105 protein-coding genes, 7 tRNA genes and 1 other RNA gene (1 of these 113 only partly in view) are annotated in these 113,850 nt (G+C 67.0%); 82 read left to right on the forward strand and 31 right to left on the reverse strand.

Going from position 1 to position 113,850, the window contains the following annotated elements:
- On the reverse strand, positions 1-688 hold a 688-nt coding region (locus ACZYZ5_RS03595), incomplete at its 3' end, for a pyruvate dehydrogenase E1 component-related protein (RefSeq protein ID WP_498049642.1).
- A gap of 397 nt (positions 689-1,085) precedes the next feature.
- On the opposite strand from ACZYZ5_RS03595, the gene ACZYZ5_RS03600 reads away from it, so the two are divergent.
- The 8 genes from ACZYZ5_RS03600 to ACZYZ5_RS03635 all read left to right on the forward strand — a co-directional run bounded on the left by ACZYZ5_RS03600 (position 1,086) and on the right by ACZYZ5_RS03635 (position 7,157).
- On the forward strand, positions 1,086-1,502 hold the full coding sequence (locus ACZYZ5_RS03600; RefSeq protein WP_226761795.1) for a DUF3052 domain-containing protein: 417 nt from the start codon (positions 1,086-1,088) through the stop codon (positions 1,500-1,502).
- 23 nt (positions 1,503-1,525) lie between these two features.
- Positions 1,526-2,017: a peroxiredoxin gene (locus ACZYZ5_RS03605; protein ID WP_463899688.1), complete on the forward strand. Its 492-nt coding sequence runs from the start codon at positions 1,526-1,528 to the stop codon at positions 2,015-2,017.
- A 31-nt stretch (positions 2,018-2,048) separates the two neighbouring features.
- Positions 2,049-2,942 carry an NAD-dependent protein deacetylase gene (locus tag ACZYZ5_RS03610; RefSeq protein ID WP_463899255.1) on the forward strand — a complete coding sequence of 298 codons (894 nt, stop codon included), beginning with the start codon at positions 2,049-2,051 and terminating at the stop codon, positions 2,940-2,942.
- Positions 2,943-3,053: 111 nt separating this feature from the next.
- A tRNA-Val gene (locus ACZYZ5_RS03615) sits at positions 3,054-3,129 on the forward strand.
- Between the two features lie 141 nt (positions 3,130-3,270).
- Positions 3,271-3,561, forward strand: a complete 291-nt coding sequence (locus tag ACZYZ5_RS03620; RefSeq protein ID WP_463899256.1) for a hypothetical protein — start codon at positions 3,271-3,273, stop codon at positions 3,559-3,561.
- Positions 3,562-3,838: 277 nt separating this feature from the next.
- Positions 3,839-4,669 carry a fumarylacetoacetate hydrolase family protein gene (locus tag ACZYZ5_RS03625; protein WP_463899257.1) on the forward strand — a complete coding sequence of 277 codons (831 nt, stop codon included), beginning with the start codon at positions 3,839-3,841 and terminating at the stop codon, positions 4,667-4,669.
- Between the two features lie 176 nt (positions 4,670-4,845).
- Positions 4,846-5,643 carry an IclR family transcriptional regulator gene (locus tag ACZYZ5_RS03630; protein ID WP_463899258.1) on the forward strand — a complete coding sequence of 266 codons (798 nt, stop codon included), beginning with the start codon at positions 4,846-4,848 and terminating at the stop codon, positions 5,641-5,643.
- Between the two features lie 164 nt (positions 5,644-5,807).
- Positions 5,808-7,157, forward strand: coding sequence for an MFS transporter (locus ACZYZ5_RS03635; protein ID WP_463899259.1), 1,350 nt, complete (start codon positions 5,808-5,810; stop codon positions 7,155-7,157).
- 208 nt (positions 7,158-7,365) lie between these two features.
- Here ACZYZ5_RS03635 and ACZYZ5_RS03640 read toward each other — a convergent pair whose 3' ends face one another.
- A complete protein-coding gene (locus ACZYZ5_RS03640) occupies positions 7,366-8,430 on the reverse strand; it encodes a D-2-hydroxyacid dehydrogenase (protein ID WP_463899261.1) in 1,065 nt (354 codons plus the stop codon).
- A 63-nt stretch (positions 8,431-8,493) separates the two neighbouring features.
- Between ACZYZ5_RS03640 and ACZYZ5_RS03645 the strand changes: the two genes are divergently transcribed.
- Genes ACZYZ5_RS03645 through ACZYZ5_RS03655 form a run of 3 tightly spaced genes read left to right on the forward strand, consistent with a single transcriptional unit; the run spans position 8,494 to position 11,253 of the window.
- Positions 8,494-9,441 (forward strand): NAD(P)-dependent oxidoreductase, encoded by a 948-nt coding sequence (locus tag ACZYZ5_RS03645; protein ID WP_463899263.1) that lies wholly within the window; start codon positions 8,494-8,496, stop codon positions 9,439-9,441.
- Entirely contained in the window at positions 9,425-10,195 is a 771-nt protein-coding gene (locus ACZYZ5_RS03650) for an SDR family oxidoreductase (protein ID WP_463899265.1), read from the forward strand. The genes ACZYZ5_RS03645 and ACZYZ5_RS03650 overlap by 17 nt, the downstream gene beginning before the upstream one ends.
- Entirely contained in the window at positions 10,195-11,253 is a 1,059-nt protein-coding gene (locus ACZYZ5_RS03655) for an L-idonate 5-dehydrogenase (protein WP_463899266.1), read from the forward strand. The genes ACZYZ5_RS03650 and ACZYZ5_RS03655 overlap by 1 nt, the downstream gene beginning before the upstream one ends.
- Here ACZYZ5_RS03655 and ACZYZ5_RS03660 read toward each other — a convergent pair.
- The gene (locus tag ACZYZ5_RS03660; protein ID WP_463899268.1) at positions 11,250-11,978 is read right to left on the reverse strand and encodes a FadR/GntR family transcriptional regulator; all 729 of its coding nucleotides are present in this window, start codon (positions 11,976-11,978) and stop codon (positions 11,250-11,252) included. The two genes, ACZYZ5_RS03655 and ACZYZ5_RS03660, sit on opposite strands and share 4 nt — an antisense overlap.
- Positions 11,979-12,216: 238 nt before the next feature.
- On the opposite strand from ACZYZ5_RS03660, the gene gnd reads away from it, so the two are divergent.
- The gene (gnd, locus tag ACZYZ5_RS03665) at positions 12,217-13,653 is read left to right on the forward strand and encodes an NADP-dependent phosphogluconate dehydrogenase (RefSeq protein WP_463899269.1); all 1,437 of its coding nucleotides are present in this window, start codon (positions 12,217-12,219) and stop codon (positions 13,651-13,653) included.
- Between the two features lie 140 nt (positions 13,654-13,793).
- The gene (locus ACZYZ5_RS03670; protein ID WP_463899271.1) at positions 13,794-14,627 is read left to right on the forward strand and encodes an oxidoreductase; all 834 of its coding nucleotides are present in this window, start codon (positions 13,794-13,796) and stop codon (positions 14,625-14,627) included.
- Positions 14,628-14,658: 31 nt separating this feature from the next.
- Here ACZYZ5_RS03670 and epsC read toward each other — a convergent pair whose 3' ends face one another.
- From epsC to msrA, 3 genes are all read right to left on the reverse strand, one after another.
- Complete coding sequence (gene epsC / locus ACZYZ5_RS03675; RefSeq protein WP_463899272.1) at positions 14,659-15,243, reverse strand: serine O-acetyltransferase EpsC; 585 nt, start codon at positions 15,241-15,243, stop codon at positions 14,659-14,661.
- 41 nt (positions 15,244-15,284) lie between these two features.
- Positions 15,285-16,220 carry a cysteine synthase A gene (gene cysK / locus ACZYZ5_RS03680; protein WP_463899273.1) on the reverse strand — a complete coding sequence of 312 codons (936 nt, stop codon included), beginning with the start codon at positions 16,218-16,220 and terminating at the stop codon, positions 15,285-15,287.
- A 68-nt stretch (positions 16,221-16,288) separates the two neighbouring features.
- A complete protein-coding gene (gene msrA, locus ACZYZ5_RS03685; RefSeq protein ID WP_463899274.1) occupies positions 16,289-16,813 on the reverse strand; it encodes a peptide-methionine (S)-S-oxide reductase MsrA in 525 nt (174 codons plus the stop codon).
- Between the two features lie 79 nt (positions 16,814-16,892).
- Here msrA and ACZYZ5_RS03690 point away from each other — a divergent pair, with 79 nt between their 5' ends.
- Positions 16,893-17,810 (forward strand): Nif3-like dinuclear metal center hexameric protein, encoded by a 918-nt coding sequence (locus ACZYZ5_RS03690; RefSeq protein WP_463899275.1) that lies wholly within the window; start codon positions 16,893-16,895, stop codon positions 17,808-17,810.
- 123 nt (positions 17,811-17,933) lie between these two features.
- On the forward strand, positions 17,934-18,671 hold the full coding sequence (locus ACZYZ5_RS03695; RefSeq protein WP_463899276.1) for a zinc ribbon domain-containing protein: 738 nt from the start codon (positions 17,934-17,936) through the stop codon (positions 18,669-18,671).
- Positions 18,672-18,686: 15 nt separating this feature from the next.
- Here ACZYZ5_RS03695 and ACZYZ5_RS03700 read toward each other — a convergent pair whose 3' ends face one another.
- Both ACZYZ5_RS03700 and ACZYZ5_RS03705 read right to left on the reverse strand, forming a co-directional pair.
- On the reverse strand, positions 18,687-19,451 hold the full coding sequence (locus ACZYZ5_RS03700) for a YaaA family protein (RefSeq protein WP_463899278.1): 765 nt from the start codon (positions 19,449-19,451) through the stop codon (positions 18,687-18,689).
- 90 nt (positions 19,452-19,541) lie between these two features.
- Entirely contained in the window at positions 19,542-20,420 is an 879-nt protein-coding gene (locus ACZYZ5_RS03705; protein ID WP_463899279.1) for an alpha/beta hydrolase, read from the reverse strand.
- 72 nt (positions 20,421-20,492) lie between these two features.
- On the opposite strand from ACZYZ5_RS03705, the gene rnpB reads away from it, so the two are divergent.
- An RNA gene (rnpB, locus tag ACZYZ5_RS03710) (RNase P RNA component class A) lies at positions 20,493-20,886 on the forward strand.
- A 105-nt stretch (positions 20,887-20,991) separates the two neighbouring features.
- Here the strand turns inward: rnpB and ACZYZ5_RS03715 are convergent.
- Complete coding sequence (locus tag ACZYZ5_RS03715) at positions 20,992-21,789, reverse strand: glycerophosphodiester phosphodiesterase (protein ID WP_463899281.1); 798 nt, start codon at positions 21,787-21,789, stop codon at positions 20,992-20,994.
- A 269-nt stretch (positions 21,790-22,058) separates the two neighbouring features.
- Between ACZYZ5_RS03715 and ACZYZ5_RS03720 the strand changes: the two genes are divergently transcribed.
- The 3 genes from ACZYZ5_RS03720 (at position 22,059) to ACZYZ5_RS03730 (ending at position 24,777) form a co-directional block, all read left to right on the forward strand.
- The gene (locus ACZYZ5_RS03720) at positions 22,059-23,555 is read left to right on the forward strand and encodes a glyceraldehyde-3-phosphate dehydrogenase (protein WP_463899282.1); all 1,497 of its coding nucleotides are present in this window, start codon (positions 22,059-22,061) and stop codon (positions 23,553-23,555) included.
- Between the two features lie 79 nt (positions 23,556-23,634).
- Positions 23,635-23,844, forward strand: coding sequence for a hypothetical protein (locus ACZYZ5_RS03725; protein ID WP_463899283.1), 210 nt, complete (start codon positions 23,635-23,637; stop codon positions 23,842-23,844).
- 129 nt (positions 23,845-23,973) lie between these two features.
- Positions 23,974-24,777: an HNH endonuclease family protein gene (locus tag ACZYZ5_RS03730; RefSeq protein WP_463899284.1), complete on the forward strand. Its 804-nt coding sequence runs from the start codon at positions 23,974-23,976 to the stop codon at positions 24,775-24,777.
- Between the two features lie 46 nt (positions 24,778-24,823).
- On the opposite strand, the gene ACZYZ5_RS03735 is transcribed toward ACZYZ5_RS03730, so the two are convergent.
- Entirely contained in the window at positions 24,824-25,393 is a 570-nt protein-coding gene (locus ACZYZ5_RS03735) for a hypothetical protein (protein ID WP_463899286.1), read from the reverse strand.
- Positions 25,390-26,370 carry a 1-phosphofructokinase family hexose kinase gene (locus tag ACZYZ5_RS03740; RefSeq protein ID WP_463899287.1) on the reverse strand — a complete coding sequence of 327 codons (981 nt, stop codon included), beginning with the start codon at positions 26,368-26,370 and terminating at the stop codon, positions 25,390-25,392. Before ACZYZ5_RS03740 ends, ACZYZ5_RS03735 begins: the two co-directional genes overlap by 4 nt.
- A gap of 136 nt (positions 26,371-26,506) precedes the next feature.
- On the opposite strand from ACZYZ5_RS03740, the gene ppk2 reads away from it, so the two are divergent.
- Positions 26,507-27,445: a polyphosphate kinase 2 gene (gene ppk2, locus ACZYZ5_RS03745; protein ID WP_463899288.1), complete on the forward strand. Its 939-nt coding sequence runs from the start codon at positions 26,507-26,509 to the stop codon at positions 27,443-27,445.
- Positions 27,446-27,517: 72 nt separating this feature from the next.
- Positions 27,518-28,222, forward strand: a complete 705-nt coding sequence (locus ACZYZ5_RS03750) for an alpha/beta fold hydrolase (RefSeq protein WP_463899289.1) — start codon at positions 27,518-27,520, stop codon at positions 28,220-28,222.
- Positions 28,223-28,245: 23 nt separating this feature from the next.
- Here ACZYZ5_RS03750 and def read toward each other — a convergent pair whose 3' ends face one another.
- From def to orn, 4 genes are all read right to left on the reverse strand, one after another.
- The gene (def, locus tag ACZYZ5_RS03755) at positions 28,246-28,818 is read right to left on the reverse strand and encodes a peptide deformylase (RefSeq protein ID WP_463899290.1); all 573 of its coding nucleotides are present in this window, start codon (positions 28,816-28,818) and stop codon (positions 28,246-28,248) included.
- A gap of 38 nt (positions 28,819-28,856) precedes the next feature.
- Complete coding sequence (locus ACZYZ5_RS03760; RefSeq protein ID WP_463899291.1) at positions 28,857-30,011, reverse strand: acyl-CoA dehydrogenase family protein; 1,155 nt, start codon at positions 30,009-30,011, stop codon at positions 28,857-28,859.
- Positions 30,012-30,117: 106 nt separating this feature from the next.
- Positions 30,118-30,190: transfer RNA gene (locus tag ACZYZ5_RS03765), tRNA-His, on the reverse strand.
- Positions 30,191-30,383: 193 nt separating this feature from the next.
- A complete protein-coding gene (gene orn / locus ACZYZ5_RS03770; protein ID WP_463899293.1) occupies positions 30,384-31,037 on the reverse strand; it encodes an oligoribonuclease in 654 nt (217 codons plus the stop codon).
- 75 nt (positions 31,038-31,112) lie between these two features.
- Between orn and mptB the strand changes: the two genes are divergently transcribed.
- Positions 31,113-32,753: a polyprenol phosphomannose-dependent alpha 1,6 mannosyltransferase MptB gene (gene mptB, locus ACZYZ5_RS03775; RefSeq protein ID WP_463899294.1), complete on the forward strand. Its 1,641-nt coding sequence runs from the start codon at positions 31,113-31,115 to the stop codon at positions 32,751-32,753.
- Here mptB and ACZYZ5_RS03780 read toward each other — a convergent pair.
- A complete protein-coding gene (locus tag ACZYZ5_RS03780; RefSeq protein ID WP_463899295.1) occupies positions 32,746-33,426 on the reverse strand; it encodes a DNA alkylation repair protein in 681 nt (226 codons plus the stop codon). The two genes, mptB and ACZYZ5_RS03780, sit on opposite strands and share 8 nt — an antisense overlap.
- Before the next feature lie 44 nt (positions 33,427-33,470).
- Between ACZYZ5_RS03780 and map the strand changes: the two genes are divergently transcribed.
- Entirely contained in the window at positions 33,471-34,238 is a 768-nt protein-coding gene (map, locus tag ACZYZ5_RS03785) for a type I methionyl aminopeptidase (protein ID WP_463899296.1), read from the forward strand.
- Here map and ACZYZ5_RS03790 read toward each other — a convergent pair.
- Positions 34,235-34,858: a GNAT family N-acetyltransferase gene (locus ACZYZ5_RS03790; RefSeq protein WP_463899298.1), complete on the reverse strand. Its 624-nt coding sequence runs from the start codon at positions 34,856-34,858 to the stop codon at positions 34,235-34,237. The genes map and ACZYZ5_RS03790 overlap by 4 nt on opposite strands.
- Positions 34,859-34,874: 16 nt before the next feature.
- Positions 34,875-35,420, reverse strand: a complete 546-nt coding sequence (locus ACZYZ5_RS03795) for a LapA family protein (protein ID WP_463899299.1) — start codon at positions 35,418-35,420, stop codon at positions 34,875-34,877.
- Between the two features lie 213 nt (positions 35,421-35,633).
- Between ACZYZ5_RS03795 and ACZYZ5_RS03800 the strand changes: the two genes are divergently transcribed.
- Complete coding sequence (locus ACZYZ5_RS03800) at positions 35,634-36,650, forward strand: magnesium and cobalt transport protein CorA (RefSeq protein ID WP_463899300.1); 1,017 nt, start codon at positions 35,634-35,636, stop codon at positions 36,648-36,650.
- A gap of 86 nt (positions 36,651-36,736) precedes the next feature.
- On the opposite strand, the gene ACZYZ5_RS03805 is transcribed toward ACZYZ5_RS03800, so the two are convergent.
- Positions 36,737-36,812: transfer RNA gene (locus ACZYZ5_RS03805), tRNA-Arg, on the reverse strand.
- A 264-nt stretch (positions 36,813-37,076) separates the two neighbouring features.
- Here ACZYZ5_RS03805 and ssb point away from each other — a divergent pair.
- Both ssb and ettA read left to right on the forward strand, forming a co-directional pair.
- Complete coding sequence (gene ssb, locus ACZYZ5_RS03810) at positions 37,077-37,643, forward strand: single-stranded DNA-binding protein (RefSeq protein WP_463899301.1); 567 nt, start codon at positions 37,077-37,079, stop codon at positions 37,641-37,643.
- A 123-nt stretch (positions 37,644-37,766) separates the two neighbouring features.
- The gene (gene ettA / locus ACZYZ5_RS03815) at positions 37,767-39,449 is read left to right on the forward strand and encodes an energy-dependent translational throttle protein EttA (RefSeq protein WP_307462670.1); all 1,683 of its coding nucleotides are present in this window, start codon (positions 37,767-37,769) and stop codon (positions 39,447-39,449) included.
- 111 nt (positions 39,450-39,560) lie between these two features.
- Here ettA and ACZYZ5_RS03820 read toward each other — a convergent pair whose 3' ends face one another.
- Positions 39,561-40,541, reverse strand: a complete 981-nt coding sequence (locus ACZYZ5_RS03820) for an acyl-CoA thioesterase (RefSeq protein WP_463899303.1) — start codon at positions 40,539-40,541, stop codon at positions 39,561-39,563.
- Positions 40,542-40,604: 63 nt separating this feature from the next.
- Between ACZYZ5_RS03820 and ACZYZ5_RS03825 the strand changes: the two genes are divergently transcribed.
- Positions 40,605-41,264 (forward strand): DUF8185 domain-containing protein, encoded by a 660-nt coding sequence (locus ACZYZ5_RS03825; protein WP_463899304.1) that lies wholly within the window; start codon positions 40,605-40,607, stop codon positions 41,262-41,264.
- Between the two features lie 93 nt (positions 41,265-41,357).
- On the opposite strand, the gene ACZYZ5_RS03830 is transcribed toward ACZYZ5_RS03825, so the two are convergent.
- Both ACZYZ5_RS03830 and ACZYZ5_RS03835 read right to left on the reverse strand, forming a co-directional pair.
- The gene (locus ACZYZ5_RS03830; protein WP_463899306.1) at positions 41,358-41,816 is read right to left on the reverse strand and encodes a globin; all 459 of its coding nucleotides are present in this window, start codon (positions 41,814-41,816) and stop codon (positions 41,358-41,360) included.
- Positions 41,817-41,820: 4 nt separating this feature from the next.
- The gene (locus ACZYZ5_RS03835) at positions 41,821-42,480 is read right to left on the reverse strand and encodes a mechanosensitive ion channel family protein (RefSeq protein WP_463899307.1); all 660 of its coding nucleotides are present in this window, start codon (positions 42,478-42,480) and stop codon (positions 41,821-41,823) included.
- Positions 42,481-42,615: 135 nt separating this feature from the next.
- Between ACZYZ5_RS03835 and ACZYZ5_RS03840 the strand changes: the two genes are divergently transcribed.
- Positions 42,616-43,626 carry an NAD-dependent epimerase/dehydratase family protein gene (locus ACZYZ5_RS03840; protein WP_463899309.1) on the forward strand — a complete coding sequence of 337 codons (1,011 nt, stop codon included), beginning with the start codon at positions 42,616-42,618 and terminating at the stop codon, positions 43,624-43,626.
- On the opposite strand, the gene ACZYZ5_RS03845 is transcribed toward ACZYZ5_RS03840, so the two are convergent.
- Together ACZYZ5_RS03845 and pepN are read right to left on the reverse strand one after the other, a co-directional pair.
- A complete protein-coding gene (locus ACZYZ5_RS03845) occupies positions 43,623-44,108 on the reverse strand; it encodes an OsmC family protein (protein WP_463899310.1) in 486 nt (161 codons plus the stop codon). The genes ACZYZ5_RS03840 and ACZYZ5_RS03845 overlap by 4 nt on opposite strands.
- Before the next feature lie 131 nt (positions 44,109-44,239).
- Positions 44,240-46,795 (reverse strand): aminopeptidase N, encoded by a 2,556-nt coding sequence (gene pepN / locus ACZYZ5_RS03850; protein WP_463899311.1) that lies wholly within the window; start codon positions 46,793-46,795, stop codon positions 44,240-44,242.
- A 146-nt stretch (positions 46,796-46,941) separates the two neighbouring features.
- On the opposite strand from pepN, the gene ACZYZ5_RS03855 reads away from it, so the two are divergent.
- The 3 genes from ACZYZ5_RS03855 to ACZYZ5_RS03865 all read left to right on the forward strand — a co-directional run bounded on the left by ACZYZ5_RS03855 (position 46,942) and on the right by ACZYZ5_RS03865 (position 49,470).
- Complete coding sequence (locus tag ACZYZ5_RS03855; protein WP_463899313.1) at positions 46,942-47,943, forward strand: hypothetical protein; 1,002 nt, start codon at positions 46,942-46,944, stop codon at positions 47,941-47,943.
- 121 nt (positions 47,944-48,064) lie between these two features.
- The gene (locus tag ACZYZ5_RS03860; RefSeq protein ID WP_463899314.1) at positions 48,065-48,556 is read left to right on the forward strand and encodes a ribose-5-phosphate isomerase; all 492 of its coding nucleotides are present in this window, start codon (positions 48,065-48,067) and stop codon (positions 48,554-48,556) included.
- Positions 48,556-49,470 (forward strand): Fpg/Nei family DNA glycosylase, encoded by a 915-nt coding sequence (locus ACZYZ5_RS03865; RefSeq protein ID WP_463899315.1) that lies wholly within the window; start codon positions 48,556-48,558, stop codon positions 49,468-49,470. Before ACZYZ5_RS03860 ends, ACZYZ5_RS03865 begins: the two co-directional genes overlap by 1 nt.
- A 103-nt stretch (positions 49,471-49,573) precedes the next feature.
- On the opposite strand, the gene ACZYZ5_RS03870 is transcribed toward ACZYZ5_RS03865, so the two are convergent.
- Positions 49,574-49,644: transfer RNA gene (locus ACZYZ5_RS03870), tRNA-Gly, on the reverse strand.
- A gap of 131 nt (positions 49,645-49,775) precedes the next feature.
- Between ACZYZ5_RS03870 and ACZYZ5_RS03875 the strand changes: the two genes are divergently transcribed.
- The 7 genes from ACZYZ5_RS03875 (at position 49,776) to ACZYZ5_RS03905 (ending at position 57,329) form a co-directional block, all read left to right on the forward strand.
- Positions 49,776-49,850, forward strand: a tRNA-Pro gene (locus ACZYZ5_RS03875).
- Positions 49,851-49,919: 69 nt separating this feature from the next.
- Complete coding sequence (gene tig / locus ACZYZ5_RS03880; protein ID WP_463899317.1) at positions 49,920-51,329, forward strand: trigger factor; 1,410 nt, start codon at positions 49,920-49,922, stop codon at positions 51,327-51,329.
- A 245-nt stretch (positions 51,330-51,574) separates the two neighbouring features.
- On the forward strand, positions 51,575-52,216 hold the full coding sequence (locus ACZYZ5_RS03885; protein ID WP_282380143.1) for an ATP-dependent Clp protease proteolytic subunit: 642 nt from the start codon (positions 51,575-51,577) through the stop codon (positions 52,214-52,216).
- A gap of 38 nt (positions 52,217-52,254) precedes the next feature.
- Positions 52,255-52,914 carry an ATP-dependent Clp protease proteolytic subunit gene (locus tag ACZYZ5_RS03890; RefSeq protein ID WP_282380489.1) on the forward strand — a complete coding sequence of 220 codons (660 nt, stop codon included), beginning with the start codon at positions 52,255-52,257 and terminating at the stop codon, positions 52,912-52,914.
- 214 nt (positions 52,915-53,128) lie between these two features.
- The gene (gene clpX, locus ACZYZ5_RS03895) at positions 53,129-54,409 is read left to right on the forward strand and encodes an ATP-dependent Clp protease ATP-binding subunit ClpX (protein WP_463899318.1); all 1,281 of its coding nucleotides are present in this window, start codon (positions 53,129-53,131) and stop codon (positions 54,407-54,409) included.
- A gap of 105 nt (positions 54,410-54,514) precedes the next feature.
- On the forward strand, positions 54,515-55,126 hold the full coding sequence (locus ACZYZ5_RS03900) for a mycothiol-dependent nitroreductase Rv2466c family protein (RefSeq protein WP_463899319.1): 612 nt from the start codon (positions 54,515-54,517) through the stop codon (positions 55,124-55,126).
- Positions 55,127-55,514: 388 nt separating this feature from the next.
- Positions 55,515-57,329 (forward strand): glycoside hydrolase family 15 protein, encoded by a 1,815-nt coding sequence (locus ACZYZ5_RS03905; RefSeq protein WP_463899320.1) that lies wholly within the window; start codon positions 55,515-55,517, stop codon positions 57,327-57,329.
- Between the two features lie 60 nt (positions 57,330-57,389).
- On the opposite strand, the gene valS is transcribed toward ACZYZ5_RS03905, so the two are convergent.
- Positions 57,390-60,068 (reverse strand): valine--tRNA ligase, encoded by a 2,679-nt coding sequence (valS, locus tag ACZYZ5_RS03910; RefSeq protein WP_463899321.1) that lies wholly within the window; start codon positions 60,066-60,068, stop codon positions 57,390-57,392.
- Positions 60,069-60,164: 96 nt separating this feature from the next.
- Here valS and ACZYZ5_RS03915 point away from each other — a divergent pair, with 96 nt between their 5' ends.
- From ACZYZ5_RS03915 to ndk, 6 genes are all read left to right on the forward strand, one after another.
- Positions 60,165-60,536 carry a DUF488 domain-containing protein gene (locus ACZYZ5_RS03915; protein ID WP_463899322.1) on the forward strand — a complete coding sequence of 124 codons (372 nt, stop codon included), beginning with the start codon at positions 60,165-60,167 and terminating at the stop codon, positions 60,534-60,536.
- A gap of 17 nt (positions 60,537-60,553) precedes the next feature.
- Entirely contained in the window at positions 60,554-61,327 is a 774-nt protein-coding gene (locus ACZYZ5_RS03920; RefSeq protein ID WP_463899323.1) for an SDR family oxidoreductase, read from the forward strand.
- Positions 61,328-61,779: 452 nt separating this feature from the next.
- A complete protein-coding gene (gene ileS, locus ACZYZ5_RS03925; protein WP_463899325.1) occupies positions 61,780-65,184 on the forward strand; it encodes an isoleucine--tRNA ligase in 3,405 nt (1,134 codons plus the stop codon).
- Positions 65,185-65,187: 3 nt separating this feature from the next.
- Positions 65,188-66,546 (forward strand): bifunctional folylpolyglutamate synthase/dihydrofolate synthase, encoded by a 1,359-nt coding sequence (locus tag ACZYZ5_RS03930; RefSeq protein ID WP_463899326.1) that lies wholly within the window; start codon positions 65,188-65,190, stop codon positions 66,544-66,546.
- 3 nt (positions 66,547-66,549) lie between these two features.
- Positions 66,550-66,993, forward strand: coding sequence for a DUF4233 domain-containing protein (locus tag ACZYZ5_RS03935; RefSeq protein WP_463899327.1), 444 nt, complete (start codon positions 66,550-66,552; stop codon positions 66,991-66,993).
- Between the two features lie 40 nt (positions 66,994-67,033).
- Positions 67,034-67,453, forward strand: a complete 420-nt coding sequence (gene ndk, locus ACZYZ5_RS03940; RefSeq protein ID WP_463899328.1) for a nucleoside-diphosphate kinase — start codon at positions 67,034-67,036, stop codon at positions 67,451-67,453.
- A 103-nt stretch (positions 67,454-67,556) separates the two neighbouring features.
- Here the strand turns inward: ndk and ACZYZ5_RS03945 are convergent, their stop codons facing one another.
- On the reverse strand, positions 67,557-68,228 hold the full coding sequence (locus ACZYZ5_RS03945) for a vitamin K epoxide reductase family protein (protein WP_463899329.1): 672 nt from the start codon (positions 68,226-68,228) through the stop codon (positions 67,557-67,559).
- Positions 68,229-68,700: 472 nt separating this feature from the next.
- Here ACZYZ5_RS03945 and ACZYZ5_RS03950 point away from each other — a divergent pair, with 472 nt between their 5' ends.
- From ACZYZ5_RS03950 to ACZYZ5_RS04010, 13 genes are all read left to right on the forward strand, one after another.
- Positions 68,701-71,994: an Rne/Rng family ribonuclease gene (locus ACZYZ5_RS03950; protein WP_463899330.1), complete on the forward strand. Its 3,294-nt coding sequence runs from the start codon at positions 68,701-68,703 to the stop codon at positions 71,992-71,994.
- A gap of 184 nt (positions 71,995-72,178) precedes the next feature.
- Complete coding sequence (locus ACZYZ5_RS03955; RefSeq protein ID WP_463899331.1) at positions 72,179-73,798, forward strand: bifunctional hydroxymethylpyrimidine kinase/phosphomethylpyrimidine kinase; 1,620 nt, start codon at positions 72,179-72,181, stop codon at positions 73,796-73,798.
- 354 nt (positions 73,799-74,152) lie between these two features.
- Positions 74,153-74,461, forward strand: a complete 309-nt coding sequence (rplU, locus tag ACZYZ5_RS03960) for a 50S ribosomal protein L21 (RefSeq protein ID WP_282380108.1) — start codon at positions 74,153-74,155, stop codon at positions 74,459-74,461.
- 61 nt (positions 74,462-74,522) lie between these two features.
- Positions 74,523-74,786, forward strand: coding sequence for a 50S ribosomal protein L27 (rpmA, locus tag ACZYZ5_RS03965; protein ID WP_120949928.1), 264 nt, complete (start codon positions 74,523-74,525; stop codon positions 74,784-74,786).
- Positions 74,787-74,903: 117 nt separating this feature from the next.
- A complete protein-coding gene (gene obgE / locus ACZYZ5_RS03970) occupies positions 74,904-76,493 on the forward strand; it encodes a GTPase ObgE (protein ID WP_463899332.1) in 1,590 nt (529 codons plus the stop codon).
- 10 nt (positions 76,494-76,503) lie between these two features.
- The gene (gene proB / locus ACZYZ5_RS03975; RefSeq protein WP_463899334.1) at positions 76,504-77,652 is read left to right on the forward strand and encodes a glutamate 5-kinase; all 1,149 of its coding nucleotides are present in this window, start codon (positions 76,504-76,506) and stop codon (positions 77,650-77,652) included.
- 26 nt (positions 77,653-77,678) lie between these two features.
- Positions 77,679-79,034, forward strand: coding sequence for a glutamate-5-semialdehyde dehydrogenase (locus tag ACZYZ5_RS03980; RefSeq protein ID WP_463899335.1), 1,356 nt, complete (start codon positions 77,679-77,681; stop codon positions 79,032-79,034).
- Between the two features lie 80 nt (positions 79,035-79,114).
- A complete protein-coding gene (locus tag ACZYZ5_RS03985; RefSeq protein ID WP_463899336.1) occupies positions 79,115-79,354 on the forward strand; it encodes a hypothetical protein in 240 nt (79 codons plus the stop codon).
- A 55-nt stretch (positions 79,355-79,409) separates the two neighbouring features.
- Entirely contained in the window at positions 79,410-80,054 is a 645-nt protein-coding gene (gene nadD, locus ACZYZ5_RS03990; protein WP_463899690.1) for a nicotinate-nucleotide adenylyltransferase, read from the forward strand.
- Between the two features lie 7 nt (positions 80,055-80,061).
- Positions 80,062-81,474 carry a hypothetical protein gene (locus ACZYZ5_RS03995; protein WP_463899337.1) on the forward strand — a complete coding sequence of 471 codons (1,413 nt, stop codon included), beginning with the start codon at positions 80,062-80,064 and terminating at the stop codon, positions 81,472-81,474.
- A gap of 116 nt (positions 81,475-81,590) precedes the next feature.
- Positions 81,591-81,992, forward strand: coding sequence for a ribosome silencing factor (rsfS, locus tag ACZYZ5_RS04000; protein ID WP_463899338.1), 402 nt, complete (start codon positions 81,591-81,593; stop codon positions 81,990-81,992).
- A 140-nt stretch (positions 81,993-82,132) separates the two neighbouring features.
- Positions 82,133-82,205, forward strand: a tRNA-Ala gene (locus tag ACZYZ5_RS04005).
- Positions 82,206-82,418: 213 nt separating this feature from the next.
- Positions 82,419-82,491 (forward strand) — tRNA-Ala (locus ACZYZ5_RS04010).
- 81 nt (positions 82,492-82,572) lie between these two features.
- On the opposite strand, the gene ACZYZ5_RS04015 is transcribed toward ACZYZ5_RS04010, so the two are convergent.
- Entirely contained in the window at positions 82,573-83,067 is a 495-nt protein-coding gene (locus ACZYZ5_RS04015) for a DoxX family protein (protein WP_463899340.1), read from the reverse strand.
- 86 nt (positions 83,068-83,153) lie between these two features.
- On the opposite strand from ACZYZ5_RS04015, the gene ACZYZ5_RS04020 reads away from it, so the two are divergent.
- The 4 genes from ACZYZ5_RS04020 to ACZYZ5_RS04035 all read left to right on the forward strand — a co-directional run bounded on the left by ACZYZ5_RS04020 (position 83,154) and on the right by ACZYZ5_RS04035 (position 87,019).
- Entirely contained in the window at positions 83,154-83,507 is a 354-nt protein-coding gene (locus ACZYZ5_RS04020) for a zinc ribbon domain-containing protein YjdM (protein ID WP_463899341.1), read from the forward strand.
- Between the two features lie 572 nt (positions 83,508-84,079).
- The gene (locus ACZYZ5_RS04025; protein WP_463899342.1) at positions 84,080-84,367 is read left to right on the forward strand and encodes a DUF3040 domain-containing protein; all 288 of its coding nucleotides are present in this window, start codon (positions 84,080-84,082) and stop codon (positions 84,365-84,367) included.
- 148 nt (positions 84,368-84,515) lie between these two features.
- Entirely contained in the window at positions 84,516-85,682 is a 1,167-nt protein-coding gene (locus ACZYZ5_RS04030; protein ID WP_463899343.1) for a class I SAM-dependent methyltransferase, read from the forward strand.
- A gap of 83 nt (positions 85,683-85,765) precedes the next feature.
- Positions 85,766-87,019 (forward strand): ROK family transcriptional regulator, encoded by a 1,254-nt coding sequence (locus ACZYZ5_RS04035; protein WP_463899344.1) that lies wholly within the window; start codon positions 85,766-85,768, stop codon positions 87,017-87,019.
- A gap of 33 nt (positions 87,020-87,052) precedes the next feature.
- On the opposite strand, the gene ACZYZ5_RS04040 is transcribed toward ACZYZ5_RS04035, so the two are convergent.
- The gene (locus ACZYZ5_RS04040; protein WP_463899346.1) at positions 87,053-87,250 is read right to left on the reverse strand and encodes a hypothetical protein; all 198 of its coding nucleotides are present in this window, start codon (positions 87,248-87,250) and stop codon (positions 87,053-87,055) included.
- Positions 87,251-87,402: 152 nt separating this feature from the next.
- On the opposite strand from ACZYZ5_RS04040, the gene ACZYZ5_RS04045 reads away from it, so the two are divergent.
- The 8 genes from ACZYZ5_RS04045 (at position 87,403) to metE (ending at position 96,467) form a co-directional block, all read left to right on the forward strand.
- Positions 87,403-88,398: an AAA family ATPase gene (locus tag ACZYZ5_RS04045; RefSeq protein WP_463899691.1), complete on the forward strand. Its 996-nt coding sequence runs from the start codon at positions 87,403-87,405 to the stop codon at positions 88,396-88,398.
- 2 nt (positions 88,399-88,400) lie between these two features.
- Complete coding sequence (locus ACZYZ5_RS04050) at positions 88,401-89,318, forward strand: DUF58 domain-containing protein (RefSeq protein WP_463899347.1); 918 nt, start codon at positions 88,401-88,403, stop codon at positions 89,316-89,318.
- A 5-nt stretch (positions 89,319-89,323) separates the two neighbouring features.
- A complete protein-coding gene (locus tag ACZYZ5_RS04055; protein ID WP_463899694.1) occupies positions 89,324-89,845 on the forward strand; it encodes a hypothetical protein in 522 nt (173 codons plus the stop codon).
- Positions 89,836-90,837 (forward strand): vWA domain-containing protein, encoded by a 1,002-nt coding sequence (locus tag ACZYZ5_RS04060; protein ID WP_463899348.1) that lies wholly within the window; start codon positions 89,836-89,838, stop codon positions 90,835-90,837. Before ACZYZ5_RS04055 ends, ACZYZ5_RS04060 begins: the two co-directional genes overlap by 10 nt.
- Positions 90,834-91,931 carry a VWA domain-containing protein gene (locus ACZYZ5_RS04065; RefSeq protein WP_463899349.1) on the forward strand — a complete coding sequence of 366 codons (1,098 nt, stop codon included), beginning with the start codon at positions 90,834-90,836 and terminating at the stop codon, positions 91,929-91,931. The genes ACZYZ5_RS04060 and ACZYZ5_RS04065 overlap by 4 nt, the downstream gene beginning before the upstream one ends.
- Complete coding sequence (locus tag ACZYZ5_RS04070; protein WP_463899350.1) at positions 91,928-92,776, forward strand: hypothetical protein; 849 nt, start codon at positions 91,928-91,930, stop codon at positions 92,774-92,776. Before ACZYZ5_RS04065 ends, ACZYZ5_RS04070 begins: the two co-directional genes overlap by 4 nt.
- A gap of 342 nt (positions 92,777-93,118) precedes the next feature.
- The gene (locus ACZYZ5_RS04075; protein WP_463899351.1) at positions 93,119-94,108 is read left to right on the forward strand and encodes a methylenetetrahydrofolate reductase; all 990 of its coding nucleotides are present in this window, start codon (positions 93,119-93,121) and stop codon (positions 94,106-94,108) included.
- Positions 94,109-94,136: 28 nt separating this feature from the next.
- Positions 94,137-96,467, forward strand: coding sequence for a 5-methyltetrahydropteroyltriglutamate--homocysteine S-methyltransferase (gene metE / locus ACZYZ5_RS04080; protein ID WP_463899352.1), 2,331 nt, complete (start codon positions 94,137-94,139; stop codon positions 96,465-96,467).
- Positions 96,468-96,615: 148 nt separating this feature from the next.
- On the opposite strand, the gene ACZYZ5_RS04085 is transcribed toward metE, so the two are convergent.
- The gene (locus tag ACZYZ5_RS04085; protein WP_463899353.1) at positions 96,616-97,122 is read right to left on the reverse strand and encodes a DUF2004 domain-containing protein; all 507 of its coding nucleotides are present in this window, start codon (positions 97,120-97,122) and stop codon (positions 96,616-96,618) included.
- 99 nt (positions 97,123-97,221) lie between these two features.
- Here ACZYZ5_RS04085 and ACZYZ5_RS04090 point away from each other — a divergent pair, with 99 nt between their 5' ends.
- A complete protein-coding gene (locus ACZYZ5_RS04090; RefSeq protein WP_463899354.1) occupies positions 97,222-97,422 on the forward strand; it encodes a hypothetical protein in 201 nt (66 codons plus the stop codon).
- A 24-nt stretch (positions 97,423-97,446) separates the two neighbouring features.
- Here ACZYZ5_RS04090 and ACZYZ5_RS04095 read toward each other — a convergent pair whose 3' ends face one another.
- Positions 97,447-98,379 (reverse strand): LysR family transcriptional regulator, encoded by a 933-nt coding sequence (locus tag ACZYZ5_RS04095; RefSeq protein ID WP_463899355.1) that lies wholly within the window; start codon positions 98,377-98,379, stop codon positions 97,447-97,449.
- A gap of 184 nt (positions 98,380-98,563) precedes the next feature.
- Between ACZYZ5_RS04095 and ACZYZ5_RS04100 the strand changes: the two genes are divergently transcribed.
- The 12 genes from ACZYZ5_RS04100 to ACZYZ5_RS04155 all read left to right on the forward strand — a co-directional run.
- Complete coding sequence (locus ACZYZ5_RS04100; RefSeq protein WP_463899356.1) at positions 98,564-99,961, forward strand: NAD(P)/FAD-dependent oxidoreductase; 1,398 nt, start codon at positions 98,564-98,566, stop codon at positions 99,959-99,961.
- Positions 99,958-100,689 (forward strand): DUF1365 domain-containing protein, encoded by a 732-nt coding sequence (locus tag ACZYZ5_RS04105; protein WP_463899358.1) that lies wholly within the window; start codon positions 99,958-99,960, stop codon positions 100,687-100,689. The genes ACZYZ5_RS04100 and ACZYZ5_RS04105 overlap by 4 nt, the downstream gene beginning before the upstream one ends.
- A 2-nt stretch (positions 100,690-100,691) precedes the next feature.
- Complete coding sequence (locus tag ACZYZ5_RS04110) at positions 100,692-102,047, forward strand: class I SAM-dependent methyltransferase (RefSeq protein ID WP_463899696.1); 1,356 nt, start codon at positions 100,692-100,694, stop codon at positions 102,045-102,047.
- Positions 102,048-102,549: 502 nt separating this feature from the next.
- Positions 102,550-102,789, forward strand: a complete 240-nt coding sequence (gene nrdH, locus ACZYZ5_RS04115) for a glutaredoxin-like protein NrdH (RefSeq protein WP_226759717.1) — start codon at positions 102,550-102,552, stop codon at positions 102,787-102,789.
- A 41-nt stretch (positions 102,790-102,830) separates the two neighbouring features.
- Entirely contained in the window at positions 102,831-103,337 is a 507-nt protein-coding gene (nrdI, locus tag ACZYZ5_RS04120; protein WP_463899359.1) for a class Ib ribonucleoside-diphosphate reductase assembly flavoprotein NrdI, read from the forward strand.
- 38 nt (positions 103,338-103,375) lie between these two features.
- Complete coding sequence (gene nrdE, locus ACZYZ5_RS04125) at positions 103,376-105,496, forward strand: class 1b ribonucleoside-diphosphate reductase subunit alpha (RefSeq protein WP_463899698.1); 2,121 nt, start codon at positions 103,376-103,378, stop codon at positions 105,494-105,496.
- Positions 105,497-105,591: 95 nt separating this feature from the next.
- A complete protein-coding gene (nrdF, locus tag ACZYZ5_RS04130) occupies positions 105,592-106,566 on the forward strand; it encodes a class 1b ribonucleoside-diphosphate reductase subunit beta (RefSeq protein WP_024368367.1) in 975 nt (324 codons plus the stop codon).
- 450 nt (positions 106,567-107,016) lie between these two features.
- Positions 107,017-109,092, forward strand: coding sequence for a hypothetical protein (locus ACZYZ5_RS04135; protein WP_463899361.1), 2,076 nt, complete (start codon positions 107,017-107,019; stop codon positions 109,090-109,092).
- A 326-nt stretch (positions 109,093-109,418) separates the two neighbouring features.
- A complete protein-coding gene (locus ACZYZ5_RS04140; protein WP_463899362.1) occupies positions 109,419-110,915 on the forward strand; it encodes a type I restriction-modification system subunit M in 1,497 nt (498 codons plus the stop codon).
- The gene (locus ACZYZ5_RS04145) at positions 110,912-112,096 is read left to right on the forward strand and encodes a restriction endonuclease subunit S (RefSeq protein WP_463899363.1); all 1,185 of its coding nucleotides are present in this window, start codon (positions 110,912-110,914) and stop codon (positions 112,094-112,096) included. Before ACZYZ5_RS04140 ends, ACZYZ5_RS04145 begins: the two co-directional genes overlap by 4 nt.
- Positions 112,096-113,031: a restriction endonuclease gene (locus ACZYZ5_RS04150; protein WP_463899364.1), complete on the forward strand. Its 936-nt coding sequence runs from the start codon at positions 112,096-112,098 to the stop codon at positions 113,029-113,031. Before ACZYZ5_RS04145 ends, ACZYZ5_RS04150 begins: the two co-directional genes overlap by 1 nt.
- Positions 113,032-113,122: 91 nt before the next feature.
- Positions 113,123-113,850, forward strand: partial view of a DEAD/DEAH box helicase family protein gene (locus ACZYZ5_RS04155; RefSeq protein ID WP_463899365.1) — the 5' portion only. It continues 2,725 nt past the right edge of the window; 728 of the gene's 3,453 nt are visible here — the first part of the coding sequence; the start codon lies at positions 113,123-113,125; its stop codon lies off the right edge, out of view.

Raw genomic sequence — 113,850 nt, forward strand, 5'->3', positions numbered from 1 at the left:
ACTGGGCCTGGTAGATCGCGTTCATCGGACCGATGCCCATCGAGACCGTGGGGAACTCCCAGAACTCCGGCATCAGCCGCGGGTGCGGGTAGGAGGACAGGGCATGGCCCTCCTTGGACTTCTCCTGCCGGAACCCGTCCAGGTCCTCCTCGGAGAGCCGGCCCTCCATAAAGGCCCGGGCGTACATGCCGGGGGAGGCGTGGCCCTGGAAGAAGATTTGGTCCCCGCCGCCGGGGTGGTCCTTGCCGCGGAAGAAGTGGTTAAACCCGACCTCGTACAGGGTCGCGGCCCCGGCATAGGTCGAGATGTGCCCGCCGACGCCGATATCGGCCCGCTGCGCCCGGTGCACCATGACCGCGGCGTTCCACCGCAGCCAGGCCCGGTACTTCCGCTCGATCTCCTCGTCCCCGGGGAACGGGGCCTCCTGGTCCACCGGGATCGTGTTGACGTAGTCCGTGGTCGTGACCATCGGAACACCCACGGACTGCGCCCCGGCCCGCTGGAGCAGGCTGCGCATTATGTACTGGGCACGCTCGGTGCCCTGTTCCTGAATCAGCGTGTCCAGGGACTCCAGCCACTCGGCGGTCTCTTCCGGATCACGATCAGGCAGCTGGTTAGTCAACCCGCTGAGGATATGGGAGGTCTCTTCTCCTGCAGCCACGTCCAACCTCTTTTTGAGCGCATTCATCGGCGCCCTCAGCTCCGGCAGGGTAACTGCCTGGCGTGAACGCGACGTGTGCGACGTATCGGTTACAACTGCCCGGTCATGTGCGCCGGGCAAGGTCCAATCACAACTATGCCCGCCTGCGTCAGCGGGGCAATCGCCCTCTCGGGCGTAGTCGTCATCAGCCACTCTAGCTGTGACCGCACGGGGATGCGTAGCTATCGCATGGGGGTCCTGTCGTATTTGACCGGCATACTGGTTGTGTGACGATGCGCCGCCCGGCGGTGCTCGGATCGCCGTGTGTGACGCAGAATATGGCGGATCGCGGGGCCAACAGCTTGAAGCGCAGGCGCAAAGGGTGTTGGCTTGGAGTAATGGAAATCACTAGAGCTATTGAAAACACCAAGCATAGGAGCAACACGTGAGCGAGGCCGACGCCGCCACTTCGGTAAATGTGGCGGAAAAACTGGGTTTCAAAACCGGGGACCTGATTCAGGAATTCGGTTATGACGATGACGTCGACTTCGATCTACGCGACGACATTGAAGATCTCACCGGTTCGGAACTCTTCGATGAGGACGACCACGAGGTAGTCGACGCCGTCATTTTGTGGTGGCGTTCCGGCGACGGTGACCTCGTGGACACCCTGGTCGACTCGCTGACCACGCTGGCTGAAGGCGGCGTCATCTGGGTTCTGACCCCCAAGTCCGGCCGGGTGGGCTACGTCTCACCGGCCGACATCCAGGATGCCGCGCCCACCGCTGGCCTGCACTACACCACCTCCGCAGGCGTCTCCAAGGACTGGAGCGCCACCCGGGTCACGCGGAAGAACAAGTGACCCAAGCCGCAGCGGTTCGCGTTATCGCGGACCAGGCAGTTGACGCGCGGGCCGTGCCCGCCGTCGGCGACGCCGCCCCGGACTTCGAGTTGCTGAACCAGTATGGCGAACCCGTCAGGCTCGCCGAACTCGTCGGACGCAACGTCGTCCTCGTCTTCTTCCCGTTCGCCTTCTCCGGCATCTGCACGGGGGAGCTGTGTGAAATCCGGGACAACCTGGCGCTGTTCGAGGATGCCGACACCGTCGTGCTGGGTATTTCAGTGGACAGCAAGTTCGCCCAGCGGGCCTACGCGGAGAAGGAAGGCTATACCTTCGACCTGCTGGCCGACTTCTGGCCGCACGGGGCCGTCGCCGAACAATACGGGGTGTTCGATCCCGGAAGCGGGATGGCAAAGCGCGGAACCTTCATCATCGACGCGAGCGGAATCGTACGTTACGTGGTGGTGAACCCCCGCGGCCAGGCCCGGGACTTCGCCGGCTACCGCGCCGCCCTGGCAGGACTCGCAGGGAACTGACGCGGTGAGGACGCGGCGGCCCGGGATCGGCATGACTGGCTTTGCCAGCCTGCCCCCGGTCCCCGCCGCGGAACCGGCCCGCGATGAGCTCGAGGTCCTGCGGGAAATCCACGGCATTCTGGCGGGGGAACGGTTCGCGCTGCTCACCGGCGCCGGCCTGAGCACCGACTCCGGCATCCCCGACTACCGCGGACCCGGCGCTGCGCCCCGGGCGCCCATGACATACCAGGAATTCATCGGCGAGCCGGACAACCGCCGCCGCTACTGGGCCCGCAACCACATCGGCTGGTCCCACCTGCGCCGGGCCGACCCCAACGACGGCCACGCCGCCGTCGCCCGGCTGGAGCAGCGGGGGCTGCTGACCGGACTCATCACCCAGAACGTGGACCGGCTGCATGAGGACGCCGGCAGCGTCAACGTGGTGGACCTGCACGGCCGGTTTGACCAGGTGGTCTGCCTCGCCTGCCACCGGCGGTACAGCCGGACGCTGCTGGCGGGCGTTCTGACGGAGCTCAACCCCGGCTTCCTGGAACGGGCCCTGGCCGCCGGTGTGGTCGAAATGGCTCCGGACGCCGACGCCACCGTCGAGGACGAGGACCTGATTGAGAGCTTTATTGTCGCCCACTGCCCGGCCTGCGGTGGCACCCTCAAACCCGATTTCGTCTACTTCGGTGAGAACGTCCCCAAAGACCGGGTGGAACGCTCCTACGCCATGGTGGACGAGGCCGGCGCCCTCCTGGTGGCCGGCTCCTCGCTGACGGTGATGAGCGGCCTGCGGTTTGCCCGGCACGCGGCCAAGCACGGAAAACCCGTGGTGATCATCAACCGGGGTCAGACCCGCGGGGACGAGCTTGCCACGGTAAAGCTCGACGCAGGTGTAAGCGAGTCGCTCCGGTGGCTCGCCGACGAGCTTCCGCCGCTCTAGGCCGCTCGAGGGCCGTCGGCGGACCGCTCGGGTCGATTGGCGCTCCGCCGGGTTCATCCGGTACAGTAACTGTTCGTTGGTTGAAGCGCTGAGGCGCGGAAATGACGGTTTGGGTCTTTAGCTCAGCTGGTAGAGCGCCACGTTTACACCGTGGATGTCATCGGTTCGATCCCGGTAGGACCCACCAAAAATTACCCCGTTATGGCGGGCCGCGAGGCCCCATGACGGGGTTTTTGTGTGCGCTGGCTGACCGAACGGCGCTGTGTTGTCAGCGGGGTTTGCAGCAGCGCCGCGGATATTGTCGGAGCCTCACCCTACCGTTGCGGGCATGGAACACGTGATGGTGAAGTCAGGCCCGGATGGACGGCCCCACACGGTGGTGCGCGCCGGCCGAGAATGGATTGTCGGCGCGGAGCCCGTCCGGTGGTTCGAACGGGTGAGCTGGTGGGAGGCAGAGCGGCGGATGCCCAAAGGACTGAGCCGGGTGGACGTCGAGGTCTGGCAGGTCCAGGCGAGACTGGGCCGCAACTCGGGTTCTGCTCTCACCACGATGGAAATCATCCGTGACGGCCTGGGCGGCGGCTGGCGGCTCCGGGAGGCGGTCGCGGACGCGGCATGATCGCTGCATAGCACCGGCATGGCCTGCGGCGTCGTGTACCGGAGGTGCCGGGGCATTGGAAAAGCCTTCCACCGCGACTATTGGGGGATGCCGCGGTGGAAGGCTTGTGTATGAATATACCGTGAATAATAGGAAATGCGAAACACGCCGCGGCAGGTCTGTGCTGCCAAAAATGCCTATTCGATGGCGTAATTGTCGGCTAACGGACGACGCGGCCTGAGGTGGGCTGGCCTGACACATTCCGTCCCACGCCATGACGGCGGCCTAGGATGTCTTCATGATTCCCACCGCCGCCCGCCGCATAGCCCGGGTCCGCCCGCTGCCCGAGGATTCCGGGGACGAGCACTTTTTCGTCGCCAACGATGCCCCGGACTTCGACAGCAAAGCGGGGCGAGTGTGGACGGTGATCGAGTCGCCGTTCCCGGGTTCTCCGGCAAACGCCGGCAGCGCGCCCCGCAGGGGCTGGGAAGCCGGCGGCACCGTTGACGAGGGTTCGTTCATTTTCCTGGCGCCCAGTGTCCCGGCCAACGTCCTGGGAATGGCGCACAACACCGGCCAGGCGGGCCGGGATCTCCCGCCGCAGGCTTTCCACAAGGCAGCGACCAGCGTGGTCGGGCCGGGAGAGGCAATAGAACTGGGGCCCGGGGTTGGCCGCGTTGACCCGGAAGCGGAACTGACGATCGTCATCGGAAGCAAAGTCCGGAGGCTGACGCTCGGCAATGCACGGACGGCTGTCCTGGGTTTCACCATTGGGAATGATGTCTCCGCCCGGGACCTGCAGCAGTCGGATGCGTTGTGGATCAGCGCCAAGAACCAGGACACCTTCACTCCGGCCGGGCCGTGGATCGTCACGGGCCTCAATGCTGCCGACCTGGCGATTGGGATCAAGCACAACGGCGCCGAGCTCAAGTCTGCCAGCACAGCCGATCTCGGCTGGGGGGTGGATGAAATCCTCGTCTACCTGACGTCCTTCATGACGCTGCACCCTGGCGATCTCGTGCTGACGGGCTTCCCTGCCGAGTGCGCGAGCCTGAGCGCCGGTGACAGCGTAACTTGCTGTGTTGAAGGCATCGGTGAGCTGACGAATCCGGTGGTGGCCGTCGCTTGACGGCGTTCGCGCCGGCCGCTGGCTGACCACCCCCTCCGGCCCCCGGTCCTCACAGCGGATCGCAGCCCCGGGAACGCGGTTTGGCGCGCCCGACACTATGATGGTTAGTGTTCAACTGACTGAACAGCTCCGAATGCTGGGCTCCGACGCCCTGCACGCGATCCTGAAGGAGAATCATGGCCGATTCCCGAGTTTCCCGCACCACTGACGGATCGGGGAGCGCTTCACCCGCGCCGGCCGTCACCCGTGCCGCTGCTGTGCTGGAGGCGCTGGCCTCCTCTGCGACCGGGCGGCTGACGCTGAGCGACCTCGCCAGGGAACTGGGCATCCCCAAATCCTCGACCTCGAACCTCCTGCTTGCGCTCGAGGAGGCAAGGCTGATCAACCGACAGGGGGCCGAATTCACCCTCGGGCGCAAGCTGGTTGAGCTCGGCGCGGCGTACCTGAGCCGGCTGGACGAGGTCCAGGAGTTCTACCGGTTCTGTGAACAGGCGCCCACCCTGTCGGGCGAGACGGTACGCATCGCCATGCTCGATGGAAACAACGTCATCTACCTGGCCCGATATGAAGGCCATCCCGCGGTCCGCCTCACCTCCAACATCGGCGACAAGATGCCAGTCTCCCTTTGTGCCGTCGGTAAGGCGCTGATTGCGCGGCTGCATGACCACGATGTGGCCGAGATGTTTCCTGATGACGCCCAGTTGCCCGTCCTGACTCCGAAGTCCCTGCGCACGGGGGCGCAGCTCAAGGCCCAGCTCGCTGTCATTCGAGAACAGGGCTACGCCTTCGAGGATGAGGAATCAACCACCGGCGTCGTCTGCCTGGCCGTCTCGGTGCCGACCCGAGGCGCGCACGGACCCAGTCTGGGCCTGTCCGTCACCGCATTGAAGGCGACCTACTCGGAAGAGCAGGGCGCGCTGATGGTGAAAGAGCTGAAGGAACTGGCCCGGTCGCTGGGCAATCCCATGGGGTAGCGCCGGCCGCCGGCCGGCACGGATGGGAACGGAAATAAATCCGATAAGACATAGGCGAATCGATCAGCCTGTTGTACGCTGTTCAACATGGTGATCGAACCCTCAGGGGTTGCTCATATCCCACCAGGCCAACGGGGGCCTGGAGTGTTCTTGAGGGAGTGCTTGTGACTACTAGTACTAATACACCGCTGGCTGAAGCGGACGGCGCCGTCGTCGATCCGGAACAGCTGCGAAGGGCAACTCTAGCCAGCTCCGTGGGCTCCGCGCTGGAGTACTACGACTTCTACATTTACGGCCTGGCCTCGGCCCTGATCTTTGGCCCCCTGTTCTTCTCGCCGCTTGGGGAGGACGGCGCCCTGATCGCCTCATTTGCCACCTACGGGGTGGGTTTCGCGGCCCGGCCGTTCGGCGGAATGATCTTCGGCCACATCGGCGACAGGTTCGGCCGCAAGCTGGTCCTCATCCTCACGATCGGACTGATGGGCACCGCAAGCTTTGCCATCGGCCTGCTGCCGACCTTCGAGCAGGCCGGCATGCTGGGAGCGGTCTTGCTGGTAACACTGCGCATCCTTCAAGGACTGGGCGCCGGCGCTGAGCAGGCGGGCGCGACGACACTGATTTCCGAAGTCGCGCCGCGCCACCGCCGGGGCTTCTTCGCCGCTCTCCCGTTTGTCGGGATCCAGCTGGGTACCCTCCTGGGGGCCGGAATATTTGCCCTGATTGCCATGGCTGACAAGGACGTCCTGGAGGGCTGGCTTTGGCGAGTGCCGTTCCTTGCCAGCGTGTTCCTGATAGTGGTGGCGGTCTTCATTCGGCTGCGCCTAAAGGAAACGCCCGTCTTCCAGGAGCTGGAAAAGCACAAGAGCGTGGCCAAGAACCCCCTGGGCCAGCTCTGGCAGCACTCCAAGAAGAACGTGCTGATCGGCATCGGCCTGCGGATGGGCGAGAACGGCAATTCCTCGATCTACTCCGCCCTGCTCATCGCCTTCATGGCGTCAAAGGACGGAGTGTTCCCGGGGGACAAGTTCATTGGCCCGGTTGGCCTGCTCATCGCCGCCGGCTTCGCCGCCGTTATGGTGGTGACGTTCGGTGCGCTGTCGGACAGGTTCGGGCGCGTGCCCGTCTACCGCTACGGTGCGCTCTTCCAGGCCCTCATCGCGCTGCCCGCGTTCTATCTGGTGACGCTGGGGAACGTCACGCTCGTCTGGATCGTCATGGTGGTGGGTATCGCCCTTGGCGTTCAGTCCATGCTCGGTCCGCAGTGCCCGCTCCTTCCCGAACTCTTCGGCTCCCGGTACCGGTTCACCGGCGTGGCCATGAGCCGCGAACTATCGGCTGTCTTCGCCGGCGGGCTCGTGCCGCTGGTGGGTGCCGCCCTCCTGGCCGCCACTGATCATTCCTGGCTGGTGCTCGCCATCTACTCGCTGGTTCTCGCTGCGATCTCCTTTGTCACCACGTTCTTTACCCCGGAAACGGTGGGGCGCGACCTTCTCCTGACGGAGGACGCCAACTAGGCGCTCCCGGGCACTCCGCCGCCCGCCGGCGCCGGACCCAAGGCCGTGGCCCTTCCTTCAGGAAGGCCACGGTCTTTCTGTGCTGCGTCCGGGGGCGGGCGCGGCCTGAATTGCCGTTCGTTGCACGGCAAAGCAAAAGCGGCCCCTCCGTTTCCGGAGGGGCCGCGCTCGTGTGTTCGCTGCGGACCAGGCCGCGGATCTCCCGGGCCTAGTAGAAGTGGACCGTGTCGACGACGTGGGGGAGTTCGCCGCCGTCGAGGAAGGTCCGCAGGTTGCCGCAGAAGCGTTCTGTGATCAGCCGGTTCTCGGCCGCGCTGAGGGCCGAGGTGTGCGGGGACACCATCACGCGGGGGTGGTGCCACAGCGGGCTGTCCTGCGGGAGCGGCTCGACGGCAAACACGTCGAGGCACGCATACGAAACCTGGCCGTTGTCGAGTGCTTCCAGCAATGCCTCCTCGTCCACGACGGTGCCGCGGCCCACGTTCACCATGACCGTCCCGGGCTTCATTGCCGCAAATACCTCGCGGCTGAACAGCTTCTCGGTATAGGGCGTGCCGGGAAGGGTATTGACGACGGCGTCCGCCGTGGCCAGCAGGCCGGGGAGGCCGTCGTTGCCGGCGACCTCCTGGATGCCCTCGATGGGTTCAACGGACCTCTTGGTGCCGCTGACCGTCATTCCCAGCGCACGGGCTATCCTGGCAGTCTCCAGCCCGATCTCGCCGAGCCCGGTGACCACCAGGTGCGAGCCGTTGACCAGCCGGGTGGGGGTGCGCAGCTCGGGCCAGACCCGGACCGCCTGGTCCTGGGCCATTTCGGCGCTGCGCTTGAAACCGTTGAGGATTCCGAGCGCGGCGAACTCGGCAAGCGGCAGGGCGTGGACCCCGGCAGACGTGGTCACCTTGAACTTCTGCAGTGCCCCGGCATCCAGCCCCGAGGCCTTCACGGCGCCGCCGGCGCCGGCCGCCATGGCATGGATCCACTCGAGGTGGGAATTGCTGCCGGCAACCCGCGCGAGTCCCGCCGGGCTCTCGTTGGGGATCCCATACAGGACCTGTGCCCTGCCGAGCATGTCCCAGTAGCGGTCCTCCTGCTCCGGGGTCCGGCGGAAGTCCGGATCCCCGGAGTGGTCTGCCGGAAAGCGCTCCGGAGGCAACAGCTCGGGTTCGTAGAGGACGGTAACGGAAGGATCTACTGCGCGGATGCGCTCCACAAGCTCTGCTTCGAGCGGGACGGCGATCGCGACGATGGTTTTAGACGTCATAATGTTCATCATACTGAATGGAGGCTAGGATACTGAACAGATTTCGGAGAGTAATCCACAACGAAGTGAGGCAGCATGGAATGGGACCGAAGGGAAGCAGGCTTTGTGGGCCTGGGCCTGATGGGGGAGCCGATGGCGGCGAACCTCCTCAACGCGGGGTGGGCCGTCACCGCCTGGAACCGGTCCCCGGCGGCCCTTGACCGGTTCGCAGCCCTCGGCGGAGCCCGCGTGGCGGGGGTCGAAGAACTCCGCGACACGCCGGTCATCATCTTTATGCTTCCGGACCTGTCCTACATTGAGGACGCAGCGGCCGGACTCCTCGCGGCCTGGACCGCGAAACCGCCGGCGGCCGGCACCGCCGTGGTGGTCATGAGCAGCGTCTCGCCCGCCGCGGTGCAGGTGTTCGGTGCCAGCGTGGCCCGGGCGAGCGGCGGCAACGCCGTCGTCGTCGATGCTCCCGTCAGCGGCGGCACCCAAGGCGCCGCGGACGGGACCCTGGCCATCATGGCGGGCGCCAGCGAAGAGGACTTCCAGCGGCTCCTGCCCCTCTTCACTGCGATGGGGAGCACGGTTCGCAGGCTCGGGCCGCTGGGTTCGGGATCGCTGGCCAAGGCGTGCAACCAGCTCATCGTCGGAACCACGACGGCGGCCCTCGCCGAAGCCGCGGAGCTCGCCGAACGCTCCGGCCTGGACGTCGCCGCACTGTACGAGGTGCTCGCGGGCGGCCTGGCCGGCAGCCGCGTCCTGGACAATGTCGGGCCCCGGCTCGCCGCCAGGAACTACGAACCCACCGGCCCCGCCAAGTTCATGCACAAGGACCTTTCCTTTGTCCTGGACAGCGCGGCCGCCGTGCACTCCGCGGTGCCGATGGCGGCGGCCGGCGTCGAGCTGTATGCGGAACTGCTGCGCCAGGGACTGGGCGAGAAGGACCTCGCCGTCGTCCGCCAGACCATCTCGAATCTCAGCGACAACACCGCAGCCAAGACCAATGGAGGATCAGCGAACCATGAGTGGACTCTTTGACCTGACCGGCCGGACCGCACTGGTCACCGGCTCCAGCCGGGGGATCGGCAACGCGCTGGCCCGGGCGCTCGCCGACGCCGGGGCTACGGTTGTGCTCAACGGCATCAACCCCGAACGGCTCAAGGCGGCAGAGGCCGCCATGGCCGCGGACTATCCGCCCGGCCGGGTCCACAGCTGCGCCTTCGACGTCACGAGCGACGCCGACGCCGCCGGAGGGGTGGCGTGGGTGGAAGAGAACGTCGGACCGCTTGGCATCCTGGTCAACAATGCCGGCATCCAGCACCGCGTGCCGATGCTGGAACTGGACGTCGCTGACTGGGAACGGGTGATCTCCACGGATCTGACCAGCGCGTTCCTCGTGGGGCGGGCGGCCGCACGGCACATGATTCCCCGCGGCCGGGGCAAGATCATCAACATCTGCTCGGTTCAGACGGACCTGGCCCGGCCCACCATCGCCCCCTACATTGCGGCCAAGGGCGGGCTCCGGAACCTGACCCGTGCCATGACGGCGGAGTGGGCAGGGTCCGGACTGCAGATCAACGGCCTCGCGCCCGGCTACATCCACACCGAAATGACGCAGAACCTCGTGGACGATGCGGAGTTCAACACCTGGATCCTGGGCCGGACCCCGGCGCACCGTTGGGGGACAGTGCAGGACCTGGCCGGACCGGCGGTGTGGCTCGCGTCCGACGGCTCGGACTTCGTCAACGGCCAGACCATCTTCATCGACGGCGGAATGACGGTGGTCGTCTGATGCGCGGCGTCCCGGAACTGCCGGCAACAGCAGCCGCCGTGGTGGCCCACGCGGCCGGCGACCTCCGGATCGAGGACGTGTCCGTGTCCGCACCGGCGCCCGATGAAGCGGTGGTCGAAGTCGCATTCGGCGGCATCTGTGGCTCGGACCTGCACTACTGGGTGCATGGTGCGGCCGGCGAGTCGGTCCTCCGGCAGCCGATGGTCCTGGGCCACGAGATCGTGGGAACGGTGCTTGTGGCGGCCGGCGACGGCACCGGACCGGGGCCGGGCACGGCCGTCGCGGTGCATCCGGCCACGCCCGGCCCGGGCGCCGCCCGGTATCCCGCGGACCGTCCGAATCTATCCCCGGGCTGCACGTACCTGGGCAGCGCCGCACGCTTCCCCCACACCGACGGGGCATTCAGCCGGTACGCCACTCTTCCGGCCCGGATGCTCCGGCCGCTGCCCGAGGGCCTGGAGCTGAGGATCGCGGCGCTGGTGGAACCGGCCAGCGTCGCGTGGCACGCCGTCGCGCGTGCCGGCGACGTGGCGGGCAAGACGGCTCTCGTGATCGGCTGCGGCCCCATCGGCGCGTTGGTCGTGGCCGTCCTCAAGCGGGCCGGCGCACGGCGGATCGTGGCGGTGGACATGCACGCTCGGCCGCTGGAGATAGCCCGGGCCGTGGGCGCGGACGAGGTCCTCAAGGGCGATGAGGCAGAGGCCATCGCGGCGGTGGAGGCAGACGTCGTCATCGAATCCTCCGGCAGCCATCACGGGCTGGCGTCCGCGGTGCAGGGTGCCACCCGGGGCGGAAAGGTGGTGATGGTGGGCCTGCTGCCCTCGGGCCCGCAACCGGTCCTGATCTCGCTGGCGATCACCCGCGAACTGGAGCTGCTGGGTTCTTTCCGCTTCAACGACGAAATCGACGACGTCGTGGCTGCCCTCGCCGACGGGTCACTGTTCGTGGACCCGGTGGTCACCCACACGTTCACGCTGGACCAGGGGCTGGAGGCCTTCGAGGTGGCACGGAACGCGGCCGTTTCCGGAAAGGTGCTGCTGGACTTCCGGCCGTGCTAGGGCCGCTGGACCGGGACGAACACCCGGGGCTGGTCCTTCCATTCGGGTTCCATCTCCGAGATGGTCTCCCGCATGATCCGGTCCGAGGCCTCGCGGGCTGCTGCCGGGATTCCGGCGGCGATCGCCTCGGCCACGTCCACATGCCACTGCAGCGCCGTGTCGCGGGGGTGGTCCGGCATCAGCCCGTGCACCGTGCGGCCGGTCAGCGTCTCCGCCACCTGGCCCACCATGTTGGCGAACATCTCGTTCCCGGAGCCGGTCAGCAGCAGGGAATGGAAGTGGATGTCCAGCTCCAGGAACCGCGGCACGTCCCCGGCCTGGCCGGCGTCGCGCATCGCGTGCGAGACTTCCACGAGTTCGCGGCGGATCTCCTCGGGCGCGTTGGTGGCGGCCAGCTCGGCGGCCACGGGTTCGACGGCGGTGCGCAGCTCTGCGAGGGAGCGCAGCTGCGCACCGCGGCCGTCGCCGGCGAGGCGCCAGCGGATCACCTGGGGGTCGAACGGGTTCCAGCGGCTGGCCGGCAGCACCCGGATACCCACCCGCTTGGTGGTTTCGACCAGCCCGAGCGACTGAAGCACACGCACCGCCTCGCGGACCACCGAACGGGAGACTTTGAGTTCGCCCTCGAGGTGCTCGGCCAGCATGATGTGGCCCGGCGGGAGCTCGCCCGCGACGATGCGGGTGCCGAGGTGCTCAATCGCGCGGTGGTGGAGGCTGGTTGACATATTCGTAAGCATAGTGGGGCGGACGCGGATCCAGCCCCCGTGACGGCCCGGATGGGCGCAAGCAAGCCGGAAATCATAGACTGTTTGTGACGCGCCATATTCCGCCACGTGGGCACTGCTTTCCAGCAGCCCGCGGAAATACATATGGTTTATTGACAGCCACTTATCCCAAGAAGGCAGTTCCGCCTCTCGCGCGGGACGAACTGCACATGTTGCACAGAAATGAATTGGAGTTTTGATGTCAGCACACATCGGTGTCACCGGCCTTGCGGTGATGGGGGCCAACCTCGCCCGCAACCTGGCCCGGAACGGCTTCACCGTTGCCCTGCACAACCGGTCCGTCGAAAAGACCGATGCCCTGCTGGAAAAGCACGGCCACGACGGTGACTTCATCCGCACGGAGACCCTGCAGGAGCTCGTCGACTCGCTGGAGAAGCCGCGCCGGGTGCTGATCATGGTCAAGGCCGGCAAGCCGGTCGACTCCGTGATCGAGCAGCTCGAGCCGCTCCTGGAACCGGGCGACATCGTCATCGACGCCGGCAACTCCCACTACGAGGACACGCGCCGCCGCGAGGCAGCGCTCGCCAAGAAGGACCTGCACTTCGTCGGCATCGGCGTCTCCGGCGGCGAGGAAGGTGCCCTCAACGGCCCCTCGATCATGCCCGGCGGCTCGAAGGAGTCCTACGACGCCCTGGGTCCGCTGCTGGAAAAGATCGCCGCCCACGTCGACGGCAAGCCCTGCTGCGCCTGGATCGGCACCGACGGCGCCGGCCACTTCGTCAAGATGGTCCACAACGGCATCGAATACGCCGACATGCAGGTCATCGGCGAGGCCTTCGACCTGCTGCGCTCCGGCGCAGGGATCGAACCGGCCGAGCAGTCCAAGATCTTCGAAGAGTGGAACAAGGGCGACCTCGCCTCCTTCCTGATCGAAATCTCCGCCGAGGTCCTCGGCCACGTGGACGCGAAGACCGGCAAGCCGTTCGTCGACGTCGTCGTGGACGCCGCCGGCCAGAAGGGCACCGGCCGCTGGACCGTCATCTCCGCACTCGAACTGGGCTCCCCGACCTCGGGGATCGCCGAATCGGTCTTCGCCCGGGCGCTGTCCTCCCAGACCGAACAGCGCAAACTGGCGCAGGAGCTGCTCGCCGGAGCCGAAGCCGACGTCGAGATCCCCGAGAGCTTCGTCGAGGACGTCCGCCAGGCACTCTACGCCTCCAAGCTGGTCTCCTACGCCCAGGGGCTGGACATGCTCACCTCGGCCGCCAAGGAATACGGCTGGGACCTGAAGCTGGACGAGATCGCCTCCCTGTGGCGCGGCGGCTGCATCATCCGCGCCGAACTGCTCAAGGAGATCACCAAGGCCTACGCCGCGGCGGAGAAGCCGGCAAACCTGCTGTTCGCCCCGGCCTTCACCAAGGCGATCGCCGACGTCCTCCCGGCCTGGCGCCGGGTGGTCTCCACCGCGGTCCAGCTCGGCATCCCGGTGCCGGTGTTCTCGTCCTCGCTGGCCTACTACGACGGCCTGCGCCGCAAGCGCCTGCCGGCCGCCGTGATCCAGGGCCAGCGCGACCTCTTCGGCGCGCACACCTACGGCCGTGTCGACGCAGAAGGCACCTTCCACACCCTCTGGGGCGAGGACAAGTCTGAAATCGAGGCAGTGGACACCCACTAATCCGCAACTGACACCGGCGGCCGGTGCTCCCCGTTACTCTGGGAGCACCGGCCGTTCGCGTTTCCCCGGGATCCCGTCCCGGTAGTACCGCAGTGTCAGTCACAGCAACCGTCCCCGCCAGCGTCCCAGGAGTGCAGCAGATGACCCAGCCCGTAGCATTTGTCACCGGTGCCTCCACCGGAATCGGTTACGAGACAGCGTGGAAGCTCGCGGCACGCGGTTTCACCGTCTATGCCGGTGCCCGCCGCGTCGAAAAAATGGAGCCCCTCAAGGCCCACGGGGTGACGGTCGTGGCGCTGGACGTCACCAGCGAGGAATCCATGACCGCCGCCGTCGAGCAGGTGATTGCCGCCCACGGCCGCGTCGACGTCCTGGTCAACAACGCCGGCTACGGCTCCTACGGCTCGCTGGAGGAAGTGGAGCTCGCCGAGGGGCGGCGGCAGTTCGACGTCAACGTCTTCGGACTGGCGCGGATGACCCAGCTGGTGCTCCCCGGAATGCGGGCCGCCGGCCGGGGGAGGATCATCAACGTGTCCTCGATCGGCGGACAGATGTATGAGCCGCTGGGCGCCTGGTACCACGCGACGAAGTTCGCCGTCGAGGGCCTGAGCGATTCCCTGCGGATCGAACTCAAGCCGCACGGCATCGACGTGTCCATCATCGAGCCGTCGGGAACGGCCTCGGAGTGGGGCGCCATCTCCGGCGACAGCCTGCTGGCCACGTCCGGCCGCGGCCCCTACATGGACCAGGCGAAGGTGGTGGCCGCGGCTCTGGCGTCCACCGTCGGCTCCAGCATGTCCACGCCCCCGGACGTCATTGCCGACGCCATCGTCCATGCCGCGACGTCCCCGAAGCCCAAGACGCGCTATCCGGTGGGCAAGGGCGCCCGGGCCATCCTGCTGCTGCGGCGGCTGCTGCCGGACCGGGCCTTCGACGTCGTCATCTGGAACATCTACAAGCGGTTCCCCGCGTAGCGTCCGGGATGCCGGCTCCGGCCGGAGCCGCTCAGATCCGGTATTCGATCAGGTATTCGGCCGGGTCGACGGCGGGCTTGGTCTCCCGCTGCGCGTCCCGGTGCCGCCAGGTGGCCGGCACGCCCGTCAGGATCGACTCTGCCGGCGCGTCCTTGACCACCACGGCGTTGGCGCCCACGGCGCTGTCCCGGCCGATGGTGATGGGGCCCAGGATCTTGGCTCCGGCGCCGATCACGACGCGGTCCTCGATGGTGGGGTGGCGCTTGACCTTGGCCAGGGAGCGGCCGCCGAGGGTCACGCCGTGATAGATCATGACGTCCTCGCCGATTTCGGCGGTCTCGCCGATGACGACGCCCATGCCGTGGTCGATGAAGAAGCGGCGGCCGATCGTGGCGCCGGGGTGGATCTCAATCCCGGTGAGGAACCTGGCCAGCTGGGAGATCAGCCGGGCGGGGAACCGCAGCGCCGGATTCTGCCACAGCCGGTGCGTTACCCTGTGGAACCAGATCGCGTGCAGGCCGGAGTAGGCAAAGAAGTTCTCGAAAGAACCTCGAGCCGCCGGGTCGTGTGACCGGGCGGCGTCGAGGTCTTCCTGCAGTCTTGCGAAAAAGCTCACAAAGACCTTTCTAAAACGAAATCGTGGACAGCGGTGTGGACTCAGCCGCGGATGTCGTCGTACAGCACGGTGGAGATGTAACGCTCACCGAAGTCGCAGACAACAGCAACAATCAGCTTACCGGCGTTCTCGGGGCGCTTGGCGAGTTCCAGGGCCGCCCAGACGATCGCGCCCGAGGAGATGCCGCCGAGGATGCCCTCCTTGACGCCGAGTTCGCGGGCCACGCGGACCGAGTCCTCGAGAGTGGCATCGATGACCTCGTCATAGACGTTGGTGTCGAGGATCTCCGGGACGAAGTTGGCGCCGAGGCCCTGGATTTTGTGCGGGCCCGGGGCGCCGCCGTTGAGGATGGCGGAGTCCTTCGGCTCGACGGCGACGATCTGCACCTCGGGCTTGCGCTCCTTGAGCACCTGCCCGACGCCGGTGACGGTTCCGCCGGTGCCGACGCCGGCGACGAAGATGTCCACCTTGCCGTCGGTGTCGGACCAGATTTCCTCAGCCGTGGTCTGGCGGTGGACCTCGGGGTTGGCCTCGTTGGCGAACTGCTGGGCCCAGATCGAGTTCGCCGTGTTGGCGACGATCTCCTGAGCCTTTTCCACGGCGCCCCGCATGCCCTCGGACCCGGGAGTGAGCACGATCTCAGCACCGTAGGCGCGCAGCATGACACGGCGTTCGGTGGACATGGTCTCCGGCATCGTCAGAATGACCTTGTAGCCGCGGGCCGCGCCCACCATGGCCAGGGCAATGCCGGTGTTGCCGGACGTGCCTTCGACGATGGTGCCGCCGGGCTTGAGGGCACCGGACTTCTCCGCGGCGTCGACGATCGCGACACCGATGCGGTCCTTGACGCTGTGGGCCGGATTGTAGAACTCCAGCTTGACGGCCACGGTGGCGTCAAGGCCTTCGGACAGCCGGTTGAGCCGGACCAGCGGGGTGCCGCCGACCAGCTGGGTAACATCGTCATAGATCCGTGCCATGGGTGTCTGCGCCTGTCTGTTGAAGAGGGGATACTGAGGTCAGCCTAACGAGGGCCCGCGGGCGCTAGCTAAGCATTAAGCCATGCAGAGTAATATTTCCTGGCCTTGGCCAGCTTCGGATTGATGATCACCTGGCAGTAGCCCTGTTCCGGGAACTTGCCGTAGAAGTCCTGGTGGATTTCCTCCGCCCGGTGGAACACCGGCAGCCGGCTGACCTCCGTGACGATCGGATGCGCCCAGAGCGCCTGGTTCCGATCGATCGCGTCTTCGAAGAGGATCTTCTCCTCGGTCGTCTCATAGAACATCGAGGAGCGGTACTGCGTTCCGACGTCGTAGCCCTGACGGTTGAGCGTAGTGGGGTCGTGGAGGACGAAGAACATGTCCAGGATGACCTCCGCGGGGACGACCTCCTCATCGAATGTCACCGCCACGACCTCGGCATGGCCGGTGGTTCCGGAGCAGACGGCGTAGTAGTCGGGGTTGCGGTCATGGCCTCCGGTGTAGCCCGAAACGACGGCGCTGACACCCTTGGTTTTCTGGTAAACGGCGTCGAGGCACCAGAAGCAGCCTCCGCCGAGGACAAAAGTTCTCATGCTCTCTTCAATGGTTGAAGGGCCCCGATGATTCCCGGCGTCTGCGGAAGTGGCCGGCCGATAGGGTAAAAATGGGGGTATGGAACCTGTAAACACCGACGTTTCAGCCGGCCCTTCCGAAGGAAACGACGCTACCGGCCACGGATCCGGGGAAACGCCCGAGACTCCCACCCTGGGCATGATCCTGCTGGCCGTCGAGGAGCTCTGGCCCGAATCGCTCGCGGAGAACTGGGACGAAGTGGGCCTCGTGGCCGGCCACCCCTCCGCCGGAGTGAGCAGGATTCTCTTCGCCGTCGATCCCACTCTTGAAGTGATCGAGGAGGCCATCGAGTTCGGCGCGGAACTGCTGATCACCCACCATCCGCTGCTGCTCAAAGGCGTCACCTCGGTCGCGGCGACCACCGCCAAGGGCCGGGCCGTGCACCGCCTGATTGAGTCCGGGACTGGCCTGCTGACCGTGCACACGAACGGTGATTCCGCCGTCGGCGGCGTCTCGGATGTCCTGGCCGACGCCCTCGGCCTGCAGAACGTGGCCCCACTCACTCCGGCCGCGAACGGGCTGCCGGAAGAAGGCATCGGGCGGGTCGGTGACCTTGAGGAGGTCCTGACCCTGGGCGATTTTGCCGCCCGCGTCTTCGGCATCCTGCCGGCGGTCGCCGGCGGGGTGCGCGTGTCCGGGGACCGGGACGGGCTGGTCAGCCGGGTGGCGGTCTGCGGCGGCGCCGGGGATTCCCTGTTCGCAGAGGTCCGGGCGAGCAACGCCGACGTCTACCTGACCGCGGATCTGCGGCACCATCCGGCGTCGGAAGCCCGGGAGGCGGCCGTCAACGACCGGCCGTACCTGATTGATGTTTCCCACTTCGCCAGCGAGTGGCTGTGGCTGCCGGCCGCGGCGGAGGCGCTGGGCAATGTGCTGGGCGACCAGGGGCACGACGTCGACATCCGGGTCAGCACCACCAATAGCGATCCGTGGGACTTCATTCTGACTCCGGGCTAAGCCTGGCGTGCGAGGGGCCCCGGGTGAGCGTAGCGAGGCCGGGGAGCACGCTAGGCGCTAGAGTCTAGGGAGCGCCGAATAGGTGCCCGGCTCCGGCCGGCAGGGAACAAGCGGAGGTAAATAGTGGCCAAGGCAGCACCGGCGGAACAGTTGAAGTTGCTCGAATTGCAGGGACTTGATGCGAAGCTCAAATCCCTGTCCAACCGCCGCCGAAGCCTTGAAAGCGACTCCCGGATCACCGATCTAGAAGCAGCCCTCAGCGTGGCCAATGGCGAACTGGGTGCCGCGAAGGTGGCGGTTCACGACGCCGAACTTGAGCTCAAGCGCGCCGAGGCCGATGTGGAGCAGGTTGCCTCCCGGATTGAACGCGACGAGGCGCGGCTCAACAGCGGAACCGGCCTCTCCAAGGACCTCGTGGCGCTGCAGCGCGACCTGGTGTCCCTGAACAAGCGCCGCTCCGACCTTGAGGACGTTGAGCTGGAAGTCCTGGAGCGGCTGGATTCGCTGCGCCTGCGCCAGGCAGGCCAGCAGCAGATTGTTGACGACATCCAGGGCTCCTTCGGCTCCATCCGCGCCGAACTGGACGAGCAGCTCGCGGAGGTCGCCGCCGAGGCCACCGTGGTGCGCGGCAAGCGTGCCGAATTCGCCGAGGGGATGGACGCCGGCCTGCTGGCGGTCTATGAGAAGACCCTGGCCAGACGTGGTGTCGGTGCGGCCCGCCTCTTCCACGGAACCTCCGAGGGCTCGGGCATGCAGCTGAGCCCCGGTGACCTCGCCGAAATCAAGGCCGCGGCCGAGGACGACGTTGTGTTCTGCCCGGATTCCGGTTGCATCCTGGTCCGCTCCGCCGAGTGGGCCTGACCACCCACCTGCGAGCTAGTTAGCCAGGATCAGATTGAGGGTGTGTGGCTTCCGGGCCGTGCCCTCGACCAGTTCGGCGCTCCACTTCTCGGCAGCCGCTTGTCTCAGCTGGGCGGGCGTCCGCGGCGCCTTGCCCCGGCGGGTCAACAGATGCCGGGCGAGTTCGCCCCGGGTGTGCTTCGCGAAGTGGCTGACCACCTTCCGGACGCCTTGGACCTCCGTGAACACGTTGACTGCGACGGTCTGAGCCGGCGGGGGAGCCCACGCGGCGGCGTACGTGCTGGAGCGGCAGTCCACCAGCAGTTCGCCTTCCGTGGCAGCCGCCAGGGCGGCAGTAAGCTGCGGCTTCCAGAAGGACGCCAGGCGTCCGACGTCGGGCAGTGCGGTCGCCATCGACAGGCGGTAGGCGGGCACCCGGTCGCCGAAGCGGATGGCCCCCCAGAGCGCGGACATGACCAGCACGCACGCGTCCGCCTTCCGCCGCTGCGCGGGCGTCAGGGAGTTGTAGTCGAGTGCGTCGTACAGCACCCCGGAGTAGACCTGGTGGGCCGGGGCGGCCGGCTCGGCGTGCAGCCTTGTATTGCGTTCGACGTCGGCCCGCAACGAGGCGCCGACGCCCAGCAGCGCCAGGGCGTCCTCGTGGGCGCTGACGGTTCCGAGTCCCTCCAGCACCTTGGCCCGGTAGGTGTTCAGCCCGGGGAAACTCAGGGTTGTCCAGTCGACAGCGTCGCCGGCCGTGGCGGGGGTCTTGCCTTCGGAGGGCGGCAGCAGAATCAGCACCGTCCAATCCTAGCGGCGGCCCGTTGCCGGGATGGTATCGCATCGGGCCGCCGCCGGAACCCCCGCAGACCCGGTGCCAGGGCCGCCGGTTCAGCCAAGGTGGCGGCCGAGGAAGGACAACACCCCGGGCAGGATGGAACGCCAGTAGCTGTCATCGTGACCGCCGGGCTGGAAGCCGCCTTCGACGGTGCCCGGGAGTTCCGCGCGGTAGTTCCGGACCGTGGCAAAGAGGTCGTCCCCGGTGCCGCAGTCGATTCGCTTGGGCAGCGCCGCGAGGCTGGGCCGGAGCGCGAACACATCGTGGGCCGCGAAATCGGCCGGGCCGTCGAAGGCGCCTTCCATGCTTGGTTCATACGCCTCCCAGACCGCCGGGCTCATGGCCGCCACGGCCCGGACCCCGGGCAGCCGGCCCTGGGAGGCCAGCAGGAGCGAACCGAAGCCGCCCATGGAGAGGCCGAAGAGGCCGATCCGGCCGAGGTCATACCCCCAAGCGCCGAGGAACGGTACAAATTCGTGCACCAGCATCGACTGGGTGTCGCTGCCGTCTGCGCGGCGGTGCCACCAGGTGTCCCCGCCGTCCACGGCGGCCAGCGCAAACGGCGCGCCCCCGGCGTCGAGGTGCCGTTGGAGGGCCTCGTGGGCCGCCAGGCCCTCCAGGAGGACGGAGTGACTGCCGCCGAGGCCGTGCAGGAACACCGCCAAGGGCAGTTCGGGATGCACGCCGCCGGGCGTCAAGTCGGGCCCGGCCAGTGACCAGTGGGTGGCAATCCCCGGACGGAAGGCCGAGACGAACGAGCCTGTGCTGGTCCGGACTATCAACGGGGCGGCGGTGGCCGGCGGTAGTGTCACGGCGGGAGGGTCCGTCTCCACCGGTGTGAGGCCCTCGGTGCAGGCCGCGAGCGCTGAGGCGCCCAGGCCGATTCCTGCCAGCCGAAGCAGCCGGCGCCGGCCCAGGACGGAATCCTCCATACCCCGATCATAGGCTCAGCAGCCGGACGTGTCCCCGGACCGGTCCGCCCTGACCGTAGAATGGACAGCGGATGGGTTGACCAGGCGGCCGCGCGTCACGCAAGTGGCTCGAGGAACGTCCGGGCTCCGCAGGGCAGGGTGGTGGGTAACGCCCACTCGGGGTAACCCGCAGGCCAGTGCCACAGAGAACAGACCGCCTGCGTGCGGCGCGTGCGTGCACGGGCCGCAGGGCAGGTAAGGGTGAAACGGTGGTGTAAGAGACCACCAGCTTCCCGGGTGACCGGGAAGGCTAGGTAAACCCCACCCGGAGCAAGGCCAGACAGGGCACGTTTGAGGGCTGCTCGCCCGAGTGTCCGGGTAGGCTGCTGGAGGGCGTCGGCAACGGCGTTCGTAGATGGATGGCCGCTACTCCCGCGCCGGCAACGGCGCGGGAACACAGAACCCGGCGTATCGGTCAACCCATCCATTTACCCCGCGGGGAATCCGCTGCCACCGTTCCGCTGCCGAGGGACCTGCACCGGTTCGGACCGACTCAGCGAAGACCCCTCAGTCCGCGTCCTACTGCTCGAGACTAGAGACCGGGCTGCTTCGCCAGCTCCCACGGCGTATCGGTGAAGACTCCATCCGCGCCGTCCGCCCGCAGCCGCGCCGCGGTTGCCTTGTCGTTGACGGTATAGGGCCACACGGTCAGGCCGGAGTCCTTCAGCCTGCGCAGGTAGCCCGGGCCGATGCTTTGGTGCGGGCCGACGTAACCGATGCCGCTGGCGCTGATCGACGCCGGATCAGGTTCCTCGCCGTCCCGCAGGAGATACAGCACCTGCACGCCGGACCGGGCCAGGGCCTGGGCAGCAGGGAAGCTGAACGTCTGCACCACCACCTTGTCCTGGATGCCGCGCTGCAGGATGGTCTCCGCGAAGGCGGCCGGGTCGATGCCGGGGTCCTTCAGTTCCGGGACCAGGATGTTCCGCCCGCCGTACAAATCCAGCATGGCTTCCCACGTCGTCGGCGTGCCCTCGGCGCCGCCCTGCGGGTGCCTGATCCGGGCCGCTGCCCACTGCTCCGCGGTGATGCCGGCGGGTCGGCCGCTGAGGCCGGACATGGTCCGCTCGGCGGCGTCGTCGTGCAGCGGAACGAGTGTTCCGTCCCGGAGCTGCCGCAGATCCGTTTCGATCGGGAATGCCGTCTTGGCCACGGCCTCGAAGGCTTCCGCCGAGGACTCGGGGTAGACCAGCGCTCCGCCGCGGTGCGCCACCAGGGTAAACGCTGCCGCCGAGGCAGGACTTGACGACGACGGGCCATCCGGCGGTGCCGCTGCTGCGCAGCCGGTGCACAGCACGACGCCCAGCAGCAGAGCCCCAATCCTGAACATTGCCCCAGCGTAGCTGACCCCCGGCTTTGTGTGAGTCATTTCACGCGTCACCGGGGACCGGACCGTGCCGGGCCGCCGGTAGACTGGATGGTGAACGTAGAAGTTCTCCCGCCGGGTCTGCGTTCGCAGCCGGCGGTTTTTCTTTGCTCGACACACGGGCGCCCGGGGTGGACCGACTCCCTGCCGGCGCCGAGGTTCCGGACACCCCTCCGGCAGCCGACAACCGCATACGACCCCGTATTCGTGGTGGATTCTAGGAAGGTATTTCTGTGAGCCAGACGTCAGATTCTTGTCTTGATACGTGGATGGGCCGGGAGGCGCTTGCCGAGGCCATGATCCCGGTGATCGGCCGGCTGTACCGCGAGAACAACGTGGTCACGTCGATCCACGGCCGCAGCCTGATCAACAAGTCCACCATGAACATCCTCAAGGCACACCGTTTCGCCCGCCGGATGAGCAAGGAAGAACTGCGTCTCGAAGAGACCGCCCCGCTGCTGGATGCCCTGACCAAACTGGAGCTCGGCGCCGCAGCCATCGACATTGCGCGCCTCACCGAGAAGTACCGCGTCGAGGGCAACGGCGCCACCCTGGACGAGTTCCTCCGCAAGGAACTCGCCGAGGTTGTTGGCAAGCGCGGCGGCGACGACCGCACCAGCACCGACGTCGTCCTCTACGGCTTCGGACGCATCGGCCGGCTGCTGGCCCGCCTCCTGATCGAAAAGGCCGGCGGCGGGCACGGCCTGCGCCTGCGCGCCATCGTGGTCCGCCGCGGTTCGGACAACGATCTCACCAAGCGTGCCAGCCTGCTGCGCCGGGACTCGGTCCACGGCTCGTTCGAAGGCACCATCAAGGTGGACCTCGAGAACGACACCATCACCGCCAACGGCGTCCAGATCCAGGTCATCTACTCGGATAACCCCGCGACGGTCGACTACACCGCCTACGGCATCCACGACGCCCTCGTCGTCGACAACACGGGACGCTGGCGCGACGCCGAGGGCCTGTCCCAGCACCTGTTGAGCAAGGGCGTTTCCCGGGTGCTGCTCACCGCCCCGGGCAAGGGCGACCTGAAGAACATTGTGCACGGCATCAACCACGGCACCATCACCGACTCGGACAAGATCGTCTCCGCGGCGTCCTGCACCACCAACGCCATCACCCCGGTGCTCAAGGCGATCAACGACCGCTACGGCGTCGTGCACGGCCACGTCGAGACGGTCCACTCGTTCACCAACGACCAGAACCTGATCGACAACTTCCACAAGGGCGACCGCCGCGGCCGCTCCGCCGCGCTGAACATGGTCATCACCGAGACCGGCGCCGCCAAGGCCGTGGCCAAGGCCCTGCCGGAGCTGCTGGGCAAGCTCACCGGCAGCTCCATCCGCGTCCCCACCCCGGACGTGTCCCTGGCCATCCTGAACCTGAGCCTGGAAAACGGCACCACCAAGGACGAGGTCAACGACTACCTGCGGGAAATGTCGCTGCACTCGGCACTGCGGAAGCAGGTCGACTACATCGACTCGCCCGAGGTTGTCTCCACGGACTTCGTCGGCTCGCGCCGCGCAGGGATTGTCGACGGTCTGGCGACCATCTCCAACGACAAGAACCTTGTGCTCTACGTCTGGTACGACAACGAGTTCGGCTACAGCTGCCAGGTGGTCCGCGTGATGGAGGAAATGGCCGGCGTGAACCCGCCGACCTTCCCCGCCAAGGATGCAGCCGCAACCCTGGAGGCAGCCGGCCTGCCCGTCGAGGTCACGGCCTGACGCCACCTCCTGTGAATCTGTTCCCCTTTCCCGGCCGGTTCCTCTGGAATCGGCCGGGAAAGGGCACCACAATGGTGCAATGGAACAGAACTCGGCTGTGGAGCACGAAACCACTCTGGAACACGCCTTGGACCTTGCCCGGCAGAACGCCAAGGAAGCCAAACGCCTTCTTGACGATGCCCGCGCCAAACATGCGGCCGGTGATGTCGACGAGGCACGGGTCCGCCAACTCGAATCCCTTCTGGCCCTCGCCAACGAAGACCTGGTCAGGGTGACGAGAGAGAACTAGCAGCGCACCTGTCCTCCACACTGTGGATAACGCCTGCGGCGGCGGAGGCCGGGCCTAGGCTTCAAGGGTGGAAAGAACTCTGCCCGCCCCGGGACGCACCCAACCCGGGCTCCCTGCCCGGGGGCCGGCTTGACCCTCACCTGGCCGGAATTCCGGCGGGAACGACGGCGGTCCCGCCAGGCGTGGGCCCTGCTGGCCGCCGCGGCACTGGCCGTCGCCGCGGGTCTGGGCTGGTTCTTCACCGCCGGGCAGTTTGCCGCCGCCGAGCCGCCCACGGACGGACCCCGCGAGGCGCCGGTGCTGGCGGCCGGCTGGATGAACCCTGTCCCTGGCGTGCGGCCCGTACCCCGGGGCCCCGCCGCGGGGCTCCTGGACACGCTCCCGGTCAAGGGCCGGGCGGGACGGGACAACTATGACCGCAGCGCCTTCGGTCAGGCCTGGCTGGACGTGGACCGCAACGGCTGCGACACCCGCAACGACATCCTGCGCCGCGACCTTTCGGGCGCCGAGTTCACCGGGGACTCCCGCTGCCGGGTGGCCGGCGGAACATTCCGGGAACCGTACACCGGCAGGCAGCTCACGTTCCGCAGCGGAGCCGGAAGCAGCGCGGAAGTACAGATCGACCACGTGGTGGCGCTGGGGGATGCCTGGCAGAAGGGCGCCCAGCAGTTGACCGCCGAACAACGCGAGTCCTTGGCGAACGATCCGCTGAACCTGATTGCCGTCGACGGCCCGGCCAACCAGGACAAGAGCGCCTCCGACGCCGCCACCTGGCTGCCGCCGAACAAAGCCTTCCGCTGCCACTATGTCGCCCGGCAGATCTCCGTCAAGGCCGCCTACCGGCTGTGGGTCACTCCGGCGGAAAAGGACGCCATGCACCGGATCCTCGCCTCCTGCCCCGGGCAGCAGACGGTTGTCGCGGCTGCCCAGTAGCCGCCAGCCGATGGATACCGGGGCCCGGACAACGGCCCAAGGTCTCCTAGATGACGAGCCGGACAGGGCCCGCGGTCGCCGGCCCGCCGCACGCTTCGCTGCCGTCCACCCGGGTCCAGCCCAGCTCCACCTCTCGCTGGGCCAGGACGCTGCCGTCGGCGGCGTAGGCCGTGATGGTCGCCGCCTTCGGGGACCGCATCATGAGGCTGACCTTCCAGGTCCGGTCATCGACCCGCGCCACCGTGAAAGGGCTGTAGGGCGGCGCGGATTGATCCGGTCCGGGTGCTCCGGCCGTCCCGGACGGAACCGGTCCGGGTGCCCCCGCCGTGGGGGCGTCCGGCAGCGTGGCGTCCGGCAGGGCGGTGGACGGCGGAGGCGCGGAACCGGGGCTGACCAGGGTCTCAGGGACGCGGACCGGGCCGTCCGCGCGGACCGAACAGACGTCCTCCGCGCAGAACTCCACCCGGCTGACTTTCTCCACGGCGCCATCCAGGGACACGGTGAGCGAGTTGAACCACGCAATGGCAGGGCAGGCGATGGGCACCTCGCCGGAACAGCCCGCAGTTGCAAGGGCCAGCAGCAGCGCGACCACCAGCCTGGCTGGTCGGGCCTTCACCGTCCGCCGCTCCCGTCCAGGGCCTGCGTGGTGAGTTGCGCCTCCAGCCGTTCGACGTCCTCGCGGCGGCAGAGTTCGGTGGCCTGCGTCGTTACCGTGGCGCTCCCCGCGGCGACGGCGGCCCGGAGCGCCTCCTCGAGCGTACGGCCCTGGGCCAGGCGGAGCACAAAGGCACCCAGGAAACTGTCGCCGGCTCCGACGGTGCTTCGAACCTGCACCTGCGGCACGGCCAGCCGCAGGATCCCGGATTTCGAGGCGAGCACGGCGCCTTCGCCGCCCAGGGGCAGGGCGACATGCTCCGCGGAGCCGTCCGCGACCAGCGCCGCGGCCGCCTCGACCTGGCTTTGGGCGCCCCACAGGGTCGTTCCAAAATGTAGCCCCAGCTCCCGCCGGCTCGGCTTCACCAGGAAGACGCCTTCGGCGAGGGCCTCGGCCAGGGCAGGTCCGGAGGCGTCCACGATGCAGCGCGCATCCTGCTGCCGCGCCAGCCTGGCCACCTGGGCGTAGAAGTCCTCCGGGACGCCAGGCGGCAGGCTTCCGCTTGCCACGACGTACCCGCCCGCGGGAATCGAATCCGCCACGAGCGCCAGGCACAAACGCCACTCGGGTTCACTCAATTCGGGGCCCTGCAGCACGAAGCGGAACTGCTGGCCCGTTGTCGTCTCATCGACCGTGAAGTCCTGGCGGGTGCTTCCCCGGATCGGTACGGCAAGGGTGGGGACGCGTTCGGCTTCGATGAGCCGGCGGTACGCCTCCCCGGTGGGTCCCCCGACGGTGTAGATCGCCAGGGTCCGGCCGCCGAGGCGCTGGACGACCCGGGACACGTTCACGCCGCCGCCGCCCGGGTCGCGGCGGCTGGTGCCGCAGCGCAGCTTGTGGCCGCTGATGACCTGCTCCGTTGCGGTGCTGACGTCCAGTGCGGGGTTTACAGTGAGCGTGAGGATGGGCTGCATCGGCACCGGTCGGGGGGCTAACATGGCCCAAGCATAGGAGCATGAGGTTGCTGGTGTCCCCGGCAGGACGTCCCCTTGTGCCGCAGTCTTCCGCTCCGCAAGAATGGGCGCGGCAGGACTGGCGACACGAAAGTCCGCCGCAACGAGTGGAACGGGAACCATGGCACATGGCAAGGACGGCGCCGGCAAGTCCGGCTCCGGCAAGGACAGCGCCGGCAAGGACGGCTCCGGCAAAGCCGGCCGGAAGGAAAAGTCTGGCCGGAAGGGCGCCAAGGGACACGGTCCGGGACGCAAGGGGCGGTTGCCCCTGAGTCTTTATGAGGCCGAACTCTTCCGGCTCCAGGCCGAGCTCGTCGCGCTGCAGGAATGGGTCCGCAGCACGGGGGCGCGTGTGTTGGTGATCTTTGAGGGGCGCGACGCCGCCGGCAAGGGCAGCGCTATCAAACGGCTGACGGAGTACCTGAATCCGCGCGTCGCCCGCATAGTGGCGCTGCCGGCCCCGACGGACCGGCAGCGCGGTGAATGGTATTTCCAGCGCTATGTTCAGCATCTGCCCGCCGCGGGGGAGATCGTCCTGATGGACCGTTCCTGGTACAACAGGGCCGGCGTCGAACACGTGATGGGATTCTGCACGCCTGCCGAACACAAGCGCTTTATGGCCCAGTGCCCGGTCTTCGAACGCCTCCTGGTCCAGGACGGCATCCTGATGTTCAAATACTGGTTTTCGATCAGCCACGCGGAACAGGAACGGCGCTTCAGGTCCCGGCTGGATGATCCGATGCGGCAATGGAAACTCTCGCCGATGGACCGTGAGTCGATCCTCCGCTGGGAAGACTATTCCCGGGCCAAGGACGACATGTTCATGCAGACAGATACTGCCGAGTCGCCCTGGTACGTGGTCGAGGCGGAGGACAAGCGCCGGGCCCGGATCAACATGATCGCCCATCTGCTCTCCAGCATCGACTACACGGAGGTCCGGACGGAGCAGGTGACTTTGCCGGAAAGGCCCAAGGCCGTCAACTACACGCGCCCGCCGCGGGAGCTGTTCCGGTACGTTCCGGATCACGCCTCGATCCTGCAGAAATCCGGCGAAGGGTAGCTGTACTAACTCGGATGGAAAATTTTCCCCCGGACCGTGCCGCCCGCGGTCCGGGGCGGGTAGGGTACCGGCATGGACATCATCCTGGTTCCCGGATTCTGGTTGGACGCCTCGTCGTGGGCGGAGGTGACTCCGCCGCTCGCCGCCGCCGGGCATCAGGTCCACCCGCTGACCCTGCCCGGGCTGGAATCGGCCGACGCGCCGCGCGCCGGCATTGGCCTGCGCACCCACATCGACGCCGTCGTGGCCACAATCGACGCCTTCGATGCCCCGGTGGTCCTGGTGGGCCATTCGGGCGGGGGTGCCATCATTCACGGCGCCGTCGACGCCCGCCCGGGCCGGGTGGTCCGGGCCATCTACGTTGACAGCGGTCCGCTGGGCGAAGGCGGGGTCATCAACGACGAGCTGCCGGAGAACGGCGACGACGTGCCGCTCCCGCCCTGGGAGCTGTTCGAGGATGAAGACCTCACCGACCTCAACGAGGAGCTGCGGGCGATGTTCCGGGCCCGCGCCGTCCCGCAGCCGAAGGGCGTGGCCCAGGACCAGCAGCGGCTGCACGATGAGGCCCGCTTCGACGTCCCGGCCACCGTCATCGCCTGCGAGTTCCCGTCCGCCATGCTGATTGAAATGATCGAGGCCGGGCACCCGTACGTCGCCGAACTGGGGCGGGTCCGCGACGTCGACTACGTGGACCTGCCCACCGGGCACTGGCCCCAGTTCACCAGGCCGGCCGAACTGGGGGCGGCGATCCTGGCCGCCGTCGACCGGGAGAAGTAGACCGGGAGAGGTCGGCCACGACCCTAGTGCCCGAAGGGGTCCGGGTCCACGCCGGGCATCCACGTCAGCCCGGGCACGCCCCAGCCGCTCTTCTTGACCTGTTTCATGGCCTTGCGGGCATAGCGGTCAATCAGCCGGTTGACGTAGAGCTTGCCGTCGAGGTGGTCGTATTCATGCTGGATCACCCGGGCAAACCAGCCCGTCGCCTCGAAATCGACCGGCTTGCCGTCCCCATCGAAACCCTGCACCCGGGCCCACTCCGCGCGCTTGAGCGGGTACTGACCGCCGGGGAAGGACAGGCAGCCTTCCTCTTCCTCGTCCTGGTCCGGCAGCGCCCCGGAAATCTTGGAGAGGGTCAGCACCGGGTTGACGACGGCGCCGGAGGGCGGGGCGCCGTCGTCGTTGTCGTATTTGTAGATGAACAGCCTTTTGCCCACCCCGACCTGGGGCGCGGCGAGACCGACGCCGTTGGCGGCGTCGTTGGTCTCGAACATGTCGGCGATCAGGGTCCGGAGCTCGTCGTCGAAGACTTCAACCTCGGCGGCCGGGCGGTGCAGCACGGGCTCGCCCCAGATCGTGATGGGCAGAACGGTCATGTCAGTAAAGTTCCTCTGGTGCTATGTTGAACGGCGGGTCAGTCGGCGATGGTGCGGCCGACGACGTCGCGCATGATTTCGTTGGTGCCGCCGAAGATGGTCAGCAGCCGGGCCGCCAGGAAGGCCTGCGCCACGGGGTATTCCAGGATGTAGCCGTATCCGCCGTGCAGCTGGAGGCAACGGTCGGTGACGGACTTGGCGCGCTCGGACGCCCACAGTTTGGCGCGGGCGGCGGAGGCGGCGTCGAGCTCTCCGGCGTTGAAGGCCCGGATGGCCTGGTCCACGTAGGTTTCGGTCACCTCGACCTCGGTCAGGATGTCGGCGAGTTCGAAGCGGCTGTTCTGGAAATCGATGATCCGCTCCCCGAAGGCGTTGCGGTCCTTCGTGTAGCTGACGGTCTCCTCGTAGATGGCGCGGACGACGGCGGAGCTTGCCACCGCGATCGCGAGCCGGCCCTGCGGGAGCTGCTCGGCTGCGTACTGCAGGCCCTTGCCCTCCTCGCCGACAAGGTCCGCGTGCGGAACCCGGACATCGTCGAAGAACAGTTCCGCGGTGTCCGAGGCCTTGAGGCCCATCTTGTCCAGCTGCTTGCCGGTGTTGTAGCCCTCGCCCTTGCCGACCATGAACAGGGAGAAGGAGCTGTGGTTCCCGCGGCCGGTGCTGCCGTCGGTGCGGGCCAGGACCAGGGAGGCGTCGCCGGAGATGCCGTTGCCGATGAAGGTCTTCTGGCCGCTGATCAGCCAGTCATCGCCGTCGCGCACCGCCTTGGTGCGGATGCCGCGGAGATCCGAACCCGCGCCGGGCTCGGTCCAGGCGATCGAGGTGACCTTCTCGCCCGAGACCATGCCGGGAAGCCAGCGGCCCTTGAGGTCCTCGGAGCCGTAGGCCAGCAGGTGCGGGAGGACCATGTCATCGTGGAGGTGGAAGGCAAGGCCCACCGCGAGGTGGTTGCTGCTGGCGAACTCCTCGTCCAGCACGGCGCGGAAGCGGTAGTCGTTCATGCCCATGCCGCCGAATTCCTCCGGAACGGCCAGGCCCAGCAGGCCCTGCTCGCCGGCCGACGTCCACAGGTCCCGGGACATCATGTGATCCTCGTCCCACTGGGCGTAGTGCGGCGCCACGGCGCGCGTGTTGAACTCGGCAGCCATCTCACGGAACATCTCGTGGTCTTCTTCAAACAGCGTGCGCTTCACTGCGGTTCCTTCCGTTCACGGTTCCCTGGACAGACAACAAAGGCCGCACCGGATATCCGGTACGGCCTTCGTCTAAGGTCGGACAAGTACTGCCGTCCTTCATGAGGGTGAGCGACGGGGGTTGAACCCGCGACCTCCTGGACCACAACCAGGCGCTCTGCCAACTGAGCTACGCCCACCATGTGCCCCGCCATGCCTTCCGGCGAACCGGCTGGCTGAAAAGGCAACGACAAATAGCTTACCTGCTCTTCGGGGCTGCTTTTGCCACTTTTCGGGTTTTCACCAAAAATTTCCGCAAACGTGGCGCAGATTACTCCCGCCGGCCAGCCGCGGGGGCCGGCTGCGGGGTGAGCTGCGAGGCCAGTACAGGCGCTACTGCGCCGGCGTCCCGGAGGACGCTTCGGCGGGCGCCGGTTCTTCCGCCACGCCCATGACCTTCTTGGCGATCAGCTGCGCCGTGGCACTGTCCGGCCCCGGGGCGGGCACGAAAACGGCTTCGCGGTAATATCTCAGCTCGTCAATGGAGTCCTGGATGTCGCCGAGGGCCCGGTGCCCGCCGAGCTTGGCGGGGGACTGGAAATAGGCCCGCGCGTACCAGCGCCGGGACAGTTCCTTGATGGTGCTCACGTCGATGACCCGGTAGTGCAGGTGCTCCACGAGGTCCGGCATGTCACGGACCAGGAAGACACGGTCGGTTCCCACCGAGTTGCCGCCCAGCGGGGCCTTCTTCGGCTCCGGCACCCACTTCTTGATGTAGTCCAGGACGATGGTCTGGGCCTCCGCCATGGTCTTGCCATGGGGGAGTTCCGCCAGCAGCCCGGAGCGCGTGTGCATGTCGCGGACGAAGTCGTTCATCTGCGCCAGCGCGGCGTCATCGGGCTTAATGACGACGTCGACCCCGTCGCCGAGGATATTGAGCTCCGAGTCCGTCACCAGTGCGGCCACCTCGATGAGGGCGTCGTTGATGGTGTCCAGGCCGGTCATTTCGCAGTCGATCCAGACGATGCGTTCATTAGATATAGGCACGCGCCCAGCCTACCGTTCCGTCGCCGCAGGGCAGCCCGATGTTAGGATTTCGGGTACGCGGGCGTCGAAATTTTTTTGTCGTCGCTGCGTGCCCCGGGCCGGTTCCCACGGCCGGGAGATCGCGCGGAAGAGCCGCACAACAGATTGGACGATCCTGAGATGACGGTGCCTGTGCCAGCGGCGGGGACAACGGCTGCCGGCACGTCCCCGGCGGCAACCGCTGCTGAAGTGGACAATGCCCGTTCACCGCTGCTGGCGGGATTCGTAGGCTCTCTCCTGATGGCGATCGGTTCGCTCGGCGTGGGCTGGCTCGCGCCGGCTTCCGAGCTCCGCCGGATTCCGCTGTTCATCTGGATGCGGACCGAAGCCGCCGGCGTCGCCCTGTGCATTGTTCTGCTGGCCGTCGGCGGGATGCTGCTCGTCCGCGCCTGGCTCCGGCTGGGCCAGCGGGTGCGGGTCTGGGGAGCGGAGGCCCGCAAGGCCACCCTGCAGGCGGTCGTCCTGTGGGGGCTGCCCCTGATGTTCTCCGTGCCACTGTTCAGCCGCGACGTGTACGCCTACATCGGGCAGGGCCGCCTGATGGTGGAGGGCTTCAACCCGTACGAAAACGGCATCTCCGCGCTGTCGAACTATTTCCAACTCGGTGCCGACAAGATGTGGACCGAGGCGCCCGTGCCGTACGGACAGCTCTTCCTCTGGATCGAGCAGTTGGTCGTCTGGTCCACCAACGTGCACCCGGAAGCCAGCATCATGCTGTTCCGCCTCGCCGCGCTGGCGGGGATCGTGCTGTGCATCATCTACGTGCCCAAGCTCGCCGAACTGCACGGCGTCAACCCGCACCGTGCCCTGTGGCTCACGGCCGCCAACCCGCTCTTCCTCACCAACTTCATCGCCAGCGTCCACAACGACGCCCTCATGATCGGCCTGGCCCTGGCCGGGCTGTACTACTGCGCCACGCGGCGGGTCATCCTCGGCCTGGTCCTGGTAACCCTGTCCATCTCGGTCAAGCCCATCACCATCGTCTTCCTGCCCTTCATCGGCCTCCTCTGGGCAGGAAAGAACGCCAGCTGGCCGCGGAAGTTCGTTTTCTGGGGGCTCACCGCCGGGATCAGCCTGGCCCTGCTGTACGCCATGAGCCTGGTCAACGGCTTCGGCTTCGGCTGGATCAACGGCCTCTCCGCCCCGGGCAGCATCTGGATCTGGTATGCCCCGGTCGGGCTGCTGGGCCTAGTGGTCGCTTCCATCTTCAACGCGTTCGGGCTCGACGGATGGGCGCTGGCGAAGTGGGTGTACGACGCCGGCAAGCTGCTGGCGCTCGGCATCATCGCGTGGCAGATCTTCCGCGGCGACTACGACCGCCTGATACGCCGCCTTACGCTCGCGTTCGCCGCCGTCGTCGTTCTGGCCCCGATGATCCAGTCCTGGTACGTCGTCTGGCTTATCCCGCTCTTCGCCGTCACCGGCATCCGCGACGACTGGCAGGTCAAGGCCCTGTACTTCATCGTGTCGTTCTTTATGGTGTACGCCATTTCGGACCAGCTGGAAGTGTTCCCCTACCTGCAGACCGCGGATCTCGGCCTGGCCCTGGCCCTGGCCCGCAACGCCGCAGCGATCATTGCCCTGCTTTTCGCGCTGTACCTGATCTTCCTCGACCCCAAGACCAAGCTGCTGTTCAGCAAGTCCGAGGAACCAGTCACCACCCGCCCGGTCATCTGAGTTTGCGCAGCGCCTCCCGGCGGGAGAGCGGGCTCAGCGCCTCGCCGTGCCGCGCCGCAAAAGCCCGGACCCAGTCCGGATCCGTTCCGGCGTAGTCACGCAGGGCCCAGCCGATCGCCTTCCGGATAAAGAACTCGCGGTCGGCTAGGTTGGGTTCGATGACGGCCGCGAGCAGGGCCGGATCCGTCGCGGATTTGGCCCCCAGCTGCGCCGTGATGGCCGCCCTCCGGATCCAGACGTCCGCGTCGGTGCTCCAGCCGCGGAGCGCGGTGGACATGTCCTCCCGGTGGCCCTGCAGCAGCCCGCAGAGCCGGTGCGAGACCCCGTCCACCAGATCCCACCAGGCGCCGCTGCGGATGATTTCCTCGTACAGCGGCAGCATGCTCATCTCACCGGCGGCCGGCCTCAGTCCGGTGAGGTCGATGGCGGCGTAGCGTTCCTCCCGCCAGCTGGCGCCGCGCCACAGCTCCAGCACGGTGGACTGCAATTCGGGGAGGGAACCGGGAGGCAGCCGTTTGGCGGCGTCCTTCACGATCCGCCGGACCTCAGGAACCCGGACGCCCAGCGAGGGCATCTCGGACTTCAGATAGGCCTGCGCCCCCGCCGCCCGGGCAGGATCGGCGGCAGCCCGCAGCCCCGATCGGATCGCGGACATGAGTTCAAGGTTGGCCATGGGGCAACTTTAGCCAGGCTCCGGCTGGCCCTAGAGTTGAAGGCATGTCGATGATCAAAAGTCCCGCCGAGATTGCCCTGATGCGCGAAGCCGGCAGGGTGGTGGCCAATACGCTGGAGCGCGTCCGGGAGGCTGCCGCCGTCGACGTGTCCCTGAAAGAACTGGACGAGCTGGCCGCGGCGACGATTGCCGCCGCCGGGGCGACGCCGGCCTTCCTGGACTACCAGCCGCGGTGGGCCTCGGTGCCATTCCCCGGGGTGATCTGCACGTCCGTCAATGACGCCGTGGTGCATGGCATCCCCGACGGCTACCGGCTCCAGGATGGCGACCTGCTCAGCGTGGACTGCGGTGCGTTCCTCGACGGCTGGTGCGGGGACGCGGCGATCAGCTTGATCGTGGGCACGGCCGACCCCGTGGACCAGGCCCTGATCGACGCCACCGAGGCCGCCCTGGCCCGCGGCATCGAGTCTGCCCGGATCGGGAACAAGATGGGGGACCTGGGCTACGCGATCGGCGGGGCGGCACGCCGCGCCGGCTACGGGCTGCTGGCGGACCATGGCGGCCACGGGATCGGCAGGACCATGCACGCGGAGCCGCACGTTCCCAACGACGGCCGGCCTGGGCGCGGCATCAAACTGACCGAAGGGCTGGTCATCGCGATCGAGCCGATGCTGATCCTGGGCGGCAAGGACGACTACTTCCACGACGACGACGCGTGGACCCTCCGTGCGGCCAACGGCCGCCGCGCGGCCCACAGCGAGCACACCGTGGCCATCACGAAGGACGGGCCGGTCATCCTGACCCTTCCTTAGGGGCCGGTGGCGGGCGCCGCCAGGCGGACGACGGCGCGGCCGGGCACCGCGTCACTGACCACTTCGAAGCCGGCCGCCAGGAACAGACCCAGGGTGCCGTGATAGAGGTCCGCAGGGCCGGCCCTGGGCCGCTGCGCGGGATCGACCGGATAACCCTCCACCACCGTGGCGCCGTGGGCGAAGGCATGCCCGACGGCGGCGCCAAGCAGCGCGCGGGCCACTCCGGTCCGCCGCTGGCCGGGGGAGACCACAAAACAACTCACGGACCACAACTGCTGCCCGCCGGGATCCCGGACCGCCTCGGGGGCCGCCGCGGTGAGAACCTTCGACCGCAGGACCCTGGGATAGCAGACGCGGGGCTCGACGGCGCACCAGCCCACCGGATCCCCGCCGCGGAAGGCCAACACCCCCGGAGCCGGGGCGCCGCCGTCGAACCTGGACCGCAGCTGGGCCTTGCGCTGCTCCGGCGTGGACGCCGACCACTCCGCTCCGGTCAGGGCAAAGAACCGGCACCAGCAGCGCGACGGTTCGCCCCGGACGCCGAAGAGACGTTCGACGTCGGGCCAGTCCGCCGGCTCCGTGGTCAGGGCTCCATCCGACCGGGGGTCCGCATCACCCATGGAAAGAAGTCAGCTATCAGCGCTTGCGCGTCCCGGTGCCGGCCTGGCGGCTGACGCGCTGACGGTGCGCGGCGAGCCGCAGCTGAATGATGCGGGCGGCTCCGGCGATGGCGACGAGCACTCCGCCGCCGACGGCCGCGATGAACAGGGCAATGCCCAGCGGGACGGAGCCCTGGAGGCCAAAGAACTTCACCTGCACGTATTCCTGGTTCTGCAGGATGAAGGCGATGAGCAAAATCAGCACGACCAGCGCGCAGGCAACCGCGGCCCAGACCATACCGGCGCGGGTCACCTGGCGCGGTTCCGGGGCGGGCGCCAGTGTTTCGGGCGTCCCGGTACGGGCAGGTTCCTCGATCGGCGCCTGCGCTGCGGCAGCGGGAGTCCCGGCCACAAGATCGGTGCCGCCCGCCGGGACGTCGGTGGGGTAGCCGGCCTCGGCGGACCCGGACGGGACGTCGGCGGCCCCAGGGTACTGGTCAGCCGCCCCGGGGGTCCGGGTTGGCGACGCGCCGTCGGAAGCGTGGGGATCGTGGGGGTCAAATCCGCGAGGTGTCTGGGTCATGGCTGCCGTACCTTTCAGTTGCGGGCAGGGCGCACAGGCTGTCCCTGGTGTCCTGCCTGTCCACTCCATACTAAGTGTGCTGATGGCGTGCGGTGCGGTGCGGGCGGAAGGCGCGCTGCAGCGGATTGTGGTCGGCGCGTCAGGACTGTTGGCACGGGGCGGACGACGGTATAGCGTCGCAGCCAAGGGATGCATGGTGGAGGAGGCGCTGCCGTGAGCATTGTCGACAACGCGGTGTACGTGAACGGTTACCGGACCGCGGACCCGGAGAGCCTGGACGAGACGTACTTCATCCTGCGGCAGCGCCAGGGCATGGCGTGGATCGGTCTCTACCGACCCGACGCGGAGGAGCTGCTGTCCGTGGCCGAGGAATTCGATCTCAACCACCTGGCGGTGGACGACGCGCTCGCCGGCCATCAGCGGGCGAAGCTGGAACACTATGGTGAGACGCTCTTCCTGGTGCTGCGCCCGGCCCGCTACCTTGACGATCTGGAGAAGGTGGAGTTCGGCGAAATTCACGTCTTCCGCGGGGCGGATTTTGTGGTCACCGTCCGCCGAGCCGAATCACCGGATCTTGCCCGCGTCCGCCGGCGGATGGAATCCCAGCCTGAGTTCCTGGCCCTCGGTCCGGACGCCGTGCTCTACGCGATCCTGGACCAGGTCGTGGACGAGTACGAGCCGGTCGCTGCCGGCCTGGAAAACGACGTCGACGAAATCGAGGACGAGCTGTTCGCCGCGGACCCGGGTGTGTCCCGCCGTATCTATGAACTCTCCCGCCAGGTCATTATGTTTCAGCGGGCGACGGCGCCGCTGACCATGATCCTGCAGTCCCTGATGTCCGAAACGCCGGACCACCAGCCCCGCCCCGAGTTGCAGGACCACTACCGGGACGTCCTGGACCATGTACTGCGGCTCAGCGAGCGGATCGCGGCCTTCCGCGCCCTGCTGCAAAACGCGCTCGCCGTCAACGCGGCGCTCGTGGCCCAGCGGCAGAACGACGAAATGCGCCTGCTGACCGAGTCGAGCTACGCCCAGAACGAGCAGGTCAAACGGATCTCCGCATGGGCTGCCATCCTGTTCGCACCGACGCTGATCGGCACCATCTATGGAATGAACTTCCGCAGCATGCCCGAACTGGACTGGGTCTTCGGCTACCCGATGGCACTGGGGCTGATGATCGGCATGGGCGGCTTGCTCTATTGGACGTTCAAGCGCAACAAGTGGATCTAGCGGCGCCGCGTGCGCGCGTGAGCACGGTCCTGCAGGGGATCGCGGTTCTGGCCTGCGGAAAGTTCCGGCAGGCCAGAACCGCGCTCTGGTGCCCCAGGAGGGAATCGAACCCCCGACCGGCGGATTAGAAGGCCGCTGCTCTATCCCCTGAGCTACTGGGGCGTACCGGCGTACCGGCCCGGCTGCTGCCGGGGACGCCTCAAAAAGCTTACCGTGCCCCGCGGCTGTCCGCTGTCAGGAACGCCCGGCCGCTCTGAAACATCCAGCCTCGCCGACGCGCGCATGCCCGTTCAGCAAGTCGCCCTGCCCCGTCGGCAGGGGCCCGGGTTATCCACATGGCGCATCTGGCCCCTCGCGGGGGGTCGTCCCTGGCGCGAAGCTGAAAGAGCCTGCTAGGGCACGACACTTTCGAGACAGGACATGAGCATGAGTGACAACATCACGGTCCGTGGCTTCGTCGCCACGGAGCCCAAGAGTTCGACGACGCCCGGCGGTGTGGCGACGGCGAACTTCCGGCTGGGTTCCACCGAACGGCGCTTCGACCGCGCCACAAACGCCTGGATTGACGGGAACACCAACTGGTTCAGGGTCCAGGGGTACCGGCAATTGGCCGGAAATATCGGTTGCAGTGTCAAGAAGGGCCAGAAGGTCATCGTCGTCGGACGGCTCAAATTGAGGAGCTGGGAACATGACGGCCGGATCTATCACTCGGCTGAAATCGATGCCGATTCCGTCGGTCACGACCTCACGTGGGGTTCCGCCAACTTCATCCGCACGGCCGCCGGTGGTCCGCAGGCCGCTGCCGGCCCGTCGGGCCAGGAGGTGCTCCCGCCGGACGGCAACGGTGAGGGCAGCCAGGAGGGCGACCAGGACTACGAGGGGAACAACGACGACGACGTGCCCGCCGCCCACGGTGTCTTCGTCGACGACATCAGCGGCGAAGCGGAGGAGCTCGATGAGGAAACAGGCGAATTGAAGGGGGCGGCCGCCTGACCGGCCAGCTGACCGGCCAGCGCCGGCGTCACACCTCGTGGGGCCGGCTCCGGGCTGCGGCAGGTGGTGGATGCCGACGGCGTGAATGTGAGTTATCCCGGCGGAACCACTAGATTTGTAGGCATGGCGGAATTTATCTACACAATGACCAAGGCCCGCAAGGCCGTTGGCGAAAAACTTATCCTCGATGACGTAAGCATGTCCTTCTTCCCGGGGGCCAAGATTGGCGTCGTCGGCCCGAATGGTGCAGGTAAGTCCACCATTCTCAAGATCATGGCCGGACTGGACACTCCCTCAAACGGTGAGGCCCGGCTCAGCCCCGGCTACACGGTCGGCATCCTGCTGCAGGAACCGCCGCTGAACGAGGACAAGACCGTCCTGGGCAATGTCCAGGAAGGTGTCGGAGAAATCATCGGCAAGATCCAGCGCTTCAATGCGATCTCCGAAGAGATGGCCAGCCCTGACGCTGACTATGATGTCCTCCTTGAGGAAATGGGTCAGCTGCAGGAAGCGATCGACGCTGCCGATGCCTGGGATCTCGACTCCCAGCTTGAGCAGGCCATGGACGCCCTCCGCTGCCCGCCGCCGGAAGCCGACGTCACCCTGCTCTCCGGTGGTGAGCGCCGCCGTGTCGCCCTCTGCAAGCTCCTGCTCCAGAAGCCGGACCTGCTGCTCCTCGACGAGCCCACCAACCACCTCGACGCCGAGAGCGTGCTCTGGCTCGAGCAGCACCTCTCCAATTACCCCGGCGCCGTCCTCGCCGTCACACACGACCGGTACTTCCTCGACCACGTGGCCGAGTGGATCGCCGAAGTGGACCGCGGACACCTGTACCCGTACGAGGGTAACTACTCCACGTACCTGGAGAAGAAGCGCGCCCGCCTGGAAGTCCAGGGCAAGAAGGACGCCAAGCAGGCCAAGCGACTCACCGAGGAACTCGAGTGGGTCCGTTCCAACGCCAAGGGCCGCCAGACCAAGTCCAAGGCCCGTCTGGCCCGCTACGAGGAAATGGCCGCCGAAGCCGACCGCACCCGCAAGCTGGACTTCGAAGAGATCCAGATCCCGCCGGGACCGCGCCTGGGCGGCCTCGTCCTGGAAGCGAAGAACCTGCAGAAGGGTTTCGAGGACCGCACCCTGATCGACGGGTTGTCCTTCACCCTGCCGCGCAACGGCATCGTCGGGGTCATCGGCCCCAACGGCGTCGGCAAAACCACCCTGTTCAAGACCATCGTCGGGCTGGAGCCCCTCGACGGCGGCGAGCTGAAGATCGGTGACTCGGTCAAGATTTCCTACGCCGACCAGAGTCGCGGCGGCATCGACCCGAACAAGACCCTGTGGGAAGTTGTCTCGGACGGCCTCGACTACATCCAGGTCGGCCACGTCGAAATGCCGTCCCGTGCCTACGTCGCCGCCTTCGGCTTCAAGGGCCCGGATCAGCAGAAGAAGGCCGGGGTGCTCTCCGGTGGTGAGCGCAACCGCCTGAACCTCGCGCTGACCCTCAAGCAGGGCGGAAACCTGCTGCTTCTCGATGAGCCGACTAACGACCTCGACGTCGAAACGCTCAGCAGCCTCGAAAACGCCCTGCTCGAGTTTCCGGGCTGCGCCGTTGTGGTCTCGCACGACCGGTGGTTCCTGGACCGGGTGGCCACCCACATCCTCGCCTATGAAGGCGACGAGGAGAATCCCTCGAAGTGGTACTGGTTCGAGGGCAACTTCGAATCCTACGAGGAGAACAAGGTCGAGCGTCTGGGCCCGGATGCAGCCAAGCCGCACCGCGTGACCCACCGCCGCCTCACCCGCGACTAAGCCCGTAAGGCACCCAGCGGAACAGAAAGGCCGGCTCCCCACTGGGGGAGCCGGCCTTTCGCCTGTCCCCTGCAAACAGGATCCGGGGCGCGGTGGATCAGGCGTGTCGGATCAGGCGCGTTCGGACTTGCGCATCTGGTGCTGCAGGACCTTGGACTGGACGGCGCCCTTGACCTTATTTTTGAGGTCCGTCGGAACCCGGATCATGCCTTCCTGCGCCACGGTGGCCACATGCAGTCCGTCGCGGCTGAAGATCTTGCCGGTCGCCAGCCCGCGGGCGCCCTGGGCGCTGGGGGACTCCTGTACGTAGAGCAGCCACTCGTCCACCCGGACCGGCCGGTGCCACCACATGGCGTGATCCAGGCTCGCCACCGACATGCCCGGGGTAATCCAGCTCATCCCGTGCTTGCGGAGGATGGACTCCAAGATGGTGTAGTCGCTGGCGTAGGCCAGGGCGGCGCGGTGCAGTTCCGGATCGTCCGGGATGGGCCCGAATGTCTTCATCCAGACGGCATTGCGCGGTTCCTTGTCGCCCTTGGCCGAGACGTACAGGGCCGGGTCAACGTGCCGGATGTCGAAGGGCCGCTCGTAGGCCCAGTGGCGTGCCACCGGGTGGTCATATTTGCCCAGCAGGTCCGCCGTGCTGGGCAGCGACTCCGGTCCGGGAATGCCGGCCGGCATCTCGGACTGGTGCTCGATGCCCTCGTCCTCGTCCTGAAAGGACGCGATCATGGACAGGATGGGCATGCCCTCCTGGTACGCATGGACACGCCGCGCCGAAAACGACCGGCCGTCCCGCAACCGCTGGACGCCGAAGGTGATCGGCTTGTTGGCGTCCCCCGGACGCAGGAAGTATCCGTGCATCGAATGCACGCCCCGCCCCTCAGGAACCGTCCGGCTCCCGGCGATCAGCGACTGGGCCAGCACCTGTCCTCCGAAGACGCGGTGCCGGGGCTGCTGCTGCGAGGGACCCATAAAGATGTCCTCATCCGTCCGGGCACCCTCCAGCTCACCGAGGTTCAACAGTTGGAGGAGCGAGGAGGTGGGGTCCTGTGTCGGCGGTCCCTGCAATCCGGCTTCGGCTTCAGTCATGGTTCGACTCTAGACGGCCCTCCGGCGCCGCCCCAAAGAGGCACAGCCGGTAGAGTCGATATTGTGTCTGACGTCCTAACCCAGCCCCTGCAGTTCACCGATCCCCGCGACCTCGCCGATCTGCGCACCTTCGCCACGCGTGCCAGGTCCATCGACGACGGCGCCATCCGCCTTCAGGCGTCCGGCCCCGTGCTCGCCGCCTATGTGTGTGTGCTGCGGCCGCGGCTGCTGGGGGAATCGACACCGACGATCCTGGGGCTGCGGACCATGGCCCTCGCGCAGCCGGCGGACACAGATGTCACCGTCCCGATCTCGGCGGTGCTGGACCGGCTGGCCCGCGCGGGGGAGAACGACGTCGAGCTGCCGCTGCCGCCGGTGACCATCACCGAATCCTGGGCCGGCGTCGGTGCGCCCCGCACCGGCTGGGAGGCCGTGGCCACGCTGCCGGACGCTGAGCTGCGGCGGTCCGCCGAAGCCGGCATCACCGAGATCGCCGACATCATCCCGGACAAACCCGGCGCCCTGATCGTCAACAACGCCCGCGCCACGGTCTGGGGCCGGGACCTGCCGGGCGCCGGCGGGCTCCCGCTGGGGGCCGCCTTCGCGGCCCTCACCCTCGGCTTCCTCGCCGACGGCGAACAGCAGCTCTACCGGGCAGGACGCTGGTTCCGGCTCAGCGGAGCCCGCGGGCACGTCCTGGCCCGCACCGGTTCAGGCCTTTAAGTCCTTCGGCCGCGGCGGCCGGCCTGATTGGCTGAGCGCATGAGCGGCATCTCTGTGCCACACGGGTCCCCGCCGGTCTGATCCGGGCCGGCCTCAGGCTCCGGAGGGGCTGTTCACCATTGAGAGGGCCGCCCGCTCCATGTAGTCCCAGAGCGTCCCCTCGTACAGCGGGGGCAGCTCCAGGGCATCCACCGCGGTGCGCATGTGGAACAGCCACCGCTCCTTGGCCTCCGGGGTGACCCGGAAGGGCATGTGGCGCATCCTCAGCCTCGGATGGCCGCGCTCCTCGCCGTACGTCGTCGGGCCGCCCCAGTACTGCTCCAGGAACATCAGGAAGCGCCGCTTGGCGGGTCCCAGATCCTCCTCCGGGTACATCGGCCGCAGCAGCAGATCAGTCGCCACGCCGTCGTAGAACACGTCGACGAGCCTCACGAAGGTCTCGTGGCCGCCCACGGCGTCATAGAAGTTGTCCGTGTAGCCGGGCTGCGTGAATGGGTCGTTCTGCAGCAGCTGCTTGGGCTGGCGGGGGTCGCCGGCGCTGGGAATCGTCATGGTTCTATTCTCCGGCCTTCTGCTGGGGTGCGCTGTCCGCCTCGTCCTCCGGGGGCGTGACGGACGGAATGTACAGGCCCTGGGAGCGGTTGCCCACGCGGAGGATTTCGCCGTTGCGCAGGTACCAGATGGTGCCGTCCTCCGCCCCGACCCGGGTGATCCGCAGGTTCATGGCCTGGACCGTGCCCACCACCTCGGAGGTCTCGATGATGTCGCCGATCCCGTACTGGTCCTCGATGGTGATGAAGATGCCGGCCAGGAAGTCGCGGATCAGCTGCTGGGCGCCGAAACCGATGGCGATACCCAGGATTCCCACGCTGGTCAGGATCGGCGCCACGTCCACGTTCAGGTTCTTGAGCACGTACACGCTGGTGAGGACTGCCACCAGCACACCCACCACGCTGCTGAGCAGGGCACCGATGGTGTTGGCCCGCTGGACCCGGCGCTCGTGGTCCAGGGCGCGGAAGGCAGGAGCCACCCAGCGGAAGTGCGGCTTCTTGAACAGGGTGCTGCCCGCGGCGACGCGCTTGGTGATTCCGGCGATCACGAAGGACGCCACCAGCCACACGGCGACGCCGACCCCCAGGCTGATGAGGACACCCGGCACGTTGATGGCCGAGATGTCCGGGGTGGGGAGGGGTTCGGTCGTGGTCATGCTGTACATCGGCGGGGGTACTCCTTGTTGCTGCGTTCCTGCGGCCGGGCGGTGTCGCCGGGCTGGCGTCATGGGAGGCGGCCGGCGTTCGCCGGGCGCATAACGCTCTGGTCTCATTCAACATTAGCGCCGTAGCGTGGCCCCATGCGCATCCTGGTTCTCGGAGGCACCGCCTTCCTGTCCGCTGAAACAGCCCGGCAGGCCCTGGCCGCGGGCCACGACGTCACCTGCCTGGCGCGCGGGACCGCCAGCGCGCCCCCGGACGGCGCCACCTGGCTGCGGGCTGACCGCTCGGAGGGCGCCGCCGCGTATGCGGCCGCCCGCGGGGCCGCCGACTCCGACGGGGCCTGGGATGCCGTCGTCGACGTTTCGCGGGACCCGGGCCAGGCGCGGGAGGCCCTCGAGGCGCTGGCCGGCTCCGCCCGGCACTGGACCTTCATCTCCAGCTGCTCCGTCTACGCAGACCATTCCGTGGCCGGGGCGGATGAAGCCGCCGGCGTCCTGGCGCCGCTCCCGCCCGGGACGGAACTCAGCGCCGGGAACTACGGCGAAGCCAAGGCCGCCATCGAGCACTGGACCACGGAACTCGCCGGGGACCGGGCCCACATCTGCCGGGCCGGCCTCATCGGGGGCCCGGGTGACGGCTCGGACCGCTACGGGTACTGGCCGGCCCGCTTCGCCCGGGACCAGAACGCCGTCCTGGTCCCGGACATCCCCACGGACGCCACCCAGATCATCGACGTCCGCGACCTCGCGGCCTGGATCCTCACCGCCGCCGGGAACGGGACCACCGGGGCGCTGAACGCTGTCGGGGAGCCGGTGCCGTTCGCCGCCTACCTCGAGGCCTCGCGGCACCTCGCCGGCGCTTCCGCCGAGGTGGTCGCCGCTCCGGAGGACTGGCTGGTGTCCCGCGGGGCGAACTACTGGGCCGGTCCGGACTCGCTGCCGTTGTGGCTGCCGCCGGACCACGAGGGCTTCGCGACCCGCAGCAGCGCCGGGGCCCGGGCCGCCGGGCTGCGCACCCGGCCCTGGGCGGACACGCTGCGGGACACCCTGGCGGACGAACGGCGCCGCGGACTCGGCCGCGAACGCAGGGCCGGGATGAGCCCGGAGACCGAACGCCGGATCCTGGCCGACTACCGCGTCCTCCGTTAGGGGCCCTGGACCTCGGGCACAGCGCTCGGTTCGTGCAGCACGGGGAAGTTGACGCTCCGGGCGATGAAGCAGACCCGGTTCGCCCCGGCGTGCAGTTCCTCCATAAGCTCCTCCGCCACCGGCGCCGCCAGGGTGACCCGGGGCCGGAGCGTGACCGATTCAAACTGTCCGCTGCCGTCCCGGTTGGTCCGCAGCAGTCCCTCAGCCCGGTCCTCGTACCCCGTGACCACCACCCCGTGCTTCACCGCCACGTGCAGGAAGGACAGCATGTGGCACTGGGACAGGGCGGCCAGCAGCAGCTGCTCCGGGTTGTAGCGGGTGCGGTCGCCGTGGAACGTCGGATCCGCGGAACCCCGCAGCACGGGCAGCCCGGGGATCTCGACGTCGTGGTCGCGTGAATAGCCGCGGGACGATGCCGTCCCCTCGCCGAGATTCCCGGTCCAGCGGACTATCAGGGCATAGCGGTGCTCATCGAGGCTCATGGCACCAGCCTAGGACACACCCCCGCCCAGGTGGCTCGCAGCAACGGCCGTTCTGGGCGTCCAAAACGGCCTTTGCTGCAAGCTACATGGGCTGCCGGCGGCTCCCTGGGCGGTGCCCAGGGAGCGGACGCCTAGCCGACGTCGGCCTCGCGGGCGCGCAGCGCGCGGGCCACACCGTCGCGGTTCTCCAGCATCATCCGCCGCAGGGCCGCGCCGTCCTCCGGCAGCGAGGCCAGGAACTCGTCCGTGCGGTCCACGGTCGCCTGCGTGGTCAGCTGCGCCGGGTAGAGCCCGACGACGATCTGCTGGGCCAGCGCGTGCGTGCGCTCCTTGACGATGCCCGGGACCGCGTCGAAGTACTTCTCCGCGTACGGCTCCAGCAGGGAGGTGTCCAGCACCCGGGTGAAGCCGCTGACGGCTGAGCCCTGGAGCGCATTGGATAGCTCGCCTTTGACCACAATCGAGTCCCAGGCCGCTGCCTTGGCCTCGGGCGTCGGGATCGCAGCCTTGGCGAGGGCCGCCGCGTTCTGCCCGGTGGCCGTATTGTCCTGCCCGAGCTCGGCGTCGATCTGCTCCTGCCCGGCGCGGCCGCCGGCGACGAGGGAGGTGAGCAGTTCCCAGCGCAGGTCCTGGTCCACGGTGAGGCCCTCCAGCGTCAGGCCGCCCTGCAGCAGGCCCGCGACGGTGTCCAGCTGTCCGGCACTGCGGGCCAGCAGGACATAGGACTTGACGAACTGCAGCTGCGCGTCGGAGCCGGCCGGGACACCGGATGCAAGCTCCCAGAGCCGGTCAACGGCGGCCGCCGCGGTGGCTTCCTTGTGGTCCGGCGCCACGTAGAAATTCAGTGTGGTCGCGAGCTGGCGCAGCTGCACCTGAATCACCGAGGAGTCGGATTCCTCGGCAATGTTGGCCAGGATCAGCTCCACGTAGCGGCGGGCGGGGGTTTCGCCGTCGCGGGCCGCATCCCAGGCCGAACCCCACACCAGGGTCCGGGGCAGGCTCTGGCTGAAGTCCTTGAGGTGGGCCGTGGCCGTGGCGAGGGACTTCGGGTCGAGGCGGACCTTGGCGTAGGCGAGGTCGTCGTCGTTGAGCAGGATCAGGTCCGGCTGGGCCAGCCCTGCCAGCGACGGTACCTCGGTGCGCCCGCCGTCGACGTCGAGCTCCTCGCGGTGGACCCGTTCCAGTTTCCCCGCGGCGGTGAGGTTGTAGAAGCCGACCGCGAGCCGGTGCGGGCGGATGGTGGGCTGGGACTCGGTGGCGGACTGCAGGATCGCGAAGGAAGAGATCGTCCCGTCGTCACCCACGGCAAGCTCGGGCTTGAGCGTGTTCACGCCGGCGGTCTCCAGCCAGAGCTGGCCCCACTGGTCCAGGTCCCGGCCGCTGGCCTTTTCCAGCTCGGCCATCAGGTCGCTAAGCTCGGTGTTCTGCCAGGCGTGCTTGCGGAAGTACTCTCGGACGCCGGCCATGAACTCCTCCGGACCCACCCACGCCACCAGCTGGCGGAGGACCGAGGCGCCCTTGGCATAGGTGATGCCGTCGAAGTTCACCTCGACGTCCTCCAGGTCATTGATCTCGGCGAAGATCGGGTGGGTGGTGGGCAGCTGGTCCTGGCGGTAGGCCCAGGACTTCTCCACCGAGGCGAAGGTGGTCCAGGCGCGGTCGAACCTGGTGTTCTCCACCGCGGCCAGATGGGACATGTATTCGGCGAAGGACTCGTTGAGCCAGAGGTCGTTCCACCAGCGCATCGTCACGAGATCGCCGAACCACATGTGGGCGAGCTCGTGGAGGACGGTGATCGCGCGGCGCTCCACCTGGGCGTCCGTGACCTTGCTGCGGAAAACGTAGCCTTCCAGGATGGTCACGGCCCCGGCGTTTTCCATGGCGCCGGCATTGAACTCCGGCACGAAGAGCTGGTCGTACTTCTCGAACGGGTACGGGCAGCCGAACTGCGCCTCGAAGAACTCGAAGCCCTGGCGGGTGAGTTCGAAGATGTTGTCGGCGTCGAGGTACTGCATCAGGGACTTGCGCGCGAAGACGCCCAGCGGGGTGACCTTCCCGTCGGCGGAGACCACTTCGCTGCGGACGGACTGGTACGGCCCCGCGATCAGGGCCGTGACGTAGGAGGAGAGCCGCGGCGTGGGGGTGAATTCCCAGACGGAGCGGGCGCCGCCGTCGGTGCCGGGGATGGTTTCGACCGGCACCGGGGTGGGCGAGTTGGACACGATGTCCCAGTGCGAGGGGGCAATCACCGTGAACGTGAAGCTGGCCTTGAGGTCGGGCTGCTCAAACACGGCGAACATCCGCCGGGAATCCGGCACTTCGAACTGCGTGTACAGGTAAACCTCATGGTCCACGGGGTCCACGAAGCGGTGCAGCCCCTCGCCCGTGTTCATGTACGGGGCCTCGGCCACCACCAGCAGCTCGTTGTCCGCCGCCAGGTCTGGCAGCTCGATGCGGATCCCGTCGGAGACCTCGGCCGGATCCAGCTCACGACCGTTCAGGGTCACACTCTGTACCGCGTCGGTGACGGCGTCGATGAACGTCGAGGACCCCGGTGTGGCCGTGAACTTCACGGCCGTGGTGGTGCCGAAGACTTTTTCCCCGCGGGTCAGGTCAAGCTCGACCTCGTAGGATTCGACGGCGATCAGTTCGGCGCGCTCGCGTGCTTCGGCGCGGGTCAGGTTCATTCCGGGCAAGGTTGGGCCTCCAGGGATGCGTGGGGATGGGAGAACTCGTTACTGTGAAACCATTCTTTCACTTCTGTGGCGCTTGGCAAGTAGCCTGGGTCACACCACGGTACTAAGGCCGAATCACCGGGGGTAGCGTTGGGGATATGGGAAAGCTTCGGGATTCCGTAGACGTTCGGGCGCTGCGCTTCGCCGTGGGGTTCCCGCTAATGCTCGCCGCCGCGTTTGTCGTGTGCGCTGTCCTGCTCCGCCCGGACCTGCCCGAGCCGCTGGCCGTGCGCTGGGCCGGGGGCGCCGCCGCGGACTTCGCGCCGTTTGGGGCAGTCGTCGGCGTCGGTGCGGCCATGATCGTGCTGTTCGGCGGGGCCGTGCTGGTGCAGGCCGTGCCGCTGTCCCGTCCGGCGATCATGCGCCGGATCATGATGGGTGCCGGGTTGTTCGTGAGCCTGTTCGTCACCACCGTCCTCGCCGCCGTGCTGGTCGGACAGCTCGGCCTGCCGAACGCGCGGGGCGCCGAGGTGGATGTCGCCGTCCTCGCCATGGGCAGCGGCGCCGCCCTGGGCCTGGGCGTCGTCATGGGTTTTGTCTTCAAAGCCGACGAACGCTGGTCCACGGACGATGACCGGGCCATGGCCGAAGCCCTGGCCCGCGAGCTCGACCCCGACCTGGCTCGGGACTCGGTGAGCCTCTGGGTCCATGCCCGCAGCTCGGTGTTCGTGATGCTCGGAATCGCCACCCTGCTTCCCGCCGCGCTCCTGACCATCGCCGTGCCCTGGCTTGCTGCCCTCCTCGTCGCCCTGGCCCTGCTGGCCGCGGCGTGCCTGTTCGCCCGCATCCGGGTGGACCGGAGCGGGCTGAGGGTCTTCGCCGCCGGCTTCGTCAGGGTGATGGACGTGCCCGCCGCCGCCATCGAGGGGGCGACGCCGAAAGAGGTCAAGGCGGCGGACTACGGCGGCTGGGGATACCGCAGCCACGGCACCACGACGGCGCTGCTCGTCAGCAGCGGACCGGCTGTCGTCGTCGACCGTTCCGACGGGCGGACCCTGACCGTGAGCGGCGGGAGTGCCACCACGGCGGACAACGTCGCGCAGGTGATCGCACGGGTGGCGGCGCGGGCGCACCGGCCCGGCGGGGCCGCCGGCGTGTGAAGCCGGCCCGGCGGCCGGACAGGCCGCGCCGGCCCGTGCCCTAGTAGGCTGGGAACAGCCCCCAGAACCGCCCCCGCAGCCCACGTGACTCCACTGATCTGCCCAACTGAACGGATACGCCGTGACCCCCTCTGACCTCCCGCGCGTGCACATCGCCACCGACCACGCCGGCATGGAACTCAGCGCCCACCTCGTCAGCCGCCTCAGGTCCAAAGGCTACGAGGTCGTCGACCACGGACCCAAGGTCTACGACGCCCTGGATGACTACCCCTCCTACTGCATCAACGCCGCACTCGCGGTCGTGGCGGACCAGGAAGCCGGCACCAACGCCCTCGGGATCGTCCTCGGCGGCTCCGGCAACGGCGAACAGATCGCCGCCAACAAGGTCAAGGGCGTCCGCGCAGCGCTGGCCTGGAACCTGTCCACCGCGAAGCTGGCCCGCGACCACAACGACGCCAACGTCGTCGCCGTCGGAGGCCGCCAGCACAGCGCCGAGGAGGCCACGGGAATCATCGAGGCGTTCCTGGCCGAACCCTTCAGCAACGACGAGCGCCACGTCCGCCGGATCGGCAAGATTGCCGCGTACGAGCGCACCGGCGAGGTCATCGCCTAGTGCCGGAAGGGCATTCCGTCCACCGGCTGGCCCGCCAGTTCGGCGACGTCTTCACGGGGGAGCGGCTCGCCGTGTCCAGCCCGCAGGGCCGCTTCGTCCACGGCGCGGCGCTGCTGGACGGTCACACCCTCACCGGCTCCGCGGCGCACGGGAAACACCTCTTTCTGGACTTCGAGCACGGGCTGCTGCTGCACGTCCACCTGGGCCTCTACGGCGCCTGGGACTTCGGCGGCGACGCCGGCTTCCGGGGTGCGTCCAGCATCGGCGCGCCCCGCAAGGTGGGGGAGAGGGAGCTCTACGACGACGACGGCGCGGCGGGGCCGGCGGGGTACGAGGGACCTCCCGCCCCGGTCGGTGCCGTCCGCGTCCGGCTCGCCGGCGCCCACGGCTGGGCCGACCTCCGCGGCGCGACGACCTGCGAGACGGTCACGGAAGCGGAGGCCGCAGCCGTGCTGGCACGGCTTGGCCCCGACCCGCTGCGGAACTGTCCCGGCGACCGGGACGCCTTCGCCGGCGCGGTCCTGGCCAGACGCACCCCGCTCGCGGCCCTGCTGATGGACCAGAAGGTCATCGCCGGCGTCGGCAACGTGTACCGCGCCGAGCTGCTCTTCCGGCAGGGCCTGGACCCCTGGCTGCCGGGACGGGGACTGTCCGCGGAGGCGGCCGGACGGCTCTGGGACGACACCGTCGCGATGATGTCCGACGGCGTCCGCGACGGCCGGATCATCACCACACCCCCGCGCTACTGGGGTGGACCCGGGGCGGCCGGTCCCCGCGGCGCTCTGCCCGGCCCGGAGGACTCCCACTTCGTCTACCGTCGGCAGGGACTCCAGTGCCGTGACTGCGGGACGCCGGTTGCCCTGACCGACCTCGGTGCCCGCAAGCTCTACTGGTGCCCGTCCTGCCAGGCGTGAGCGGGGGTGGGCGGCGTCAGGGGTGAGCGGGCGCCGGCATCGGCCGGCCGGACCCGGCACGAAAAAAGCCCCTCCGCAGAGGGGCTTTTTCGTCATATTTCGGAGGGGACGACGGGAATCGAACCCGCATCATCAGTTTGGAAGACTGAGGCTTTACCACTAAGCTACGTCCCCGGGAACGTGCTGGAACTTCAGCAGAACTTCCGGGCGGCTGTTGAAGCCGGATACAACTAAACCCAATTCAAGGCCCCGGTGTCAAATGTGCAAACCGGCGCAATTTGGCCGTAGACTGTTCTGTGCACTTACGGGGTGTAGCTCAGCTTGGCTAGAGCACCTGCTTTGGGAGCAGGAAGTCGCAGGTTCAAATCCTGTCACCCCGACTCTGCAGGTACTGCCAGACCCTTGGCGGTGCAGAACCCCACCCCCTAAAAACCAGGAGTACTTAGACTGTGAAGAGCGCTGTCGAGAACCTCACCCCCACGCGGGTCAAGCTCAATGTTGAGGTCCCCTTTGAGGAATTGAAGCCCAGCATCGCAGAGGCATACAAGACTGTTGCTTCGCAGATCCAGGTCCCCGGCTTCCGCAAGGGCAAGGTCCCCTCCAAGCTCATTGACCAGCGCGTCGGCCGCGGCTACGTGCTGGAGACTGCCATCAACGAAGGTCTCAATGGCTGGTACCAGGCAGCCGTTCAGGAAACCGGCATCCGGCCGCTGAGCCGTCCCGAGGTCGAAATCACCGAGGTTCCGGACCCGTCCGCCACCGACGGCGAACTGAAGTTCCACGCCGAGGTTGACGTCCGCCCCGAGATCGAACTGCCCGACTACGCCGGCATCAAGGTTGAGGTTGCCGCCGCTGAGTCCACCGACGCCGACGTCGACAAGGCCCTGGACGAACTCCGCGGCCGCTTCGGCACGCTGAAGTCCGTGGACCGTCCGGCCGCCGACAAGGATTTCCTGACGATCGACATCACCGCCACCATCGACGGCGCCGAGGTTGATTCCGCCACCGGCCTGTCCTACCAGGTCGGCGCCGGCACCATGCTCGAAGGCCTCGACGAAGCCGTCACCGGTCTCAGCGCCGACGAGGACGCCATCTTCGACACCACCCTCGTGGGCGGCGAGCACGCCGGCGAGTCCGCCCAGGTCAAGGTTGTCGTCAAGTCCGTCAAGGAGCGCGAGCTTCCCGAGGCCGACGACGATTTCGCCCAGCTGGCCTCCGAATTCGACACCCTGGCGGAGCTCCGCGAGGACCTCGCCAAGCAGGCCGCCGAGTCCAAGGTTGTCGAGCAGGGCGTCGAAGCCCGCGACAAGGTCCTCGACAAGCTCGTTGAGCTCGTAGCGGTCCCCGTCCCGGATTCCGTCGTCGAAGAGCAGCTCGAGCAGCACTTCAACGCCGAGAACGCCCACGGTGAAGGCGAGCACGACACCGAAGAGCACCGCGCCGAGGTCAAGGCCAACACGGAGCGCGCCTTCCAGAACGAGATCATCCTTGACGCCATCGCCGAAAAGGAAGAAGTCAATGTCAGCCAGAACGAGCTGATCGACTACATCGTCACCACGGCCGGCCAGTACGGCATGGACCCCAACCAGTTCGCCCAGATCATCGATCAGAGCGGCCAGGTCCCGATGATGGTTTCCGAGGTCCGCCGCCGCAAGGCACTGGCCGTCGTCCTGGGCCAGGCCGAGGTCACCGACGCCGAGGGCAACAAGGTTGACCTCAGCGACTTCGTCCGCCCCGGCGGCGACGAGGCAGCGGCCGAGGCCGCTGCCGGGACCGAAGCCGATGTCGAGGACGCCGCTTCCGAGGAAGCAGCAGCCGAGACCGCGAAGAACGATGACCCGGCAGCAGTGAAGTTCTAGCACTTTCTGTTCCCGCAGTTCCTGCCGCACCCCCGGATCACTGGCCCGGGGGTGCGGCTTTTTAAGCCCGTGATGAACCCTCCCGGGCAATCGTGCGCCGTCAGCGAACAGCCCCGCGCCTGAGCACAATGCGGCCGGGAAAACCGTTAGTGTCCATGTAGGAAAGTTCAGTGATGTCGTCCAGTGGCGTCACCGTCGCCAGCGAGAGGTAAGTACACATGTCACAGCAAGCAGGGGCACCCCGGATGGCTACTGTCGATCCGGCAGCCCAGGATAACTACATTTACAACCGCCTGCTGAAAGAGCGCATCATCTGGCTCGGCTCCGAGGTCCGCGACGAGAACGCCAACGCGATCTGCTCGCAGCTGCTGCTGCTCTCGGCCGAGAACCCCGAAAAGGATATCTACCTCTACATCAACTCGCCGGGCGGCTCCGTCACCGCCGGCATGGCCATCTACGACACGATGCAGTTCATCCCGAACGACGTCGTCACCGTCGCCACCGGCCTCGCCGCCTCGATGGGACAGTTCCTGCTCTCCTCCGGCACCAAGGGCAAGCGCTACGCCACCCCCAACGCCCGCATCCTGATGCACCAGCCCTCCGGCGGTATCGGCGGCACGGCCTCGGACATCAAGATCCAGGCCGAACTCATCCTGCACATGAAGAAGGTCATGGCCGAACTGACGGCCGACCAGACCGGGCAGACGGTCGAGACCATCCTCAAAGACAACGACCGCGACAAGTGGTTCACGGCCAAGGACGCCCTCGAATACGGTTTCTTCGACAAGATCGCGGCGCACGCGGGATCCGTGGCCGGCGGAGGCGGAACCAACGCCGACAACACCGCCTCAGTCACCGACTCAACCGACGACGCCACCGAGAACTGACCGGCACGCAGACAGCAATGAATTCAGGAGCAATGAACATGAACTACAACTTCGGTTCGACTGCCGGTAACCTGCCGAGCAGCCGCTACGTGCTGCCGCAGTTCGAAGAGCGCACTCCCTACGGCTTCAAGCGCCAGGACCCGTACACCAAGCTGTTCGAGGACCGGATCATCTTCCTGGGTGTCCAGGTCGACGATGCCTCGGCCGACGACGTGATGGCGCAACTGCTCGTGCTCGAGTCCACCGACCCGGACCGCGACATCACCCTCTACATCAACTCTCCGGGCGGCTCCTTCACCGCCATGACGGCGATCTACGACACCATGACGTACATCCGCCCGGAGATCCAGACCGTCTGCCTCGGCCAGGCCGCCAGTGCCGCCGCCGTGCTCCTCGCCGCCGGCACGCCCGGTAAGCGCCTCGCGCTGCCGAACGCCCGCGTCCTGATCCACCAGCCCTCGCTCTCCGGCGGCCAGGGCGGCCAGGCCTCCGACCTGGAGATCCAGGCCGCTGAGGTCATGCGCATGCGCGCCTGGCTCGAGGACACGCTGGCCAAGCACTCCGGCCGGACGCCGGAGCAGGTCAACAACGACATCGAGCGCGACAAGATCCTCACCGCGGCCGAGGCCATGCAGTACGGACTGATCGACCAGGTGCTGGATTCCCGCAAGATGAAGCCCCAGGCGATTACCAAGTAGCAGGCCATCACATCACAAGCAGTACCCGACGCCGGTGCGGCCCACTTTTGTGGCCGCACCGGCGTCGGCATTCCACCCATCAGGCCCAAAGTGACCTAGAGTGGAACATGTCACGGCTGGCGCCTTCCAAGGCGCGTCCGTGATTCCAGTAACGGGTGCAGCGCTGCGCAGGAGTAGAACACGGCCGGCAGCAAGATTCTAAAGGGGTTCACATATGGCTCGGATTGGCGAGAGCACGGATCTGCTGAAGTGTTCGTTCTGCGGAAAGAGCCAGAAGCAGGTCCGGAAGCTCATTGCCGGGCCCGGCGTCTACATCTGCGACGAGTGCATTGAACTCTGCAACGAGATCATTGAAGAAGAACTCGCCGAAGTAGCTGACCTGGGAAGTTTTGAACTGCCCAAGCCCCGCGAGATCTTCGACTTCCTGCAGGAATACGTGATCGGCCAGGAGCCCGCCAAACGCTCCCTCGCCGTCGCGGTCTACAACCACTACAAGCGCATCCAGGCCGGGCACGCCCCCAAGAGCGGCAGCCTCGCCGAAGGCGTCCATCACGACGACGTCGAGATCGCCAAGTCAAACATCCTGCTGATCGGCCCCACCGGCTGCGGCAAGACCTACCTCGCCCAGACCCTGGCCCGCCGCCTCAACGTCCCCTTCGCCGTCGCCGACGCTACCGCGCTGACCGAGGCCGGCTACGTTGGCGAGGACGTCGAGAACATCCTGCTCAAGCTCATCCAGGCGGCCGACTACGACGTCAAGAAGGCCGAGCAGGGCATCATCTACATCGATGAGATCGACAAGATCTCACGCAAGAGCGAGAACCCCTCCATTACCCGGGACGTCTCGGGCGAGGGTGTGCAGCAGGCCCTGCTGAAGATCCTCGAGGGCACCGTCGCCTCGGTTCCGCCCCAGGGCGGCCGCAAGCACCCGCACCAGGAATTCATCCAGATCGACACCACCAACGTGCTCTTCATCGTCGCCGGCGCCTTCGCCGGCCTCGAAGAGATCATCGGTTCACGGTCCGGGCGCAAGGGCATCGGGTTCGGAGCCCCGCTCAACGAGGTCAAGAACAATGCCGACTCCTACGGCGAGGTCATGCCCGAAGACCTGCTGAAATTCGGGCTCATCCCGGAATTCATCGGCCGCCTCCCGGTGATCACCACGGTCTCCAACCTGGACCGGGCCGCGCTCATCCAGATCCTGTCCACGCCGAAGAACGCCCTCGTGAAGCAGTACCAGAAGATGTTCCAGCTCGACGGCGTGGAACTGGTCTTCGACGAGGAGGCGCTGAACACGATCGCGGACCAGGCGCTGGAACGCGGCACCGGCGCCCGCGGGCTCCGGGCCATCATGGAGGAAGTCCTGCTCCCGGTGATGTTCGACCTGCCCAGCCGCGACGACATCGCCACGGTCGTTATCACCGAGGACGTGGTCTCCAAGAAGGCGGCGCCCACGATGATCGCCCACGACGTCAAGCGCCGCAAGTCTGCCTGATCCGGAATAAACCGGCGCCGCTGCCCGCTGTAACTTGTGGTGCGCCCGGTCGTTGGGCCGGCGCTGTGTACCTTTTTCCCCGCAGACTTCCCAAGGAGAACACCCGTGCCTGAAACCAACAAAGCCGACTTCTGGTTCGACCCGATGTGCCCCTTTGCCTGGGTAACGTCCCGCTGGATTAGCGAGGTGGAAGACGTCCGCGACATCAGCACCGAATGGCACGTCATGAGCCTCGCCGTGCTCAACGAGGGCCGCGAGGAGCTCCCGGAGGAGTACAAGGCGTTCCTCACCAAAGCCTGGGCGCCGGTGCGGGTCATCACGGCCGCCGCCGAGCAGTACGGCGCTGAGCACGTCAAGGCGCTCTACGACGCCATGGGCACCAAAATCCACAACGAGGGCAACAAGGACATCGCCGAAGTCATCTCCAAGTCCCTCGCCGAGGTCGGCCTGCCCGCGGAACTCGCGGCAGCAGGCGGGAACGATGACTTCGACACCGCGCTGCGCACGAGCCACGAGGCCGGGATCTCGCTGGTGGGCCAGGACGTCGGCACGCCCATCGTTGCCTTCAACGGCACCGCCTTCTTCGGCCCCGTGCTCACGCGCATCCCGCGGGGCGAGGAAGCCGGCCGCCTGTGGGACGCCTCGGTGACGCTCGCGTCCTTCCCGTACTTCTTCGAAATCAAGCGCAGCCGCACCGAAAGCCCCGTCTTCAACTAGGAGCCCGGGCGGGCCTAGAAGGCCCGGCGGGCACGAAAAGCCCCGGCAGAACTACTCCGATGTAGTTCTGCCGGGGCTCTTGTGCATCCGGGCGGCCGGGATCACAATTGTATGTACCCACTTCGAAAGAAGAGGGACGCAGGAACCAAAGATTCAGTGACACTCATCCGACGCAGCCTTCGGCAAAGTCAGATGATGGCTACCAGTGACGAGGTAGGAAGACCTGAAAATCCAAGGATTCTGCCAGATTGTCTAAGACGTCACGTGACAATCGAAAAGTCGAAGCCCCACCAACGGCAACACGCTGATGGGGCTTCCCCTTTGCCCAAAAACAGTTTTCGCCCAGCACAGCTTTACCGGACCGGCTCAGCCCACGAACAGGGTGCCCATGAGCAGTGAACCCATTGCCAACTACGCCCTGTTGTCCGGCTGCTCCTCGGCAGCCCTGGTCAGCGCATCCGGCTCGATCGACTGGCTGTGCTTCCCGCGTTTTGACAGCCCTTCGGTGTTCGGACGGCTGCTCGGCCCCGAGGCCGGCTTCTGGTCGATCCGCGCCGTCGGGTCCCACACCACCGCCCGCCGCTACGTCGGCCCCACGATGGTCTTGGAGACCACCCACACCTCCGCGGAAGGTAGCGTCACAGTCACCGACGCCCTCGTGCTCGGCGACGGCAAGCGGGGCCACGACCTGGGCGCGGACTCACCCGCATCCCTGCTGCGCCAGGTGAGCTGCACCGCGGGGACAGCGGAGCTGGACATCGTCTTCAGCCCCCGCCCGGACTACGGCCTCAGCCGTCCCCGGCTGCGGGCGGTCGACGGCGGACTCGTGGCCAGCGCGGGAACCGAGCTGCTGACGTTTTCCAGCCCGGTCGCCTTCGAGCTCCACGATGGCACCGCAGAGGCCAGGCTGACCCTTGCCGCCGGAGAGGTTGCCGGTTTCGCCCTCCAGCACCAGGCCGCTGCCGACGGCGGCGGGCCTGGCTGGAGCCAGACAGGCATCAGCCGCCGGCTCGACGACACTGTTCAGGGCTGGACCAGCTGGGCCGAAATGCACCAGCACTACCAGGGACCCTGGCAGGAGCTCGTCGCCGGCAGCGGACGGGTCCTGCAGGCCCTCACCTACTACCGGACCGGAGCCATCGTGGCCGCCCCGACCACGTCGCTACCGGAGGTGGCCGGGGGCACCCGCAACTGGGACTACCGGTACACCTGGATCCGGGACGCCAGCATGACCCTGCAGGCACTCTGGGTGTCCGCCTGCCCGGACGAGGCAGGGAAATTCTTCCAGTTCCTCGCCACGGTGGCAGCACGCCAGCTGGCCGGCGGCGAGGAGCTGCAGATCATGTTCGGCATCGGCGGGGAATGCGAGCTGCCCGAACGCGAGCTGGGGCACCTGCCAGGATGGCGCGCCAGTACCCCGGTCCGGGTTGGCAACGGCGCCTGGAACCAGCGCCAGCTCGACGTCTACGGTGAACTGCTCGACGCCGCCGCCACGTTGCCGGAGTACCTCGCGGAGCTCGCACCGGACACCCGGCGCTTCCTTGCCGATGCGGCCGACGCGGCAGCCGCACGCTGGCGCTCGGCGGACCACGGCATCTGGGAGGTGCGCGGGGAGCCACGCCACTATTTGCACTCCAAGCTCATGTGCTGGGTCGCCGTCGACAGGGCCATCAGCCTTGCCGCGATCCTAGGGACGCCCGAGCGGATCCCGGGCTGGGCGGAGGCTCGTGAGCAGATCGCAGCCTCCATCCGTGCCGAGGGCTGGAGTCCTGCAGCGGGTGCCTACACCCAGGCCTACGGCTCCGAGGACCTGGACGCGTCGGCGCTGATGCTCGCCATCGTGGGCTTCCTGCCCGCGGACGATCCGGGCATGCGTGCCACGATCGAGGCGATTGACCAGCGGCTCACCGATCCCCGAGGGCTGGTCTACCGCTACCGCGCCGAAGACGGCTTCGCCGGCGAGGAAGGGACCTTCCTGTTATGCACCTTCTGGCTGGCGCAGGCGCTGGCCCTCGCCGGCGAGACCGGCCGGGCGCGCGAGGTCTTCGCGCGGGCCGCCGGGTTCGCCACTGACCTCGGACTGCTGGCAGAGGAAGTCGCTCCGAACAGCCGCGAGCTGCTGGGAAACTTCCCGCAGGCGTTCAGCCACATCGGCCTGGTCAACGCGGCCTGGGTCATCAGCGAGGCCGAGCGGACCGGATAGCAGAAAGGGAGGCGTTCCGCCCGGACCGAGCCCGGCGGAACGCCTCCCCCGCCTCAACGGCTAGGCCTTTGCGGGCTCCTCAGCGGGCGGGGCCAGGACGACGTCGCTCACGGCCAGTTCGCCGTTGCCGCCCACCAGGGTCAGCTCGCGCGCGTTGGCCGCAGCCTTGAGGTCGGCCAGGCCGGCCTTCAGCTGCGTGGTGAGGGACTCCGGGGCCGTGATGGTCGCCGAGAGCACCTCGGTGCGCTGCTTGACCTTGGCCTCCGACTTGGCCTTGCGGATGCCGCTGAGCGCGGTCCCGACCGTGGCCAGCAGCGTGGTGTCGCCGTCGATCTCGACGGCGGACGGCCACTGGGCGCGGTGCACGGAACCGGTGCGCCACCAGCTCCAGACTTCCTCCGTGGCGAAGGGCAGGAACGGGGCGAAGAGGCGCAGCAGCGTGTCCAGGCTCGTCGCCAGCGCCGCGAGGACGGACGCCTGCTCGGCCTCGCCGGCGGCACCGTAGGCGCGGTCCTTGATGAGCTCCACGTAGTCATCGGTGAAGTGCCAGAAGAAGCTCTCCGTGATCTGCAGGGCCCGGGCGTAGTCGTAGTTTTCGAACGCCTTCGTGGCCTGCTGGACCACGTCGGAGAGCTGCGCCAGCACGGCCCGGTCCAAGGGGTTGATCAAGGGCCCCGACGCGAGTGCTTCTTTCGCGGTGGGTCGATCAACCCCGGGGTTGCCCAGCACGGACAGGTCACCGGACACCACCGAGTTTTCCGTGGCGCCCAGGTTCAGCACGAACTTGGAGGCGTTGAGCAGCTTGATCGCCAGCCGGCGGCCGATCTTCATCTGCGCGATCTCGTAGGCCGTGTCCGCGCCGAGCTTGGCCGAGGCCGCCCAGTAGCGGACGGCGTCCGAGCCGTAGTCCTCCAGCACGTCGGTCGGGACGATCACGTTGCCCTTGGACTTGGACATCTTCTTGCGGTCCGGGTCCAGGATCCAGCCGGAGATCGCCGCGTGCTTCCACGGCGCGGAGTCCTGCAGGGCGTCCGCGCGCACCGCGGAGGAGAACAGCCAGGTCCGGATGATGTCGTGGCCCTGCGGGCGCACGTCGAAGGGGTAGACCTTGGCGAAGAGCGCCTCGTCGGTGCTCCAGCCGCCCACGATCTGCGGGGTCAGCGAGGATGTGGCCCAGGTGTCCAGCACATCGGCGTCGCCGGTGAAGCCGCCCGGCAGATCGCGCTGGGCCTCCTCATAGCCCGGGGCCGCGTCCGCGGCGGGGTCCACCGGGAGCTGCGCATCGGACGGGACGAGGGGAGTGGCGAAGTCGGGGTTGCCGTCGGCGTCCAGCGGGTACCAGACGGGCACCGGCACGCCGAAGAACCGCTGGCGGGAAACCAGCCAGTCCCCGTTCAGCCCCGAGATCCAGTTCTCGTAGCGTGAGCGCATGAAGGCCGGGTGGAAATCGATCTCGTGGCCGCGGGCAATGAGCCGCTCGCGGCGCTCCGCGTCCCGGCCGCCGTTGCGGATGTACCACTGGCGCGAGGTCACGACCTCGAGGGGTTTGTCGCCCTTTTCGAAGAAGTTCACCGGGTGCATGATCTTCTTCGGTTCCCCGTCGAGGAGTCCGGCGGCGGCCAGGAGCTCCACCACGCCCTCCTTGGCGCTGAAGACCGTCTTGCCGGCGATCGACTCGAAGGTGGCACGGCCTGCGGCGGTGGTGATCCACTCCGGGGTCTCGCCGATGATGCGCCCGTCGCGGCCGACGATCGCCCGGGTGGGCAGCTGGAGTTCGCGCCACCAGGTGACGTCGGTAAGGTCGCCGAAGGTGCAGACCATCGCGATGCCGGAGCCCTTGTCCGCCTTGGCGAGCGGGTGGGCCTTGACCTCCACCTCAACGCCGAACAGCGGGGAGGTGACCTTCTTGCCGAACAGCGGCTGGTACCGTTCGTCGTCGGGGTTCGCCACCAGCGCGGCGCAGGCGGCCAGCAGTTCCGGGCGCGTGGTCTCAACGTAGATCTTCTCGCCGTCTTCGGTGAAGAAGGGGTAGCGGTAGTACGCGCCGGCGACCTCGCGGTCCTCGAGTTCGGCCTGGGCCACCGCGGTGCGGAAGGTGACATCCCACAGGGTGGGGGCCTCGGCCATGTAGGCGTCGCCGGCGGCGAGGTTCGCCAGGAAGGCGCGCTGGGAGATGGCGCGGGACTTGTCGTCAATCGTGCGGTAGGTCAGGTCCCAGTCCACGGACAGGCCGAGCGTCTGGAACAGGTTCTCGAAGACTTTCTCGTCCTCGACGGCGAGTTCCTCGCACAGTTCGATGAAGTTCCGGCGCGAGACCACGTCGAAGTCGCGCTGGTTCTTGGCGGGCTCGGCCGGGGGCCGGTAGCCGGCGTCGTACGCCGTGGTCGGATCGCAGCGCACGCCGTAGTAGTTCTGCACGCGGCGCTCGGTGGGCAGGCCGTTGTCGTCCCAGCCCATCGGGTAGAACACGTTCTTGCCGGTCATGCGCTGGTAGCGGGCCAGGACGTCGGTCTGGGTGTAGGAGAACATGTGGCCGACGTGCAGCGAACCCGACGCCGTGGGCGGGGGAGTGTCGATCGAGTACACCTGCTCCCGCGTGGTGTCCGGGTTGAACTTGTAGGTCCCTTCGTCAAGCCAGCGCCGGGTGAGGGCGTCTTCCAGCCCCTCCAGGGCGGGCTTGTCCGGAACGTTGATGGGGGCGGTGGTGGGCGTGTCTGTACCCTGCGTGTCTTCAGCCATGGGCCCAATTCTTCCATTACTTCGACCCCTGAAGACACCGGGGAGGGGTTGTCCGGGTGTGGCCGCAGCGGAAGTAACGTGAAGTAGCATGCGCAGATGGGCAATTCTCAGGGAAGTTCTGCCGGAATCTTCGCGATCAAGCGCATCTATGACGAACCCGCCGACGACGACGGCTGCCGGGTTCTCGTGGACCGGCTCTGGCCGCGCGGGGTCAGCAAGGAACGCGCCCGCCTGGTGTTGTGGCTCAAGGAGGTCGCACCGAGCCCGCCGCTGCGGACCGAGTTCGCGCACATGCAGGAACGCTTCGACGACTTCCGCGCCGCCTATGAGGCCGAGCTGGACGGCAACCCGGCCGTGCAGACGCTCCGGGATCTGGCCGCGGAGCACGGGAAGGTGACGCTGCTGTTCGGGGCCAGGGACCCGCAGACCAACCACGCCCGGGTGCTGCAGGAGTTCCTGCAGCGCTAAGCCGTTACTGTGGAGCCATGACTGAGGAAATCGACATCAAGGCATCAGCAGCCAAAGCAGCGGTTGTCACCGGCGCCAGCACCGGAATCGGCGAGGCCACCGTGCGTGCGCTCCGGACCGAGGGGTGGACCGTATACGCCGTCGCCCGCCGTGCGGACCGGCTGGAAGCGCTCGCCGCGGAAACCGGCGCCATCGCGCTTCCGGCGGACGTGACCGAGGACGCCGACGTCGCCCGGCTCCTGGACGAGGTGGCCCGTGCCGGCGGCATCGACACGCTCATCAACATCGCCGGCGGCGCCCGCGGCGCGGACAAGTTGGCCGAGGCCAAGACCGAGGACTGGGAATGGATGTTCGAGGTCAACGTCCTGGGCACCATGAAACTCACCCGGGCCTTCCTTCCGATGCTCCGCGCCTGCGGTGAAGGCACCGTCCTGAACCTGACCTCGACGGCGGGACTGTCCGCCTATGAGGGCGGCGCCGGCTACAACGCGGCGAAGTTCGCCCAGCACGCGCTTACCGGGGCGCTGCGCCTCGAGGAGGCCGAGCACAACCTCCGCGTGATCGAGGTTGCCCCCGGCCTGGTCCAGACGGAGGAGTTCGCGCTGAACCGCCTCGGCGACGAGTCGGCCGCCGCCAAGGTGTATCAGGGAGTCGAGAAGCCCCTCACCGCGGCGGACGTCGCCGACGTCGTCCGTTTCGCCGTCGTCGCTCCGCACCACGTCAACCTGGACCAGATTGTGATCCGCCCGGTCGCCCAGGCTTCCAACTACAAGCTGATCCGCAAGGGCTAGCCGCCGCGCCGGGGCGCGGCGTTCACCCGGTGGCCGTTCACGCAGGCACCGGGCGCGCCGCTGTCCCGGTGGCCGGGACGGCCAGGGTCGCCGTGATGGCGCCGTGGTCCGTCCCGGCATCACGGGATTCCGGGTAGGCACTGCGGGCCCGTTCCAGTTGTTAGACTTCATACAGCAGCTTTGACCCGGCCATCACCGGTGAGCTTCCGGAAGAACGCCCCGGCGCCACGACTTTCCTGCAACTTAGTGCGCCAGGGCCGGTAGAACCGGACGGGTAAGCCCGTCACAGCAGTAATGAGCGGCCGACGCCGGTGCTTCCCCACGGGGGAGCGGAACCGGTGCCGGTAAGTGAGGTGGTACCGCGGCGCCGGTGTTGTCGAAAGACAGCGCAGGGTCCGTCCTCGCATCCTGAATGAATCCATTTGTTCACTAGCTCAACCCAGGATGTCGAGATGACTTATTACCCGAAGGCCTCCGCCGCCACGTCCGGCGCAGGCGCCACCACCTCTGCTTCCAACACCGGTGCTTCCAACACCTCTGGTGTATCGGCCTCCGTGAAGTTCCCGGAGATCGAAGAGCGCATCCTCAGGTACTGGGACGAGGACGGCACCTTCCAGGCCAGCATCGACCAGCGCCCCTCCGATCTTCCTGGCGGAAAGCGTGGCAGCAACGAATTCGTCTTCTACGACGGCCCCCCCTTCGCCAACGGACTGCCGCACTACGGCCACCTGCTGACCGGCTACGCCAAGGACCTCGTGGGCCGCTACCAGACCCAGCGCGGACGCCGCGTCGAGCGCCGCTTCGGCTGGGACACCCACGGGCTGCCCGCCGAGCTGGAAGCCATGAAGCAGCTGGGCATGACGGACAAGACCCAGATCGAGGCCATGGGCATCGACAAATTCAACGACGCCTGCCGTGCCTCCGTGATGAAGTACGCCGATGAGTGGCAGAGCTACGTCACCCGCCAGGCGCGCTGGGTCGACTTCGAGAACGACTACAAGACGCTCAACGTCGAGTACATGGAGTCCGTGCTCTGGGCCTTCAAACAGCTGCACGAAAAGGGCCTCACCTACAACGGCTACCGCGTGCTGCCGTACTGCTGGAAGGACGAGACGCCGCTGTCCAACCATGAACTGCGCATGGATGACGACGTCTACAAGAACCGCCAGGACCAGACCGTCACCGTCACCTTCCCGATCACGGCAGGGGAGTCGGAGCTGTCCAGGCAGCTCGCCGGCGTGCAGGCGCTCGCCTGGACCACGACGCCCTGGACGCTGCCCACCAACGCGGCGCTCGCGGTCGGGCCTGCCATCAGGTACGTGGTCCTGCCGGCCGGACCCAACGGCGTCAAGGCCGCCACCGCGGACGCACCCGTCACGGGCAGCTTCCTGCTAGCCGCCGAACTGCTCGGCACCTACGCCAAGGATCTTGGCTACGGCGACGGCGCCGAGGGTGCCGCCGCGGCCGAGGCCGCGGTCACCTCCAGCCACACCGGCACCGAACTTGAGGGCCTGGCGTACGAGCCCCTCTGGGACTACTTCGCTGACGACGAGAAGTACGGCAACCAGAACGCCTGGCGCTTCCTCGTGGCCGATTACGTCACCACCACCGACGGTACCGGCCTCGTCCATCAGTCTCCCGCCTACGGTGAAGACGACCAGAAGGTCTGTGAAGAGGCCGGCATCCCCGTTGTCCTCTCCGTGGACGAAGGCGCCAAGTTCCTGCCGCTGTTCAGCCACGGCCCGCTTTCCGAGATCGCGGGATTGCAGGTCTTCGAGGCCAACAAGCCGATCACCCAGGTGCTGCGCGCCCAGGGCCGCCTGGTCCGCCAGGCCAGCTACGAGCACAGCTACCCGCACTGCTGGCGCTGCCGGAACCCGCTGATCTACCGCGCCGTGTCCTCCTGGTACGTCGAAGTCACCAAGTTCAAGGACCGCATGTCCGAGCTCAACCAGGACATCAACTGGATCCCGGGCAACGTCAAGGACGGCCAGTTCGGCAAATGGCTCGCCAACGCCCGCGACTGGTCGATCAGCCGGAACCGCTACTGGGGCAGCCCCATCCCGGTCTGGCAGTCCACCGACCCGGACTACCCGCGCACCGACGTCTACGGCTCGCTGGCCGAGATCGAGGCCGACTTCGGCCGGCTGCCGCTGAACAAGGCCGGCGAGGTGGACCTGCACCGGCCGTTCATTGACGAACTGACCCGCCCCAACCCGGACGACCCCCGCACCCCGGCGGAGGGCCAGTCCGTGATGCGCCGCGTCGAGGACGTCCTGGACGTCTGGTTCGACTCCGGCTCCATGCCCTACGGCCAGGTCCACTACCCGTTCCAGAATGAGGAATGGTTCGACACGCACAACCCGGCGGACTTCATCGTCGAGTACATCGGCCAGACCCGCGGCTGGTTCTACATGCTGCACATCCTCTCCACCGCGCTGTTCGACCGGCCGGCCTTCCGCAACGTCATCAGCCACGGCATCGTCCTGGGCTCGGACGGGCAAAAGATGTCCAAGAGCCTGCGCAACTACCCGGACGTCTCCGAGGTCCTGGACCGCGACGGCTCCGACGCGATGCGCTGGTTCCTGATGTCCAGCCCGATCCTGCGCGGCGGCAACCTCGTGGTCACCGAACAGGGCATCCGCGACGGCGTCCGCCAGGTCATCCTGCCGCTGTGGAACGTGTACAGCTTCTTCACGCTGTACACGAACGCCGCTAACGCTGCTGCTGGACAAGCGTCCGGCTATGACGCGCAGCTGCGCTACGACGGCTACTCCGACACCCTGGACCAGTACCTGATGGCCAACACCGGCGACCTGGTCCGGAACATGACCGCGCAGCTGGACAGCTACGACATCTCCGGGGCCTGCGACGAACTGCGCAGCTACCTGGACATGCTGACCAACTGGTACGTCCGGCGCAGCCGCCAGCGCTTCTTCGACGAGAACGTGGACGCCTTCGACGCGCTGTACACCGCGCTGGAGACGGTCTGCCGGGTCTCGGCCTCGCTGCTGCCGCTGGTCTCCGAGGAGATCTGGCGCGGCCTCACCGGCGGGCGCTCCGTGCACCTGGCCGACTGGCCGGACGCGGAACTGTTCCCGGCCAATCCGGTCCTCGTCGAGGCCATGGACCGGGTCCAGCAGATCTGCTCCACCGGCTCCTCGCTGCGCAAGGCCGCCAACCTGCGCGTCCGGCTGCCGCTGCAGGAACTCACCGTCGTGGCACCCGGCGCCGACGCCCTGGAAGGCTTCGCCGCCGTCGTCGCCGATGAGCTGAACCTGCGCTCCGTCCGCCTGCTCGACGCGGAGGCCGCCTCCCCGGCGGAGTTCGGCATCGAGCAGAAGCTCGTGGTGAACGCCCGGGCCGCGGGCCCGCGGCTGGGCAAGAACGTCCAGCAGGCCATCAAGGGAGCCAAGTCCGGCGACTGGTCGCTCAGCGAAGCTGGCGTGGTCACCGCCGGCGGCCTCGAACTGGAGCCGCAGGAATACGCCCTGGAAACCGTCGTGGCGGAAGCCGCGGAAGGCGAGGGATCCCGCGCGGCGGCGGTCCTGCCGGGCGGCGGCTTTGTGGTCCTCAACACCGAGGTCACCCCGGAGCTCGAAGCCGAAGGTGCGGCCCGCGACATGGTCCGCGCCATCCAGCAGGCCCGCAAGGACGCCGGACTCAATGTCAGCGACCGGATCCGCACCACTGTCACCGCACAGCAGGACGTCGTCGACGCACTGCTGGCCAACGCGGAACTCGTCAAGACCGAAACCCTGACCATCGAGCTGGAAACTGTTGCGGCCGACGTCAAGGAACCCCAGGTCACCGTGGCCAGGAAACAGGTCAGCATTGCCAAGAAAGTTGAGGCGTAGTCCATGACCGACGAATTCTCCGTAGAAAGCGTCTACGCCGAGCTGCTGGGCCGGGCGCCGGAAAACAAAATGGAACCGCGGCTGGCCCCGCTGCACCGGGCCATGGACATCCTGGGGGAGCCGAACAAGGCGTTCCCGATCATCCATGTCACCGGCACCAACGGCAAGACCTCCACAGCCCGCATGATCGAGGCCGGGCTGCGCGCGCACGGGCTGAGTACCGGGCGGTACACGAGCCCGCACCTGTCCAGGGTCACCGAACGGATCAGCATCGACGGCGACCCGGTGCCGGATGAGACCTTCGTCCGGATCTGGGACGAGATCCGCCCGTACCTGGCCATCGTGGACAGCGAACTCGAGGCCGAAGGCCAGCCCCGGCTGACGTACTTCGAATGCCTCACCATCCTCGGCTTCGCCGTCTTCGCGGACCAGCCGGTCAACGTCGCCGTCATCGAGGTGGGCCTGGGCGGGATCACCGATGCGACCAACGTCGGTGACGGCCAGGTCTTTGTCGTCACGCCGATCTCGCTGGACCACACCGACCTCCTGGGCGACACCACCGAAGACATCGCGCACGAAAAGGCCGGCATCATCAAGCCGGGCGGTTTCCTCGTCAGCGCCGCCCAGCCCCGCGACGCCGCCCAGGTGCTGCTGGAAAAGGCCAAGGAAACCAACGTCCCGTTCCGCTTCGAGGGCGTCGAGTTCGGCGTCGAATCCCGCACCGTGGCCGTCGGCGGCCAGATGGTCACCATCCAGGGCATTGCGGGCCGCTATGAGGACCTGCTGGTGCCGCTGCACGGCGCGCACCAGGCCGAGAACGCCGCCGTCGCGATTGCCGCGCTGGAGGCCTTTTTCGGCGCCGAAAAGGCGCTCGACGCCGGGCTGGTGCAGGAGGCGTTCGCCTCCGTCACCTCGCCGGGCCGGCTGGAGGTGGTGCGCACCGCGCCGACCATCATCGTGGACGCCGCGCACAACCCCGAGGGCGTCCGGGTCTCCGCCGAGGCCATCCACGAGGCGTTCAGCTTCACCAAACTGGTGGTGGTGGTGGGTGTCCTGCGGGAAAAGGACGCCGAGGAAATCCTCCGGCAGCTCAAGGAATCCCTCGGGGACCTGGCCGCCGAATACTGCTTCACGCAGTCCAACTCGCCCCGCGCTGTGCCGGCCGAGGACCTGGCGGAACTCGCGCTGGAGCTCGGTTTCGGCGAGGACAACATCCACGTGGCCGAAAAGCTGGACGATGCCCTCGAGTGGGCCGTGGAACGGGCCGAAGCCAACGATGACCTCGCCGGCGGCGTCCTCGTCACCGGGTCCATCACGCTCGTCGCGGAAGCCCGGATCCTGCTCGGAAAGGCGGACGCGTAGCCCATGGCGAAACTCACCAAAGCCCAGCGCGAATGGCAGCCCGGCATGCCCAAGAAGCGCCGCTCCACCAAAGTCATGTTCGCCTCGACGGTGCTGCTGCTGGAGGCCTTCGTGGTCCTCTTCGGCACCCTCACCGTCTTCGGGCTGCGCCGGGACGAATTCCCGCCGGTGCTGATCTTCTCGGTCGGGATCACGCTAAGCCTGGTCTACGCCTTGACCTGCGCGGTGCTGACCAAACCGTGGGGAGTGGCCCTGGGCTGGATCCTGCAGATCGTGCTGATCCTGACCGGCATCCTGGAACCGGCCATGTTCCTGGTCGGGGGACTCTTCGCCGTGGCCTGGTGGTACGGCATCCGCACCGGCATCCGGATCGACCGGGAAGCCGCCCAGCGGGAACGCGAACAGGCCGCCTGGGACGCAGCCCACCCCGAAGATCAAAGCAACTAGACTTATTTCCGAATCCCACCCCCAACACATTGGAGCAGCTGTGAGCATTGAGCGCACTCTCGTCCTGATCAAGCCCGACGGCGTCACCCGCAACCTGACCGGCAGCATCATCGCCCGCATCGAGGCCAAGGGCTACACCCTGGCCGATCTCAAGAAGGTCGACGCGAGCCGCGAACTGCTGGAGCAGCACTACGAGGAGCACGTGGGCAAGCCGTTCTACGAGCCGCTGGTCGAGTTCATGCTCAGCGGCCCGGTCGTCGCGGCGATTTTCGAGGGCCACCGCGTGATCGAGGGCTTCCGCTCGCTCGCCGGCACCACGGACCCGACGACGGCGGCCCCCGGAACCATCCGCGGCGACTTCGGCCGCGACTGGGGCCTGAAGGTGCAGCAGAACCTGGTCCACGGCTCGGACTCCGCGGAGTCCGCGGAGCGCGAGATCAAAATCTGGTTCCAGGACTAACTTCCGGACCCGACTCCCCGCCGAGGTGACAGTTAAGGCCCATGTTCATCATGAACATGGGCCTTAACTGTCACCTCGCGGTGGTTTATCGCGGGTCGTGCGCCTAGTAGCCGGAGGTCCCGATGAAGACCTGGATGAAGGCGAAGAAGATGGTGGCGACCACGGCGACGTAGAGCAGCGCCGTGATGATCCAACCGGAGTCGCCCAGGATCCTGGTGGCGCCGGCGGGCAGGCGGATGACGCCGTGGGTCACGTTGCGGACGGTGACCCAGACGAACAGGGGAATCATCGCAGCCCAGACGACCATGCAGAACGGGCACAGGATGTGAATGGAGTACAGCGCCTGGGACCAGAGCCACACCACGAACGCGAAGCCCAGCGTCACGCCGGCCTGCAGGCCCAGCCAGTACCACCGGGCGAACGTCGCTCCCGCGAGCATACCCATGGCCGTGGTGATGACGACCGCGAACGCCACGATCCCCATGAACATGTTGGGGAAGCCAAACACCGAACCCTGCCAGGTCTGCATGACCTGCCCACAGGAGATCCAGGGGTTCACATCACACACCGTCACGTGGCTGGGATCCTTGAGGACCTCCAGCTTTTCCAGCACCAGGGCCCCGGAGGCCAGCCAGCCGACGACGCCGGTGATCAGCAGGAGCCACGCGAACGGGCGGTCGCGGGTCATCGGAGGCAACGGCCGTTCCGCGACGGACGTGCTGGAGCCTCGCTGCTGCGCGGCCGCCTCGTCGGTGGCACTGGAGATTGTGGGCATGGAATGAAAGTCCTTTGGTCGGTGCAACTGGTCCGATTCTATCGCCGGAGACTGGATGGAGTCCGGGAAGCGTGGTGCGGTCCCCAGTGATTCGGTCCGCGGTGCGGGCCGGATGCCTCGCTTACGCCTGATTTCGCGGGTCCTGTGAGACAATGATCGTGGCTGGAACCCGATCCACATCCGGATTCCGGTCCGGCGACTTTGTTCCCAAGACCGCCAATGATGAGCAGGGAGCCACGGATCCTCTGATCCAGGCTGTCCCGCAATGCCATTGGACGGCACCTGGTTGTGACGTGTAGATCAACGGGTTTCAGAACAATTCCGCCGGCCCTCCAGGGCTGCCGCACCCCACTGCCGGTGCGAACCTGAGGGTATCCAATTGACTTCTGTCAATGCCTGCGGGTGTTGACAAATAATTGCCCCAAGGGGTGCCGGATGTGGCGGCAACTCAGGGGCAGGAGTGTCGCCACATATGGATAATGACCAGGTTGTAACGGCTAACGACTACGCCCTCGGTGCCGATGAATCAGCAGACGCCGCAGTTGCGGCAACGCCGCCGAAGCGGCCTGTCCGGACCCGCCGCAAGGCACTTCCGAAGAAGGATGCCCCCGCGGACGCATCGGACACGGCAGCCGCTTCCGAGGACGCAACCGACGCGGCGGTCACCGCCGAGGCAGCCGAGGCTCCGGCCGCGGAAGCTAAGGCCAAGGCACCCGTCCGCCGCTCCCGCACCCGCAAGGTCGCCGCCCCGGCCGAACCCCTCCCGGCCTTCGCCGACGACGACGCTGCTGCCGCCGTGCCCGCGGCAGAGACCGCCCCTGCCGCAGCCGCCGCTGACGTTCCGGTGGAGAAGCCGGTACGGCGCCGCGCCAGCCGCGCCAAGGCCGCTGCCCCCGCCGTGGAGACCCCGGCCACCGAGGCCCCGGCCGCTGAGACGCCCTCCACCGAGGCGCAGGCCGCTGATGCCCCTGCAGCGGCAGACGCCGCCGTGACGCCGGACGCAACGGCCGCAGCTGCCCCCGCGGAAGCAGCAGCCGCTGCGCCTGCAGCAACAGAAGCAACAGAAGCGCCCGCCGCAGCACCGTCCGCCGCCGCCTCGCTCTTCCTCGAACCGGGAGCGGTCACCTCGATGATCTTCCAGGCCCCCGACCTGGCCACCGCCGTGCGCCCGGCCCCGGCGGCCGCCGCAGTGGCGGAAGCCGATGAAGAAGAGGGCGAGGAAGGCGAAGGCGAGGACGCCGGAAGCCGCCGTCGCCGCCGCAGCCGCGGACGCCGAGGCCGCAGCAGCCGCGCATCCGACGGTGAGCCCGGCGCCGAGAACGAATCCGAAGACGCCGGAGAAGAAGCGGAAGAGGACTCCGAGGAGCAGCTCGAAGACGGTGTGACCTCGCGCCGCCGTCGCCGCCGCCGCCGTGGTGACCAGGACCTGGAACTGACCGGCGGGGACGACAACGACCCGCCCAACACGGTGACCCGCGTCCGGGCGCCCCGCGCAGCCACCGAGGCGCCCGTCAACAACCGCGTCACGTCCCTGAAGGGCTCCACCCGGCTTGAGGCGAAGAAGCAGCGCCGCCGCGAATCCCGCGACACCGGCCGCCGCCGCACCGTCATCACCGAGGCCGAGTTCCTGGCCCGGCGCGAATCGGTCGACCGCCAGATGATCGTCCGCCAGCGCGACGACAGAATCCAGATCGGCGTCCTCGAGGACGGCGTCCTGGCCGAGCACTTCGTGTCGAAGACCCAGCAGGATTCCCTGATCGGCAACGTCTACCTGGGCAAGGTCCAGAACGTGCTGCCGTCCATGGAAGCCGCCTTCGTCGATATCGGACGCGGCCGCAACGCTGTGCTTTACGCCGGGGAAGTCAACTGGGAATCCGTCAACCTCGAGGGCAAACAGCGCCGGATCGAGAACGCGCTGAAGTCCGGCGACTCCGTGCTGGTCCAGGTCACCAAGGACCCGGTCGGGCACAAGGGCGCCCGCCTCACGAGCCAGATCTCGCTGCCCGGCCGCTACCTCGTGTACGTTCCCGGCGGTTCCATGACCGGAATCTCACGCAAGCTGCCCGACGTCGAACGCAACCGCCTGAAGCGGATCCTCAAGGACCGCCTGCCGGAAGATGCCGGCGTCATCGTCCGCACAGCCGCCGAGGGTGCGTCCGAGGAAGAGCTCACGCACGACATCAACCGCCTCCGCGCCCAGTGGGAAGGCATCGAGGGACAGTCTTCCTCGACCAAGATCCTCGCCCCCGAGCTGCTCTACGGCGAACCCGATCTGACCATCAAGGTGGTCCGTGACGTGTTCAACGAGGACTTCTCCAAGCTGATCGTCTCCGGTGAGGAAGCCTGGGACACGATCGAGGCCTACGTCACTTACGTGGCGCCGGACCTCGTGGGCCGGCTGGAGAAGTGGACCAAGGACACGGACATCTTCGCCGCGTGGCGCATCGACGAGCAGATCCACAAGGCACTGGACCGCAAAGTCTTCCTGCCCTCCGGCGGATCCCTCGTGATCGACCGCACCGAAGCCATGACCGTGGTGGACGTCAACACCGGCAAGTTCACCGGCAGCGGCGGCAACCTTGAGGAAACCGTCACCAAGAACAACCTCGAAGCAGCCGAGGAAGTCGTCCGGCAGCTGCGGCTCCGCGACATCGGCGGCATCATCGTGATCGACTTCATCGACATGGTGCTCGAATCCAACCGCGACCTCGTGCTGCGCCGCATGGTGGAGTGCCTGGGCCGGGACCGGACCAAGCACCAGGTCGCCGAGGTGACCTCGCTGGGCCTGGTGCAGATGACCCGCAAGCGGATGGGCACCGGGCTGCTGGAAGTCTTCGGCGAGCAGTGCGAAACCTGCGCCGGCCGCGGCATCGTCACCCACGACGAGCCGGTGGAGCACCGCCGCGCCAACGTCGTGGCGGCCGAGCACCACGTCCCGCGGACCGAGCACCAGCCCGCCGCACGGACGGAACGCAAGAGCCGCCGCCGCGGCAGGGGCGGCCAGGGCGCGGACGAGCAGTACGCCCCGGCAGCAGTCCACCCCGAGCCCACAGAGGCCGAGCGCCACGCCAAGGCCGAGGCCACCCGCGCCGCGCTGGCGAACATCGCGGCAGCGGCGCACGCCGCTCACCTGCACGACGGGGAGGCAGCCACCGCTGCCGACGCCGGGACCCGCCAGGCCGCCCTCGAGGCAGCCGTCGAGCTGGCCGCGACGGAGGAAGCTGCGGGACGTCCCGCCGCCGTGCTGACCTTCGGCGGCGAGCAGGTCGCCCTGCCGTTCGTGGAACACGCCGACGAGACGAACGCGCCCTCGCTGACCCTGGATCTCCTGACCGAGGCCTTCGCCCACCTGGGTGAAGCCGAGGCAGCCGCGGCTCCGGCCGCGCAGGAACCGGCTCTGCAGGAAACGGCTGCGCCGTCCGTGACTGCCCCGGCAACAAAGGCCCCGGCAGCCCGGACCGCAACGGCCGCTCCGGCGCGCGCGGGCGGAACCGGACCGGGACGCGCCCAGGCTCCGGGTTCCCAAACCGAGGCGGAAGCCGAGGCCGGCACCTCCCGGGCCCGCCGCGGACGCCGCAACCGCAGCGCCAGCCGCGCCCAGGGCGCAGCCAACGAGACCTCGGTGGAACAGCGCCAGGAAACCCGGCAGACCGCCGCCGTTTCGGTGCATGAGGCCAAGGTCCCGGCAGCCACCACGCCGGCGGCCAAGCCTGCCGCGACCGAGCCGATCATCCTCGGCGTCGGGGTTCCGGCTTCGGAGCTCTAACAGCGGAACAGTTCAGCAAGACCGCGGGCGCGGTCCGGACGGCGTAGCAATACGACCAGGTTCGGGCCGTGCCCGCCGCTTCGTTAAGGGATGCGGCTAGGCTGGGTCCCTGACACGGGGTGCCGCGCATCGAGCCGGCTGAGATCCAGACCCGTTGAACCTGTCGGTTAGCACCGGCGAAGGGATGTCTCTCTTGACCGCTACCTCATCGTTTCTTCCGTGTGTTCCTGCCCCGGCGGCACCACGGATCCCGCGCGTGCTCGCGATCGCCGGTTCCGATCCCTCCGGCGGCGCCGGAATCCAGGCCGACCTCAAAAGCATTGCCGCGCACGGCGGCTACGGCATGGCGGCCATCACCGCCCTGACCGCGCAGAACACCCGCGGCGTCAGCGCCGTACATGTCCCGCCGGCGGCGTTCCTCACGGCACAGCTGGACGCCATCAGCGAGGACATTAGCATCGACGCCGTCAAGATCGGCATGCTGGGGGACGCCGAGGTGATCGACGCCGTCCGCACGTGGCTGGAGAGGGCCCGGCCCGCCGTCGTGGTCCTGGATCCCGTGATGGTCGCGACGAGCGGCGACCGGCTGCTGCAGGAGTCCGCCGAGGCGGCCCTGCAGGCGCTGCTGCCCTACGCCGACCTGATCACCCCCAACCTCGCCGAACTCGCCATCCTGCTCAAAGAACCCGCCGCCGGGAACTGGGCCGCGGCCCTGCAGCAGGGCAAACGGCTCGCCGCCCAGACGGGGGCCACGGTCCTGGTGAAGGGCGGCCACCTCGACGGCGGCAGCGGCGCCGGGGGCGCCTGGGCCCACCAGGAAGGCGGCGCCGGCTGCCCGGACGCGCTGGTCAACACCGTCGGGCTGCTGGCCCAGGACGTCGTCGTGGTGCCGGGGGAGCGGGTGCCCACCCGCAACAGCCACGGCACCGGATGCTCGCTGTCCTCGGCGATGGCGACCGTGCAGGCCAGAATCATGGGACACGACGGTCCGGGGGACTGGGAGGCGGCGCTCCGCCAGGTCAAGCCGTGGCTGCAGGAGGCGCTGCGCGCCTCGGCGGACCTCGACGTCGGCGCCGGCAACGGCCCGGTGCATCATTTCCACCACGTCCAGCAGCACACCCAGGACCATGGCAGGACCGGCCGCGTCCCGGCGGAGGGTGCCTTCGCCGCGGCGCTGCGGGACGCGGCAACGGCGGACCTCGACGCGATTTACGGCCTGGACTTCATCAGGGCGCTGGCCGACGGGTCGCTGCCGGAGAAGGAGTTTGCCTACTACCTCGCCCAGGACGCCCTGTACCTGAACGGCTATTCCCGGGTCCTGGCCCGCGCCGCCGCGATCGCGCCCACGGAGGCCGAGCAGCTCTTCTGGGCCCGTTCCGCCCAGAACTGCCTCGAAGTGGAGTCGGAGCTGCACCGGACCTGGCTGAGCACCCGCACCGCCGAGGTGATGCCGGGGCCGGTCACCAAGTCCTACGTGGACCATCTGCTGGCCGCCTCGGTCACCGGCAGCTACGGGGTGCTGGTGGCCGCGGTGCTGCCGTGCTTCTGGCTCTACGCCGAGGTCGGGGAGACCCTGCACGGGCAGTTCCTCGCCGCCGGCGCCCCGGACGCGCACCCGTATGCGGTATGGCTGCGCACCTACGCGGATGAGGAGTTCGCCGCCGCCACCCGGCAGGCGGTCGCCTATGCCGACGCGGCGGGACGGGCGGCCTCGGAGAGCGAACGACTGGCCATGACCGTGGCCTTCCGGCAGTCCGCCCGGTACGAGGTCGATTTCTTCGACGCGCCGCGGCTGCACGCCTGACCCGGGGAGCCGGGCGAAGCCTGTACGATAGGTGGGCACGGTTCCGGAAGTCGTTGCGGCAACACCCTGTCCATACAGAGTGGCGCCTACCACGTACCTCCCTTCGGAACCAGCCTCATTTGCGGCCGAAGGCAAAATTAGCGTAGTCTAGATCTTCGGTGCTTACGCCAACACTTGGGTTATGACCTTGAGGACGCTCCACTTGATTTCGAGTGCGATTGTCCACGGGATAGCTCATGGGTCCCCCCGGGGAACCCACCGGCGTAGAGGCACAGCGTGAGCCGGACCAGAAACTTTGGACCCAGGTTCCGCACGCAAATCTAGTAATAAACGTCGAGAGAAGTGAGTTCCCCAGTGGTGTACGCGATTGTCCGCGCAGGCGGCCGCCAAGAGAAGGTTTCCGTTGGAGACTTCGTTACCCTGAACCGCGTCCCCGGTGGAGCCGGCAGCACCTTTGAGTTGCCCGCACTGCTCCTGGTAGACGGTGACAAAGTCACGTCTGCAGCTACGGACCTGGCCAAGGTAAAGGTTACGGCTGAGATCCTTGAGGACCTTCGCGGTCCCAAGATCGTCATCCAGAAGTTCAAGAACAAGACCGGTTACAAGAAGCGCCAGGGTCACCGTCAGGAATTGACCAAGGTCAAGATCACCGGTATCAAGTAACTAATCGTTACTGTTCAGGTTTTCAGCAGATTCCCCAGAATTTTAAGGCAGGCATTTCCAAATGGCACATAAAAAAGGCGCGAGTTCCACTCGCAACGGTCGTGACTCAAACGCCCAGTACCTCGGCGTCAAGCGCTTCGGCGGCCAGGTAGTTTCCGCAGGCGAAATCATCGTCCGCCAGCGTGGCACCCACTTCCACCCGGGCGCCGGCGTTGGCCGTGGCGGCGACGACACCCTGTTCGCCCTGACCCCCGGCGCTGTCGAGTTCGGCACCCGCCGCGGTCGTCGCGTTGTGAACATTGTGACTGCAGCAGCTGCAGAGTAACAACAAGTCTGAAATCGGTGGGGCGGGCCATTAGGTCCGCTCCACCGGTGTTTTAACCGCATTACAATCATCTTGGGAGTCTTCGGACACCCGGGGAACAGCACTGAGGAGATCCACGTGGCTAGCTTTGTAGACCGGGTAGTACTGCACGTATCCGGCGGTACCGGCGGCCACGGTTGTGTCTCCGTTCACCGCGAGAAGTTCAAGCCGCTCGGCGGTCCCGACGGCGGCAACGGCGGCAACGGCGGCGACGTCATCCTGCGCGTCGACCCCCAGACCACCACCCTGCTGGACTACCACCACGCCCCGCACCGCCACGCCACCAACGGCGGCCCCGGCATGGGCGACTGGCGCGCCGGCAAGCACGGCGAAACCCTGATCCTTCCGGTCCCCGTCGGCACCGTGGTCAAGTCCAAGGACGGCCAGGTCCTCGCGGACCTGGTGAGCGAAGGCGCCGAATACATCGCGGCCGCCGGCGGCATCGGCGGGCTCGGCAACGCCTCGCTCTCCTCGCAGAAGCGACGCGCCCCCGGCTTCGCGCTGCTCGGCATCGAAGGCGAATCCAGTGACGTTGTCCTGGAACTGAAGTCCATCGCCGACATCGCCCTGGTGGGCTTCCCCTCCGCCGGCAAGTCCAGCCTGATCGCGGCCATGTCGGCCGCGCGGCCCAAGATCGCCGACTACCCGTTCACCACCCTGATCCCGAACCTCGGCGTCGTCCAGGCCGGCGACGTGCGCTTCACCATTGCCGACGTCCCGGGCCTGATCGAAGGCGCCAGCGAGGGCAAGGGCCTCGGCCACTACTTCCTGCGCCACGTCGAGCGCTGCGCCGCCCTCGTGCACGTCCTGGACTGCGGCACCCTCGAATCGGACCGTGACCCGCTCTCGGACCTCGCCATCATCGAGGCCGAGCTGGAGAAGTACGCGGTCGACATGAGCTACAGCGGAGCCGACGGCGAGGTTGTGCCGCTGAACCACCGTCCCCGCCTGGTCGCCCTCAACAAGGTGGACCTGCCCGACGGCAAGGACATGGCCGAGTTCGTCCGTCCGGAACTGGAATCCCGCGGCTACAAAGTCTTCGAAATCTCGGCAACCAGCCATGAGGGCCTCCGCCAGCTCGGCTTCGCCATGGGAGAAATCGTCCAGGCAGCCCGCGACGACCTTGCCGCCGCCCCGCCGAAGGTGCACGCCCCCATCCTCAAGCCGCGTGCGGTCAACGAATCCGGCTTCAAGATCCGCCGCGAAGAGAAGAACCTCGAACCGCTGTTCCGCGTCCTGGGCGACAAGCCCGTGCGCTGGGTCAAGCAGACCGACTTCACCAACGAGGAAGCCATCGGCTACCTCGCCGACCGCCTGGCCAAGCTCGGCGTCGAAAACGAACTGTTCAAGCAGGGTGCCAAGCCGGGCGACACGGTCGTCATCGGCGAGGACGACGGTGTCGTCTTCGACTGGGAGCCGACCATGATGGCCGGCGCCGAACTGCTGGCCGCCCCGCGCGGCACCGACGTGCGTTTCGCCGACATCGGCGACCGACCCACGCGCGGGCAGAAGCGCGACGAGCAGGTCGAGCGCCGCGAGGCCAAGGCTGCCGCCCGCGCCGAACTCGAAGCCGAGCGCAAGGCCGGGGTCTGGACCGAGTCCGTCAGCGGACGCCGCGCCGACAAGCCGCTCAAGGAGAGTGGACTGGGCGAAGAAAATGGCGAGTGAACCCGCAGACATGAGTGTTAGTTCCGGAGTACTCATCGAGGAACCCGCCGACGACAGGAGCGTGCTCGCCAGGGCCCGCCGCATCGTGGTCAAGGTCGGATCTTCGTCGCTGACCAGCATCAAGGGCGGCATTTCGGAAGAAGCGCTCATCTCGCTCTCGGATGCCCTCGCAGCCAAAAGCAACGCGGGCATGGAAATCATCCTGGTCTCGTCCGGGGCCATCGCCGCCGGACTGGCGCCGCTGGGACTGGCCAAGCGTCCCCGGGACCTGGCCACCCAGCAGGCAGCCGCCAGCGTGGGGCAGGGACTCCTGATGGCGCGCTACACGCAGGCGTTTGGTGCCCACGGCGTGACAGTCAGCCAGGTGCTGCTCACGGCCGATGACCTCATGCGGCGCAGCCACCACACGAACGCGTTCCGCGCCCTGAACAGGCTACTCAACCTTGGGGTGGTGCCGGTGGTCAACGAAAACGACACCGTCGCCACGCACAAGATCCGCTTCGGCGACAACGACCGCTTGTCGGCCCTCGTGGCCCACCTGGTCCGTGCCGATGCCCTCGTGCTGCTGTCCGACGTTGACTCGCTCTACGACGGCCCTCCGTCGAAGGGCGCCAAACGGATTCCCCGCGTGGACGGCCCTGAGGACCTCGAGGGTGTGACCATTGGAGCGCCCGGCAAGGCCGGAGTCGGCACCGGCGGAATGCAGACCAAGGTCGAAGCGGCCATCATGGCGGCCGACTCCGGCATCCCCGCAATGGTCACCTCGACTGCCAATATCTCAGCCGCCCTGGCCGGCGAGGACGTCGGAACATGGTTCACCGTGAACGGGGCACGCCAGCCGGTGCGGATGATGTGGCTCGCCCACCTCGCGCACGTGCAGGGCCGGCTGATCCTCGACGACGGCGCCGTAACGGCCGTGCGCGACCGCCGCACCTCCCTGCTCCCGGCCGGGATCTCGGCGGTCGAAGGACACTTCGAAGCAGGGGACGCCGTGGAGATGGTCGCTGCCGATGGAACCGTCATTGCGCGCGGCCTGGTCAACTATTCCGCCGCCGAGTTGCCGCAGATGCTGGGCCGTTCCACGGTGGAGCTCGGTGAGTCGCTGGGACGTGGATTTGACCGCGAGGTTGTTCACGTTGACGATCTGGTTCTGGTTTAGCAAGCGGTCCCGCCTAGACTTGAAGGATGACTGAGGCACTGATTCCCCAAGCCCCTGAGCGATCCAACGATGCCAGCCAGGCAACCCCGATGCCCGGAGTAGAGACGGCGCGACCCTCCGTGGCCGACGTCGAGGCAGGCGTCCACGCCATCGCCGACCGCTCGCGCCAGGCAGCCCGCAGTATGTCCCGCGCCAACCGGGCCTGGAAGGACCGCGGCCTCCGGGCCATCGCGGCCGCGCTGCTGGAACGCAAGGCACAGATTCTAGCCGCCAACACCCAGGACGTCGCCGCCGGCAAAGCCAACGGCACGTCCGCGGCCCTGCTGGACCGGCTCACCCTCACGGACGCCCGCATCCAGGGCCTCGCCGACGCCCTGGAGAACCTCGCCAACCAGCCGGATCCGGTCGGGAACGTGGTCCGCGGCCAGACCCTCCCCAACGGGCTGCGGCTGCGCCAGGTCAACGTGCCCATGGGCGTCGTCGCCGCAATTTACGAGGCGCGCCCCAACGTCACCGTGGACATCGCCGGGCTAGGCCTGAAGAGCGGCAACGCCGTCATCCTGCGCGGCGGTACCGCCGCCGCGGCCACCAACGCCGCCCTGGTCACTGTGCTCCGTGACTCCCTCGAGTCGGTGGGGCTGCCCGCCGACGCGGTGCAGAGCGTCGACCAGTACGGTCGCGAAGGCGCCAACGCGCTGATGCGCGCCCGCGGCCGCGTCGACGTCCTGATTCCCCGCGGCGGCCGGGAACTGATCCAGTCCGTCGTGACCAACGCCGAGGTCCCCGTGATCGAGACCGGCGAAGGCAACGTGCACATCTTCCTGGATGCCTCCGCAGACGAGGACATGGCGGTGCAGATCCTGCTGAACGCCAAGACCCAGCGGCCCAGTGTCTGCAACACCGTGGAAACCCTGCTGGTCCATTCGGCGTCGACCGTGCTGCCCGCCGTCGCCGAGGCCCTGCGCGCCGCCGGCGTCACGCTGCACGCCGACGACCGGGTTCGCGCCGCACTGCCGGCCTCGGTCGACTCTGTTCCCGCCACGGATGAGGACTGGGCCACCGAGTACATGGACCTGGACCTTGCCGTGGCGATGGTGGACAGCCTGGACGACGCCGTCAAGCACATCCGCGCGTGGTCCACGGGCCACACCGAAGCCATCGTGACCAATGACCTTGGCAACGCCGAGCGCTTCATCGCGGAGGTGGATTCGGCCGCCGTGATCGTGAACGCCTCCACGCGCTTCACCGACGGCGGCGAACTGGGGCTGGGCGCCGAGGTCGGCATTTCCACCCAGAAGCTGCACGCCCGCGGACCGATGGGACTGACGGAACTGACCACCACCAAGTGGATCGTCCAGGGCGAGGGCCAGATCAGGTCCTAGCAACGCTGTAACATGGAACAGAAGTCCGGAACGGCGGGGATTCCCGCCGTCGTCAAATTTTGAACTCACTAGGGGAGAACATGCTGTTGCAGCAGATCGCCACAATTGTCAGCGCCGCTGGCGAATCAGGCCATGAGGAACTCGCGCCGATTATTGCACCGCCGTTTGTCGTGGGCGCTGTGATGTTCTCCGTGCTTCTGGTCATGCTGTTCATCACGCTGTCCTACTCCAACCTCGGCAAGCGCCACGAGGCCGTCGAGGAGCATGCGGATCCGCACCGCCAGCACCCGAACAAGCACGATCACGGTCAAGGGCACTAATATTTCCGCCATCGTGAAGCAGCGCGGCGCCAAGCGCCGCCTGCGCCTGGGTGTGATGGGCGGCACGTTCGATCCCATCCACCACGGGCACCTTGTCGCGGCCAGCGAGGTCGCGGCCAAGTTCGACTTGGACGAAGTGGTCTTCGTGCCCACGGGTCAGCCCTGGCAGAAGATGAGCAAGAAGGTCAGCGAGGCCGAGCATCGCTACCTCATGACCGTCATCGCCACGGCGTCGAACCCCCGCTTCACCGTCAGCCGGGTGGACGTGGACCGGCCCGGGCCCACCTACACGATCGACACCCTGCGGGACCTGCACACCCTGCGTCCGGACGCGGACCTCTTCTTTATTACCGGCGCCGACGCCCTGGCCCAGATTCTGTCCTGGAAGGACATCGACGAACTCTGGTCCCTCGCGCACTTCGTCGGGGTCACCCGCCCCGGCCACGTCCTGGACGGGATGGGCCGCAAGGACGTCAGCCTGCTCGAGGTGCCGGCCATGGCGATCTCCTCGACGGACTGCCGCACCAGGGTCGCGGCCGGGAACCCCGTCTGGTACCTCGTCCCCGACGGCGTGGTGCAGTACATCGCCAAGTACGGGCTGTACGGCGGCGACCCGGACACCGGAGCCACCTCCGCCGGTAATGGCGCCGTACGCTATGACCGAAGCACCGAGTTAGCCCAACCCGCCAGCACCGAATGAGTTTGCAATGAGTCAGGAACAGCCACCGATCCGCAGCCGCCGCCAACTGCGGCTGGCCAGAGATGAACGCCTGGAAGCAAACCAGGAACCCGGTACCCCAGGTCCCGGCGCGGTTCCCCCTGCTTCAAACAACGCTGCCTCAAGCAACGCTGCTTCAAACAACCCCGCCGCGGACAGCCCTGCCACTCCGCGGCCCGGCAGTGCTGTTGCCCCCGGCGTTGTCGACCCTGGCGAGCCCACGGAGGCGGAAGTCACCGGCCGCCGCCGGATTCCGGGCCCCGTTGACTCAGTCCGCACCACTTCCGGCTCCGAGCGGTCCTCGCAGGTCCGCGCCCGGGACCGCGCCACCTTGCGCACCATCAAGGAACTCGCCGAAAAAGAAGGCAATCTTTCCGGCGGCGGACCGCCCACCCGGCGCCAGCTCCGGCTGCTGCAACTGGCTGCAGAAACGGCCCCGGCAACCTCCACCAACCTGATTGTCCCGGCCTCCCCGCGGACCCGGGCCACCCCTGTCGTCCGCCAGCCCGGCGCAGCCCCAACTGCGCAGCCGGCCGCTGGTGCACCGGCAGCCTCTGCTGTGCCGGACGCGGCGGGTGCGCAGCCCGGTGTGGACGGCGCTCCCGTTGACGGCGCCAAAGCCGTGGGGCAGAAGTCCGACGGCGGCACTGCCGGCCGGGGCGCAAAGGGACCCCAGGGCATGACCGTGGAGCAGGCCCTCGCGGCGCGGGAACTGCTGGCCCAGCAGGCCGAAAACCAGCTGGCCAAAATGGAACACATCAACGCCATCGACCCGGAAGCCGTCGACCCTGACGTGCTGGCGGAGCAGATCGCCCTGGCCGAGCGGGCCGCCGTGCTGAACCGCCGCGCCGCCGCCAAGCAGAAACTCGCCGAGCAAAACAGCAAACCCGAACCGGTGCGGAATGACCCGACCACGGCTAACAACCTGGCCATGGTCACCCCCCTGGAGTTCGTCCAGGTGCCCGGCGTGGAGCGGCCCGTCTTGAAGCGCCCTGCCACGTCCCACGTGCCAGTCGTCACCAATCCGGGTCCCCGGGTTGAGCAGCCCCGGAAGTCCGGCAACCGCCGTCCGGGTCCTTCCCGCCAGCGGGGTGCGGGCACCACTGCCGGCCGTGCCGGGGTGCTGGCCCGCGCCGAGGCCGTCGCCACCGCTGCCACCGCAGCTCCGGCACCAACCCGCCCCACGGCCGGGACCCCCGCCGCAACCCCGTCCGAGGAGGAGTTCGCCGGCAGGTCACCCGTCGCCGCGAATACCGCCTACGGGCTTGAGCCCCTCGACGCGGACACAGCCGGCCTCGGCAGGGCTCGGTGGCTGCGCCTCGTGCAGCTCGCCGTGCTGGCCCTTGGCGTGATTGCGCTGGTCGCCGGCATCGTGCTCATCATCACTGGCCTCTCCGGCTAGGCATCTTCGTTCCTGGCCCCGTCGTTGCGGCTGGCGGCCATTCCACGCATTTCCGCTACACCAGCCTTTTCACCCAACAAGCTTTTTCACAACAAGCTTTCCCAACAAGGAGTCCCGTGACTGCAACAGAATCAGCCATCGCCACAGCCCGCCACGCAGCCCGAGCTGCCGCGGAGAAACTCGCCGAGGACATCATCGCGATGGACGTCAGCGAACGGCTGGCCCTGGCCGACATCTTCCTGATTGCCTCCGCACCGTCGGAGCGCCAGGTCAACGCCATCGTGGACGGCATCGAAGACGAACTCTCCAAATTCGAGCTCAAGCCGAACCGCCGCGAAGGACGCTCCGGCGGCCGCTGGGTCCTGCTGGACTACGGCGACATCGTCATCCACGTCCAGCACGAGGAAGACCGCGTGTTCTACGCCCTGGAGCGTCTCTGGAAGGACTGCCCCGTCGTGGACCTTCAGCTCGGGGATGACGCTTCCGCCAAGGCCGCGGCAGCCTCCGAAGCGGAGTAGCAGCGGGGGCACAACGGAATATGCCCGATTTGGAATTTTCCGAAAGGCTGTTCTAAGATATTTGAGTTGCTTCGGAGAGATCCGGACCAAAAAGCCGGAACCGAAAGCGCTTGCTGACGGGGTCGGAGCAACGAAAATTCGGGGCTGTGGCGCAGCTGGTAGCGCACCTGCATGGCATGCAGGGGGTCAGGGGTTCGAGTCCCCTCAGCTCCACCGAATATGAATCCGCCGGAATCGAAAGATTCCGGCGGATTTTTTTATCCGCTGACGTCCCCGCCGTCGCTGACATACGGGGCCCGCACAGGTTTCTGCGGACTACCGGCGCCGGCGGCGCGTCGATTCGCGTGAACGCGAATTGTGGTTTAAGATAAACAGGTTGCTTCAAGGAAGACGGTCCAATTCAGGAACGTCTTGCCAGGCAAATTCGGGGCTGTGGCGCAGCTGGTAGCGCACCTGCATGGCATGCAGGGGGTCAGGGGTTCGAGTCCCCTCAGCTCCACCGAAGAGGTCCTGCTCACTGAGCAGGGCCTCCTTTGTTTTTCGGGTGACTTGACCGTGGTTGGCGGGTCCGGCCGGGCATTTAGCGGGGTCGCCTGCCGGATCTCCGGCTCTCCCGCCACGCGCCCGTGCACCACAGGGCCCACAGCACCAGGAGCGGCTGGAACAACAGGCGGATCCCGCGGCTCAGGTCCGTATTGAGTCCGAACGAATCGGTGCCCGCGACGAACTGGGAGACGTTGCCCGGGAAGACCAGGACGAAGAAGGCCGCCACGATCCAGCCGAGGGCCACCCGCTTGCGCCTGAGCAGCAGCAGGCCCAGCCCCAAGCCGATCTCCACCAGCCCGGACGCGACCACAACGAAGTCAACGTCGAGCGGCAGCCAGGGAGGCACCTGGGCGTAGAACGCCTCACGGCTCCAACCCAGGTGGCTGACACCGGCCAGGACCAGGAACCCGCCCAGCAACAGCCGGCCGGCAGTGCGCACCCTTGAGCGCAGCCGGGAATCCGCGGCGTGGGGTGGCGCCGGGTGGTGGGATGGAACCGGACCGGGGGACTGGACTGGGCTGTCGGCCAAGGGGCGCCGCCTTCACTCTAGGGAAATCAGCTTAGCAATCGGGCCTGACCGGCCCTTCGTCCGCCCGCAAGACTAAAGTTGGGCACGTGAACGAGACCCTGCCCCCGTGCCCCGAATGCTCGAGCGAATACACGTATGAGATGGGGGCGCTCCTGGTGTGCCCCGAATGCGCACACGAGTGGGCGCCGGCCGCGGAGGAGGAGTCCGAGGACCAGGAAGCCAAGCCGATCACGGACGCCGTCGGCAACATCCTCGCCGACGGGGACACCGTCACGGTCATCAAGGACCTGAAAATCAAGGGCAGTTCCACCGTGATCAAGGTCGGCACCAAGGTCCGCGGAATCCGGCTCGTGAACGGCGTCGGCGACCACGACATTGACTGCAAGGTGGACGGCGTTGGTCCCATGCAGCTCAAGTCCAGCGTGGTCAAGAAGACCTGACCGGGATCTGATCAGAGGGCGGCTCCGGATTTGAGCGGCCATCCCGAGAGAAGCGCCCTGGCCTGCCAATAGGGACACCGCTGCGGCGGCATCGCCGAGCAGGACAACGCGGCCCGTATGCCAGCGGGGCATCCTGATCTGGGCGACCTGGTCGTAGTAGATGGCTTCGGGGCAGCGGTCGAGGGCCGCGGGACAGATCCGGCCGAGGTCACGATATCTGGATCTCAGCTGGGCCTGAGGGCCATCCGGGAGGGCGGGGTTGTCCGTGCGGTGCACGGCCATGGCGGTGACTCTGCCGGCAGGCTCGCCCGGACCCTGCCGTTCCGGTCAACGTAGTCCGGCCTCTGGATCTGGTAGCCAAGTTCACAAGCAACCCGGGGGAGTGGGCCCTACAACCGGGCCGTCTCCTGGCCCCGCACGCGGCCGCCAGACGGCCCTATGGATAGTGGCGGGGAACAGGCAGATAATGAACGCAAGCACCGTCCAGTGCCCGGCCGGTGCCGATGGTCGGGTAACCGGCGCCCTTTCCCGGCGCCGGGTTCCTCGCCGTAGTTCTGGGGAGGAAGGTTCCCATGCCGCTGTCGGATGAAGAGCGCCGGCGCCTCGACAAGCTCGAGCAGGACCTGGCCGCGTCCGATCCCGAGCTGAACCTCGAACTACAGTCGGGACAACCCCGCGGCATGGCTGCCCGCTCGGTCTGGGGCATTCTGGCCTCTGTGGCCGGCTTCGCGCTGGTCATCTCAGGGATCATCACGCAGATCACGCTCATAGGCGTCATCGGCTTCCTGCTGATGTGCGCAGGTGCATACTGGTTCCTCGGTGGCCTCCGCCTGCGCGATGGATCCGGCTACCCGTTTTGAGCCCCTTCGCCGCCGCGAAGCTGACACGTCCAGCGCCACTCCGCGGCTGGATTCCGTCCTTTGACCGTGCACCTTTCAGGATAAGTTTGCAGGGGCCCTCATTTTCGGGGTCCGAACAACCTGACTGACAAAAGGCGGCAGCTCGCGCGTGGCGGACAACAATCTTGATTCCCTCTTCTCCCGGCTGGGCAGGTTCCCGGACGTGGAGGCGGCCAACCTGCAGGCCTGGGACGCCACGGACAGGCTCCTCCTGGACACCGCCGTGGACCTGCTGGCTGCCGGTGTCCTGCAGCCCGGCAGCCGTCTCGCCGTGGTGGGGGACCGCTACGGGGCGCTGACCCTCGGCGCCCTGGCACTCGACGCCGCCGGCTGGGACGGTCCGGTCCGAGTGCACCAGGACCTCATCACCGGTGAGCATGCCCTCCGCCACAATGCCGGGAACCTCGGCGTCGCAGGCGGCTTCGACCAGCTGCCGCTTGGCGCCGGGCTCCTGTCCGGGGCCGGCGCGGTGCTCCTTCAGCTGCCCAAATCGCTGGCGGAGCTGGAGGAGATTGCCGACGCCATCGCCCGCCACGCCGCGCCCGACGTCGTGCTGCTGGCCGGCGGCCGGGTCAAGCACATGAGCCTCGGCATGAACGCGGTGCTGGAGCGTCACTTCAGCGAGGTCCAGCCCCAGCGCGCCCGGCAAAAATCCCGAATCCTGCTGGCCCGCGGCCCCAGACCCGCCACCGGAGCCCGGCCGTTCCCGGTCACCGAGGTCAACACCGAGTTGGGCTTGACCGTGTGCGCCCGCGGCGCCGTGTTTGCCGGCACCGGGCTGGACATCGGCACCCGGTTCCTGCTGGAGTTCCTGCCCCAGATGCCGCCGGCCCGGCACGCGATCGACCTCGGCTGCGGCACCGGGATCCTCGCCGCCATGTATGCCCGCGCCAACCCCCGATCCAGGGTCACCGCCACTGACCAGTCCGCCGCCGCGGTCGACTCCGCCAGGGCGACGGCGGAAGCCAACGGACTGGCCGCCCGGGTCACCGTCCTCCAGGACGACGCCATGGCCTCGCTGCCGGAGGCCAGCGCTGATCTGATCCTGCTCAACCCGCCCTTCCACGTCGGGGCCGCGGTGCATGCCGGGGCGGGCCTCAAACTGATTGAGGCGGCCGCGCGTGTCCTCGCGCCGGGCGGGGAGCTCTGGACGGTGTTCAACAGCCACCTGCACTACCGGCCCGCGCTGCAGCGGCTGATCGGCCCCACCCGCGAGGTCGGCAGGAACCCGAAATTCACGGTGACCGCCAGCATCCGGAAAACCTCCGAAGTGTGAAGCGGGGCGTGTGGGTGGTCACAGGGGCGTAACATACGATTCTGAGATAAGCAGTGCATAGCCAAAGACGTTTAGGGGTATCAGTGACTGAGATCCGCCAGCCCTCGCCGAGGCGCGGAACCAATTTGCCCCGGATGGGGGACTTCAACCTCACGGTCATCCTCGATGCCATCCGGCGTTCCCCGGCCGGCCTCAGCCGCGTGGAGCTGGCCCAGATCGTCGGGCTGTCACCGCAGACGATCTCCAATATCTCCCGCCGGCTGCTGGACCAGGACCTGATCTACGAGGCCGGCAAGGAAGGCACCGGACCGGGCAAGCCGCGGACCATGCTCCGGCTCAAGGCCTCCGGTATGTACGCCGTGGGCGTCCACCTGGATCCGGCCGTGACAACTTTCGTGGTGCTGGACCTGGTCGGAGCCGTGGTGAAGCACTCCCGGATCAAGACCCCAGGCGGCAGCGATCCCGGAGCCGTGATCGGCACCATCGCCGCCGAGATCAAGCAGCTCATCACGGAGTCCGGCGTGGACCCGGCCCGGATCGCCGGGCTGGGGATCGCCTCACCCGGCCCGATCGACCTCGAGGAGGGCACCGTCGTCGACCCTCCGCTCCTGCTCGGCTGGGACCGCGTGCCGCTCCGCGACGCCCTCGCCGAGGCCACAGGGCTGTCCACCATCGTGGACAAGGACGTGACCAGTGCCGCCGTGGCCGAGACCTGGGCGGGCGGCCCCAGCGGTGCCGGCAGCTTCGTCTTTATGTACATGGGCACCGGAATCGGCTGCGGCATCGTGCTCAATGACGAGGTGGTGCGCGGCACCTCGGGCAACGCCGGGGAGATCGGGCATATCATGGTTGATCCCGACGGCGAACCCTGCGACTGCGGCATGCGCGGCTGCGTCAAGTCCTCCTGCATCCCGCAGGTGCTGGTGGCCCGGGCCGTCGAAGCCGGGGTCCTGGACGGCCCTTTCGAAGCCGCGACGGGACCCGCCATCCAGGAGAGCTTCGCCGCACTGTGTGCCGCTGCCTCCGCCGGCGACGCAAGAGCGGAGGAGATCATCGATCACTCCGCAGTTCTCGTGGCCCGTGCCGTCTCGATCGTCACCAACGCCTTGGACGTGGACCGTGTGGTGTTCGGCGGACCGTTCTGGACCAGCCTCTCGCAGCGGTATCTCGAACGGATCCCGGAGCTGGTCCGGGAAGGCAGCGCCACCCGGAAGATCCACGAGATCGAGGTGGTCGGCACCGGTGTCGGCGAGGATGTCGGCGCGATCGGCGCAGCCTGCCTCGTGCTGGAGCGCGCGCTGGCACCCCGCTCGCAGCGCCTCCTGCTGGAGGGCTAGAGCCGGCCGGCTACTCGGTCCCGGGCACAGGCGTCAATCGATGTCCTCGACGACGGTGCCGAACGGGATCGAATTGTCCAGGTGCGCCTGGTGGTCGTGCGGGTGCACCACAACCCGGACACCGTGCGACTGATCTGCCGCGGACTGCATCAGTATCGGCCGGACGGTGTTGACGAAACTCTCGCTCTTGCCCGCGAGATACTCCTGGTAGCTGGCTGGAAGCTGGATCATGGCAACAGGATAGTCCTGCGGGGGCACGATGGGGAGTGCTCCCCATTGCGGGATTTTCCCAGTGCCGGGTTGGATAGGATGGCCGTTGGCCGCCGCTGAGGCGGTCCGCCGCCACAGACCAGAGACCAAGGGGATTTCGAGTGCTTGAGACTATGGCCGCCGCGCGGATCGAACCGGCGGATCTGGCCCGGGCGCAGCAGACTCTGGCGGCCATCTCCCGCAGTTTTGACGCCAAGGTGGTGGGCCAGGCCCGGCTCCGCGAATCCCTCCTCATCGGGCTCATGACCGGCGGGCACATCCTGCTCGAAAGCGTCCCGGGGCTGGCAAAAACCACCGCCGCGCAGACCGTGGCGGATGCCATCAGCGCGGACTTCCGCCGGATCCAGTGCACCCCGGACCTGCTCCCGAGCGACATCGTCGGGACCCAGCTGTACGACGCCGCCAAGGGCACGTTCGTGACGCAGCTTGGCCCGGTCCACGCCAACATCGTCCTCCTGGACGAGATCAACCGCTCCAGCGCGAAAACCCAAAGCGCCATGCTCGAGGCCATGCAGGAACGCCAGACTTCCATCGGGGGAGTGGTGCACCCGCTGCCCGCCCCCTTTCTGGTGCTGGCCACGCAGAACCCGATCGAGCAGGAGGGGACGTACCTGCTGCCCGAGGCCCAGATGGACCGCTTTATGCTCAAGGACGTGCTGGACTACCCCACCCCGGCCGAAGAGGCGGAGATCATCCGCCGGATCGACGCCGGAGTGTTCACCCCGGAGCAGAAACCCGCCGCGGCTGCCTCGCTCGAGGCCGTCAGTGACCTTCAGGGCGTCGTCCGGCGGGTCTACATCGACCCCGCGATCGTCCGCTACATCGTGGGCCTGGCCTTCGTCACCCGCAATGCAGCCGACTACATCGACGCGCGGCTGGCCGGCTTCATCGAGTTCGGCGCCAGCCCCCGCGCCAGCATCGCCTTCAGCCAGGCCGCCCGGGCAGTGGCGCTGCTGGACGGCCGGGACCATGTGATCCCCGAGGATGTGAAATCGCTGGCCCACCGCGTGCTGCGCCACCGGCTCATCCTCGGTTTCGAGGCCGTCGCCGAGCAGGTGCCGGTGGAGACCGTAATAGACGCCATCGTCGCCGCCGTCCAGACCCCCTGAGGATGGCGAGCCTCCTCCAGCGGGTGAAGTCGAAACTGTCGATCTACGCGCACCGCAAGGCCCGCGGCATGCTCGAGGGCCAGTACGGCTCCGTCTCCCACGGCCGCAGCCTGGACTTCGATGACCTCCGCGCCTACGTGCCCGGCGACGAGGTCCGCGACATCGACTGGAAGGCATCCGCGCGGCACGGTTCCCCGCTGGTCCGGCGCTACCTCGCAGTCCGCCGGCAGACCCTGCTGCTGGTCACCGACACCGGCCGCAACATGGCCGCCGAATCCCGGGACGGCGAGCCGAAGAAGGACATCGCTGTTCTCGCCCTGGGGGTGGTGGGCTACCTCGCGCACCGCCACGGCGACGCCGTCGGGCTGGTGTGCGGCGACTCCGGCGGTACCCGCACGCTGCCGGGCAAGGCCGGCGAAGCGCACCTGGAACGGCTGCTCCGCGAAGTCCATGACACCACTTCGCTGGACTCTGCGCCGAGCCGGCTGGAAACCCAGCTGGATTACGTGGTCCGAAACTTCTCCCAGCGGATGCTGCTCCTGGTGGTGGCCGACGAACTCCTGCCGGATGCGGAGACGGAACGGCTGCTCCGCCGGCTGCGCGCCCAGCACGAGATCCTGTGGCTGACGGTCCGGGACGCCGAACTCCTCGGCGCCTCCGCCGACTCCTACGACGTTGCCGGTACGACGGCGGGAACGCAGTCCGGCGATGCTGCGGGACCGCGGTCGGGGCTGCTGCCCGGCGGGCTGGCGGACTCCGCCGCCATCGCCGGGGCGTACGCGCGTGCCCGGGACGACAGAGACGCGGTGCGGCAGTCGATGCTGCGCCGACTGGGCATTGCCGAAGTCGACGCCGGCAGCAGCGACGACGTGATCCCCGCCGTCTTCACCCTCCTGGCCCGGCAACGGCGGGGACGGTGACTGCCATGGACGGTGACTTCTTCGGGCCGCTGGAGTACAGCGCCTGGTTCCCGTGGGCGGCCCTGGGACTGCTGGTCCTGGTCGCGGCCTGGTATGCCTACCTTTTCCGGAGCACCCGGCGCCCGCCCGCCGGACAGCACGCCGGGGAGGCCCCGGCGCCTCCCGCCGCCGTTGCCGCACCGGATCTGGCCCGGCTCCGCCGCGACTACCTTCAGCGGATCGACGCGGTCGACCGTGAGGCAGCGGCCGGCACCCGCTCCGGGCGTTCCGCCCACCAGGAGCTGAGCCTGCTGATCCGCAGTTTCGTCCGCGACGCTTCAGGCGTGGACGCGACGCGGATGACCCTGGCCGAACTCCGGGCGGTAGGCGCGGTAGGCGCGGTAGGCGCGGCGGGGCACGGCGTCCCGGCATCGGCCGCGGCCGATGCCATCGCGGCGCTGTACCCGGCGGCATTCGCAGCCGGACCGGCGTCGGGCGCCGCGGAAGCAGCGCGGACCGCGCGGGAAGTGGTCCGCTCGTGGAACTGATCTTCTGGTGGATCCTGCCGGCCGCCGCCGTGGTGGTCCCCGCGGCCTGGTTCCTCAGCTGGCGGCGGCACCGGGCCCGCGCTGCCCGGCGCCGTCCGGTCGCCCATAGCGACCGCCTCACCGCGCTGCCGGAGTACCAGGCGGCCCTGCGGAAACACCGGAACCGGCTGCGGCTCCTTGCCGCCGCCGGGACCGTGCTGATGGTGGCCGCCGTCGTGGCCGCCGCCCGCCCGGCCGAACGCAGCACCGTCCGGCCCGAGCAGCACAAACGGGACATCATCCTCTGCCTGGACGCCTCCGGCTCCATGAACAGCGCCGACGCCGCTGTGGCGGACGTCTTCGGCTCGCTCGCCCGGCAGTTCGACGGCGAGCGCATCGGCCTCACCATCTTCGACAGCAGCGCCGTGCAGGTGTTCCCCCTGACCGATGACTACGACTATGTCCAGGACCAGCTCCGGCAGGCGAAGAGCGCCTTCGACGGGGCCGGCAGCGGGAGCTTCCTCGACGGAACTTGGAACGGCGAGGGTTCCTCGCTGATCGGCGACGGCCTGGCGTCCTGCCTCCAAAGCTTTCCGGCGGCGCCCGAAGGGGAGGAGCCCGGACGCCGGGCCCGATCGGTCATCCTGGCCACGGACAACTTCCTGTCCGGCACACCGCTCGTCACCCTCGCGGAAGCCGGAGCCCTGGCAAAGGAACGGGACGTGCGGGTCTTCGCGCTGAACCCGGGCGACTACGACTTCGGCCCGGACACCGGCGCGGAACAGCCCGGCGCCCAGCTGCGCAGCGTGGCCGAGGCCAGCGGCGGCGCGTACTACGCCCTCGACAGCCCGGACGCGGTGCCCGGCATCGTCACAGGGATCGAGGCCACCGAGGCCGCGGCGTTCCGGGGCGCACCCCGGGCCGTGGTGTCCGACCGCGCCGAGGTTCCGCTCGCCGTGGCCCTGCTGGCCGGGCTGGTCCTCGCCGGAGCATCGTGGAGGCCCCGGCGATGACACTCAACCCCGTCCTGTCCTGGTGGGTCCTGGGACCGCTGGCCGCCGCCATCGTCCTGGGCCTCGGCTGGGTCCTGTTCCGTTCCCGGCAGCAGCACGCGCCGTCCGGGGATGCAGGGTTCCGCGGCTGGCTCTTCCGCGGCGGCCTTGTGCTGCTCCTGCTCCTCGCCGCCTGCCGGCCCGGGCTCCCAGGCGGCACCGTCGAGGCCGCCGCCACGGACCTGAATGTGTTTTTCGTGGTGGACACGAGCAGCAGCATCGCCGCCGAGGACCATGCCCCCGCCGGGGGACAGTCAGCCGGGGGACAGTCAGCCGGTGCGCCGCGGCTCGACGGTGTCCGGGAAGACATCCGGGCCATCGCCCGGGAACTCGGCGGCGCCCGCTATTCGCTCATCAGCTTCGATTCCAGCGCCGCCGTGCAGATGCCCCTGACCACCGACACGTCCGCGCTGGAGGCCGCGGTCGCCGTGCTGGGACCCGAGGTGACCGACTACTCGCAGGGCAGCAGCATCACCGCGGCCCGGATGGTCCTCGCCGAACGGCTCACCGCCGCCCGGGACGGCCACCCGGACCGACCCCGGGTGGTGTTCTACTTCGGTGACGGCGAACAGACCAGCGCCGCCGCACCCCAGGCCCTGGGGATTGACGGTTCCCTGGTGAGCGGCGGCGCCGTCCTCGGCTATGGCACGCGGGACGGCGGCCGGATGAAGGAAAACAGCGGCGACCCCACCCGGCCGGCTTCAACGTACATCCAGGACCCGGCGACCGGCGCCGCTGCCGTTTCCCGGCTGGACGAGGACCGGCTGCGGGACCTCGCACGCCAGCTCGCCGTGCCCTATCTGCACCGCGCTGCTGGGGATGCGGCGGCCCCGATGCTGCAGCAGGCCACGCCCGGCACCCTGGTGCGCACCGGTGTTGCCCTCGACGGCAGGACCGAACTCTACTGGGCGCCGGCTTTCGCCGCGTTCCTGCTGACGCTGCGCGAAACGCTGCTGGTGTCCGGCCAGCTCAGGGAGCTCCGGCCCGCCCGCCGGCCCGCCCGCCCTGTGCCCGCGGGGGCGGCACGGTCCGCCGGCCGGGGGCCGGGCGCATGAGCGTCCGACGCCAGCGCCGGCTGCTGCTCTGGTCCGCGCTGCCCGTCCTGCTGGCGCTGCTGCTTGCCGCCAAGCTGCTCAGCGCCGCCTGGTTCGCCGGACAGGCCAGCGGCGCCTTTGCCCGGGGTGACGCGCCAGCGGTGGAGTCGGCCGCCGCGATCCTGGGCGTCGCGAACTTCCTCGAACCGCACAAAGCACGCTTCGCGACCGGGGACGCCCTGGCGCTCAGCGGCGACTACGCCGGCGCGCGCACCGCCTTCGAGGCGGCCCTGGCCGCGGCACCGGCGGCCGACGAATGCCGGGTGCGGGCCAACCTGGCGCTCAGCATCGAACGGCTGGGCGACGCCGAGGCCGACGCCGGCAGCGGCGGCACCGGCGGTTCTGCCGGTCCGGACAGCGCCGGCGGTTCTGCCGGTCCGGACGGCACCGGCGGCACCGCCGGCCCCGACAGCACTGACGAGGGCCTCCGTCTGCTGGAGGAGGCCCTGGCCGTGGTCAGGGCCGCGCCCGCCGGCTGCTTCGACTCAGATAGCGCCGACAGCGCCGACGCTGCCGACACCGGGGCGGAGGAGAGGCTGCAAACCGCGGGGCAGCGGCTGGAAGGAAAGATCGAGCGGCTGCGCGGGCGGCCCGGATCCGGCGATACCACCGAATCCGAGGAGTCCGGCACGGAATCCGGACCGGAAGGGGAAGCCGGCGCCGGTTCGGGGGAGCCTCTCGGCGCGCAGCTGGAGCAGCTCCGGGAGTCCGGACAGTCCGCCCAGCAGGAACGCAACCGTGGCCTGCAGCGGGAAGAGTATCTTAAGGGGACCGGCACCGGAACGCTCACGGACAAGCCCTGGTGACCGTACGGGCGAAGAATATTCTGTACCGGGATGAAATATGCCGTAAAGCTGCGTCTTAATTCGGGGGCTGACTTGAACAGCATCCCGGCCCGCCCTAGAGTTCTATCCAAGTTACCTCAGTAACGTGTCAGCGATCCTCCGCTTACAGCCAGCCTCCCGGCTGGCCCAGGAGGGTGTGGGTGCCCCCATGTGGGCCTGACATTTGCTCACGGACAACTTCGTATCAGGCGTAACAGTTGCGGCTGCGCCCTGCTGGAGTTTCTTCCGTGTTCCCCAAACTCAATTCACCGACGGCACCCGTTTTCCGGGCGCAGCTGTCAGTGTTCACAGCCAAGGACGCAAATGTCTCCACCAAGCCTTATCGACACCCATCCAAATCTCATCGGCACAGCCCCTGTCGCGCTGTCCTACGAGCTTTTCCCGCCACGGTCGCCCGCGGCCGCCGAATCGCTCTGGACCACCATCGGCGAGCTGGAAGCCACGGACCCGGACTACGTGTCCGTGACCTACGGCGCCAGCGGCTCCAACCGGAACACCGCCGTCGAACTCATCAACCGCCTCGTCCAGGAAACCACCCTGCGCCCGCTGGCGCACCTGACCTGTGTGGGCAACTCCCCGCAGGAGCTCGCCGAGATCATCGGCGAACTACTCGACGTCGGCGTGCGCGGCATCCTGGCCCTGCGCGGCGACCAGCCCAAGGACGGCGTTGCCCCTCCCGAGGGATCACTGCGCTACGCCCAGGACCTGATTGAGCTCATCCGCCGCGTCGAACAGCGCCGCTCGGCGCTGCTCTGTGCCGGCAGGGTCGCCGTCGGCGTCGCCGCCTACCCCACCCGGCACCCGGAGTCCCCGAGTGAGGCACACGACGTCGAGGTGCTGCTGGCCAAGCAGCGCTCCGGTGCCGACTTTGCCATCACCCAGGTCTTCTTCCACACCGAGCAGTACGCGGACCTGCTGACCCGGGCGCGCCGGGCCGGCGTCACCATCCCGATCATCCCGGGCGTTATGCCGCTCACTAGCCTCCGCCGGCTCGCCCGGCTCAGCGAGCTGACCGGCGTCGAACCGGACCCGGTCCTGATCGGACGGCTTGCCGCCGCGGAGACCGACGCCGACCGCACCCGGATTGGGGTCAGCGCCACCGTGGACCTGGCCAACGCGGCCCTGGACGCCGGCGCCCCTGGACTGCACCTCTACACCTTCAACGAACACACCGCCGCCCTCGACGTGCTGGACAAACTCGCCCTGCCCCGACCTCAAAGAGGCAACCGGCACAGCGGCAACCGGCACAGTCGCCACCAGCGCACGGCCGGCCGCCGCCAGCTCGCCAGCTAACCACCCCACCAACGCTTAGGACTTTCCCATGACTGCAAAGAACACCCCCTTCCCGGCTGCCTCGATCCTCGGCTACCCGCGCATCGGCCGCCGCCGCGAACTCAAGAAGGCCGTGGAGGCCTACTGGGCCGGCAAGATCGACGCCGCCGCCCTCGACGCCGCCGCCAAGGAGATCCAGCTCGGCACCGCCCGGCGCCTGCAGGGCCTGGGCCTGACCGAAGCCGCCGCCGTTCCCGGCACGTTCTCGTACTACGATCAGGTGCTCGACGCCGCCGCCCACCTCGGCGCCGTGCCCGCCCGCTTCGGCAACCTCCTGAACGCCGAGGGACAGCTCGACATCGACGGCTACTTCACCCTGGCCCGCGGCACCAAGGACCAGCAGCCGCTGGAAATGACCAAGTGGTTCGACACCAACTACCACTACCTCGTCCCGGAGATCGGCCCGGAGACCAGCTTCTCGCTGACCTCCAACCGCATCGTCGAGGAGTTCGAATACGCCCTCGCCAACGGCGTTCAGACCCGCCCGTACATCGTCGGCCCCGTCACCTTCCTGCTGCTGAGCAAGGCCTCCGACGACGCCCCGGCCGGCTTCAGCCCGCTGTCCCGCCTCGAGGACGTGCTGCCGGTCTACACCGCCCTGCTGGAGAAGCTGGCCGCCGCCGGCGCCGGCTGGGTGCAGCTCGACGAGCCCGCCCTCGTGGTGGACCAGGACACCCCCGCCGCCGAGATCCAGGCCGCCGTCGCCCGCTCCTACGAGGTGCTCTCCGCTGCCGCCAACCGCCCGCAACTGTTCGTCTCCGCCCCGTACGGTGCGCTCGACGGCCTGCTCGGCACGCTCGCCGCGACCGGCATCGACGCCCTGCACCTGGACGTCTTCAAGGGCGCCGTTCCCTCCGCAGCGGCCCTGGCCGCCCTGGGCAACAAGACCCTCGTCGCCGGCGTCGTGGACGGCCACAACATCTGGCGCAACGATCTTGCCGCCTCCGCGGAGAAGATCGCGGAGCTGAAGCAGTCCGTCGCCAAGCTGGCGGTCAGCACCTCCACCTCCACCCAGCACGTCCCGCACGACGTCGACGAGGAGACCCAGCTCTCCGCGCAGCTGCGCAGCTGGCTGGCCTTCGCCGACCAGAAGGCCACCGAGGTTGTCACCCTCGCCGGCCTGCTGACCGACCCGGCCGCCGTCCAGCCGGCCATCGATGAGGCCACGCGCATCATCGCCGACCGCGCCGCCGCCGACGGCGTCCGCCGTGCCGAGGTCCGGAACCGCACCGCCGCCCTCACCGACGCCGACTTCAGCCGCTCCGACTACGGCGTCCGCGAAGCCGCGCAGACCCAGGCCCTGCACCTGCCGCCGCTGCCCACCACCACCATCGGCTCCTTCCCGCAGACCGGCGAAATCCGCACCGCCCGGGCCCGCGCCAACAAGGGCGAGCTCAGCACCGAGCAGTACGAGCAGCTCATGAAGGAAGAGATCAAGCGCGTGGTGGAGTTGCAGGAAGAGCTCGGCTTCGACGTCCTGGTCCACGGCGAGCCCGAGCGCAACGACATGGTCCAGTACTTCGCCGAGAACCTCGAAGGCTTCGACGTCACGGTGCACGGCTGGGTCCAGTCCTACGGCTCCCGCTGCACGCGCCCGTCGATCCTGTGGGGAGATGTCACCCGCAGCGCCCCCATCACGGTGGAATGGGCCCGGTACGCGCAGTCCCTGACCAACAAGCCGATGAAGGGCATGCTCACCGGCCCGGTCACGATCCTCGCCTGGTCCTTCGTCCGCGATGACCAGCCGCTCGGCGAAACCGCCAACCAGGTGGCCCTGGCCCTCCGGGACGAGATCGCCGACCTCGAAGCCGCCGGCATCAAGGTCATCCAGGTGGACGAGCCCGCCCTGCGCGAACTCCTGCCGCTGCGCAAGGCCGACCAGGCCGCGTACCTGGACTGGTCCGTGAAGTCCTTCCGCCTCGCCACCGCCGGCGCCGGGGACGCCACCCAGGTCCACACGCACCTGTGCTACTCCGAATTCGGCGCCATCATCGACGCGATCGACGGCCTCGACGCCGACGTCACCTCGATCGAGGCCGCCCGCTCCCGCATGGAGGTCGTCCACGACCTCGAGTCCCACGGCTTTGGCCGCGGCGTGGGCCCGGGCGTCTACGACATCCACTCGCCGCGCGTCCCGGGCGAGCAGGAAGTCACCGAACTGCTCAGCACCGCCGTAAAGCATGTCCCGTCCCGCCAGCTCTGGGTCAACCCGGACTGCGGCCTGAAGACCCGCGGCTACGCCGAGACCGAAGAGTCCCTGCGCAACCTGGTCCACGCCACGAAGACGGTCCGCGCCGAACTGCTGGAAGCCGCCAAGTAGCAGGCAGCCCAGCTCACCCCCTGAGCTGACCCAACAACGGCGGCCGGCCACCCCTCAAGGTGACCGGCCGCCGTCGTACGTTTTACTCATCGATTGCTGAGCAACCGCCGTTTTGAGGGTTCAGAAGGGCCGTTGGGGAGCAGTCGATTCAGGATTCCCAGAGGATCTCGTCGTCCACGACGCCGTCCTCGTCCGCTGACGCGACCAGGACCTCGTCGGTGAAGTGCTGGCCGAGCGTGAAGTCCAGAACGAAATAGCGCTCGGGCTGGCCGGGGAAGATGCCCACATGGCCCAACTTCAGCGCCTTGAGGAAGACCGCGTCGGTGAGCTGGCTCTTGTCCTCGACGCCGAAGACCTTCCTCAGGTGTTCGTCCTTGATCGCGTTGCAGTGGAAGTGCCGGTACTCCTGCGGGCTGGTGCCGTCCTGCTCCAGTTCGTCGGCGATCATTTCCCGGACCTGGTCCACGAGCTCGGGCAGGAAGCGCAGCCGGTAGTCAACTTTATGCATCGCCGCTTCATCGAAGTGGTCATGCGCATTGACATTCAGGTCAAGCTCCACGGTCTGGCCCGCCAGTTCATGCTTGGCGGTGAAACTGTGGTCCCTTCCGTGGTTGAGCTCAACCTCTCCGAAGTGCTTGCTCGCTACCTTGTTCATACCTTCAACATAGTCCTGAAAACCGCTCCGTTCCAGCATTCCCAAGGTTTTGTCCGCTACCGTACCCGCCCGCCGCCCGGGGGCCGGTACATTAAGCGCGTGCAAACTGTTGCCCCCGCCGTCGCCCGCGCCCGTGAACTGTACGACAGCGGCGCCACCCGCCCGCTGGCCTGGCGGCGGGAGCAACTCGGCAGCCTGCGCCGGATGGTGGCCGAGCGCCGCACGGAATTTGCCGACGCGCTGGCCAGCGATCTGGGCAAGCACGCCGCCGGGCCCCGCAACCGGCTCCGCCCGCGCTGAACTCAGCGCTGACTCTGGGCTGCCTCAGCCCTGGCGCGGAACCGCCTGCTTCAGGGCCGGGGAGTTGAACGTGTCGGCCAGCAGTTCGACGAAGAGCTGGACCTGCGCAGTCTGCTTCTCATTGATCAGCAGGGCAAAGACGTTGCGGGCCAGCCGGATCTCGGGAACGTCCAGCACCACCACGCCGGCCGGGCGGTGCAGCAGGGCCAACTCGGGAACCAGCGCCGCGCCCAGCCCGGCCGCGGCCATCTCGAGGCTCGCATGGAAGTCATCGCTGTAGGCCACGACCCGGGGGTGCAGGTTGCAGCTGGCGAAAAGCCGCTCGATCACCGTGGCGTCGGACGTGCCGGGGTGGTGAACAATCCACGGCATGTCGGAGAGGTGGTCCGCCGCGACCTTCGACCCCGTGCCGATGCCCCAGGCCGCCGGCAGCACCACCCGGAAGTCGTCGTCGCCGATCCACTGCCGTTTCACGGTGTGCGGCCACGCGAGGCCCGACTGGCCCACCTGGTAGACCAGGGCGACGTCGAGTTCACCGCCCGTGCGCAGGCCCTGGATGGTCTGGGCAGGCTCGGCCACGGAGACGCGCAGGTCGATGCCGAGTTTCTTCCAGACCGGGTTCGCCAGGATCCGCGGCAGCACATAGGTCGCCAGGCTGGGGAAGATGCCCAGCCGAAGCTCCTGCCGCGTGGTGTCCCCGGTGCGCGAGGCCGCCGCCATGAGGGCGTCGATGTCCGTGAGGACCTTGGCTGCGTGCCGGGTCATGACCAGGGCCGCTTCGGTGGGCTGGATGCTGCGGGCCGAGCGCTGGAACAGCTCGACGCCGGTGTCGCGTTCCAGCGCGGACATCTGCTGGGAAACGGCCGACGCCGTGTAGCCGAGCCGGGTGGCGGCCGCCGCGAAGGAGCCCAGCCGGGTCACTTCGACGAGGGTCCGCAGATGGACGGGGTTAATCAAGGGGCTGCCCTTCGCAGGTTCCGGTGAGGCGGGACTGCAATCCCGCTTCATTCTGGCACATTGGTTCGAAACGAAAAGCTGGAAAGTCGCACACATCCGTCGGCCCTGCGGCGACGAATTGCCCATAAGACGATTCACCCGGACGATCGACGCAATCGATCTACCAGCCACCAGGAGCAGATCAGTGTCAGATGTAGCAGGGATTCCCGAGGGCCGGCGAGTAGCCGTGATTGGCAGCGGCGTGGCGGGACTGACCGCCGCCTACGTCCTGAACCGGCAGGACTCCGTGACCCTGTTCGAAGCCGACTCCAGGCTCGGCGGGCACGCCCACACCCACGACGTGCCGCAGGCCGGCGGCCCCGTGCTCGGGATCGACACCGGCTTCATCGTCCACAACGAACGGACCTACCCCACGCTGCTGCGGCTCTTCGCCGAACTGGGCATTGAGACCCAGGACTCGGAAATGAGCATGTCCGTCCGTTGCGACGGCTGCGGCCTGGAGTACGCCGGCGCCCGGGCCAAGGGCCGCGGCATCCTTCCCCGGCCCTCCATCTTGCTGCGCGGACGCTACCTGCTGATGCTGCTCGAGGTGATGCGCTTCTACCGCAAGGCCCGCGCCCTGCTCGCCGAGGCGGCCCCTTCAAGGGAGAACACGGCCGGGCCGGAACCGACCCTGGGCGAGTTCCTCGCTCGGGAGAAGTTCAGCAGCTACTTCATCTCGCACTTCATGACCCCGATCGTGAGCGCCGTCTGGTCCTGCGACCCCACCACCGCCCTGGCCTACCCGGCCCGCTACCTCTTCACCTTCCTGGGCCATCACGGCCTGCTCGGCGTCTCCGGCTCACCGCAGTGGCGCACCGTCACCGGCGGCTCGCGCAGCTACGTGGAGAAGATTGCCGCCACGCTGCCGGAAATCCGCCTCGGCAGCCCGGTGACCGGAGTGCGCCGCCACGCGGACGGAGTGGTGCTGACCACCAGTACCGGCGCGGGAACGCTGACCACCGAAACCTTCGACGCCGTCGTGATCGCCACCCACCCGGCCCAGGCACTGGGCATGCTCACCGACGCCTCCCCGGCCGAGCGGGCCGCGCTCGGCGGGATGCCGTACTCGGTCAACCACACCGTCTTTCACCGCGACGCCGCCGTGCTCCCGTCCAGCGACAACGCCAAAGCGTCCTGGAACTACCGGCTGCCCTCCTGTGACGCCCGGCCGGACAAGGTCCTGGTCAGCTACGACATGACCCGGCTCCAGCGGCTGGCCCCCGCGGACGGCGGGCGCTACATCGTCAGCCTGGGCGAATCCGACCTGATCGCGGACAACACCGTGATCGAGCGGATGGTCTACGAGCACCCGCAGTACACCCCCGACTCGCTCCGGGCCCAACAGCGGATCCTCGCCCTCGGCGACGACCGGCTGGCCTTCGCCGGCGCGTACCACGGCTGGGGTTTCCACGAGGACGGAGCCCTCTCCGGGGTCCGGGCGGCGGCGCGGCTCGGACGCGAGTGGGACGACGCCGGCGTCGCGCTTGCTACGGTTTCCCTGGACCCGGACCTGCAGACAGTCCCCGCGGAGGGCGCATGAGCGCCACCGCTGCCATCTACCGCACGTCCATTGCGCATGTGCGGCGCACCCCGCTGAAGAACGCGTTCACGTACCGCAGTTACAGCTGGTATGTCGACGTCGACCGGCTGCCCGTGCTGCCCCGACTGCTCCGGCCGCTCGCCGGCCTCAGCGCCGCGGACCACCTGGGCAACCCGGACGGCACGTTCCGCGGCAACGTCGAGGCGTTCCTGGCCACCAGGGGGATTGACCTCGACGGCGGCCGAATCACGATGCTCACCAGCGCCCGGGTGTTCGGGCACGTGTTTAACCCGCTGAGCCTGTTCTGGTGCCACGACGCCGCCGGGGAGCTGCGCTGCGTCCTCGTCGAGGTCCACAACACCTACGGCGAACGGCACTGCTACCTCCTCGAAACTGACGACGCCGGCCGGGCCAGCGTCCCCAAGGCGTTCTACGTCTCACCCTTCAACGACGTCACAGGCCAGTACCGGATGAAGCTTCCGGAACCCGGCGAACGGCTTGCTGTCTCGATCGTCCTCGAGCGCGAGGGGCAGCAGCCCTTCATCGCCAGCGTGGACGGCGAACGCCACGACGCCACCGTGCGGAACATCCTCGCCTCGGCGCTCGCCGTCCCGCTGGCACCCCTGCGCGTCTCGGCGCAGATCCGCTGGCAGGGAATTAAGCTTTGGGCACGCCGGCTGCCCCTCATCAAACGACCACACCACCCTTCCCAGGAGGCAGTTCAGTGACTATGACCGAAGCGACCGGATCCGGCGCTGCGCGCCGGGCCGATGAGGCCGCCGCCCCCTACACCGTCCCGCAGCCGCCAGCCATGGTCGACGCCGGCATCTGGCCCAGCATCGCGGCCGTACCCTCCGGCCTCAAGGTCGCCGTCGCCGGCCGGGTTGCCGAGGCCATCTTCAAGGCCGCGGTCCGCCGGCTGCCGCTGGAGGTCCGCTACCCGGACGGTACCGTCCTGGGCAAAGCGGCCACGCCCGGGCACACCTACCCCGTCATGACCCTGAATCGTCCCGAGGCGTTCGCAGCCCGGCTCGGCGACGGAGGTCTGATCGGCCTGGGGGAGTCCTTCATGGCCGGAGAATGGGACGCCGACGATCTCACGGCCGTCATGGAAGTATTTGCCGCCCGGGTGGGAACGCTGGTGCCCGAGCCGCTGCAGAAATTCCGAGCCCTCTACCTGCCGCGCCAGCCGCGGAAGGAACGCAACACCGAGCAGAACACCCGCTCCAACATCTCCCGGCATTATGACCTCTCCAACGAGCTCTTCGCCACCTTCCTGGACGACACCATGACCTACTCCAGCGCGATCTTCCCGGAGTCCGGCGACGCGCTTAAGGGCGTCGGCTGGGACGGCCTGGCCGCCGCGCAGCAGGCCAAGATCGACCGCCTGCTGGACAAGGCCGGCGTCGGGCAGGGCACCCGGGTGCTGGAAATCGGCACCGGCTGGGGCGAGCTCGCCCTCCGGGCCGCCCAGCGCGGCGCCACCGTCTACTCCGTCACCCTCTCCAGCGAGCAGCAGGAGCTGGCCCGCAAGCGCGTCGCCGACGCCGGCTACACCGGCGCGGTCACGATCGAGCTCAAGGACTACCGCGCGGTCGAGGGCGAGTACGACGCTGTGGTGTCCGTGGAGATGATCGAGGCCGTCGGCTTCGAGTACTGGGCCACGTACTTCCAGACGATCGAACGGGTCCTGGCCCCCGGCGGGAAGGTCGCCATCCAGGCCATCACGATCGCTCACGACCGGCTGCTGGCCACCCGCTCCAGCTACACCTGGGTGCACAAGTACATTTTCCCGGGCGGCGTCATTCCCTCCGTGCGGGCCATCGAGGACATCACGGAGAAGCAGACCGGACTGCGCGTCCGCGAACGACTCGCGATGGGGGAGCACTACGCCCAGACACTGCGGCTCTGGGAGGAGCGCTTTATGGCCCGCTCCGCCGACGTCCAGGCACTGGGATTCGACGAAATCTTCCAGCGCATGTGGCTGTTCTACCTCTGCTACTCCCGCGCGGGCTTCGAGACCGGCTATCTCGACGTGCAGCAGATCGTGCTGGACCGCCGAACAGCAGGCGAGGCGGCAAGCTAGCGGTTGCAGTTAGGCGCCTTACGGTCCAAGAAGGCGGGCACCCCCTGGGTGTCCGCCTTCTTCGTGTTTCCGGACACCACATCTAGTGCTTAAGGGCACTCCGGACCCCCGGGGACCACGACGGCGACACGCCGTCTCCCGCGCGACACGCAGGGGAGTTAATTGTGCAAAGGTACTCCACAGGCTGTGGATTTCGTCCGGTAAAACAGCGGAAATCCGGACATTTTGAGGCACCCCGCCTGTGGACTGGCGGTGCATTAAATGACATACTTGTAATACATCATCTTGGGGTCCACATCGGGCTCTTGCACTACATGTAGTATCGACATACAGTTCCAGCGGAGCAGCAGTGCTCGCCAGGCAAGGCCAGTATCGGATCAGGATTCCTGTCCCGGAGAGGCCCGCCCGGACCACTGGCACCAGAGACTCAGCTCAACAGCCACAGCTCCTGAGCAGTACACATTTCGCAGTACCAAAGACTTCAACAAAGGGGACAGGGACCATGACCGTAACGGTTTACACGAAGCCGGCCTGTGTTCAGTGCAACGCGACATACCGCGCGCTGGATAAGAAGGGCATCACCTACCAGAGCGTCGACATCTCGCAGGATGCGGATGCCCTTGAGCGCCTGAAGGCCCTCGGCTACATGCAGGCCCCGGTTGTCGTCACCGATCAGGACCACTGGTCCGGGTTCCGCCCCGACAAGATCGAAGAACTGGCGCAGGCCTACGCCGTAGCCTGAACCGCTGCGAACGAAACACATCAGATGAGGTGAGCGATTCCATGGCACTGGCAACAGCCGCCACGACGCCGACTACCGGCGCCGAGCCGGTGACGGCAGACGCCGGGACCTCAGACACCGTCCGGACCACCGGCAGCCACCTCATCTACTTCTCCTCCTCCTCGGAGAACACCGCACGCTTCATCAGGAAGCTCGGCGTCGACGCGGCGCGGATCCCGCTCCATTCGCGGGAACCCGCGCTCGTGGCAACCGAACCCTACGTGCTGGTGCTTCCCACTTACGGCGGCACCGGGGGAGAGGGATCCGTTCCGAAGCAGATCATCCGCTTCCTGAACGATCGGCGCAACCGGCAGCAGCTCCGGGGCGTGATCGGGGCGGGCAACACGAACTTTGGGGACAACTACTGCATGGCCGGCGACATCATCGCCGCTAAATGCCAGGTCCCGCACCTATATCGATTCGAACTCATGGGGACGCCGGAAGACGTCAGCCGAGTACAACAAGGATTGGAAGAATTTTGGACACGACTGTCGCAAGAACAGAAGTAGCCGTCGAAAAGCACACCGTTCCCGGTGAGAAGCAGGCCATGCCGGCTGCCTACCAGGGCCTGGGCTACCACGAGCTCAATGCCATGCTGAACCTCTACGGCCCGAACGGTGAGATCCAGTTCGAGGCGGACCGCGAGGCGGCGCACCAGTACTTCCTGCAGCACGTCAACAACAACACCGTGTTCTTCCACGACCTCGAGGAAAAGCTCGACTACCTCGTGAAGAACGAGTACTACGAGCGGGAGACCCTCGACCAGTACACGATGAACTTCATCCGCGAGCTCTACAACCGCGCGTACAAGAAGAAGTTCCGCTTCGAGACCTTCCTCGGCGCCTTCAAGTTCTACACCTCCTACACACTGAAGACGTTCGACGGAAAACGCTTCCTGGAGCGCTACGAGGACCGCGTCTGCATGGTGGCCCTGCACCTGGCCCGCGGCGACGAGCAGCTCGCACTCCAGATGGTCGACGAGATCATCGAGGGCCGCTTCCAGCCGGCCACCCCGACCTTCCTCAACGCCGGCAAGCGCCAGCGCGGCGAGCTGGTCTCCTGCTTCCTGCTCCGCATCGAAGACAACATGGAGTCGATCGGCCGTTCCATCAACTCCGCCCTGCAGCTGTCCAAGCGCGGCGGCGGCGTGGCCTTCGCGCTGACCAACATCCGCGAGGTCGGCGCGCCGATCAAGCAGATCGAGAACCAGTCCTCCGGCGTTATCCCCGTGATGAAGCTCCTCGAGGACAGCTTCTCCTACGCCAACCAGCTCGGTGCCCGTCAGGGTGCCGGCGCGGTGTACCTGCACGCGCACCACCCGGACATCTACCGCTTCCTGGACACCAAGCGCGAGAATGCGGACGAGAAGATCCGTATCAAGACCCTTTCGCTCGGCGTCGTCATCCCGGACATCACCTTCGAGCTGGCCAAGAAGGACGAGGACATGTACCTGTTCTCGCCGTACGACGTCGAAAAGGTCTACGGCATGCCGTTCTCCGACGTCTCGGTCACCGAGAAGTACTACGAGATGGTGGACGATTCCCGGATCAAGAAGACCAAGATCAAGGCGCGCGAGTTCTTCCAGACCCTCGCCGAGATCCAGTTCGAATCCGGCTACCCGTACATCATGTTCGAGGACACCGTAAACCGGGAAAACCCGATCGACGGCAAGATCATCATGTCCAACCTGTGCTCCGAGATCCTCCAGGTCTCCCAGCCCACGACGTACCACGATGACCTGTCCTACGACCAGACCGGCAAGGACATCTCCTGCAACCTGGGCTCGCTGAACATCGCCAAGACGATGGACTCGCCGGACTTCGGCCTGACCATTGAGACGGCCATCCGCTCGCTCTCGGCCGTCTCGGACATGTCCAACATCACCTCGGTGCCTTCGATCGCCCGCGGCAACGACCAGAGTCACGCGATCGGCCTCGGCCAGATGAACCTGCACGGCTACCTGGCCCGCGAGCGCGTCCACTATGGTTCCGAAGAGGGCCTGGACTTCACCAACATCTACTTCTACTCGGTGGTGTTCCACGCGGTCCGCGCCTCCAACCGGCTGGCCATCCAGACTGGCCAGACCTTCGGCGGCTTCGAGAAGTCCAAGTACGCCTCGGGTGAGTTCTTCGACAAGTACACGGACCGGGAATGGGTCCCGCAGACCGCCAAGGTCGCGGAGCTGTTCCAGAACATCCACATTCCGACGCAGGATGACTGGCGCGAGCTGAAGGCCTCCGTCATGGAGCACGGCATCTACAACCAGAACCTGCAGGCCGTCCCGCCGACGGGCTCGATCTCCTACATCAACAATTCCACCTCCTCGATTCACCCGGTGGCGTCCAAGATCGAGATCCGCAAGGAAGGCAAGCTGGGCCGCGTGTACTACCCGGCGCCGTACCTGACGAACGACAACCTGGAGTACTACCAGGACGCGTACGAGATCGGCTACGAGAAGGTCATCGACACCTACGCCGCGGCCACGCAGCACGTGGACCAGGGCCTGTCCCTGACGCTGTTCTTCAAGGACACCGCCACCACGCGCGACATCAACAAGGCCCAGATCTACGCCTGGAAGAAGGGCATCAAGACCATCTACTACATCCGTCTCCGCCAGCTCGCGCTGGAAGGGACTGAGGTGGACGGCTGCGTCAGCTGCATGCTGTAACCGATATCGGTTGATTTTGCTTGAGTACGACGGCGGGCGTCCGCCCGCCGTCGTACGCTTTAACTAAAGAACTAACCCAACTTTTAGGGGATGACATGACCGAGAAGGTCAAGCTGCTTAGCCACGTTGAAGCCATTAACTGGAACCGCATCCAGGACGACAAGGACGTGGATGTCTGGAACCGCCTGGTCAACAACTTCTGGCTGCCGGAGAAGATCCCGCTGTCCAACGACGTCCAGTCGTGGGCGACGCTGACCCCGGACGAGCAGCAGCTCACCATGCGCGTGTTCACGGGCCTGACCCTTCTGGACACCATCCAGGGCACCGTCGGGGCCGTCTCACTGATTCCGGACGCGATCACCCCGCATGAAGAGGCTGTCTACACGAACATCGCCTTCATGGAGTCCGTGCACGCGAAGAGCTATTCCTCCATCTTCTCCACGCTGGCCTCCACCAAGGAGATCGACGAGGCCTTCCGCTGGTCCACCGAGAATGTGAACCTTCAGAAGAAGGCCCAGATCGTCATGGACTACTACCAGGGCGACGATCCCCTGAAGCGCAAGGTGGCCTCGACGCTGCTGGAGAGCTTCCTGTTCTACTCGGGCTTCTACCTGCCGATGTACTGGTCCTCACGGGCCAAGCTGACGAACACGGCCGACCTGATCCGCCTGATCATCCGCGATGAAGCCGTGCACGGCTACTACATCGGCTACAAGTTCCAGAAGGGCCTCGAAGGCCTGTCCGAGGAGCGCAAGCAGGAAATCAAGGACTACACCTTCGAACTGCTCTTCGAGCTGTACGAGAACGAAGTCCAGTACACCCACGACCTCTACGACTCCGTCGGCCTCGCCGAGGACGTCAAGAAGTTCCTGCACTACAACGCCAACAAGGCCCTCATGAACCTCGGCTACGAGGCCATGTTCCCGGCCTCCGTCACCGACGTGAACCCGGCGATCCTCTCGGCCCTCTCGCCGAACGCGGACGAGAACCACGACTTCTTCTCGGGGTCAGGTTCGTCGTACGTGATTGGCAAGGCTGTCAACACTGAGGATGACGACTGGGACTTCTAGTTCTCTTGTGAGGTCGGAAGCTAGTTGGCGGTTTGAACACTAGTTGTGAGTTGCCAAGATAGTTGGCACAAGTGACAAGTTAGTTGGCAAGTGACAATTAACATGGCTTCGGTGACAAGTTAGTTGGCAGTCGTGAGGACGCAGGCTGGTGGGCAGCTCCGTCCTATTTGGCGGAATGGCTAGCCACTGAAGATCGCCAGCGAACTTGATCATTTACAAGTCGACTAGACCTGTTGGCGTACGTGGGCCTCTGGTGGAGACCGGAAATGCGCGGTCGGAATCTGGCTGGCGGTTGGGCATAGGCCGTCTTCTAGCCCAGCAAGGCCGCCAGCGGCCGAGCTCACCGATTTGACGGTGTTTGACTTTGTCCCAACCACAGTGCCCCTGCGCGGAGATGCGTGCGGGGGCGCTGCATTGGTGAATTATTGGGCTCGATTATTTGGGGGAAGTATGAACGCGAGCCAGTCCTCGCTCATCGGGTTTGCAGTCCTGAGGGCTAATTACGATGCACAGGCACCAAGCTATGTCGACAACTTTCGTAGCTTTGCGCTGGACATCCTTTGCCAGAATCAGTCTGGGATAACCTGCACAAGCCTGGCTCAGATTCTTAGATCTCGGTTCGGTCTCACCACTCCGGATTTGGTAGTTGAGAAGATCCTCAAGCGCGCAGTTCGCGATGGCGACGCATGCCGAGATGGGGAGATGTATCGGAGCACGGACAAAGGTCAAAAAACCGCGCCCGGCGTCACCGCGTCTATTGCCCGCTACGAGCGCCAGCAGAACGAGCTCGTAACCAAATACACAGACTTCATCAATGAGAAATACGCCGAACATAGCAAGGATCTGAGCCTTGATCCAGCGGGGGAGCTCGCCCGGTACCTCGAGTACCACGCGGTCCCCTTGCTTTCTCAGTCTCTGACGGGACGTAAGGCCGCAGGCGCGTCCGGGAGTCGTGCATCGGAGTACGTCATTTCGAAGTTCATCGCGCACTTGGCCGACGTAGATCAGACGGGCTTCGGATACGTTGAAGATGCTGTCAAGGGGGCGATACTTGCCTCTGTCGTAACGCTAGATACTTCGACGTTTGCCAAGTCCCTGAAGGGCCTTTCGATCTATCTGGACACCCCTGTCCTCATAAATGCACTCGGCTATTCGGGTGCGGCGCAACAACAGGCGACCCTTCAGATGATCAAGCTCGCCCAAGCCCTCGGTGCTTCAACTTTCTGTTTCGACCACTCCTTGAAAGAGCTCGATGGCGTACTGGCCAGTGCCGAAGGGGTAGTGCGAGCGGGTGGACGCAGACGCGAGGGACTTCGTCCCATTGATCTGCACTTTCAGGAATCGGGTACATCGCCATCCGACATCGCCCTCGCGCGGGATCGCGTTTCCATGGCTCTGGCAGAACTCGAAATCGAGAGACGCCCGAAACCGGATGGGTACAAGGAGTACGGACTCGATGAAGTGCGATTGGAGGAGCTTATTCAAAGTCACATCCACTATCGATCGGATGGGACGAGGAAGTACGACGTGGACAGCCTCTCGGCCATCCATCGCCTTCGTCGGGGCAGCTCGCCAAGGCAGTTTGAGAAGTGTGGCTACGTCCTAATCACGGATAACGAGGGTCTAGTACGTGCGGTTGAGAAATTGGACCAGGAGAATCACGAGTGGCCCCTTGCAATGACAGATGGGGCGCTTGCGGCCATTCTGTGGGTTAGGAGCCCAACAGTGGGCGCGGACCTGCCCCGAAAGCAAATCCTGGCCACTGCATACGCCGGCATGCAGCCGGATAGCCATCTTTGGGCTAAGTACCTCGAAGAGGTAGCCAAATTGGAATCGCGCGGCGTCGTGAATGCTGACGACGCAGTAATTCTTCGGGCTACGACGGTCGGCCGCACAGCCCTCATGGAAGAGACGCTCGGCGACGAAGAGCATCTATCAGCGGATTCGGCTGTCGAGGTTCTCGGACGGATCAAGAACGACATAGAGCGGCCTTGGCTTCAAAAGATGGTTCAGGTCAACAAAACGCAGAAGGATCTTGCTTATTCGGCGGACGTGGCAGCGCAAACGTGGCTGGACCAATCCGATGCATTGGACAAGACGACTGCGGAACGGGATGCGGCGCAGCGGCAAGCGGAAGTCACTAGTGCCGAACTGCTGAAACGAAACCAAGAGTCGTTAGAACGCGATGCCGTGCTTCGTGCGGGCGCGGAAGCTACGGCTAGGAGGACTATCAACACGGTGCTTCTTCTCCTTCTCGTTCCGTCGGCAGCTATAGCGATACTGAAATTTCTCAACCCGCCGTGGATGAGCCAGGCGCCGGACTGGTTTGGTTTTGTAGCTGCGATTTTTGGCGTCCTTCTCGTCGTCGTCGCAACTACACGGCATTTTGCCAAAGGCACAGTGCGGGAGTGGTTAGCGCCTTTGGAGGGTCGAATAAGCACCCTGATCGAACGGCGCCGCCGTAGGCTGGCCGCACTTCCAAGCGCGCCGCCACACGAGACAGCCGAAAGCATTGCTACATCATGATCGTCGGTGTTTGGCGTCTTCAGGTGGCCGTGAACAGCCTGAAGCGGCGCCGTATTGGAAAGCCCGCGCTTCCTCAATGAAGTCGGGGTTTGCGGTTCTGGGCCTCGGCCGCCTGATCACCGGGAAGTACCTTCTCAGGGCCAATCTGGGATCAGGCTGTCCGCTAGAAGATCTGAATCTGGCCGGACGATGGGTTGCGATCCAGCTCAAGCGACTTGATGGGATGGACATCGTGCTCTGGCAGCGCGCTGAGACGACTGCCTGACGTCTCATGCATGCCCGCGAGGCTGCCGAATCGGCCGTGGAATACCGTCTAAACTCAAACGGTGATAACAGGCGAAATCAAATCTCAGGTAGACAAGGTCTGGAACGCGTTCTGGACCGGCGGCATCTCCAACCCCTTGGAAGTGATCGAACAGATCACCTATCTGCTCTTCCTGAAGCGCCTAGATGAGAACCAGACCCGAGCGGAGAATAAGGCCAACCGCACCGGCACGCCGGTCGAAAATCCGGTCTTTCCCTCAGGGCTGGATGATAGGGGCCGCTCGTACCAGGACTTCCGCTGGAGCAAGTTCAAGAACTTCTCCCGCGACGAGATGTACACCGTCTTCGCCGAGCACATCTTCCCTTTTCTGCGCACCGGGCTGGCCCAGCTGGCCAACGGCGAGGAATCCTCCTACGCCCAGCACATGAAGGACGCCCGTTTCACTATCCCCAACGCCGGGCTGCTGGAAAAAGTCGTCGACATCATCGATGAGATCCCCATGGACGAGCGCGACACCAAGGGCGACCTCTACGAATACATGCTCGGCAAGATCGCCTCCGCCGGCACCAACGGACAATTCCGCACGCCCCGCCACATCATTGACCTGATGGTGAAAATGACGGTGCCCCAGCCGCTTGAGGCCATCTGCGACCCTGCCGCCGGTACCGCCGGGTTCCTCGTCCAGGCCGGCGAATACCTCCGTCAGCACAACCCCAACCTGCTGACCACTCCCGAGCAGAGCCGGTTCTTCCACCACAGCCAGTTCCACGGGTACGACTTCGACAGCACCATGCTGCGCATCGGTTCCATGAACATGCTCCTGCACGGAGTGGAAAACCCCGACATCACCTACCGGGACTCCCTGGCCGACCTGCACGCCGCTGAGGAAGAAAAATACGACGTTATCCTCGCCAACCCGCCGTTCGCCGGCAGCCTTGACTACGAGAACGTCGCCAAGGACCTGCTCTCCTTGGTCAAAACCAAAAAGACCGAGCTGCTCTTCCTGGCCCTCTTCCTTCGGCTGCTCAAGCCCGGCGGCCGCGCTGCGGTTATTGTGCCCGACGGCGTGATGTTCGGCTCGTCTGCGGCCCACAAGGCGCTGCGGAAAATGCTTGTCGAGAACCACAAGCTCGACGGCGTGGTCAAACTCCCCTCCGGTGTCTTCAAACCCTACGCGGGCGTCTCCACAGCGATCCTGTTCTTCACCAAGACCAACTCCGGCGGCACCGACAACGTCTGGTTTTACGATGTGACCTCGGACGGCTTCAGCCTCGACGACAAGCGCACCGCGCTGGAAACATCAGACCTCGACGACGTTCTGGCCCGCTGGCAGGAGCGGGCCACGACGGAGGCAAACCGGGCACGCACTGACCGATCTTTCCTCGTCCCCAAGGATGAGATCGCCGACAATGGTTACGATCTCTCGCTCAACAGGTACAAAGAAGTTGAGCACGATGAGATCGACCACAAGGAACCGGCAGAGATCATCGCAGACATTGCGGCTCTGGAAGCGGAAATCGCAGAGGGTTTGGCGGATTTGAAGGACCTTCTGAAATGATCGTCATGGATCTACCGGCGCCCTTACTCGAAACAAAAATCGTGACGCTCGGGGAGGTGGCCTCACCGACCTCACTGAAGGCTGGTGCGGAAAGTGACTTGCCTGTATACGCGGTGACCAAGCATCGAGGCTTTGTCCCAAGCGCCGACTACTTTAGCAAGCAGGTGTTTAGCCGCGATACCTCTGGATACAAACTCGTACGCAAAGGTGAATTTGCCTACGCCACAATTCACCTTGATGAAGGTTCGATTGGTACAGCTCCCGAGGACTCGCTCGTGAGTCCTATGTACACGTCCTTTGCCATCAACGAGTCGATGGTGGATGCCGCCTACCTGTTCCGTTACCTAAAGAGCCCGAGAGCCATGGCGATCTACCCACAGCTCGGGAAGGGTTCCGCAGAACGCAGGAAATCCATTCCGTTCACGAGGCTCAGTGAGCTCCCCGTTCCACTTCCATCCTTGAATGAGCAGCGTCGGATTGCAGCCATCCTGGGCAAGGCGGACGAGCTCCGAGCAAAACGACAACAGGCTCTCGCCCACCTCGAAACTCTCGCCCAGTCCCTATTCCACTCTATGTTTGGTGATCCGGATCCAGAAAAGGACGGACAGCCGCTCAGGTCGCTGGTCTCCCCAGGCGACAGTATCAACTATGGAGTCGTCCAACCTGGCACAGATGTCTCCGGTGGCAAACCGCTCATTCGAGTTAGTGACCTAGCCATGGGTGGCGTGCGGATGACACATCTCAAGGCCATCGCCCCAGAAATCGAGGCACAACATAGGCGCTCACGGCTAAAAGGGACAGAGATCCTTCTCAGCTGCGTGGGAACGATCGGCGAGATTGCCATAGCAAATTCGGATGTTGTCGGCTTCAATATTGCACGGGCTGTCGCCCGCGTCCCCATTGATCGCCCGAGTCTCCGCGTCTATCTTGCCGAGTACCTGCGGACAACTCGCGTAAAGCGATATTTTACGAAAGAACTGCGGACCGTTAGCCAACCAACGCTGAACATCAAGCAATTGGGCGACACACTTGTGATCGTTCCACCAGAAGATCAACAAGATCTATTTGCCGGGAGGCTTTCCGCAATACAGCGACTCAGGGACCACCACCGGTGCCAGCTCGATGAATTGGACGTTCTGTTCGCTTCGCTCCAGAACCGGGCCTTCAAGGCGGAGCTCTGATGAGCGAGACGGTTTCCCCCACGACGGACTCTGAGGTGCCGATCTGGCCGATCTTTGTGACCCACGTGCTTCGGGTGCTGTCCTCCGGCGATACTCTGCACCGTCGCGACATCGTCAGCCGCGCCATTGATTCCGCGGGACTCTCGGCGGCAGCGCGCTCCGAGACGCTGAACACCGGTGGCCTTCGATCCGAGCAAAGGTTGGGCTGGGCCATCAGCAATCTCCTCAAGGCCGGATGGATCGAGCGGCCGGTCCGGGCCAATTACCGCATCACTGTGGCGGGGCGGGAGTGGTTTTCCAGCCACCCGGACGGGATCAGTGACTTTTCCACGGCACGGATGCTGTTTGCGCCCTTCTGGCCACAGTCCGATGCCCGACGAGCGACGCTGTCCGTCGTCGATGAGACTCTCGTGGAGGATGTTGACCCGATCGAGCAGATCGAATCCGGGATCAACCGCATCCACTCTGACGTCGGCGAAGCGCTCCTCACACGTCTCCGGGAGAGCCACCCTGACTTCTTCGAGCAAGCTGTTGTCGATCTGCTCCTCAAGATGGGCTACGGCGGAGCTGAGCAGCGGGGAAAACGTATCGGCGGCAGCAATGACGGCGGCGTCGACGGGGTCATCGATCAGGACGCGCTGGGCCTGGACCGCATCTACGTGCAGGCCAAGCGGTACGCCGATGGCAATACCGTGGGCCGTGAAGCCATTCAAGCCTTCGTCGGCGCATTGCACGGTGTCGGCGCCTCGCGCGGCGTCTTCATCACCACCAGCGCCTTCACCTCCGGCGCACGTGACTATGTGAAAGCAGTCCCGTCGCGCGTCATCCTGATCGACGGTGCCCGGCTTGTGGGCCTGATGATTAAGTACCGGGTGGGAGTCCAGGTGAAGCAGAGTTACGACATTGTCGAGCTCGACGAGGACTTCTTTGAGTAGCTGCAGCCGATAGAACCAACCCGCATCGCCGGAGGTTTGAGCTGAAACCAGTGTTGCCCGGCCTCGTGCAGGTCAACATCATCTAGGCTCCATGGAGAAGATCAACAGAGGAGTGGCATTGGGGGATGTGAACAGCAACTTCGACGTATTGCAGGCGGAGTGGCCAGAAATTGCGAAGGAGGCGCGGCTGGCCGAGCTGTATGCCCGGCGTGACCCGCGCTCCTCCTTGCTTTATGCACGGCGGTCCATCGAAGCGCTGCTGGCCTGGCTTTACGACGCCGACGACTCACTGACGTTGCCTTACAAGAGCGATCTCAACGGCCTGATGTCGGAACCGACGTTCAAGCGGCTCGCGAGCGAGACGATCGTCAGCAAGTTTCACCTCATCCGCAAGGTCGCGAACAGCGCCATCCACACCAACGCCGCAATCACTGTCCAACATTCCGAGCAGACCATTCGAGAACTCTTCCACGTCTGCATCTGGCTGGCGCTTCGCTACACCCGGGATCCAGCCCACCGCCCGGCCTCCACGCTCGCGTTCAACGGACAGTTCCTCAGCCCGACGCCGAAGCCGGGCGTTCCGGCGCCTGCCGAGAAGCCCCGAACCGCGGACCAGACGGCCAAACTCGCCGAAGAACTGGCCACCAAGGATGCGGCGCTGGCCGCTCAAAAGCAGGACAACGAGCAGCTTCAGGCCCAGCTTGTGGCCCTGCGTGCCGAGATCGCCCGGGCGAAGGAAGAAAACAAGAAGCTCCCGGACAGCCACGACTACTCAGAAGCCGAAACCCGGGTCTACATCGACCTCTATTTGGGCGAATC

The sequence above is a fragment of the Pseudarthrobacter ribosi genome (genome assembly GCF_055412865.1).

Excerpts from the sequence above, each read along its gene's own strand:
- ACZYZ5_RS03820 (WP_463899303.1), bottom strand. The coding sequence starts at position 40,541 with ATGACTGAAGCCGAAGCCGGATTGCAGGGACCGCCGACACAGGACCCC.
- ACZYZ5_RS03855 (WP_463899313.1), top strand. The coding sequence starts at position 46,942 with ATGGGAAAGCTTCGGGATTCCGTAGACGTTCGGGCGCTGCGCTTCGCC.
- ACZYZ5_RS03845 (WP_463899310.1), bottom strand. The coding sequence starts at position 44,108 with ATGAGCCTCGATGAGCACCGCTATGCCCTGATAGTCCGCTGGACCGGG.
- map (WP_463899296.1), top strand. The coding sequence starts at position 33,471 with ATGTCGATGATCAAAAGTCCCGCCGAGATTGCCCTGATGCGCGAAGCC.
- msrA (WP_463899274.1), bottom strand. The coding sequence starts at position 16,813 with ATGAGAACTTTTGTCCTCGGCGGAGGCTGCTTCTGGTGCCTCGACGCC.
- ACZYZ5_RS04050 (WP_463899347.1), top strand. The coding sequence starts at position 88,401 with ATGGCGAGCCTCCTCCAGCGGGTGAAGTCGAAACTGTCGATCTACGCG.
- ACZYZ5_RS03640 (WP_463899261.1), bottom strand. The coding sequence starts at position 8,430 with ATGATGAACATTATGACGTCTAAAACCATCGTCGCGATCGCCGTCCCG.
- nadD (WP_463899690.1), top strand. The coding sequence starts at position 79,410 with ATGGGCGGCACGTTCGATCCCATCCACCACGGGCACCTTGTCGCGGCC.
- ACZYZ5_RS04025 (WP_463899342.1), top strand. The coding sequence starts at position 84,080 with ATGCCGCTGTCGGATGAAGAGCGCCGGCGCCTCGACAAGCTCGAGCAG.
- ACZYZ5_RS04150 (WP_463899364.1), top strand. The coding sequence starts at position 112,096 with ATGAGCGAGACGGTTTCCCCCACGACGGACTCTGAGGTGCCGATCTGG.
- ACZYZ5_RS03930 (WP_463899326.1), top strand. The coding sequence starts at position 65,188 with ATGACCGACGAATTCTCCGTAGAAAGCGTCTACGCCGAGCTGCTGGGC.
- ACZYZ5_RS03950 (WP_463899330.1), top strand. The coding sequence starts at position 68,701 with ATGGATAATGACCAGGTTGTAACGGCTAACGACTACGCCCTCGGTGCC.
- ACZYZ5_RS03890 (WP_282380489.1), top strand. The coding sequence starts at position 52,255 with ATGAACTACAACTTCGGTTCGACTGCCGGTAACCTGCCGAGCAGCCGC.
- ACZYZ5_RS04105 (WP_463899358.1), top strand. The coding sequence starts at position 99,958 with ATGAGCGCCACCGCTGCCATCTACCGCACGTCCATTGCGCATGTGCGG.
- ACZYZ5_RS04085 (WP_463899353.1), bottom strand. The coding sequence starts at position 97,122 with ATGAACAAGGTAGCGAGCAAGCACTTCGGAGAGGTTGAGCTCAACCAC.
- ACZYZ5_RS03795 (WP_463899299.1), bottom strand. The coding sequence starts at position 35,420 with ATGACCCAGACACCTCGCGGATTTGACCCCCACGATCCCCACGCTTCC.
- ACZYZ5_RS04110 (WP_463899696.1), top strand. The coding sequence starts at position 100,692 with ATGACCGAAGCGACCGGATCCGGCGCTGCGCGCCGGGCCGATGAGGCC.
- ACZYZ5_RS03955 (WP_463899331.1), top strand. The coding sequence starts at position 72,179 with ATGTCTCTCTTGACCGCTACCTCATCGTTTCTTCCGTGTGTTCCTGCC.
- ettA (WP_307462670.1), top strand. The coding sequence starts at position 37,767 with ATGGCGGAATTTATCTACACAATGACCAAGGCCCGCAAGGCCGTTGGC.
- rpmA (WP_120949928.1), top strand. The coding sequence starts at position 74,523 with ATGGCACATAAAAAAGGCGCGAGTTCCACTCGCAACGGTCGTGACTCA.
- ACZYZ5_RS04045 (WP_463899691.1), top strand. The coding sequence starts at position 87,403 with ATGGCCGCCGCGCGGATCGAACCGGCGGATCTGGCCCGGGCGCAGCAG.
- ACZYZ5_RS03740 (WP_463899287.1), bottom strand. The coding sequence starts at position 26,370 with ATGTTAGCCCCCCGACCGGTGCCGATGCAGCCCATCCTCACGCTCACT.
- metE (WP_463899352.1), top strand. The coding sequence starts at position 94,137 with ATGACTGCAAAGAACACCCCCTTCCCGGCTGCCTCGATCCTCGGCTAC.
- ACZYZ5_RS03945 (WP_463899329.1), bottom strand. The coding sequence starts at position 68,228 with ATGCCCACAATCTCCAGTGCCACCGACGAGGCGGCCGCGCAGCAGCGA.
- ACZYZ5_RS03670 (WP_463899271.1), top strand. The coding sequence starts at position 13,794 with ATGACCCAGCCCGTAGCATTTGTCACCGGTGCCTCCACCGGAATCGGT.
- gnd (WP_463899269.1), top strand. The coding sequence starts at position 12,217 with ATGTCAGCACACATCGGTGTCACCGGCCTTGCGGTGATGGGGGCCAAC.
- ACZYZ5_RS03790 (WP_463899298.1), bottom strand. The coding sequence starts at position 34,858 with ATGGGTGATGCGGACCCCCGGTCGGATGGAGCCCTGACCACGGAGCCG.
- ACZYZ5_RS03835 (WP_463899307.1), bottom strand. The coding sequence starts at position 42,480 with ATGTACAGCATGACCACGACCGAACCCCTCCCCACCCCGGACATCTCG.
- proB (WP_463899334.1), top strand. The coding sequence starts at position 76,504 with ATGAGTGTTAGTTCCGGAGTACTCATCGAGGAACCCGCCGACGACAGG.
- ACZYZ5_RS03645 (WP_463899263.1), top strand. The coding sequence starts at position 8,494 with ATGGAATGGGACCGAAGGGAAGCAGGCTTTGTGGGCCTGGGCCTGATG.
- ACZYZ5_RS04070 (WP_463899350.1), top strand. The coding sequence starts at position 91,928 with ATGAGCGTCCGACGCCAGCGCCGGCTGCTGCTCTGGTCCGCGCTGCCC.
- nrdH (WP_226759717.1), top strand. The coding sequence starts at position 102,550 with ATGACCGTAACGGTTTACACGAAGCCGGCCTGTGTTCAGTGCAACGCG.
- ACZYZ5_RS04065 (WP_463899349.1), top strand. The coding sequence starts at position 90,834 with ATGACACTCAACCCCGTCCTGTCCTGGTGGGTCCTGGGACCGCTGGCC.
- ACZYZ5_RS03980 (WP_463899335.1), top strand. The coding sequence starts at position 77,679 with ATGACTGAGGCACTGATTCCCCAAGCCCCTGAGCGATCCAACGATGCC.
- ACZYZ5_RS04075 (WP_463899351.1), top strand. The coding sequence starts at position 93,119 with ATGTCTCCACCAAGCCTTATCGACACCCATCCAAATCTCATCGGCACA.
- ssb (WP_463899301.1), top strand. The coding sequence starts at position 37,077 with ATGAGTGACAACATCACGGTCCGTGGCTTCGTCGCCACGGAGCCCAAG.
- def (WP_463899290.1), bottom strand. The coding sequence starts at position 28,818 with ATGACCGTTCTGCCCATCACGATCTGGGGCGAGCCCGTGCTGCACCGC.
- ACZYZ5_RS04040 (WP_463899346.1), bottom strand. The coding sequence starts at position 87,250 with ATGATCCAGCTTCCAGCCAGCTACCAGGAGTATCTCGCGGGCAAGAGC.
- ACZYZ5_RS04055 (WP_463899694.1), top strand. The coding sequence starts at position 89,324 with ATGGACGGTGACTTCTTCGGGCCGCTGGAGTACAGCGCCTGGTTCCCG.
- ACZYZ5_RS03610 (WP_463899255.1), top strand. The coding sequence starts at position 2,049 with ATGACTGGCTTTGCCAGCCTGCCCCCGGTCCCCGCCGCGGAACCGGCC.
- ACZYZ5_RS03630 (WP_463899258.1), top strand. The coding sequence starts at position 4,846 with ATGGCCGATTCCCGAGTTTCCCGCACCACTGACGGATCGGGGAGCGCT.
- ACZYZ5_RS03620 (WP_463899256.1), top strand. The coding sequence starts at position 3,271 with ATGGAACACGTGATGGTGAAGTCAGGCCCGGATGGACGGCCCCACACG.
- ACZYZ5_RS03905 (WP_463899320.1), top strand. The coding sequence starts at position 55,515 with ATGAGCAGTGAACCCATTGCCAACTACGCCCTGTTGTCCGGCTGCTCC.
- ppk2 (WP_463899288.1), top strand. The coding sequence starts at position 26,507 with ATGGCACATGGCAAGGACGGCGCCGGCAAGTCCGGCTCCGGCAAGGAC.
- nrdI (WP_463899359.1), top strand. The coding sequence starts at position 102,831 with ATGGCACTGGCAACAGCCGCCACGACGCCGACTACCGGCGCCGAGCCG.
- ileS (WP_463899325.1), top strand. The coding sequence starts at position 61,780 with ATGACTTATTACCCGAAGGCCTCCGCCGCCACGTCCGGCGCAGGCGCC.
- pepN (WP_463899311.1), bottom strand. The coding sequence starts at position 46,795 with ATGAACCTGACCCGCGCCGAAGCACGCGAGCGCGCCGAACTGATCGCC.
- ACZYZ5_RS03920 (WP_463899323.1), top strand. The coding sequence starts at position 60,554 with ATGACTGAGGAAATCGACATCAAGGCATCAGCAGCCAAAGCAGCGGTT.
- ACZYZ5_RS03750 (WP_463899289.1), top strand. The coding sequence starts at position 27,518 with ATGGACATCATCCTGGTTCCCGGATTCTGGTTGGACGCCTCGTCGTGG.
- ACZYZ5_RS03715 (WP_463899281.1), bottom strand. The coding sequence starts at position 21,789 with ATGTTCAGGATTGGGGCTCTGCTGCTGGGCGTCGTGCTGTGCACCGGC.
- ACZYZ5_RS03915 (WP_463899322.1), top strand. The coding sequence starts at position 60,165 with ATGGGCAATTCTCAGGGAAGTTCTGCCGGAATCTTCGCGATCAAGCGC.
- ACZYZ5_RS03655 (WP_463899266.1), top strand. The coding sequence starts at position 10,195 with ATGCGCGGCGTCCCGGAACTGCCGGCAACAGCAGCCGCCGTGGTGGCC.
- ACZYZ5_RS03985 (WP_463899336.1), top strand. The coding sequence starts at position 79,115 with ATGCTGTTGCAGCAGATCGCCACAATTGTCAGCGCCGCTGGCGAATCA.
- ACZYZ5_RS03705 (WP_463899279.1), bottom strand. The coding sequence starts at position 20,420 with ATGGAGGATTCCGTCCTGGGCCGGCGCCGGCTGCTTCGGCTGGCAGGA.
- nrdF (WP_024368367.1), top strand. The coding sequence starts at position 105,592 with ATGACCGAGAAGGTCAAGCTGCTTAGCCACGTTGAAGCCATTAACTGG.
- ACZYZ5_RS03995 (WP_463899337.1), top strand. The coding sequence starts at position 80,062 with ATGAGTCAGGAACAGCCACCGATCCGCAGCCGCCGCCAACTGCGGCTG.
- clpX (WP_463899318.1), top strand. The coding sequence starts at position 53,129 with ATGGCTCGGATTGGCGAGAGCACGGATCTGCTGAAGTGTTCGTTCTGC.
- ACZYZ5_RS03780 (WP_463899295.1), bottom strand. The coding sequence starts at position 33,426 with ATGGCCAACCTTGAACTCATGTCCGCGATCCGATCGGGGCTGCGGGCT.
- nrdE (WP_463899698.1), top strand. The coding sequence starts at position 103,376 with ATGCCGGCTGCCTACCAGGGCCTGGGCTACCACGAGCTCAATGCCATG.
- ACZYZ5_RS03725 (WP_463899283.1), top strand. The coding sequence starts at position 23,635 with ATGGAACAGAACTCGGCTGTGGAGCACGAAACCACTCTGGAACACGCC.
- ACZYZ5_RS03935 (WP_463899327.1), top strand. The coding sequence starts at position 66,550 with ATGGCGAAACTCACCAAAGCCCAGCGCGAATGGCAGCCCGGCATGCCC.
- ACZYZ5_RS04145 (WP_463899363.1), top strand. The coding sequence starts at position 110,912 with ATGATCGTCATGGATCTACCGGCGCCCTTACTCGAAACAAAAATCGTG.
- ACZYZ5_RS03885 (WP_282380143.1), top strand. The coding sequence starts at position 51,575 with ATGGCTACTGTCGATCCGGCAGCCCAGGATAACTACATTTACAACCGC.
- ACZYZ5_RS03660 (WP_463899268.1), bottom strand. The coding sequence starts at position 11,978 with ATGTCAACCAGCCTCCACCACCGCGCGATTGAGCACCTCGGCACCCGC.
- ACZYZ5_RS04135 (WP_463899361.1), top strand. The coding sequence starts at position 107,017 with ATGAACGCGAGCCAGTCCTCGCTCATCGGGTTTGCAGTCCTGAGGGCT.
- valS (WP_463899321.1), bottom strand. The coding sequence starts at position 60,068 with ATGGCTGAAGACACGCAGGGTACAGACACGCCCACCACCGCCCCCATC.
- ACZYZ5_RS03830 (WP_463899306.1), bottom strand. The coding sequence starts at position 41,816 with ATGACGATTCCCAGCGCCGGCGACCCCCGCCAGCCCAAGCAGCTGCTG.
- ACZYZ5_RS03690 (WP_463899275.1), top strand. The coding sequence starts at position 16,893 with ATGGAACCTGTAAACACCGACGTTTCAGCCGGCCCTTCCGAAGGAAAC.
- ACZYZ5_RS03840 (WP_463899309.1), top strand. The coding sequence starts at position 42,616 with ATGCGCATCCTGGTTCTCGGAGGCACCGCCTTCCTGTCCGCTGAAACA.
- ACZYZ5_RS03625 (WP_463899257.1), top strand. The coding sequence starts at position 3,839 with ATGATTCCCACCGCCGCCCGCCGCATAGCCCGGGTCCGCCCGCTGCCC.
- cysK (WP_463899273.1), bottom strand. The coding sequence starts at position 16,220 with ATGGCACGGATCTATGACGATGTTACCCAGCTGGTCGGCGGCACCCCG.
- ACZYZ5_RS03650 (WP_463899265.1), top strand. The coding sequence starts at position 9,425 with ATGAGTGGACTCTTTGACCTGACCGGCCGGACCGCACTGGTCACCGGC.